Source organism: Kitasatospora sp. NPDC094015, assembly GCF_040304075.1.
Lineage (GTDB): Bacteria > Actinomycetota > Actinomycetes > Streptomycetales > Streptomycetaceae > Kitasatospora.
Map to the genome: position 1 here is coordinate 1 of NZ_JBEOUL010000013.1, position 114,476 is coordinate 114,476.

Sequence of the window (114,476 nt, forward strand, 5' to 3'; positions counted from 1 at the left end):
CTGCAGGGGGGACCCTGTGGGAGAGTAGGACGCCGCCGAACAATCTTTCAGAGAAGCCCCTCCGGGTCACCCGGAGGGGCTTTTCGCATTCCCGGGCACGAACCTGCGCTCCGGCGCCCGCCATATCCGCTTGCACGTGGGCCCTGGACGGCATTTGGATCACCTGGTGGACGAAGACCGACCGGGCGGTGAGGACCGGACCGCAGCGGCCGGTGACGGACCTGGGTCCGTTCCGGAGCTGGTGGTGCTCTTCCTCGGCTCCGTCGGGGACCGGCGGGTGCACCACGCTGCCACACGGGCGCTGGTGGCCGCGGGCCCCGCGGCGGTCGAGGCGTTGGACCGGTACCTGCCGTGGGAGCGGGGGACCGATGTACGGGTCCGGCGGTCGCTCGTCTGGTTCCATGGCCGTGCGCGGTGCGACCCGACCTACTCCGTGGCCGTGCTGACCGAGTTCCTCAGCGAGCCGGACAGCCGGACCCGGGCGGAAGCGGCTGCTTCACTGGGGCTTCGGGGTGACCCCTCGGCCGGGCCCGTCCTCGTACGGGCGCTGCTTCATCCGGACCGCGAGGTACGGCTGCGGGCCGCGCTGGCGCTGGGCCGGTGCGGCGTCCGGCAGGCCGAGGGGCGGTTGGCGGAGCTGGCCAGGGCCGACCGCGAGCCGGACGTTCGGCAGGTGGCCCGGGTCGCGCTGCGGCTCCTGGCGGGGTCGGGCCGGGGTGTCAGAGGCGGCCGGCGGCCTTGAGGGCGAGGTAGGTGTCGGCGAGCGCGGGGGGCAGTGCGGCCGGGGCTGCGTCGAGGACGGTGACGCCGAGGCGGGTGAGGTGCTCCGCGGTGCGGCGGCGGTCGGCGCGGGTCTGCTCGGCGGCTGCGGCGCCGTAGATCTCCTTCACCGTGCCGCGCGCGGTGGCCAGTTCGTCCAGCCGCGGGTCGGCGACGGAGGCGAGGACGACCTCGTGGCGCTTGGTCAGCATCGGCAGCACCGGGAGCAGGCCCTCCTCGATCGGACGGGCGTCGAGGCCGGTGAACAGCACGATCAGCGACCGGTGCGGCGCCAGGCGCAGCGAGTTGGAGACCAGGGCCCGCATGTCGGTCTCCAGCAGGGCGGGTTCCAGCGTGGCCATCGCCGAGGTGAAGGCGGGCAGCACGTCGGAGGGGGAGCGGCCGAGCACGCTGCCGCGCTTGCGCAGGTCGTGGGCGAGCAGGTCGACCCGGTCGCCGGCCTTGGTGGCCAGCGCGGTGAGCAGCAGGGCGGAGTCCAGGGTGGCGTCCAGGCGCGGCGCGTCGCCGACCCGGCCGGCGGCGGTGCGGCCGGTGTCGAGGACGAGCAGGACGTGCCGGTCGCGTTCGGGGCGCCAGGTGCGGACGGCGACGGTGTTGCGGCGGGCGCTGGCGCGCCAGTCGATCGAGCGGACGTCGTCGCCGGGCAGGTACTCGCGCAGCGAGTCGAACTCGGTGCCCTGGCCGCGGATCAGGACGGCGGTGCGGCCGTCGAGTTCGCGCAGTCGGGCCAGCCGGGACGGCAGGTGCTTGCGGCTGGTGAACGGGGGCAGCGCGCGCAGCGTCCAGGGGACCAGGTGGGAGCCCTGGCGGCCCGCCAGGCCGAGCGGGCCGAGCGAACGGACCGTCACCCGGTGCGCGTGGTGGTCACCGCGTCGGGTGGGGGCCAGCTCGGTGGTCAGCCGGCGCCGCTCGCCGGACGGCACGGTGATGGCGTGCCGGGAGGCGGTCTCGGCGGTGCCGGGGTGCCAGGCGGACGGCGCCCAGGCGTCCCTGACCAGGGCACGCAACGGGCGCCCGGAGGGGTTGGTGACGGTCAGTTCGACCGTGGCGCCCTCGCCGAGGCGGACCGTGGTGGCGCCGCTCCGGCCGAACCGCAGGGTGCGGACCGGAGCGGCGAGGGCCAGGTCGACGAGGACCGCGAGGAGCACCGGCAGGGTGACCGCGCCGATGCCGGCCCAGGAGGGCAGGACGAGGCCCACGACAAGCGCGCCGAGCGCGGCCAGCAGGGCGGTTCGGCCGGTCAGGGCCATGAGCGGGACTCCTTCGGGGATCCTGGGTGGTGCGGCCGGGTCAGCGCGGGGCGGGGGTCTGGGCGAGGACCGCCTGGACCACCGAGTCGGCGGTGACGCCCTCCATCTCGGCCTCGGCGCGCAGCTGGATCCGGTGCCGCAGGGCGGGCAGCGCGAGTGCTTTGACGTCGTCCGGGGTGACGTAGTCGCGGCCGGCCAGCCAGGCCCAGGCACGGGAGGCGTTCAGCAGCGCGGTGGCGCCGCGGGGGGAGACGCCGATGGACAGCGACGGGGACTGGCGGGTGGCCCGGCAGAGGTCGACGATGTACGCCAGCACCTCGGGGGAGACGGTCAGCTTCGCGATCTCGGCGCGGGCGGCGGCCAGGTCGGCGGGGCCGGCGACCGGGCGGACGCCGGCGGCGGCGAGGTCGCGCGGGTCGAAGCCGGCGGCGTGCCGGGACAGCACCTGGAACTCCTGGTCCCGGGTGGGCAGCGGGAGGACGAGCTTGAGCAGGAAGCGGTCGAGCTGGGCCTCGGGCAGCGGGTAGGTGCCCTCGTACTCCACCGGGTTCTGGGTGGCGGCGACCAGGAACGGCTCGGGCAGGGCGCGGGGCTCGCCGTCGACGGTGACCTGGCGCTCCTCCATCGCCTCCAGCAGCGAGGCCTGGGTCTTCGGCGGGGTGCGGTTGATCTCGTCCGCGAGCAGCAGGTTGGTGAAGACCGGGCCGGGCTGGAAGGAGAACTCGGCGGTGCGGGCGTCGTAGACCAGCGAGCCGGTGACGTCGCCGGGCATCAGGTCGGGGGTGAACTGGATCCGCTTGGTGCCCAGGCTCAGTGCGGTCGAGAGGGTGCGCACCAGGAGGGTCTTGGCGACGCCGGGGACGCCTTCGAGCAGGACGTGGCCGCCGCAGAGCAGGGCGACCACCAGGCCGGTGACGGCGGCGTCCTGGCCGACCACGGCCTTGCCGATCTCGGCGCGCAGCGCGGTGAGGGCGGCGCGGGCGTCCGCGGGGGCGGCGGGGGAGTGTGCCGGACCGGGGATGTCGGCCTTGCTGAGGGACGTGCTGGCAGCGGGCTGCTCGGTCACGGCTGTCGTACCTGCCTTTCCAGGGCGTCGAGGTCGTCGGTGAGCCGCAGCAGTGCGGCGTCGTCGGTGGGCGGGCCGCCGTACAGCAGGGCCCGGATGTCGTCGGCCGAGCGTCCGAGGCGGTCGGCGACCGCCGTGCAGAGCGCGATCGGCTCGGGTTGCCCGGCGGCGGTCGGCACCCCGAGTGCGGGGGCGAGCCGGTGGGCGGTGGCCCGGCGCAGCGCGTCGGCGGCCCGGCCGCGGGCCTTGGCGCGGTGGTAGAGCCGGGCCCGGCCTTCTGTGGTCTCGGTGGCCCGGACCACGACGGGCAGCCGCTCGGCGACCACCGGGCCGAGCCGCCGGCCGCGCCACAGGGCGGCCAGGACGGCGGCGACCATCAGCTGGACGGCGGCCCAGTTCCAGCCGGACGGGATGTAGTCCGAGAACTGCTTGCGGTGGGCGGCGGGCGCGGCGGTGTTGTAGTCGGGCAGGTACCAGACCAGGTGCTGGTGGGCGCCGAGCAGGCCGAGCGCGAGGGCGGCGTTGCCGTCGTCGTCGAGCCGGTTGTTGGTGAACGGGCGGCCGGTGCCGAGCACGACGGTGTCGCGGTCGGCGGTGTCGGCGTGCCGGACCAGGCTCTGGTGGCCGTGCCGGGGGTAGCAGCCGGTGTCGCCGGCGCCGGCGTCGTAGAGCAGCCCGCCGAGGTCGGCGGTGTCGGCGCGGACGGCCTCGGGCAGCCGGCAGGCGGGCGGGGTGCTGATCGGGTTGGCCAGGTCGGGGAAGCCGTCCGGCGCGGTGACCAGGGTGGTGCCGCGGGCGAAGGCGTCCAGGGCGCCCTGCTCGGGGGCGATCAGGATCAGGCGGCCGGTGCTGCCGCGGGGGACGGCGCCGAGCCGGGCGAGCTGCGCGGGGCTCAGCAGGTCGGGGCGGGGCAGGACGACGGTGGTGCCGGGCTCGCGCAGGGCGCCGGCGAGCGCGTTCACGTCGTCGACCGTGCGCAGGTCGACGCCTTCGCGTTGGACCAGGACGACGGCGGCCCGGGCGCCCTGCGGGTCGGGCGAGCGCGGGTCCAGCGGGGGCCAGGTGCTGCGGCCGGCGAGGCCGCCGAGCAGCAGGCCGAGCACCACCAGCAGGGCGGCGGTGAGCAGGTACCAGCGCGAGCGCAGCCACAGCCGTCGACGGCCGGGGGCCAGGCTGGTGGAGGCGGGCGGTTCGGGCGTGGCCGGTCCGGCAGCGGCTGCGGGCGCGGGTGCCGGGGCGGGGGGTGCGGCGTGGGGCGCGGTGCTCATGCGGTGCCTCCGGCGGCCGGGGCGAGCGCCGGGCGGGTCGCCCGCAGGGTCCGGTCCAGCTCGGCGAGGGACTGGTAGTCGCCGGCCGCGGCGGTGCGGTCACCGAAGGCGATGTCGTCGAAGGTCCGGGCGGCCGCGGCGAGCGCCGCCGCGTGGGCGGGCAGGGCACGCCCGGCCTCGGCGGCGGCCTCGTCGGCGGTCCGGCCGGGGCGGACGTCGAGCACGGTGCGCTCCTCCAGGTCGCGGACCACGGCCCGCATCTGCTCCCGGACGGCTTCGGGCCACTCGCCCGCGGCGGCGTGCTGCTGGGCCGCGGCGCGGTGCTGGGCGGCGCTGCGGGGCCCGTCGACCTCGAACAGGCCGGTGGTGCTGCGGGCCTGCCGGCCGGGTGCGCCGAGCCGCCACCAGACGGCGGCGACCACGGCGGCCGCCACCAGGAGCAGCAGGACCACGCCGGTGCTGCTGCCGGTGGCCGCTCCCAGGCCGGAGAACAGGTCGGATATCCGGTCGGATATCCAGGTCTCGATGCGTTCCAGCAGGCTCGGGTCGTGCTGGTGGTAGACGGGGTTGAGCAGTTCCTGGCGTGCGGCGTCCCGGGCCTGGTCACGCGGGACGGTGACGGGGGTGCCGCCGGCCAGCAGGGCACCCTCCCCCCAGTTCGGCATCCGGATCAGGCTCCCGGCGGGGTGTTCTGGTGCGGCACGGCGGGGCCGGCCCAGCCGGTGGGCTGCTGGACGCTCACGCCGGCGGCGCGGGCGAGCTCGATGTCGAGCGCCTCGCGGCGGATCCGGCGGTCGATGTAGATCAGCACCGTCATCGCCGCGTTGACCGGGATGGTGATGGTGGAGACCACGGTGCCGCCGACGGCCAGGATCACCATGCCCAGCAGGTTGAGGGCGGCGGTGTTCTCGCCGGCGAGCCGGTCGAAGGCGTCCGGGTTGCCGACCATGGTCGCCAGGAAGGCGAACGGCAGCACGGCCACGCCGGAGACGATGCTGAGGATCAGGCTGGTGAGCAGGTTGATGCCGAGGATCCGCCACCAGGAGCCCTTGACCAGCCGGCGGGAGCGGCTGAGCGAGGTGAGCACGCCCTGGCGCTCCAGCATCAGCGCGGGGCTCGCCAGGCTGAGCGTGATGCCGAGCCAGCAGGCGACGCCGCCGGCGACGAGGGCCATCAGCATCGCGAGCACCGCCACCCCGGGGGTGAAACCGCTGGCGAGGCCGAGCAGGACCGGCGGCACGGCGGCCACCAGGAACACCGCGAGGATGATCAGGAACACCAGGAGCGTGAGCCCGACCAGCCGGCCCAGCTGGCCGCGGGCGGACTGCCAGGCCTGGCGCAGGGTGACCTGCTCGCCGAGCACGCCCTTGCTGACCACGATGGTCAGCAGGCCGCCGACCACGAGCCCGAGCAGCGACTCCAGGGCGAGCGGCACCAGCGCGGCGACCAGCTCCACCCCGACGCTCCCGCTCTGCTGCGCCCACCACTCCAGCACGGTCTTCACGGTCTGGCTGAACGCGGCGAAGCCGAGCGCCAGCGACAGCGTGGTGCGCCAGTACTTGCGCACGGTGGTGACGGCGCCGTCCAGGAGCTCGCCGACGCCCAGCGGGCGCAGCGGGATGACGCCGGGCTTCGGACTCGGCGGGACGCCCCAGCCCGGGTGGCCGCCGTACGGGGGCGGGGGCGGGCCCCAGCCGGGTGCGCCGGGGGCGCCTGCGGGGCCGGGCGCGCCGTAACCAGCGTGACCGGGGTACGGCGGCGGGCCGGGGGTGCCCCACTGGGGGGCGGGCGGGCCGTCCTGCGGGGCGTGCGGCGGCTGCGGTGCGCCGTTCTCGGGGGCGGAGGTCGCCGACGTACCCGGTGCTGCGGCGGGAGCTGCCGCCTGCGGCGGGGCCTCGTCGGCCGGCTCGGGCGAGCCGGGCGAGGTCCAGCCCGGGTTGTCGGTCATCACTGCTCCTTGGGAGTTTCCTGAGGTCGTGGTGGGCAGGAGGGTGATCGGCTACCGGCCGGAAACTGTTCCTGCGCCGCCCATCGTGCCATGGTGGGCCTGGTCACCCCAGGGGTATCCCGTTGCTGATCGACAACGGCCCTCCCGACGCCCGTGAGCTGCGAGATTTGAGGTGTTATGCCCGGTCCCGCGGTGGACCGGAAGCCCCCGGCCGGCGCGACTGTGTGCCAGGTCACAATCCGGTAATGAGAAGATGGAGACATGAAGGGACGCGTCCTCGTCGTTGATGACGACACCGCACTGGCCGAGATGCTCGGCATCGTGCTGCGTGGTGAGGGTTTTGAGCCGTTTTTCGTCGCGGATGGGGACAAGGCGCTAGCCGCGTTCCGGGAGACGAAGCCGGATCTCGTCCTCCTCGACCTGATGCTGCCGGGGCGGGACGGCATCGACGTCTGCCGGCAGATTCGGGCCGAGTCGGGCATTCCGATCGTGATGCTGACCGCGAAGACCGACACGGTCGACATCGTGGTGGGCCTCGAGTCCGGCGCCGACGACTACGTCACCAAGCCGTTCAAGCCCAAGGAGCTGGTCGCCCGGGTCCGGGCGCGCCTGCGACGGGCCGAGGAGCCCACCCCCGAGCAGCTGACCATCGGTGACCTGGTCATCGACGTGGCCGGCCACTCGGTCAAGCGGGACGGCCGGGGCATCCCGCTTACCCCGCTGGAGTTCGACCTGCTGGTCGCGCTGGCCCGCAAGCCCTGGCAGGTGTTCACCCGCGAGGTGCTGCTGGAGCAGGTCTGGGGCTACCGGCACGCGGCCGACACCCGGCTGGTCAACGTCCACGTGCAGCGCCTGCGGTCCAAGATCGAGAAGGACCCGGAGCGCCCGGAGATCGTCGTGACGGTCCGCGGGGTCGGCTACAAGGCGGGGCCCAGCTGAGCATGCGGGACCAGGAAGCTGACGAGTCCCCGTCGGGCATCGGACCCGGCGGGGACGCTGCTGTGCGCGGCGACGTGCTGAGCTCGACCACCCAGGGCCGGCGGCCCCGGAGCGGCCTGGCGGGGCTGATCGCGCTGGTGGCCCGTCAGTTCCGGCGCCCGTTCAACCGCCTGATAGCCGTGTACCGGCGCTCGATCCAGCTGCGGGTGGTCGCCACCACGCTGCTGCTCTCGGTGGCCGTGGTGCTGGTGCTCGGCGTGGTCGTGGTGGCCCAGGTCCGCAACGGGCTGCTGGACACCAAGCGGCACGCCGCGCAGGGCCAGGCCATCGGCGGCTTCCAGATCGAGCAGGACAAGATCAACGAGGCGATGAAGCTCCAGGCCAAGGCCGGGGCCAACGCCGACCCGGCCCGGGACGAGATCGGGGCCTGGCTGAACAAGCAGGTCACCGACCTGTCCAGCGGCGGCGCCGGGGTCTACTCGGTGATCGCCATCCTGCCCGCCCCGCAGACCGAGGGCGGTTCCGAGACGGTCTTCCGGGGCGCCTGGTACTCGGGCGACATCCTCCCGATCAGCATCACCCGGCAGCTGCGGGACGACGTCGCCGCCCAGCCGGAGATCCTGCACGAGCAGACCACGATGATCCACCGCGGCGACGGCAACGGCGGCCAGACCTCGGACGAGAAGGGCCTGGTGATCGGGAAGCAGTTCAAGGGCCCCGACGCCTCCGGCACCGAGTACCAGCTCTACTACGTCTTCTCGCTCGGCCAGGAGACCGACACCCTCGGCCTGGTGGTCGGCACCCTCGCCACCGCCGGCGTCTTCCTGGTGATGCTGCTCGGCGGGATCGCCTGGCTGGTGGTCCGCCAGGTGGTGACCCCGGTCCGGATGGCCGCCGGGATCTCCGAGCGGCTGGCCGCCGGCCACCTCGAGGAGCGGATGAAGGTCACCGGCTCCGACGACATCGCCCGGCTCGGCGACTCGTTCAACCGGATGGCCAACGGCCTCCAGGCGCAGATCAGGCAGCTGGAGGAGCTCTCCCGGGTGCAGCGCCGGTTCGTCTCGGACGTCTCGCACGAGCTGCGCACCCCGCTCACCACGGTCCGGATGGCCGCCGACCTCATCTACGACAGCCGGGACGACCTGGACCCGATGGCGGCCCGCTCGGCCGAGCTGCTCCAGGAGCAGCTGGACCGCTTCGAGTCGCTGCTCGCCGACCTGCTGGAGATCAGCCGCTTCGACGCCGGCGCCGCGATCCTGGACGCCGAGCCGGTGGACCTGCGGGACATCGTGGGCCGCGTGGTCGAGGCGGCCGACCCGCTGGCCCGTGCCAAGGGCAGCGCGGTGATCATCCGCGGCGGCGAGGACCCGGTGGTGACCGAGGTCGACGCCCGCCGGATCGAACGGATCCTGCGCAACCTGGTGGTCAACGCGCTCGAGCACGGGGAGGGCCGCGACGTGGTGATCCGGCTCGGCTCCGGCGAGGGTGCGGTCGCGGTCGGCGTCCGGGACTACGGCATCGGCCTCAAGCCGGGCGAGGCGTCCCGGGTGTTCCACCGCTTCTGGCGGGCCGACCCGTCCCGGGTGCGGACCACCGGCGGCACCGGCCTCGGCCTGTCCATCGCGGTCGAGGACGCGCACCTGCACGGTGGCTGGCTGCAGGCCTGGGGCGAGCCGGGTGGCGGCTCGCACTTCCGGCTGACCCTGCCGCGCACCCGGGGCGGCGAGCTGATCCGGGCGCCGTTCCGGCTCGAACCGGAGGACTCCCGGCACAACCGCGGGCTGGCCTCCACCGGCGCCCCCTACCGGCGCTCCCAGCGGCCGGCCGGGGCCACCGCGCTGACTTCGACCGACGAGCACATCGGGGCGCCGGCCGACGCCCCGGAGACCCCGGAGGGCGCCGCGCAGGGCTTCGGCAGCGGTCTCGGCGGGGTGCTCAGCATCGGCCCCGGGCTGGGCCGTGCCCCCGCGGCACCGACGGCCGACCCGTCGGACGTCCGCTCGGCGGCCGGAGGGTACGGTGCCATCGGTGCCCAGGTGGTGGTCGACCGGCCGACCGGACGGCCGAGCACGCAGCAGGCCTCCGGGGCGCAGGCGCCGGGGAGCGACGAGGAGGGGACCGACGGTGCGACGGACAGGCAGCGGTAGGACCGGCATCCGGCCCGCCGCCGCGGCGGTCTGGGGCACCGTGGTCGCCTTCCTGGTCACCGGCTGCGTCGGGATGCCCGAGGGCGGCCCGCCCGAGCGGGTGGAGATACCCCAGGGCGCCGGCGCCGAGAACCTCCAGGTCCGGGTCTACCCGGTGGCCCCGTACAAGGGCGAGTCCCCGCGGGACCTGCTGGCCGGCTTCCTGAACGCCTCCAACGCGGACGAGCCGACCTACCGCACCGCGAAGAAGTACCTGACCGCGTCGGCCGGCGACCGCTGGCAGCCCGAGGCCGGGGTCTCGGTGCTGGACAGCCAGGGCCAGACCGGCGCGCCGCCGCCGGAAGGCGCCGCGTCCACCGAGATCACCGTCACCGGCGGCCTGGTCGGCACGCTGGACGGCAAGCAGTCCTACCAGTCCGCGGCCGACGGCGAGCAGTTCCGCCAGACGTTCACCTTCGTCAAGGAGGACGACGGACCGGACAAGGGCGAGTGGCGGATCGACCGGCTGCCGGACGGCCTGATCGCCGACCAGACCACCTTCAAGAACGGCTACCGGGCCGTCCACCGCTACTTCTACGCGCTCACCGACCCCTCGGCCGAGCACCCGCAGGCCGGGGCGGTGCTGATCCCCGACCCGATCTACCTGCGGCGCCGGGTGGACCCGCTGACGGCCGCCGCCAAGGCGCTGGCGGCCGGCCCCTCGACCTGGCTCGCGCCGGCGGTGTACTCGCCGCTGGACGGGGTCAGGATCACGGCGCCGGTCGCGGTCAGCGACAGCAAGGTGGCCACGGTCAAGGTGGACGTGCCGGACTTCGGCGGCCGGTCCGAGCTGTGCCAGCAGATGGCCGGGCAGCTCTACCACACCCTCGCCGACCAGCAGGGCAAGGCGCCGATCCAGCGCCTGGAGCTGAGCGGGGTCAAGGGCGGATGCGCGATCGGCGCGGACGCGGCGGCCCGGATCGCGCCGGGCAGCCTCGCCGGCGAGAACGGCTCGCAGCAGTACTACCAGCTGGACGACGGCCGGATGATGGTCGCGCAGGGGGACGGGCAGGGCCGCGCGGTGGCCGGGCCGCTGGGCCAGCCGTCCCCGACCGGGCAGACCGGCAAGGCGACGCCCGGCACCTTCGCGGTGCGCCGCGACGGCGGCGCGGTGGCCGTGATCGGCGCGGACGGGCGGAACCTCCAGGTGGTGGGGACGGGGGAGGGCGACAAGCTCGGTACGCCCGTCCTGAGCAGCCGCGCGCCCACCCCCGAGCAGGGGCTCGCCTCGCCGAGCTGGGACGGCAGGCAGGACCTGTGGCTGGTCGACCGGGACCCGGCCGGGTCCCGGGTGCTGATGGTGCGCGGCGGCAAGGTCGTCGAGGTGCCGGTCGCCGGCCTGGCGGGCCGTACGGTGAAGTCGCTCAAGGTCTCCTCGGACGGCGTGCGGATCGCCCTGGTGCTGAGCAACCCGAAGGACAACGCGCAGACCGTGGAGCTCGGCCTGCTGACCCACCGCGGCACCGCCGCCGACCCGAAGGCGGACATCACCGGGCTGCGGCCGGTGGCCCCGCTGCTGACCGACGTGGCCTCGGTCGCCTGGGCGGACACCGACCAGCTGCTGCTGCTCGGCAAGGAGAAGGGCAAGCTCCAGCAGCTCCACTACCTGGGCACCGACGGGTCGCAGAGCAGTGACTCGCCCCTGCAGGGCGGCGAGTCGATGACCTCGGTCTCCGCCACCGAGGACCGGGACGGGGACGTCGTGCCGACCGTGCTGGCCGTCTCGGACCGCCGGATCTACCGGCTCCAGGGCACCCAGTGGCGCGAGGTGCCGGTGCCGCAGGAGCACCCGGCGCTCTCCTTCAGCTACCCCGGCTGAGCCGGCCCGAACGCCGCCCGGCCCGGCGGCGCGGGGCGGGGGGAGCGGTGCGCCGCCCGCGCGCCGGGCGGCCGCTGCGCGCGCCTGGCGACGGCCGCGACCGTGGCCGCCGCCTCCGGCGGGTGGCCGGCCGCCGCCAGCGCCCGGGCCGCCTCGGCCAGGCTGGCACCGCTGGTCACCAGGTCGTCCACCAGCACCAGCCGGCGCCCCCGCCCGGCCCGGACCAGCAGCCGGCCCGGCCGGGGAGGCACCACGAGCGCCCCGTGCAGGTTGCGCCGCCGCTCGGCCGCGCCGAGGCCCGCCTGGTCGGCCACCCGCCGGATCTGCCGCAGGGCGGGGACGACGACGGCGGGCCGGCCGGTGCGACGCAGCTCCCCGGCGGCCGCCCGTGCGAGGCGCAGCATCGGATCGTGGCCCCGGGCGCGCACCGAGCGCCGGGTGGAGGGCACCGGCACCAGCAGCAGGGCGCCCGGGCCGGCCGCCGCCGACCGCACCGACGCGGCCAGCAGGACGCCGAGCGGCCGGGCCAGCCGCAGCGCGCCCCGCTCCTTGTGGGCGATCAGCAGGCCGCGCAGCGGTTCGCCGTACCGCCCCGCGGCGTGCACCGGGGGCAGCCCGGCCGGTGCCGGGCAGGGGGTGGCGGGACCGGGCCGGGCGGCCGCCAGCACGCCCCGGCAGGCCGGGCAGAGCGGGCCCCGGCCGCCCGGGCAGCCCGCGCAGGCGGCGGGCAGCAGCAGGTCGAGCAGGTCACGGAGGGCGGCGGGCAGATCGGTCATATCGGCGCCTTCCGGGGGGTGGCGGAGCGGCGATTTGCGCCATACGGTTGACCACCCTGGCGGTGTTGTCCAGCCGTTTACCCTTCTTTCACCCGTAGGAGGGTAAACAGAGGGCAACAGTCGTGCCGCCGGTTCTCCCTCGTTACGTTGTTCGACTGGGGAGGCGGAATCCCCCTGTGGGGTGTCTCATAAGGCCAGAGGGGGTTTCAAGCGCTCCTGGTGGGGAGGAAGTGAGGTGAGGGCCAGTCGCGCTCGCCGTTCCCGGCGACGCTGGGGCCGGTGACTGATTGGCTGGTCCGGCTGGGTCTCAGGCCGATCCGGTATGCACTCCGGTTCGGCGACAGCACAAGGGATCGGAGTTCTGCGTGGACATCGTCGTCAAGGGCCGCAAGACCGAGGTGCCCAAGAGGTTCCGCGAGCACGTGGCCGAGAAGCTGGAGAAGGTCCAGAAGTTTGACGGCAAGGTGATCAGCCTCGACGTCGAGGTGTCCAAGGAACACAACCCGCGCCAGGCCGACCGCTCGGAGCGGGTCGAGATCACCCTCCGTACCCGTGGCCCCGTGATCCGGGCCGAGGCCGCCGCTGCCGACCCGTACGCGGCCCTCGACCTGGCATCGGCGAAGCTGGACGCGCAGCTGCGCAAGTCCGCCGACCGCCGCCGGGTGCACAAGGGCGGCAACGGCCGCACCCCGATCAGCGTCGCGGAGGCGACGGCGGCGCTGGCGGCGCTCCCCGAGACGGCCCGACCCGAGGCCGGTACCAACGGGGCGGCCCGCAAGACCAAGATGGGATCGCTGGAGGTGGAGGGCGACGGACCGCTCGTCGTCCGGGAGAAGACGCACCCCGCCGGGCCGATGTCGCTCGACCAGGCGCTGTACGAGATGGAGCTCGTCGGCCACGACTTCTACCTGTTCGTGGAGAAGGACAGTGGGCTGCCGAGCGTGGTGTACCGCCGGCACGGCTACCACTACGGCGTGATCCACCTCAAGGAGGACCACAACGCCCAGAGCGACGCCGGTGGAGCCGGTGGCGCGATCGGCGGGCCGGACGAGGACTGACGGTCCGTCCGCCGGGTCGCGGGGCTCCGTAGCCGCTGCGACGACCGGCACAACTCGTAGGACAGGGAACACCGGTGACCCCGGCGGCCGTGGCCGCCGGGGTCACCCAGCTGGGCGGTCCGACGGCGGAGGGTGATCGCCCGGCCCACTGCCGTGGAATGATGGGCCCGACATCGACCGGCAGCCGGGGGAGGAGCGGATGGGCGATCCATTCAGCCAGGGTGGGGGAGGCGGCCGGGAGGGCGGTCGGGGCGAGGGCCGGGAGCCCGAGTACGCACCGCACCGCACCGAGCCGATCCGGGTCCTGGTGGTGGACGATCACGCACTGTTCCGCCGGGGCCTGGAGATCGTGCTGGCCGAGGAGGAGGACATCACCGTCATCGGCGAGGCCGGTGACGGCGCCGAGGCCGTGCTCAAGGCCGCCGACCTGCTGCCGGACATCATCCTGATGGACGTCAGGATGCCGCGCCGCAGCGGGATCGAGGCCTGCACCGCGATCAAGGACGTGGTCCCCAGCGCCAAGATCATCATGCTGACGATAAGCGACGAGGAGGCCGACCTCTACGAGGCGATCAAGGCGGGGGCCACCGGCTACCTGCTCAAGGAGATCTCCACGGACGAGGTCGCGACCGCGATCCGCGCGGTGGCGGACGGCCAGTCGCAGATCAGTCCCTCGATGGCCTCCAAGCTGCTCACCGAGTTCAAGTCGATGATCCAGCGCCGGTCCGACGACCGGGAGTTGGTGCCGGCACCGCGGCTCACCGACCGGGAGCTGGAGGTGCTCAAGCTGGTGGCCACCGGGATGAACAACCGGGAGATCGCCAAGGAGCTGTTCATCAGCGAGAACACCGTGAAGAACCACGTCCGCAACATCCTGGAGAAGCTGCAGCTGCACTCCAGGATGGAGGCCGTGGTCTACGCGATGCGCGAGAAGATCCTCGAAATAGGCTGACCACAGGGGCCGTTGGGCCCGAACCGACCGGGTCCAACGGCGGCGGCCGGGCCCCCGGCTCAGCCGTCCAGCAGCGCCCGCAGCGCCGGGCGCAGCCGTTCGTCGTCCAGGGTCTCGACCCGGACGGCGTCGCAGCCCACCCAGGCGGCCGCCTCGCGCAGCGCCGCGGCCAGCGGCTCCAGGTACGCGGGCGAGTCCAGCGAGACCTGACGGGCCACCAGGGTCCGGCCCTCGCGGGCCGGGTCGACCCGGCCGACGAGTCGGCCGCGGGCGAGCAGCGGCATGGCGAAGTACCCGTGCACCCGCTTGTGCTTGGGGGTGTACGCCTCGAGCCGGTGCGTCATGCCGAAGATCCGCTCGGTGCGGGCGCGGTCCCAGACCAGCGAGTCGAACGGGGAGAGCAGGGTGGTGCGGTGCCGCCCGCGCGGCGCGGTGGCCAGCGCGGCCGGGTCGGCCCAGGCGGGGGCGCCCCAGCCGGCCACCTCCACCGGGACCAGGCCGGAGTCCGCCACCACGGCGTCGAACTGGACCGCCTTGAGCCGGTGGTAGTCCATCAGGTCGGCCCGGGTGGCCACCCCGAGCGCCGCGCCGGCCTGGGCGACCAGCTGCCGCAGGCAGTCGGCGTCGCTCGGGTCCTGCTCGAACAGGGCCTGCGGGACGGCCTGCTCGGCCAGCCGGTAGACCCGCTTCCAGCCCCGGCGCTCGGTGCAGACCACGTCGCCGAAGGAGAGCGCCCGCTCCACCGCGATCTTGGTGTCGGACCAGTCCCACCACTCCGCCGTCCGCTTGGCGCCGCCCAGCTCGGTGGAGGTCAGCGGGCCCTCGGCGCGCAGCTTCTCGAGCACCTGCCGGTAGGTCGCCTCGGTGACCTGGTGGCCCCAGAGGTTGCCGCGGGCGCGGTACGCCCGGCGCCGGAAGGCGAACAGCGGCCACTCCTCGATCGGCAGGATGCAGGCGGCGTGCGACCAGTACTCGAAGGTGCCGGCGCCGCCCCAGTAGGCCTGCTCGACCGCCGGCCGGCCGACCGCGCCGAGCCGGGCGTACGGGACCAGCTCGTGCGAGCGGGCCAGCACCGAGATGGTGTCCAGCTGGACGGCGCCGAGGTGGCGCAGCAGCCCGCGGACCCCGGAGCGGCGGTCCGGGGCGCCGAGCAGACCCTGGGCGCGGAGGGCGATCAGGCGGGCCTGGTCGGCGGAGAGGCTCGTGGCGGTCATGCCGGGCAGGGTAGGCCCCGGCACCGACAACCGGGCCCGTCCGGCGCAGGACGGCCGGGGGAAAGGAGGGGAGGACGACCGGGGAAAGGAGGGGAACCCTTCGGCCCCCCGGGCGGTTGAGCAGTGCACGGAGAACGGCTCGGTGACCGTTTTGCCCCGGCGGGTGGCGCTAATCGGTGCTTTGCCCACGCGGGTGACACGGGAATACCGTGCTGACGCACCTCCCGACGGCTTGTCCTCCTCGCATACGATGACCGTACGGTGGGGTAGGTCTCGCCGTGCTGTAGTCCAGAGCCGATCCAGGCAAGGAGCCCGCCCAAGTGTCCGTCTTCGACAAGATCCTGCGCGCAGGCGAAGGTAAGACCCTTCGCAAGCTGCAGCGGATTGCTGCCCAGGTCAACTCGATCGAAGAGGACTTCGTCAACCTCACCGACGACGAGCTGCGGGCGCTGACCGACGAGTACAAGTCCCGGCTGGCGGAAGGCGAGTCGCTCGACGACCTGCTCCCCGAGGCGTTCGCCACCGTACGCGAGGCGTCCAAGCGCGTGCTCGGGCAGCGCCACTACGACGTCCAGCTGATGGGTGGCGCGGCGCTGCACTTCGGCCACGTCGCCGAGATGCGCACCGGTGAGGGCAAGACCCTGGTGGGCACCCTGCCGGCGTACCTCAACGCGCTGACCGGCAAGGGCGTGCACCTGATCACGGTCAACGACTACCTCGCCGAGCGTGACTCGGAGTGGATGGGCCGGGTGCACCGCTTCCTCGGCCTCGAGGTCGGCGTGATCCTCGCCAACATGTCGCCGGCCGAGCGCAAGCGCCAGTACGGGATGGACATCACGTACGGCACCAACAACGAGTTCGGCTTCGACTACCTGCGCGACAACATGGCCTGGTCGCAGGACGAACTGGTGCAGCGCGGCCACAACTTCGCGATCGTCGACGAGGTCGACTCGATCCTGATCGACGAGGCCCGTACGCCGCTGATCATCTCCGGCCCGGCGGACCAGGCCACCAAGTGGTACAGCGACTTCGCCAAGCTGGTCCAGCGCCTCAAGCGCGACCGCGACTACGAGGTCGACGAGAAGAAGCGCACCGTCGGCGTGCTGGAGGAGGGTGTCACCCGGGTCGAGGACTACCTGGGCATCGACAACCTCTACGAGTCGGTGAACACCCCGCTGGTCGGCTTCCTCAACAACGCCATCAAGGCCAAGGAGCTCTACAAGAACGACAAGGACTACGTCGTCATGAACGGCGAAGTCATGATCGTTGACGAGCACACCGGCCGCATGCTCGCCGGCCGCCGCTACAACGAGGGCATGCACCAGGCGATCGAGGCCAAGGAGGGGGTGGAGGTCCAGAACGAGAACCAGACGCTGGCCACCATCACCCTGCAGAACTTCTTCCGGCTGTACGGCAAGCTCTCCGGCATGACCGGTACCGGCACCACCGAGGCCGCCGAGTTCCACCAGATCTACAAGCTCGGCGTGGTGCCGATCCCGACCAACAAGAACCCGCTGCGGATCGACCAGCCCGACCTGATCTACAAGTCCGAGCCGGCCAAGTTCGCCGCCGTGGTCGAGGACATCGCGGAGCGTCACGCCAAGGGCCAGCCGGTGCTGGTCGGCACCGTGTCGGTGGAGAAGTCCGAGTACCTCTCCCAGGAGCTGCGCAAGCGCGGCGTGCCGCACGAGGTGCTGAACGCCAAGCACCACGAGCGCGAGGCGCAGATCGTCGCGCAGGCCGGCCGCAAGGGCGCCGTCACCGTGGCCACCAACATGGCCGGCCGCGGCACCGACATCAAGCTCGGCGGCAACCCCGAGTACCTGGCCGCCGCGGACCTGGCCCAGCGCGGGCTGAACGAGGAGGACACGCCGGAGGAGTACGCGGCGGCCTACCCGAGCGCGCTGGACAAGGCCAAGGAGGCCGTCAAGGTCGAGGAGGCGGAGGTCCAGGAGGCCGGCGGCCTCTACGTCCTGGGCACCGAGCGGCACGAGTCCCGCCGGATCGACAACCAGCTGCGCGGCCGCTCCGGCCGTCAGGGCGACCCGGGCGAGTCCCGGTTCTACCTGTCGCTGGGCGACGACCTGATGCGCCTGTTCAAGGCCGGCATGGTCGAGCGCGTGCTGTCGATGGCGAACGTCCCCGAGGACGTGCCGATCGAGTCGAAGATGGTCACCCGGGCGATCGCCTCCGCGCAGACCCAGGTCGAGCAGCAGAACTTCGAGATCCGCAAGAACGTCCTCAAGTACGACGAGGTGCTCAACCGCCAGCGCGAGGTCATCTACACCGAGCGCCGCCGGGTCCTGGAGGGCGAGGACCTGCAGGAGCAGATCGGCCACTTCATGGACGACACCGTCGCGGCCTACGTCGCCGCCGCGACCGGTGAGGGCTTCGAGGACGACTGGGACCTGGACAAGCTCTGGACGGCCCTCAAGCAGCTCTACCCGGTCACCCTCGACCTGGACGAGCTGGAGGAGGAGGCGGGCGGCCCGGCCGCACTGACCCCGGACTACCTGACCAAGGTGCTCCAGGAGGACGTGCAGTCGCAGTACGGCGCCCGCGAGGACCAGCTCGGCGAGCAGATCATGCGCGAGCTGGAGCGCCGCGTGGTGCTCTCGGTGCTGGACCGCCGCTGGCGCGAGCACCTCTACGAGATGGACTACCTGCAGGAGGGCATCGCGCTGCGCGCCTACGCTCAGCGCGACCCGCTGGTCGAGTACCAGCGCGAGGGCTTCGACCTGTTCTCCGCCATGATGGAGGGCATCAAGGAGGAGTCCATCGGCTACCTGTTCAACCTGGAGGTCCAGGTCGAGCAGCAGGTCGAGGAGGTCCCGGTCGCGGACTCCGACTCCCCGCTCTCGCTGGAGAAGGACCCCCGCCCGGAGATCAAGGCCAAGGGCCTGGAGGCGCCGCAGCGCAAGAAGCTGCACTACGTCGCCCCCTCGGACGAGATCGGCGGCGGCGTGGTCGAGGGTGACTTCGAGGACGGCGTGCCGGACGAGGGCGACGGGCTGACCCGTGCCGAGCGCCGCAAGGCCGCCAAGTCGGCCAAGGGCGGCCGCCGCCGCAAGGTCTGACCGAGCAGGCAGACAGTCCGACAGGGCGCCGCTCCCCGCGTGGGGGCGGCGCCCTGTCGCGTACCCGGTCGGGGGTACCGGGGGCGGCCGGGTGGCCGCGGCGGCCGCTCAGCGGGCCTCCACGGCGGCGCACTGCCACTGCTGGGTCTGGCGGTGCTGCTCCAGCCGGAAGGCGACCATGTGGTGGCGCGGGCCGAACTCCACCCGGACGCAGACCTCCAGGGCCCCGCTGCCGGGCGCGGAGTCGTAGACCCGGCCGAGTCTGGTGCGCGGCGGCCGGCCGTGCGGGCGCAGCGGGCCGCTGCGGACCAGGGCGACGATCTGCTGGTAGCCGCGCAGCGTGGTGTGGCGCTGCAGCTGGCCGACCGGGCGGGCGCCGGTGAGCACCTCGACCAGGCGGTGCGCGAAGCGGGTGGCCAGTTCGCCCTGTCCGGCCCCCTGCGCCGGGGCGCACGCCGCCCGGGGGTGGCGCGGGGTGCGCGGGGGCGCCGCGCGGGCGTGCGGTGCGGCAGGGGTGGTGCAGGCGGTGACCGGGTGCGGGTGGCGCACCGGGCGGCGCGGGCGCTGCCGTCCGGGGGCGGGCACCAGCGGGCGGACGCGGGGCGCGGGCTGCGGCACGACGGCCGGGGCCGGTGCGGCGACCGGGGCAGGTGTGACGGGCGGCGTCGCGGCCGGCGCGGCCGGGCCGGCCGGCCCGGCTTCCGGTGCGGCGACGGTCAGGGTGGTGGCTTCGGGCACGGCGGACCTCCGGTGGGTGTGGCGGCGGCGGGTCCTTTGGTACCGACGGCGGCCGGGCGGCGGCAAGCGCCCGGCGCGCGCGGCCGCCACCCGCCTCCGTGTCACCTATCCGAGTGAGGCCGGCGGCGCGGCGGGCCGCGGCACCGGCCCGCCGCCCGGGGCCGGGTGGGACCCCGTGGCCGGCTCCGGTGGCCCGAAGGGGTACGGGTGAGGGGTGCGAACGGGCGTTGCCCTACCGGGACTACCGGCAGGTAGGGCGCAGTATCGGGGAGGCGGATTCGGCGACGAGGCGGGCGGTGCGGCGTGACCCAGGTGTCTACCGGAGACGACCGGCCGGCCCGTGGCGGGCCGGCCGCCGAACGCGCGGCGGGGGGCGGCCGGGCCGGGGCAGGGGTCGGGCCGAGGCGCGGCCTGGTCCTGGGCGGCGGCGGGATGCTCGGCGCGGCCTGGACGGTGGGGGCGCTGTGCGCGGTCGAGGAGGCCACCGGCTGGCGGCCCGGCAGCGCCGAGATCGTGCTCGGCACCTCGGCCGGCGCGCTGCTGGGCGCCCTGCTGGCGGCCGGGGTCCAGCCCGGGGAGCTGCGCGACCACCAGCTCGGCCGGCCGGTCACCACCGGGCCGCTGGTCGGGGTGGAGTTCGACTACGACACGGTGGTCGGCGGGGCGCTCCCGCCGCGTCCGCAGGCCGGCATCGGCTCCCCGGGGCTGCTGCGGGACGCCGTCCGGCACCCGCGGGACTACCCGTTCCTGACCATGGTCTCGGCCGCGGTGCCGCCCGGGCGGGGCTCGGTCGCGCCGATCGGGGACCTGGTCCGCGGCCTGCTCGGGGACGGTGACTGGCCGGCCGGCAGCGGGCTGCGGGTGGCCGCGGTGGACTACCGCTCCGGGCAGCGGGTGGCCTTCGGCGATCCGGAGGCGCCGGTGGCCGCGGTGGCGGAGGCGGTGATGGCCTCCTGCGCGATCCCCGGCTGGTTCGCCCCGGTGGAGGTGGCCGGCGGCCGGTACGTGGACGGCGGCTGCTGGTCGGCGACCAACGCCGACCTGATGGCCGGCCGCGGGCTGGACGAGGTGTACGTGCTGGCGCCGATGGGCGTGCGGCTGCACCCCGCCGGGCGGGCCGAACCGGGCCGCGGCACCGTGGCCGCGCTGCGCGAGTGGCGGGCGCGCGACCGCCCGCGTGGGGTGCTGGCCCAGCTGCTCAGCCGGTACCGGCGCGCGGTCACCCGCCAGCTGCTGCGCGAGGTGCGCCAGTTGCGGGCGGTGGGCACCCGGGTCCAGCTGCTGGCGCCGACCCAGGCCGACCTGGCGGTGATGGGGCCGAACATGATGGACCCGGCCCGGCGCGGCCCGGTGCTCGAATCGGCGCTGCGCACCAGCCGGGCCGCCCTCACCGCCCTCGCGGCGCCCGCCGGCTGACCCGGCGCCCGTACCGGGGCGGCCCGATGCGGTGCCGAGGTGATCACCCGGGCCGTATTCTTGGGGACGCGGTGTGCTGGCCGCGACTGATCGAGGAAGGTGCTCCCGATGCGCGTGTACGTGCCCACCACGTTGAAGGGTCTGGCCGCGGCGCACCCGGGGGGCGCGCTGGACCAGGGCGTGGCCTACGCGGTGACCCCCGCGCTGCGCGAGTGGTACGTCAGCGACGACCTGGAGGAGCTGGAGTACGCGGCGCTCAACCGGGCCGCCGAGTGCTCGCTGCGGCTGCTCGCCGAGGACACCGCCGCGCCCCGGCGCCGGGTGGTGGTGGCGGTCGAGGTCGCCGACTCCGCGGTCTCCCCGTACCCGGGTGACGAGTACGAGGACCAGGGTTCGCTGGGCCGGGTGGTGCTGGCCGGTCCGATCCCGCTGGCGAAGGCCGCCGCGGTGCACGCGGACGTGGCCGACGAGGAGGTGGCGACGGACGTCGCGGCCGCCGCGCTGGCGATCGCCGCGGCCGACAAGGGCGACGCGGACGCGCAGTTCACCGTGGGCGGCGCGGAGGACCACGAGCTGCTCTGGTTCGCGACCCAGGAGATCCCCGGCCTGCTGGCCTGACCGTCGGAGCGGGCCGGTACCGTTTCAGCGTGCGCACTCATATCGTCTGGGACTGGAACGGGACGCTCTTCCACGACATGGACGCGGTGCTCGGGGCGAGCAACGCGGCCTTCGCGACCATCGGCATCGCGCCGCTCAGCCTCGAGCAGTACCGCGAGATGTACGAGATCCCGATCCCGGTCTTCTACCGGCGGCTGCTCGGCCGCGACCCTAGCCAGGCCGAGTGGGAGGAGCTGGACGACGTCTTCCACCTGCGCTACGCCGAGCTGAGCCCGGCCTGCGGGCTGACCACCGGCGTCCCGGAGCTGCTGAGCGACTGGCGGGCCGCCGGCCGCAGCCAGTCGCTGCTGTCGATGTACGAGCACGAGCGGCTGGTGCCGGTGGTGACCCGGTTCGGGCTGGTGGGGGAGTTCCTCCGGGTGGACGGCCGCACCGGCGCCTCCGGCGGCCGCAAGGCGGCCCACCTGGCCCGGCACCTGACGGCGCTCGGCGCCGAGGTGGAGCCGGGCCGCACCGTGCTGATCGGTGACGCGGTGGACGACGCGCAGGCGGCGCTCGCCTCGGGGCTGCACGCGGTGCTGTACACCGGCGGCTCGCACACCAGGGCGAAGCTGGAGGTGGCCGGGGTCCCGGTGGTGGACAGCCTGGCGGAGGCGGTCGAACTGGCGGCGGAGCTCACCGCCTGAGCGGGGCGCTCGGGAGATCGTCCGGGTGAGCGTGTCGCCCCGGCCGGATCGGCGGCCTGGTGGTCAGGCTGGACGGACGCCTGCCGGCGCCGGCCCGGCGCCGGCCCGTCCGCACCCCCGTGGAGCCTCCCGTGCCGATCGACGCAGTGACCCAGGTCCCGATCCCCCGCAACGAGCCGGTGCACGGGTACGCGCCGGGCAGCCCCGAGCGGGAGCGGCTGGAACGGAAGCTGGACGAGCTGGCCGCCGAGCAGGTCCCGCTGCCGATGACGGTCGCCGGCGAGCTGCGGTTCGGCGGCGGCGAGCGGATCGAGGTGGTCCAGCCGCACCACCACGCGGCCCGGCTCGGAGTGCTCGGCAACGCCACCCACCAGGACGCCCAGCTGGCCGTGGACGCGGCGCTGGCGGCCGCCCCCGAGTGGCGCTCGCTCTCCTTCGACGACCGGGCGGCGGTCTTCCTGCGCGCCGCCGACCTGCTGGCCGGGCCGTGGCGGGAGACCCTCGCCGCGGCGACCATGCTCGGCCAGTCCAAGACCGTCCAGCAGGCGGAGATCGACGCCCCCTGCGAGCTGGTCGACTTCTGGCGCTTCAACGTGCACTTCGCCCGGCAGATCCTGGCCGACCAGCCGCAGTCCTCGCCCGGGGTGTGGAACCGGACCGACCACCGGCCGCTGGAGGGGTTCGTCTACGCCGTCACCCCGTTCAACTTCACCGCCATCGCCGGGAACCTGCCCACCGCGCCCGCGCTGATGGGCAACACCGTGGTCTGGAAGCCGTCGCCGACCCAGACGCTCGCCGCGCACCACCTGATGCGGCTGCTGGAGGCGGCCGGGCTGCCGCCCGGGGTGATCAACCTGGTGACCGGGGACGGGCACGCGACCTCCCAGGTGGCCCTGGCCAATCCGGCGCTGGCCGGGCTGCACTTCACCGGATCGGCCAAGACCTTCCAGACGCTCTGGAAGGCGATCGGCGCCAACCTCGGCTCGTACCGGACCTACCCGCGGATCGTCGGCGAGACCGGCGGCAAGGACTTCCTGGTCGCCCACCCCTCGGCCGACCCCGCCGTGCTGCGCACGGCGCTGCTCCGCGGCGCCTTCGAGTACCAGGGGCAGAAGTGCTCCGCGCTCTCCCGCGCCTACCTGCCGCGCGGCCTGTGGCAGCGGATCAAGGACGACTTCCTGGCCGAGGTCGACGCGCTCACCGTCGGCGACGTCACCGACCTGAGCAACTTCATGGGCGCCCTGATCGACGCCCGGGCGTACGCCGGGAACCGGGCCGCGATCGAACGCGCCCGCCAGGACCCGACCGTCGAGCTGGTCGCCGGCGGCCAGTACGACGACGCCATCGGCTACTTCGTGCGCCCCACCGTGCTGCTCGGCAGCGACCCGGGCAACGAGATCTTCCGGACCGAGTACTTCGGCCCGATCCTGTCGGTGCAGCTCTACGAGGACGCCCGCTGGACGGACGTGCTGGAGCGGGTGGACACCGGCGCGCCGTACGGGCTGACCGGTGCGGTGATCGCGCAGGACCGGTACGCGATCGCCCAGGCGGTGGAGCGGCTGCGGTTCAGCGCCGGCAACTTCGCCATCAACGACAAGCCGACCGGGGCGGTGGTGGGCCAGCAGCCCTTCGGCGGCGGCCGGGCCTCGGGCACCAACGACAAGGCGGGCGCGGCCCAGAACCTGCTGCACTGGACCTCCGCCCGGTCGATCAAGGAGACCTTCGTCCCGCCGACCGACCACCGCTACCCGCACATGAGCCGCCGGGCCGAGGACGTCGATCAATCCGGCAGCCGCTGACACTCCGATCGCGCCGATTGGACACGGTGTCCAGGAAGGAACGATCTCCCTGCAGGATTGCTCCTCCCTGTCCCCTGACACCTTCGTTTCATCAGGTTAGGCTGACTGGCGTCGCCGGATAGTCGCAGGCCAAACGTCCTGTCGTACCCAGATGTAGTGCCGTTCATGCGTGGCATGGACGGTTTTCATCAGGATCATGCGAGAGGATTGCGGACGGACCCGGCGGTGCACACCCAGCCACCACCGAGTCACGCAACGGCGCGCGACAGGAGCCAAACAGTCATGCAGACCAAGCTGGACGCAGCCAAGGCCGAACTGCTCGCCAAGGCAGCAGCAGCCGCTGAGAACAGCCAGGTGGGGGGAGCGGCGCCAGGGGAGGGTCTGAGCAACGGCGCTCTGGCCGCATACCTGCACCACTACTACCTCCACACCGCCCCCGAGGACCTGGTCGACCGCGACCCGGTCGACGTGTACGGGGCGGCGGCCTCCCACTACCGGCTGGGGCTCAAGCGTCCCCAGGGCACGGCGGAGGTCCGGGTGTACACCCCGACCGTGGAGGAGAACGGCTGGTCCTGCGGCCACACCGTGGTCGAGGTGGTCACCGACGACATGTCCTTCCTGGTCGACTCGGTCACCAACGAGCTGACCCGCGAGGACCGCGGCATCCACGTCGTCATCCACCCCCAGCTGGCCGTCCGCCGTGACATCACCGGCAAGCTGCTGGAGATCCTGGACGTCGACGCCTGCTCGCGCAGCAAGGCCGCCGGCACCGAGTGGCCCGCCGACGCGGTGGTCGAGTCCTGGATGCACATCGAGATCGACCGCGAGACCGACCGAGACGACCTCCGCGCCATCGAGACCAACCTGCGCCGGATCCTGGGCGACGTCCGCGAGGTCGTCGAGGACTGGACCAAGATGCGCGACTCCGCGCTCCGGCTGGCCGACGAGCTGGCCGAGGAGCCCCCCGCGCACCTGGCCGAGCAGGAGGTCGCCGAGGCCTGGGAGCTGATGCGCTGGCTGGCCGACGACCACTTCACCTTCCTCGGCTACCGCGAGTACGACCTGGCCGAGCACCGCGGCGAGGAGGTGCTGCGGGCCGTCCCCGGCACCGGGCTCGGCGTGCTGCGCTCCGACCCGATCAGCGTCGACACCGACCACCACCCGGTCAGCGAGGCCTTCGGCCGGCTGTCCGCCCCGGTCCGCGCCAAGGCGCACGAGAAGAAGCTGCTGGTCCTGACCAAGGCCAACAGCCGAGCCACCGTGCACCGCCCCGCCTACCTCGACTACGTCGGGGTGAAGAAGTTCGACATCAACGGCGAGGTGATCGGCGAGCGCCGCTTCCTCGGCCTGTTCTCCTCCGCCGCGTACACCGAGTCGGTCACCCGGATCCCGGTCGTCCGCCGCAAGGTGCAGGAGGTGCTGGCCGACTCCGGTTTCTCCAGCGACAGCCACGACGGCCGCGACCTGCTCCAGATCATGGAGACCTTCCCCCGGGACGAGATCTTCCAGACCGCCGCCGCCGAGCTGCTCTCGATCGCCACCAGCGTGCTCTACCTGCAGGAGCGCCGCCGGCTGCGGCTGTTCCTGCGCCAGGACGACTACGGCCGCTACTACTCGGCCTTCGTCTACCTGCCGCGCGACCGCTACACCACGCGGATCCGGCTGCGCCTGATGGAGATCCTCATGGAGGAGCTGGGCGGTGAGACGATCGACTACACGGTGCACGCCACCGAGTCGGTGCTGACCCGCCTGCACTTCGTGGTCCGGCTCGCGTCCGGCTCCGAGCTCCCGCAGCTCAGCGACGCCGAGATCGAGCGGATCGAGGCCAAGCTGGCCGAGGCCGCCCGGTTCTGGATGGACAGCTTCCACGACCAGCTGCACACCGAGCTGGGCGAGGAGCGGGCCGCCGAGCTCGGCCACCGCTACGCCAACGCCTTCCCCGACGGCTACCGGGCCGACTTCACCGCCCGCACCGCCGTCGCCGACCTCAAGCAGATCGAGTCGCTGCACGGCGAGGGCGACTTCCGGCTGAACCTCTACCAGCCGGTCGGCGCCGGCGACGACGAGCGCCGCTTCAAGATCTACCGGGTCGGCGGCCCGATCTCGCTCACCGAGGTCCTGCCGGTGCTCCAGCGCCTGGGCGTCGAGGTGCTCGACGAGCACCCGTACGCGCTGCGCCGCTCGGACGGCACCACCGCGTGGGTGTACGACTTCGGGCTGAAGCTGCGCGAGGCCACCGAGCTGACCGACGAGGCCCGCGAGCGCTTCCAGGAGACCTTCTCCGCCACCTGGACCGGCAAGGCCGAGAACGACGGCTTCAACGAGCTGGTCCTGACCGCCGGGCTGACCTGGCGCCAGGCGGTCGTGCTGCGCGCGTACGCCAAGTACCTCCGGCAGGCCGGCAGCACGTTCTCCCAGGACTACATGGAGGACGCGCTCCGCAACAACACCCACACCACCCGGCTGCTGGTCAACCTCTTCGAGGCCCGCCTCAGCCCCAGCCACCGCTCCGGCGCGCTGGAGCTCACCGAGGGCATCTTCGAGGAGCTCAACGGCGCCCTGGACGAGGTCGTCTCGCTGGACGAGGACCGCATCCTGCGCTCCTTCCTGCACCTGATCACCGCCACCCTGCGGACCAACTTCTTCCAGCACGCGGCCGACGGCCAGTGGCACTCGTACGTGTCGATGAAGTTCGACCCGAAGGCCATCCCGGACCTGCCCGCGCCGCGGCCCGCCTTCGAGATCTGGGTCTACTCGCCCCAGGTCGAGGGCGTCCACCTGCGCTTCGGCAAGGTGGCCCGCGGCGGTCTGCGCTGGTCCGACCGGCGCGAGGACTTCCGGACCGAGATCCTCGGCCTGGTCAAGGCCCAGATGGTCAAGAACACCGTGATCGTCCCGGTCGGCGCCAAGGGCGGCTTCGTCGCCAAGCAGCTGCCGGACCCGTCGGTGGACCGCGACGCCTGGCTGGCCGAGGGCATCTCCTCGTACAAGACCTTCATCTCGGCGCTGCTCGACATCACCGACAACCTGGTGGCCGGCGAGGTCGTGCACCCCGCCGACGTGGTCCGCCACGACGAGGACGACACCTACCTGGTGGTCGCCGCGGACAAGGGCACCGCCACCTTCTCGGACATCGCCAACGGCGTCGCCGAGTCGTACGGCTTCTGGCTGGGCGACGCCTTCGCCTCCGGCGGGTCGGCCGGCTACGACCACAAGGGCATGGGCATCACCGCCCGCGGTGCCTGGGAGTCGGTCAAGCGCAACTTCCGCGAGCTGGGCCACGACACCCAGACCGAGGACTTCAGCGTGGTCGGCATCGGCGACATGTCCGGTGACGTGTTCGGCAACGGCATGCTGCTCAGCGAGCACATCCGGCTGGTGGCCGCCTTCGACCACCGGCACATCTTCCTGGACCCGGGCCCCGACGCCGCGGTCTCCTTCGCCGAGCGCCGCCGGCTGTTCGACCTGCCGCGCAGCTCCTGGGACGACTACGACAAGTCGCTGATCTCGGCCGGCGGCGGCGTCTTCCCGCGCTCCGCCAAGGCGATCCAGCTCTCCCCGCAGATCCGCGAGCGGCTCGGCATCGAGGCGGCCAAGCTCACCCCGGCCGAGCTGATGAAGGCGATCCTGCAGGCGCCCGTCGACCTGTTCTGGAACGGCGGCATCGGCACCTACATCAAGGCCTCCGGCGAGACCAACGCCGAGGTCGGCGACAAGGCCAACGACGCCATCCGGGTCAACGGCGACCAGGTCCGGGCCCGGGTGGTCGGCGAGGGCGGCAACCTCGGGTGCACCCAGCTCGGCCGGATCGAGTACGCGGCGGTCGGCGGCCCGGAGGGCACCGGCGGCTGGATCAACACCGACGCGATCGACAACTCGGCCGGCGTGGACACCTCGGACCACGAGGTCAACATCAAGATCCTGCTCAACCAGGTGGTCGCCGACGGCGACATGACGGTCAAGCAGCGCAACACGCTGCTCGCCGAGATGACCGACGAGGTCGGCCACCTGGTGCTGCGCAACAACTACGCGCAGAACGTGGTGCTGGCCAACGCCGTCGCCCAGGCGGTCTCGATGGTCAACGTGCACTCGCGCATGATCAACCGGCTGGAGTCGGGCGGCCAGCTCGACCGGGCGCTGGAGTTCCTGCCCACCGAGCGGCAGATCCGCGAGCGCCAGCAGAGCGGCCGCGGGCTCTCCCAGCCCGAGCTGTCCGTGCTGCTCGCCTACACCAAGATCACGCTGGCCGACGAGCTGCTCGCCACCGGGCTGCCCGACGACCCGTACTTCCGCACCGTGCTGCACGAGTACTTCCCCAGCGCGCTGCGGGCCCGGTTCGCCGAGGCGATCGACAACCACCCGCTGCGCCGGGAGATCATCACCACCCTGATCGTCAACGACACGATCAACCGCGGTGGCTGCACCTTCGCGTTCCGGCTCCGCGAGGAGACCGGCGCGACGATGGAGGAGATCGCCCGGACCCACGCGGCGGCCCGCGCGGTCTTCGGCCTGGAGCACATCTGGGACCAGATCGAGTCGCTGGACAACCAGGTCCCGGCCGAGATGCTGACCAAGATGCGGCTGCACTCGCGCCGCCTGGTCGAGCGCGCCACCCGGTGGATGCTCAACAACCGCCGCCAGCCGCTGGACATCGCCGGCACCATCGAGTTCTTCCACGACCGGGTCAACCAGGTCTGGGACAGCCTGCCCAAGCCGCTGCGCGGCGAGGACGCGGCCTGGTTCGACAAGATCTACCAGGAGCTCGCCGAGGCGGGCGTGCCGGAGCTGCTGGCCACCCGGGTGGCCGGCCTGTCCTCGGCCTTCCCGACCCTGGACATCGTCGGGGTGGCGGACCGCTCGGACGCGGACGTGATGGAGGTCGCCGAGCTCTACTACGACCTCGCCGACCGCCTGCAGATCACCCACCTGCTGGACCGGATCATCGAGCTGCCGCGCACCGACCGGTGGTCCTCGATGGCCCGTGCGGCCATCCGCGAGGACCTGTTCGCGGCGCACGCCGCGCTCACCGCGGACATCCTGGCCTGCGGCCCGGAGGGCTCCTCGCCGGAGGAGCGCTACGGCGCCTGGGCCGAGCTCAACAGCACGCTGCTGTCGCGGGCCAAGACCACCCTCGACGACATAAGGGGTTCGGACAACTACGAGCTGTCCAGCCTCTCGGTCGCCATGCGGGTGATCCGCACCCTGCTGCGGGCCGCGCGCTGACCGACGGCTGACCGAAGGGGCGGGACCGTGCTGCACGGTCCCGCCCCTTCGGCGTCCCCGCCCGCCCTTACGGGCCCGCCGGGACGAGGCTCTCGCCGGGGAACGGGCGCTACGAGGCCGCGGCCCGCTGCAGCGCGCTGGCCAGCAGGGCGAGGTCGGTCGGGCCGTTGCCCAGCTCGCGGACCGGGCGGCGGGTGGGCGGCTCGCCCAGCTGCGCCGGGTCGACCGCCACCACGGTGGGCCGCAGGGTGGCCGTCCGCGGGATCCGGCCGCTCACCCGGGCGGCCTGGAAGGCCGTCACCGCGCCGTCCGGCCGGCGCAGGTAGCCGCGGCCCGGGGTGTCCTCCGGCAGCGCCGCCGCGTCCGGCAGGTCGATCAGCAGGTCGGACTCGGCGGTCTGGTCGGTCCGCAGCGCGATCCGCAGCAGGGCCGCCTCGTCCACCTCCGTCCCGGCGGTCAGCTCCGGCGCCCCGGTGGCGGCGATCAGGTGGACGCCGAGCCGCCCGCCCCGGGCGGCGACCTCGGCCAGTGCCCTGGCCAGCGGCCGGCCGGCCGGGGAGGTCGGGGCGAGCAGCGCGTCGTAGTCGTCCACCACGACTATCAGCCGGGCGGGCGGCGGCCCGTCCGCGGCCGGCGCCGCCGGCGCGGTACCGGGGGCCCGCCGCGGCTCGACCACCCGGGCGCCGGGCCCGGCCGCGCCCGCGCCGCCACTGGCCACCAGGGCCGGGGTACGGGCGAACGGGCGGGCCGCGTGCCAGGCGGCGAAGCCCAGCTCGCCGAGCACCTCCGCGCGGTGCGCCAGCTCGTCCAGCAGCGATTCGGCGGTGAGCAGCGCCCGGCGCGGATCGGTGGCCGCGTTCAGGTGGTCGGACACGTGCGGCAGCTCGGTGCAGCCGGCCAGCCCGGAGGCCTCGCCGGTGCCCACGGCCCGGCCCTCGATGACCATCAGCCGCAGCCGCTCCGGCCGCTCCGCCACGGCCAGCGAGGCGATCAGGGTGCGCAGCAGCTCGGTCTTGCCGGCGCCCGGCCCGCCGCCGACCAGCAGGTGCGGGCCGCCGGTGCGGGCGGCCGCCAGCTCCGGGTCGGCGAGGTCGACGGTGCAGGGCTCGCCGCCGCGCGCGGTGCCCAGCAGCGCGCCGGCCGCGCCGGCCGACAGCGGCAGCTCGGACCAGCGGGTGGAGACCTTGGCGGGGGTGACGCTGTCCAGCCCGAGCAGGTCGAGCAGGCGCAGCGAGGCGGGCAGCGGCCCGCGGGCGACCGGCGCGGCCTCCCGGAGCGGGGCGAGCACCCGGGCCAGCCGGTCCGCCCAGACGGCCGAGACCGCGTCCAGCGCGACCTCCTCGACCAGCTCGCGGCCGCCGGCGCCGGGCCGGTCGACGCTGAGCAGGGTGCCCACCTCGCCGGTGATCCGGGCGGTGGCGCCGAGCCCGGCGGGCAGCTCGTCCGGCTGTTCGGCCAGCACCAGGGCGTGCACGCCGAGCGCGGGACCCTGCCGCAGCAGCAGGGCGAGCGCCTCGCGGCCGGCCGCGGTGCCCGGGTCGCCGTCCACCAGGACGACGGTGGCGGGCGGCCGGGCGGTGGCGGTGGCCAGCTCGGTGAGCCGGGCGTTCGTCTGCTCGGGGCCGACGCCGACCAGCAGCCGGCAGGCCTGGCCGTGCATCGGCCGCAGGTGCGGCAGCCACTGCGCCCAGGCCCACTCGGCGGCGGCCTCCTCGTCGGCCGCGACCAGCACCAGGTTGAGCCCGCTCGGCGGGTGCAGCGCGGCCAGCTGGGCGATCAGGGCGCGGGCCAGCGCGGTCAGCCGGGGGCGCGGGCCGGCCAGGCCGAGGCTGCCGGCGGTCTGCAGGCCGACCGTGACGGGGACGGCGGGCAGCACCGCGCCGGGGGCGGTGCCGGGGCCGGCCGGGCGGTCGGTGGTGCCCAGCCGCAGGGTGAGGGCGTCCGGGTGGCCGGGGGCGCGCTCCCACAGTCGGGGGCCGGGGCCGAGGGCGGTGAGCAGCAGCGCGGCCGGGTCGGGCCAGCGCTCGCGCTGGGCGAGCGCCTGCCGGTGCACGGCGGCGGCGTGCTGCTGGGCGGCGTCGGCCCGCTCGGGCTCGGCGGCGGCCCGGCTGCGGCGCAGCGAGAGCAGGGCGCGGGCCCGCCCGCCGGAGCTCGGCGGCTCGGCCACGGGCGCGGGGGCCGGGGCACCCGTACCGGGCCGGGCCGGCGGGCGGGCGGCCAGGCCGAGGTGGCCCTCGCCGTCCGGCACCAGCGGCCGGGCCGGCTCGCCCGGCTCGGCCGTGGCCGCCCTGGTCAGCTGGACGGTGGACTCGCCGAGCCGGACCAGCCCGCCGTCGGCCAGGTCGGCCGCCTCGCCGCGCAGGAACCGGCCGTCCAGCCGGGTGCCGTTGGTGGAGCCGAGGTCGCGCACGGTGGCGCGGCCGTCGGCGGCCAGGTGCAGCGAGAGGTGCAGCCGGGAGACGTCGGGGTCGTCGAGCGGGACGTCGGCCTCGCTGGAGCGGCCGATCCGGATCTCCTCGCCGTGCAGCCGGTGCACGCCGCCCGCGTCCGGACCGCCGACCACGCGCAGTTCGGCGCCGGCGGGCGACTCGTCGCCGGCCGCGTCCGCGTCCGGGTCGGGCTCGCCGAGCGAGAGGACGGCGCCGTCGATCAGCGGCGGGTGGCCGAGCAGGGCCTGTTCCTCGATCCGGCGTGCGCCGGCGTAGAGGTGCACATGGGTCGCGGACCGCGGCCCTCTGACTCCGGCCGCGCCCGCCAGTGCGCCCGCCAGGGCACCCAGGGTGGTCCCGGCCGGAGCCGTGACCAGCACATCGGTGGCAGCTCCGGCGCCTGCCGGGCCGCTGCGCGGTCGTAGGACGGTCAGCCGGATCTGCATCTCGCCCGTGGTCCCTTCTGCTCGTGCTGACGCGGTGAGTGGGCGCGGTGGTCGGTATGAGAGGGCATGGGGCATTGGGCCACACGTGTGGTGGTGTCATCCTGCCACCCGGGACCGACAGTCCGCGCACGGTACCGGATTTGACGATCTTGCGATGATCGCCATGGTGGGCCGGAGGGTACGTCAGGTCAAACCCCGTCCCACCAGGCCGTCCGACGCCGCCGGGCGGGACACCCGCCAGCCACTCGGAAACCCGCACGGACACCGTTAGAGTTGCCGAAATCAGGGGTCCGCCAACCCGTCTCGGCCGGGGGGCGAGCGACGACAACGGGAGCACAGGTGCGGCCAGTCGGCAGCAAGTATCTGCTTGAGGACAGCCTCGGGCGCGGGGCGACCGGCACCGTCTGGCGCGGCCGGGTCCGGGAGGACGTCGCCGTCAACGGTCTGCAGCCCGGCCAGGCCGTCGCGGTCAAGGTGCTGCGCGAGGAGCTCGCCGCCGACCCCGACATCGTGATGCGCTTCCTGCGCGAGCGCTCCGCCCTGCTCCGGCTCAGCCACCCGAACATCGTCCAGGTCCGCGACCTGGTGGTCGAGGGCGAGCTGCTGGCCCTGGTGATGGACCTGGTCGACGGCCCCGACCTGTTCCACTACCTGCGCGGCAACGGCCCGCTCAGCCCGATCGCCGGCTCCCTGCTGATGGCCCAGGTCGCCGACGCGCTGGCCGCCAGCCACGCCGACGGCATCGTGCACCGCGACCTCAAGCCCGCCAACGTGCTGCTCGCCACCGTGCACCGGGACGGCGTCGAGCAGATGCACCCGATGCTGACCGACTTCGGCATCGCCCGGCTCGCCGACTCCCCGGGCATCACCCGCACCCACGAGTTCGTCGGCACCCCCGCCTACGTCGCCCCGGAGTCCGCCGAGGGCCGCCCGCAGACCGCCGCGGTGGACGTCTACGGCGCCGGCATCATGCTGTACGAGCTGCTCACCGGCCGCCCGCCGTTCCAGGGCGACGGCCCGCTCGCCGTGCTGCAGGCACACCTGGCCCAGGAGCCCGAGCGCCCGCGCACGGTGCCCGAGCCGCTCTGGACGGTGATCGAGCGCTGCCTGCGCAAGAACCCGGCCGAGCGGCCGACCGCCACCTCGCTCGCGCACGCCCTGCGGGTGGTCGCGGCCGGCGTCGGCGTGCACGCCTCCCCGGCGGCCGTGGACGCCGCGCTCGCGGTCGGCGCCCTGCTGCTGCCGGACCCGCAGCTCGCGGCCCAGGCCGCACCCGCCCGCCCGGCCGTCGAGCCGTTCGGTGCCGCCGACCCGACCCAGGTGCTGCCCTCGGGCGCCTTCGACCCGGCCGCCGCGACCCAGGTGATGGGCCAGCCGGCGGCGGCGGGCGCGGCCGGCGACCGCACCCGGGTGATGCCGCCGGTGCCGCAGAACGGGCCGCCCGCCCCGCCGCCGGGCGCGCCCGAGGCGCCGCACCCGTGGCAGACCCAGCTGCGCGCCGCCCGGGACCGCAACCAGCAGACCGAGGTCGGCTACCTCGACCAGGAGGAGCTCGGCCGTCCCCAGGTGGCGCCGCGCCCGTACCAGGCCGGGCCGAACCCGTACGGCCAGCAGCAGCCCCAGCAGCAGCGTCCCGCGCAGCCGGGCCAGTACCGCCAGCCGCAGCCGGGCTACGCGCAGCGCCCGCCGGTGGCGCCGCCGCCGTACCAGGCCGGGCGCTCCCCGCAGCAGCAGCCGCCGCAGTACCAGCAGCCGCAGGGGTACCAGGGGCAGCATCAGCCCCAGGGTTACCAGGGCCAGCAGCCCCAGGCCTACCCGCCGCCGCCCGGCCCGTCCGCCGCCCCCCAGCGCCGCCAGGAGCCGCCGGCCCCCCAGCACCGCGAGCCGCAGCAGCCGCAGCGGCGGGAGCAGCAGCGTCCGCCGCAGCGCGAGCCCGAGCCCCCGCGCGAGCGGGAGCCGCGCCGGCGCAGCCGGAACAAGATGTACATCCCCGGCCTCGGCTGCCTGAAGGGCTGCCTGATGGTGCTGCTGATCCTGGCGCTGGCCGGGGTGGCGCTGTGGAACTTCACCCCGCTGCCGGAGTACTGGCACAACGTGCAGGACTGGTTCGCCACCGTCCAGGACTGGTTCGGCAAGCTCGGCAACTGACCGGGGCCCGGCCGGAGGCGGGATTGACGCTTTGTCGACAATCCAGGAATTTTCTCGCCCGCCAGGGCGCGCCAGGAGGGCTTCGGCGGCCCTCGGAGGGGTTCCGGGCGCGTAGGTTGTTCGCTGAGCACCGACCTACCGAGCCCACGGAGCAGCATTGGCACGCAAGATCGGCAGCCGGTACACCGTCCACCAGGTGATCGGCCGGGGCTCCGCCGGGACCGTGTGGCTCGGCGAGGGCCCGGACGGACCGGTGGCAGTCAAGCTGCTGCGGGAGGACCTGGCATCCGACCAGGTGCTGGTCGGCCGCTTCGTCCAGGAGCGGTCCGCCCTCACCGGCCTCGACCACCCCCGGGTGGTCGGCGTCCACGACATGGTGGTGGACGGCGACGACCTCGCGCTGGTGATGGAGCTGGTCCAGGGCACCGATCTGCGCACCCGGCTGGAGCGCGAGGGCGTCCTCGCCCCGGCCGTCGCGGCCTCGGTGATCGCCGACGTGGCGGACGGCCTGGCCGCCGCGCACGCGGCCGGGATCGTGCACCGCGACGTCAAGCCGGAGAACGTGCTGCTCGACCTGGCCGCCCCCGCGGGCCCCGCCGGCGCCCCGCGCGCCAAGCTCACCGACTTCGGCATCGCCCGGCTGGTGGACGCCCCGCGCCGGACCAGGGCGACCCGGATCATCGGCACCCCCGACTACCTGGCCCCCGAGATCATCGAGGGCCTGGAGCCGCGCGCCGCCGTCGACATCTACGCCCTGGCCACCGTCCTGTACGAGCTGCTGGCCGGCACCACGCCGTTCGGCGGCGGCCACACCGGCGCCGTGCTGCGTCGGCACGTGACCGAGAACGTGCCGCCCGTCCCCGGGCTGCCGGACGGCCTGTGGCGGATCATCTCCGAGTGCCTGGCCAAGGCGCCCGCCTCCCGCCTGCGCGCCGCCGAGCTGGCCGCGCGCCTGCGCGAGCAGCTGCCCGCCCTGGCGGGCCTGCCGGCGCTCGCGGTGATCCCCGCGCAGGGCCGGCCGCCGGCCGAGGAGGTGCCGACCCCGGGCGAGGCGGTCTACGCGGAGGCCGACACCGGGACCGGCACCCACCGCCGCCGGCGCGGCCCGGCCGTCCCGCTGGTGCCCGCCCCGCTGCCCGACTCCACCCGCGACACCCACACCAGCCTGCGCCGCCCGACCCCGCAGGAGCTGGCCTCGTACGCGGCCGAGTCCCGGGCGCAGCGGGGGAGCGGCCCGGCGTCCGGCCACCGCAAGGGCCGCAAGGCGCTGGTCCGGCGCCGCCGGCTGCTGGCCGTGGTGGTGGCGGTGGTGCTGCTGCTGGCGGGCGCCGCGGCGGCGTACACGGCGTTCGCCGCCGAGGCCGTCCCGACGGCCGCGCACGCCGCCGGGGAGGGCGCCGGGGAGGGCGCGCGGACGCCTTCGGCAGCCTTCGTGGAGGCCTGGCACCCCCCGGTGTAGTTGAGCGCCCCGCGCCAACCATTACGCTTGAGGGCGTGGCAGCCGTCGATCCTTCCGAAGAGCTCAAGAACCTCGAAACGACCATGGGGTCGATCGAGGCCGTCCTCGACCTGGACAAGATCCGGGCCGACATCGCGTCGCTGGAGGAGGAGGCAGCCGCTCCGAACCTGTGGGACGACCTGGCCAACGCCCAGAAGGTGACCAGCCGGCTCTCCTTCCTCCAGGGCGAACTGCGCAAGGTGCAGCACCTGCGCGGCCGGGTCGACGACCTCGCGGTCCTGTTCGAGCTGGCCGCCGACGAGGACGACGCGGACACCCTCTCCGAGGCGCTCACCGAGCTCACCTCGGTCCGCAAGGCCGTCGAGGAGCTCGAGGTCCGCACCCTCCTGTCCGGCGAGTACGACGCCCGTGAGGCCCTGGTCAACATCCGGGCCGAGGCCGGCGGCGTGGACGCCGCGGACTTCGCCGAGCAGCTCATGCGGATGTACCTGCGCTGGGCCGAGCGGCACGGCTACCCGACCGAGGTCTACGACACCTCGTACGCGGAGGAGGCCGGCATCAAGTCCGCCACCTTCACCGTGAAGTCGCCGTACGCCTACGGCACCCTCTCCGTCGAGCAGGGCACCCACCGGCTGGTCCGGATCTCCCCGTTCGACAACCAGGGCCGCCGCCAGACCTCCTTCGCGGGCGTCGAGGTGCTGCCGGTCGTGGAGCAGAGCGACCACGTCGACATCGACGAGTCCGAGCTGCGGATCGACGTCTACCGCGCCTCCGGCCCCGGCGGCCAGGGCGTCAACACCACCGACTCCGCGGTCCGGATCACCCACCTGCCGACCGGCGTCGTGGTGTCCTGCCAGAACGAGCGCTCGCAGATCCAGAACAAGGCCTCGGCGATGAACGTCCTCCAGGCCAAGCTGCTGGAGCGGCGCCGCCAGGAGGAGCGGGCCCTGATGGACTCGCTCAAGGGCGAGGGCAGCTCCTGGGGCAACCAGATGCGCTCGTACGTGCTGCACCCGTACCAGATGGTCAAGGACCTCCGGACGGAGTTCGAGGTCGGTAACCCGCAGTCCGTGCTGGACGGCGACATCGACGGCTTCATCGAAGCGGGTATTCGCTGGCGCAAGCAGCGGGAGACCTCCAACGACTAAGGGTCGCCGAGAGCGGTACGCCGAAGGGCCCCGGAGCTTCTGCTCCGGGGCCCTTCGGCGTCGTCCGCTGTCAGGCCAGCGCCTGCCGGGCGATGAAGGCCACCGCCAGCAACGCCACCAGCAGCGCGACCAGCGTCGCCGGGGTCAGCGCGGCGAACGGGCCCTGCTCGTCCTGCAGTCGGGCGCGGTTGGCTCGGCACACCGGGCAGCGGCCGTCACTCACGCGGCCGTTGCAGTTGGCGCACACCAGATGGTCGCAAGTCATGCGATCTCCTCCTTGCTGCTACTGCCAACGCACCGGAGCGGGCTGTGGTTCCGCTGTTGCCCTGTGCGGGGTAGCGGCCGACCGGGCCGCTCCTCTCCACTGTGCCAGGTCCCGGCCGTTCCGGCCCCCGCTGTCCATGGTCCCGAGGCCTGTGAGATGCCTCGCAGTTTTCGGGTCAAACAGGAATGGAGCCGGACAATTCCCCTGGCTTTCCGGCCTCAAGGCCTGCGAGTTGTCATCCGGGTCGCGTATGGTCCCGAGCCAAGTACTGACCGAGGAACGGCGCTGCGGGTCGAGCCTTCGGACCTCGTCGTAACGATCGGGTCACGGGGGCCCCGGCCGGGCCGGTCGCCCTTCCACCTAGGATGGCCTCCGTGATGCAGCCGTGATCAGATTCGACAACGTCTCCAAGACCTATCCCAAGCAGAACCGTCCGGCCCTGGACAACGTCTCGCTGGAGATCGAGAAGGGCGAGTTCGTCTTCCTGGTCGGCTCGTCCGGCTCGGGCAAGTCCACCTTCCTGCGCCTGTGCCTGCGCGAGGAGCGGCCGAGCGTCGGCGCGGTGCACGTGCTCGGCAAGGACCTCGGCAAGCTGTCCAACTGGAAGGTGCCGCACATGCGCCGCCAGCTGGGCACCGTCTTCCAGGACTTCCGCCTGCTCCCCAACAAGACGGTGGCGCAGAACGTCGCCTTCGCGCTGGAGGTGATCGGCAAGCCCAAGAGCGCCATCGCCAAGGTGGTGCCCGAGGTGCTCGACCTGGTCGGCCTCGGCGGCAAGGAGGACCGGATGCCCGGTGAGCTCTCCGGTGGTGAGCAGCAGCGCGTCGCGATCGCCCGCGCCTTCGTGAACCGCCCGATGCTGCTGATCGCGGACGAGCCGACCGGAAACCTCGACCCGCAGAACTCGGTCGGCATCATGAAGCTGCTCGACCGGATCAACCGCACCGGCACCACCGTGCTGATGGCCACCCACGACCAGGCCATCGTCGACCAGATGCGCAAGCGCGTGATCGAGCTCGACAAGGGGCTGCTGGTCCGCGACCAGGCCCGCGGCGTCTACGGCTACCAGTCCTGACCGGCTGGAAGCCCGACCGGCGCACTCCCGCCTGACTCGCCCCACCTGCATTGACCCTGGATTGAGAGAAGCATGCGCGCCCAGTTCGTCCTGTCGGAGATCGGCGTCGGTCTCCGCCGCAACCTGACGATGACCATCGCCGTCGTCGTCAGCGTCGCGCTCTCGCTCGCCCTCGCCGGTGCCTCGCTCCTGGTCCGTGACCAGGTCAACTCGATGAAGGGCTACTGGTACGACAAGGTCGAGGTCAGCGTCTACTTCTGCACCAAGTCGGACGCCACCACCTCGGCGCAGTGCTCGGCCGGTGCCGCCACCCAGCAGCAGATCGACGACGTGCAGGCCAGCCTGTCGAAGATGCCGCTGGTGCAGAGCTCGACCTTCGAGAGCTCGGCCGAGGCGTACAAGCGCTGGAAGGAGACCAACCCGGACAACCCGCTGCTCGCCGCGGTGGGTGCGGAGGCGATGCCGCAGTCCTGGCGGATCAAGCTGGTCGACCCGACCAAGTACGACGTGATCCAGAGCGCCTTCGCCGGCAAGCCCGGGGTGAAGTCGGTGGAGGACCAGCGGAAGATCCTGGAGAACCTGTTCGGCCTGCTGAACGGTCTGCAGACCGCGGCCTTCGTGATCATGGTGCTGATGCTCTTCGTCGCCCTGCTGCTGATCGTGAACACCGTCCGGGTGTCCGCGTTCAGCAGGCGGCGCGAGACCGGCATCATGCGCCTGGTCGGTGCTTCGAACTTCTATGTCCAGATGCCGTTCATCGCCGAGGCCGCGTTCGCCGCGCTGCTCGGTGCGACGATGGCCTCCGGGCTGCTGCTGGCCGGCCACTTCTTCGTCCAGCACTGGCTGGCGCAGCGGGTGCTGTTCATCCACTTCATCGGCCTGTCCTCGGTGTTGACGGTGATCCCGCTGCTGGTGGTGGTCGGTATGGGCATGGCCGGCATCGCCGCGTTCTTCACCCTCCGCAAGTACCTCAAGGTCTGATCCGGCGGCCGGTCGCGCGCGACCGGCCGCCCCCGCGGCCCCGGACGGCCTGTGCGCCGTCCGGGGCCGCTGTGCGTCCGTGCCGTCGTCATTCGGCCACCCGGCCGCCGCGGGCACCCTAGACTCCGGTGCATGGCCGTTGCAGAGCGCGTACGACAGGGAGCCACGCTCAGTGCGGTGTTCGGCGTGGTGCTGCTGGTCGGGGCCGCCGCGGGGGCCTGGGGCGAGCCGCCGGTGCCGGCCCCGCGGGTGACCGGCACGGCCGGTGCCTGGCACGGCGACCTGGCGGGTGCCGACCTCTCCCCGCTCCAGGCCGACCAGCTGGTGGGCGCGAGCGGGGACCGCTGGGCGGCCCACCTGAGCCCCGAGGAGTACGAGGACTTCACCGACGGCCGCTACCAGGGTGTCGGCCTCTCGGTGGGCCGCACCGGGGACGGCGGCACGGCGGTCTCCGAGGTGCTGCCCGGCGGCCCGGCCGCCGCGGCCGGGATCGCGGCGGGCGACCGGTTGCTGCACATCGACGGGACCGCGGCCGACCAGCTGCCGGTGACCGAGGTGGTCGCCCGGCTGCGCGGCCGGCAGGCCGGCTCCACGGTGGCGCTGGCCGTGCAGCGGACGGGCGGCCCGGTCCGCGACGTGGTGCTGCGGCGCACCGAGCTGGCCGCCCGCGAGGTGGTCGCCGACCAGCCGGCGCCGGGCGTGACCAGGGTCGCCGTCCGGGCCTTCACCAGCGGGGTGTCCGGCCAGGTGCGGGACGCGGTGCGGGGCGCCCGTTCGGTGGTGCTGGACCTGCGCGGCAACTCCGGCGGCCTGGTCGAGGAGGCGGTGGCCACCGCCTCGCTGTTCCTGGACGGCGGCCCGGTGGCCACGTACCAGGAGCACGGCGAGGAGCGCGAGCTGTCCGCCGCGCCGGGCGGGGACACCGCCACCCCGCTGGTGGTGCTGGTGGACGGCGGCACCATGAGCGCCGCCGAACTCCTGGCCGGAGCCCTGCAGGACCGCTGCCGGGCCGTCCTGGTCGGGGCCAGGACCTTCGGCAAGGGCGCGGTGCAGCAGCCCAGCCGGCTCGCCGACGGTTCGGTGCTGGAGCTGACCGTGGGCCGCTACACCACCCCGTCGGGCCGCTCGCCGGACGGCGTCGGCCTGCTGCCGGACGTGCCGGCCCAGCCCGGCGACGACCCCGCCGACCTCGGCCTGCGGGTGCTCGCGGGCCTCGGGACGCGCGGGTAGCGGCTAAAGGGGCTGCCGACCGCCCGGCCGAGGTGCGAGAATGATCGGCGCTATGGCAAAGGAAAAGGGACACAAGCTGGTCGCGCAGAACAAGAAGGCGCGGCATGAGTACACCATCCTCGACACCTACGAGTGCGGCATGGTGCTGACCGGGACGGAGGTGAAGTCGCTCCGCGAGGGGCGGGCCAACCTGGTGGACGGGTACGCCTACATCCAGGGCGGGGAGGCGTGGGTCGACAACCTCTTCATCCCGGAGTACACCCAGGGCACCTGGACGAACCACTCCGCGCGGCGCAAGCGCAAGCTGCTGCTGCACAAGCTGGAGATCCACAAGATCGAGTCCAAGGTGCGGGAGACCGGTCACACTCTGGTGCCGCTCTCGCTCTACTTCAAGGACGGCCGGGCCAAGCTGGAGATCGCCCTGGCCGTCGGCAAGAAGCTGTACGACAAGCGTCAGACCCTGCGCGAGCAGCAGGACCGGCGCGAGTCGGACCGCGCGGTGGCCGCGGCCCGCCGCCGCCAGCAGTAATCTGCTGGACCCTCGTCGGTCACAGCGCGTACTATGGGCGAAGCACCACCGGAGGGTCCGCCCGCCGGAGCTGTTTTTCAAATCAACATGGGGATGATCGGTTTCGACAGTGTTGGTCGAAACAGGAGAAGCGAGCCGAGGAACGCGGCAATGATCTCGTAAACCATCTGTCGCAAAAATATAATCGCCAACTCTAAGCGCGATTCCCAGCAGTTCGCTCTCGCAGCCTAGTCTGCCAGAGTGAATGGGTGTCAGCCCGGGAAGTTCCCGACCCGGATCCTGGCATAATCTAGGGAACTCAACCGTCCACCCGGGCTGCGCGGGTGGATGGGAAATCAAACAGCAGCTGGGCCTGTTGGCGGCTTGTCCGCGTGACTGCCAGGGCCGAGAAAATCACAGCGGACTGCGCTCGGAGAAGTCCTGAATCCGCTGCACTGGACCCGGGTTCGATTCCCGGCATCTCCACCGCCCCATGTGCACAACGGCCGTCCTCCCCCGGGAGGGCGGCTTTCGTGCGTTCCGGGGCGTCTCACAGCCGCGGCCCGGGCCGGGTGAGTTGACGGTCTCGCACCCTTCACAGTGCACAACGGGACCGAAACCATGTCTTTCTACTGTCGGTGGCAGAAGCCACCCCGCAGGCGGAGGGACACAGGATGACCACGGGCACGGCACGGCAGGGCAGAAGCGGCGGCCGCTGGATCCAGGAGTGGGATCCGGAGGACACCGAATTCTGGGAGCGTTCCGGGCGGCGCACCGCCAACCGGAACCTGATCTTCTCCGTCCTCTCCGAACACATCGGCTTCTCGATCTGGAGCCTGTGGTCGGTGATGGTGCTCTTCATGGGCCCCGGCTACCACGTCGATCCGGCCGGGAAGTTCTTCCTGGTCGCGATGCCGACGCTGGTCGGCGCCTTCGTCCGGATCCCCTACACGGTGGCGGTCGCCCGCTTCGGCGGCCGGAACTGGACGGTGGTCTCGGCGCTGCTCCTGCTGGCGCCCACGCTGGCGGCGGCGTACGTGATGCACCCGGGCACCTCGTACACCACGTTCATGCTGGTCGCCGCGCTCACCGGGCTGGGCGGCGGCAACTTCGCGTCCTCGATGACCAACATCAACGCCTTCTTCCCGATGCGCCGCAAGGGCTGGGCGCTCGGGCTCAACGCCGGTGGCGGCAACATCGGCGTGCCGGTGATCCAGCTGGTCGCGCTGGCCGTGATCACCTGGGCGGGGGCCGGCCACCCCCGGCTGGTGCTCGGCATCTACCTGCCGTTGGTCGTCGTCGCGGCCACCCTGGCCGCGCTGTGCATGGACAACCTCGCGCCGATGCGCAGCGACACCGGGGCGCTGGCGCAGGTCGTCCGGGAGAAGCACACCTGGCTGATGTCGCTGCTCTACATCGGCACCTTCGGCTCCTTCATCGGCTTCTCCTTCGCCTTCGGCCTGGTCCTGCAGAACCAGTTCGGCCGTACCCCGCTGCAGGCCGCCCAGCTCACCTTCATCGGCCCGCTGCTCGGGTCGCTGATCCGTCCGCTCGGCGGCCGGCTGGCCGACCGCTGGGGCGGTGCCCGGATCACCTTCTGGAACTTCGTCGCGATGGCCACCGCCACCGGCCTGGTGACCTACGCCTCGGCCGAGCGCTCGCTGCCGGTCTTCCTGGTCGGCTTCATCGCCCTGTTCGTCTTCGCCGGCATCGGCAACGGCTCCACCTACAAGATGATCCCCGGCATCTTCGAGGCCAAGGCGCAGGACCGGATCGCCGCCGGCGCGAGCACCGAGGAGGCCGCCGCCTGGTCGCGCCGGATGTCCGGCGCCGCGATCGGGGTGATCGGCGCGGTCGGCGCGCTCGGCGGACTGTTCATCAACCTCGCCTTCCGGGAGTCCTTCCTGACGGTGCACACCGGCACGCCCGCCTTCCTCTCCTTCCTGGCCGCGTACGGGCTGTGCTTCCTGCTCACCTGGGCGGTCTACCTGCGCCGCCCCACCGGTGGCGCGGTCGGCGCGAAGGCGCCCGCGCTCGCCCGGATCTGACGCCGCGGCGGCCGGGTGCCCCCGCGGCGCCCGGCCGGCCGGGACCGGACCCGAAACACCCGGGACACCCTGCCGACCCGGGCCCGTGACGCGGGCCCGCGAGGATGTCCGTCCACCCACCCACCCCGCGGCCCGTCGACGGCCGCGGGGCGCACCACCGAAGGACCGCACGCCATGGCAGAGCCGATCGACCCCCCGCCCGCCGCACCGGTGCCCCCGCTGGCCGGTTACACCATCGGGATCACCGCCGCCCGCCGCGCCGACGAGCTGGCCGCCCTGCTCCAGCGCCGCGGCGCCGCCGTGCTGCGCGGCCCGGCCCTGCGCATCGTCCCGCTCCCGGACGACGCCGAACTGCTCGCCGCCACCCGCGCCCTGGTCGCCGATCCGCCCGACATCGCGGTCGCCACCACCGGCATCGGCTTCCGCGGCTGGATCGAGGCCGCCGAGGGCTGGGGCCTGGGGGACGAGCTGACCGCGCGGCTCGGCCGCGCCGCCGTGCTGGCCCGCGGCCCCAAGGCCAAGGGTGCGATCCGGGCCGCCGGGCTGCGCGAGGAGTGGTCCCCCGAGTCCGAGTCCTCCGCGGAGGTGCTCGAACGCCTGCTGGCCCAGGGGGTGGACGGTCGCCGGATCGCCGTCCAGCAGCACGGCGCCCCGCTGCGCGGCTTCGTCGACTCGCTCACCGCGGCCGGCGCCGACGTGGTCGAGGTGCCGGTGTACCGCTGGCTGCCGCCGCTCGACCTGGGCCCGCTGGACCGGCTGCTGGACGCCTGCTGCGCCGGCTCGCTGGACGCCGTCACCTTCACCAGCGCCCCCGCCGCGATCAGCCTGCTCGACCGCGCCGCCGAACGCGGCCGCACCGCCGCGCTGCTGCACGCGCTGCGCCGGGACGTCCTGCCGGTCTGCGTCGGCCCGGTCACCGCCGCGCCGCTGGAGGAGCAGGACGTGCCGACCGTCTGGCCGGAGCGGATGCGGCTGGGCGCGATGGTGCAGACGCTGACCGCCGAGCTGCCCGGGCGCGCCCGCCGGCTCGCGGTGGCCGGCCACCGGCTGGAGCTGCGCGGCCAGGCCGCCCTGGTCGACGGCGAGCTGCGGCCCGTCCCGCCGGCCGGGATGGCCCTGCTGCACGCGCTGGCCCGCCGGCCCGGCTGGGTGGTGCCGCGCGCCGAACTGCTCGGCGTGCTGCCCGGCAGCGGCGGCGACGAGCACGCCGTGGAGAGCGCGATGGCCCGGCTGCGGACGGTGCTGGGCACCCCCGGCCTGATCGCCACCGTGGTCAAGCGCGGCTACCGGCTGGCGCTGGACCCGGTCACCGAACCGGGGGAGAAGTACGGCGGCTGACCGCGCGCCCGGTCCGGTGCGAGTGCCCGCCGGGCGCCACACCGGTCCCGAACGTGCCCTGCGTGCCCGCGGGCCCCAGGCTGAGGCGTAGGATCATCCGTCCGCCTTTTTCCTGGAGGGCGGTACCCTCACCACCCGCAGGACGTACCTCAGGGGGCTCCTTGGGCGCGCACGGCTCAGCCCAGCACCACAGCACCACCCACACCACCGAACCGGACACGGTCCGCGACCGCGAGATCGCCGGGGAGCAGCAGCACCTCGACACCGTCTACCACCGCCTGGAGGAGAAGCTCGCCGAGGCCGAGTACATCCTGGAGGACGCCGCCAAGCGCGTGCAGGTCGGCACCCCGGGCGCGCTCGCCGAGCGGGACGCCCAGGTCTACCGGGCCGGTGCCCACCTGCACCGGTTGAACAGCGAGTTCGAGGACTTCCTGTTCGGCCGGATCGACCTCCAGCAGGCGGACGCCCCGGAGGAGCACGGCATCCCCTCGCAGACCCCGATGGACCCGGCCGACCCGGCCGTCGCGGAGACCCTGCACATCGGCCGGCTCGGCGTGCTCGACGCCGAGTTCGGCCCGCTGGTGATCGACTGGCGGGCCCCGGCCGCCGCGCCGTTCTACCGGGCCACCCCGCTGGAGCCGGGCCGGGTGATCCGCCGCCGGGTGATCCGCTCCAAGGGCCGCAAGGTGATCGGGGTCGAGGACGACCTGCTGCGCCCCGACCTGACCCCCACCCTGGACGGGCAGGAGCTGGCGGTGGTCGGCGACGGCGCGCTGATGGCCTCGCTCGGCCGGGCCCGCAGCCACTCGATGCGGGACATCGTCTCCTCCATCCAGAAGGAGCAGGACGAGGTCATCCGGGCCCCCGCCGCGGGCGCCACCCTGGTCACCGGCGGCCCGGGCACCGGGAAGACCGCCGTGGCGCTGCACCGCGCCGCGTTCCTGCTCTACCAGGACCGCCGCCGGTACGCCGGGGGCATTCTCGTGGTCAGCCCGACCGCGCTGCTGGTCTCGTACACCGAGGGCGTGCTGCCCTCGCTCGGCGAGGAGGGGCAGGTCGCGATCCGCGCGGTCGGCAGCCTGGTCGACGGGATCGAGGCGGAGCGCTACGACACCCCCGAGGCGTCCCGGGTCAAGGGCTCCTCGCGGATGGTGCAGCTGCTGCGCCGGGCGGCCCGGGCGGCGCTGGAGCTGAACGAGCCGACCGAGCTGCGGGTGTTCGCCCGCGGCGAGGCGCTGCGGTTGGACGCCGCCCGGCTGCGGGCGGTCCGCGGCAACGTGCTGGGCACCGGCGGTACGCCGCTCAACCTGCTCCGCCCGCGGGCCCGCCGGCTGCTGCTGGACGCGCTCTGGTCGGTCGCCGTGCGGCACCTGCCGAAGCCGGCCGGCCACGCCGAGCGCGAGCAGCGCCAGGAGGAGCGGGAGTCGTTCGACGAGTACGTCTCGGACGAGGCGCCGTTCCTGGACTTCCTGGACGCCTGGTGGCCCGCGGTCACCCCGCGCCAGGTGCTGGCCTCGATGCGGCAGTCGCGGCACATCAACCGGATCGCCCGCCGGGCGGTCACCCCGGAGGAGGCCCGGCTGCTGGCCGCCTCCTGGCGGCACCTGGACGACCGCGGGCGCGGCCCGCTGTCGGCGCACGACGTGGCGCTGGTGGACGAGCTCCAGCTGCTGCTGGGCGAGGCGGCCCGGCCGAAGCTCCGCGAGGTCGACGCGGTCGACCTGCTGAGCGGCCTGGACGAGGTCACCACGTACGCCGACCGGATGGCGCGCCAGCGGGCGGCGGTGGCTTCGGAGCGCCGCGAGTACGCGCACGTCATCGTGGACGAGGCCCAGGACCTCACCCCGATGCAGTGGCGGATGATCGGCCGCCGGTCCCGGATGGCGACCTGGACGATCGTCGGCGACCCGGCGCAGAGCTCCTGGCCGCACCCGCAGGAGGCCCAGGCGGCGCTGGACGAGGTGCTGGCCGGCAAGCCGCGCCGCCGGCACACCCTGACCGTGAACTACCGCAACCCGGCGGAGATCGCCGAGGTCGCCGCGAAGGTGCTGGCGCTGGCCGCACCCGGCACGCCCTCGCCGAGCGCGGTGCGCTCGACCGGGGTCGAGCCGCGGTTCGCCGCGGTGACCGACCCGGCGCCGGAGGCCTTCGCGGCCGCCGCGCGGGCCGAGCTGGTCCGGCTGCTGGGCGAGGTCGACGGCACGGTGGCCGTGGTGGTCCCGATGGACCGCCGGGCGGAGGCGGCAGGCTGGGCCGAGGGCCTGGGCGAGCGGGTGGTGGCGCTGGGCAGCCTGGAGGCCAAGGGGCTGGAGTACGACGCCACGGTGGTCGCCGACCCGACCGGCATCGCCGGCGAGTCGGAGGCGGGCCTGCGGGTGCTGTACGTCGCGCTGACCCGGGCGACCCAGCGGCTGACGGTGCTCTCCGGGCCGGACGACCTGCCGGACGCGGCCGGGGTCCCGGCGCTGCTGCACGGCTGAGCCGCCGGACACGACGAAGGCCCCCACCGCGTGCGGTGGGGGCCTTCGCCCACGTAATGACACCGACCCGCCATGCTCGCCTCGCGGCAAGTGGTCGCTCGAAGCGACGAAGGTTGGGCCCGGGGGCTTGGATCGAGCCGGTGTCCCACCCAATGTAACGCATCGGCTCCCGGATCCAAGGTGGCGGCGAGACTTTTTCGGACGCTCACCCAGGCGGCCGGAACGCCGTTTGTGGACTGTGCACAGCGGCGGAACCTTATTTCTGGCTACCCACTGGTAGGTGCGACCATCGAGGTCTAGCATGCGCAGGGCGCGCCATTCAACAGTCTGTTGAAGGCGCAGTCCGACCCCCCTGAACACGGACGGAAGAAGGACGTCGATGGCGACGGTGCCAAGTGTCTCGAACTCGATCACGGTGCGGCTGGAGGTTCCGGCCACGGGCAACGCCGTGAGCTCGATCACCACCGCCGTCGAGTCCTCCGGCGGCTCGGTCACGGGCCTCGACGTCACCGCGTCCGGCCTCGAGGCGCTGCGGATCGACGTGACGGTGGCCGCCTCCTCGGTCGCGCACGGCGAGGAGATCGTCGAGAAGCTCCGCGCGATCGACGGCGTCACCATCGGCAAGGTCTCCGACCGGACCTTCCTGATGCACCTCGGCGGCAAGATCGAGATGTCCTCGAAGCTCCCGATCCGCAACCGCGACGACCTGAGCATGATCTACACCCCGGGCGTGGCGCGGGTCTGCATGGCCATCGCGGAGAACCCGGAGGACGCCCGCCGCCTGACCATCAAGCGCAACAGCGTGGCCGTGGTGACCGACGGCTCCGCGGTGCTGGGCCTGGGCAACATCGGCCCCAAGGCGGCGCTGCCGGTGATGGAGGGCAAGGCCGCTCTGTTCAAGCGCTTCGCGGGCATCGACGCCTGGCCGATCTGCCTGGACACCCAGGACGCCGACGAGATCGTGGCGATCGTGAAGGCGATCGCGCCGGGCTTCGCCGGGATCAACCTGGAGGACATCTCCGCGCCGCGCTGCTTCGAGATCGAGGCCCGGCTGCGCGAGGCCCTGGACATCCCGGTCTTCCACGACGACCAGCACGGCACCGCGATCGTGGTGCTGGCGGCGCTGACCAACGCGCTCAAGGTGGTCGGCAAGGAGATCTCCGAGATCCGCGTGGTGATGTCCGGCGCCGGCGCGGCCGGCACCGCGATCCTCAAGCTGCTGCTGGCCGCCGGGGTCGAGCACGCCACCGTGGCCGACGTGCGCGGCGTGGTCCACCTGGGCCGCGACGACCTCAACGACAGCCTGCGGTGGATCGCCGAGCACACCAACCGTTCCGGCCGCACCGGCAGCCTCAAGGAGGCCGTGGCGGACGCCGACGTCTTCATCGGCGTGTCGGCGCCGAACGTGCTGGACGGGGACGACCTGGCCACCATGGCGCCGAACGCGATCGTCTTCGCGCTGGCCAACCCGGACCCCGAGGTCGACCCGGCGGTCGCCCGGCAGAGCGCCGCCGTGGTCGCCACCGGCCGCAGCGACTTCCCGAACCAGATCAACAACGTGCTGGTCTTCCCCGGCGTCTTCCGCGGCCTGCTGGACGCCCAGAGCCACACGGTCAACACCGAGATGATGCTGGCCGCCGCCCGCGCCCTGGCCACCACGGTCGCGGACGACCAGCTGAACCCGAACTACATCATCCCCAGCGTGTTCCACCCGGACGTGGCCAAGACCGTCGCGGCCGCCGTCCGGGACGCCGCGCTGGCCGCCCGGGGCGGCGAGGAGCCGGCGCCGGTGCGGCCCACCGCGGGCATCGTCGGCACGCTCGACACGGCCGCGTACCCGACCGCCGGGCTCTGAGTCGGGGGCCACTGCCGGTCGGTCAAATGTCCGATTGGCGGCCCTGCCCACCACCACACGCCCCGAGCCCTTGCGACACAAGGGCAGGGGCGTGTTTGGGCTTGTCGGTGCCAGGGCGTACGGTAGCCCTGCATGGGGCGGCGTGTCCGACAAGTACGGAACGTCCCCTCAGGCATCTCGGCGAGTCGTCCCGACCGCCGCCCGCACCGGGTCACCCGGAGCCGACGGAGCGTCACACCTCGGTCGGGCGGGCGCTGTTCGGGTCAACCCCGCCGGCGCCCGATTGGCTTTCTCAGTGCCGGTCGGGGCAGGATTCGTACCAAGGCGGGCAGTTTGCGGCGCTTTGGGGTGCGAGCCCGGCCCCTGACCACCTTTCGCCTGAATGAGCACAGTGTGCGGACCAACGGCCCTCCGGGTGCCCCTGGCGGGCGACGGCGGGCCCTTGCACGCAGCAGAGCAACAGACCACAGGAGTACACATGAACCGCAGTGAGCTGGTGGCCGCGCTGGCCGAGCGCGCCGAGGTGACCCGCAAGGACGCCGACGCCGTGCTGGCCGCCTTCGCCGAGATCACGGGCGAGGTCGTCGCCAAGGGCGACGAGAAGGTCACCATCCCCGGTTTCCTGACCTTCGAGCGCACCCTCCGCGCTGCCCGCACCGCCCGTAACCCGCAGACCGGCGACCCGATCCAGATCCCGGCCGGTTACAGCGTCAAGGTGAGCGCCGGCTCGAAGCTGAAGGAAGCCGCCAAGGGCAAGTGACGCAGGGCTCCCCGGAGCCCCGCCGAACGACGATGGCCGGTCCCCCCGCGGGGGGACCGGCCATCGTCGTACCACCGGGCCGTCAGGCCGTGACCACGGGCTCCTCGGAGGGCAGCTCGACGTGCGCGCCGAGGTCGCGCAGCTTGGACATGAAGTTCTCGTAGCCGCGGTTGATCAGGTCGATGCCGTGCACCGTGGAGGTGCCCTCGGCCGCCAGCGCCGCGATCAGGTACGAGAAGCCGCCGCGCAGGTCGGGGATGACCAGCTCGCCGCCGAGCAGCTTGGACGGGCCGGAGACGACCGCCGAGTGCTTGAAGTTGCGGGCACCGAAGCGGCAGGGCGTACCGCCCAGGCACTCGCGGTAGAGCTGGATGTGAGCGCCCATCTGGTTGAGCGCGCCGGTGAAGCCGAGCCGCGACTCGTACACCGTCTCGTGCACGATGGACAGGCCGTTCGCCTGGGTCAGTGCGACCACCAGCGGCTGCTGCCAGTCGGTCTGGAAGCCGGGGTGCACGTCGGTCTCCAGGGCGATCGCCTTGAGCTCGCCGCCCGGGTGCCAGAACCGGATGCCCTCGTCGTCCACCTCGAAGGCGCCGCCGACCTTCCGGAAGGTGTTCAGGAAGGTCATCATCTCCAGCTGGCGGGCGCCGCGGACGTAGATGTCGCCCTTGGTGGCCAGCGCCGCGCAGGCCCAGGAAGCCGCCTCCAGGCGGTCCGGCAGGGCGCGGTGGTTGTAGCCGCCGAGCTCGTCCACACCGGTGATCAGGATGGTGCGGTCGGTGCCCATCGAGATGATCGCGCCCATCTTCTGCAGCACGCAGATCAGGTCGACGATCTCCGGCTCGATGGCCGCGTTGCGCAGCTCGGTGACGCCCTCGGCGAGGACGGCGGTGAGCAGCACCTGCTCGGTGGCGCCGACCGAGGGGAAGGGCAGCTCGATCTTGGCGCCGCGCAGCCGCTGCGTGGCGACCAGGTAGGTGCCCTGCGGGTGCTTCTCGATCGAGGCGCCGAACTGGCGCAGCACCTCGAAGTGGAAGTCGACCGGCCGGCCGCCGATGTCGCAGCCGCCCAGGCCCGGGATGAAGGCGTGGCCGAGCCGGTGCAGCAGCGGGCCGCAGAACAGGATCGGGATGCGCGAGGAACCGGCGTGCGCGTCGATGTCGGCGACGTTGGCGCTCTCCACGTGCGAGGGGTCGAGGATGAGCTCGCCGTCCTCGTCGCCGGTGCGCACGGTCACACCGTGCAGCTGGAGCAGGCCGCGCACCACCTTGACATCACGGATGTCGGGGACGTTGCGCAGCCTGCTGGGGCCCTGGCCGAGCAGTGCGGCGACCATGGCCTTGGGGACCAGGTTCTTCGCGCCGCGGATCTGGATCTCGCCTTCGAGCGGGTTACCGCCGTGGACCAGCAGGACGTCGTCGATCATCGTTCTCGCAATCCGGGTGCCGGGGGGAGGACAGGGCAGGGTCGGCGGATGGACGGACAGCTGTGGGACGGAATCCACCCGCGAGGCTCACCACCAAACGTAGATGGTAGTGGGCGGCCGATTGGTTCCCGTGTGTCCCATTAGTGATCATGCTCCTCCGGGGCGTTCCGGGGCCGATCGGCTGGGCCGTCCGGGTGGCGGCGCGGCTCGCGGAGGTTTCGTGTTGGGCGCCCCGGACCGCCCCGGCTGCGGGATCATGTTGGGCATGACCCCGGCCCCCTCGCACACCGGCCGACTGCTCGTCGCGACCCCCGTCCTCACCGACCCCAACTTCGCCCGTGCCGTGGTACTTCTGCTCGACCACGACCAGCAGGGCGCGCTCGGCGTGGTGCTGAACCGGCCCACCCCGGTCGAGGTGGCGAGCGTGCTCGACGCCTGGGCGGACTTGACCGGACAGCCACCGGTGATCTTCCAGGGCGGCCCGGTGGCGCTGGACTCGGCGCTCGCCATCGCGGTCGTGCCGGGTGAGGAGGGTCACGCCGAGCCGCTCGGCTGGCGGCGGGTGCACGGGGCGATCGGCCTGGTCGACCTGGAGGCGCCGCCGGAGGTGCTGGTGGGCGAGCTGGGCGCGCTGCGGGTCTTCGCCGGGTACGCGGGCTGGTCGCCCGGGCAGCTGGAGCAGGAGATCGAGGAGGGCGCCTGGTACCTGGCCGACTGCGAGCCGGGCGACGTCTCCTGCCCCGACCCGGACCGGCTCTGGCGCTCGGTGCTGCGCCGCCAGCGCGGGCCGCTGGCGATGCTGGCCACCTACCCGGACGACCCGACCCTGAACTGAGCCGGCGCACCGGGCCCGACCCCCGCCCGGACCGGCCAGGACCCGCCCGGCGGCGCCCGCCCGCCGCCACTGGCCCGGTTCCGCGCGGCCGCCCTAGACTTGGCACCCATGAGCACTCTTGAGCCCGAGCGCGGCCTCGGCACCGGCACCCTGGTCGAGCCCGTCCCCCAGGTGTCGCACGGCGACGGCGACCACGAGCGCTTCGCGCACTACGTCCAGAAGGACAAGATCATGGAGAGCGCGCTCTCCGGCAGCCCGGTGGTGGCGCTCTGCGGCAAGGTCTGGGTGCCCGGCCGGGACCCGAAGAAGTACCCGGTGTGTCCGATGTGCAAGGAGATCTTCGAGGGTCTCGGCTCGGACAAGGGCGGCGACGACAAGCAGGGCTGATTCCCGAATTGGTCTATGCCACTGGGGTGACGGCGGGGCAGGATGAGCGCCATGGACCTCATCCCCGCCCCGAACCGCGTCGACGAGTGGGAACGCCACGAGTGGACCTTCGAGCTCAGGCCGACCACCCGGATCGCGGCCGCCGACGGCGCCCAGGGGGTGGCCCGCTGGCTGCGCTCCGAACTGGCGGCGGCCACCGGCTTCACCTTCGACGCCTGCACCGTGGAGCAGGCGTCGCGCTCGGCCGACTCCATCACGCTGGGCTTCGACGAGCGGATGCGCGCCGAGCGGGGCCGTGAGGCGTACGGGCTCACCGTCGACGTCTACGGGGCCCGGCTGGCCGGCGGGGGGCGCCCGGGCCTGTTCTACGCCGCCCAGACCCTGCGCCAGCTGCTCGGGCCGCGGGCCTTCCGCAAGGCGCCGGTGCCCGGCGACCCGTGGAAGATCCAGGGCGTCACGGTCGAGGACGCGCCCCGGTTCGGCTGGCGCGGGGTGCTGCTGGACGTCTCCCGGCACTTCCTGCCCAAGTCCGACGTGCTGCGCTTCCTCGACCTGATGGCGGCGCACAAGCTCAACGTCCTGCACCTGCACCTGACCGACGACCAGGGCTGGCGGATCGAGATCGAGCGCTACCCGCGGCTCACCGAGGTCGGCGCCTGGCGCGAGCGGTCGATGGTCGGCTACCGGGCCGGCGGGCGCCGTGACGACCGGCCGCACGGCGGCTACTACACCAAGGACGACCTGCGCGAGATCGTCGCGTACGCGCAGAAGCGGCACATCACCGTCGTCCCGGAGATCGACCTCCCCGGGCACGCGCAGGCCGCCATCGCCGCCTACCCGGAGCTGGGCAACACCGACGTGGTGGACACCGCGGCGCTGGGGGTGTGGACGGACTGGGGGATCAACCCCAATGTGCTGAACGTCTCCGACGCGACCCTTCGCTTCTTCGAGGGAGTCCTGGAGGAGGTGCTGGAGGTCTTCCCGTCCGAGTTCGTCCACCTCGGCGGCGACGAGTGCCCCAAGGAGCAGTGGAAGGCCAGCCCGGCCGCCCAGGCCCGGATCGAGGAGCTCGGCCTGGCCGGCGAGGACGAGCTGCAGAGCTGGTTCATCCGGCACTTCGACGGCTGGCTGGCCGAGCGCGGCCGCCGGCTGATCGGCTGGGACGAGATCCTCGAGGGCGGCCTCGCGCCCGGCGCCGCGGTCTCCTCCTGGCGCGGCTACGCGGGCGGCGTCGCCGCCGCGCGGGCCGGCCACGACGTGGTGATGTGCCCCGAGCAGTACGTGTACCTGGACTACCGGCAGGCGCCCGGCGAGGACGAGCCGATCCCGGTCGCGTACGTGCGCACCCTGGAGGACGTCTACCGGTTCGAGCCCGTCCCCGCGGAGCTCGACGCCGCGGCCGCCGCCCACGTGCTGGGCACCCAGGCCAACCTGTGGACCGAGTTCATGGACGACGCCCGGGACGTGGACTACCGCGCCTTCCCCCGGTTGGCCGCGTTCGCCGAGGTCGCCTGGTCGGCGCTGCCGACCGATCCGGCGGCCCGCGACTTCGCCGACTTCGAACGGCGGATGGCCGGCCACTACACGCGGCTGGACGCCCTCGGGGTGGAGTACCGGCGTCCGCAGGGCCCGCTCCCCTGGCAGCGCCGGCCCGGGGTGGTGGGGAGGCCGCTGGAGGGCCGCCCGCCGACCGCCTGACCCGCCGGGAACCCCCGGGTGGCGGCCGACGTCAGGATCGGATGAACAGCCGACCCGTCCGGTTCGGGAAGGGCCGATTTATGCCCTGACTTGTCCGGGATTCCGGGCGGCGTTCCGCGACCCGGGAATTGATCACCAAACATTGTGTGCCAGAGTTGCCCAACCCGGCCCGATCGCCCGTACCCTACGGGCCAGGTCGCACCGCCTCCGGGCGTCCCCGGCCGAAGGCGGGGGGAGCGGGCAGTTGATGAGCAAGTGGAGCACGGTGGAATCCTGGTGAACCGGACGATCATGCTGCCGGCCTCGGTCGACGAGGCCGTCGAGGCGCTGGCCGCCACCCCGGGCGCGGTGCCGGTGGCCGGAGCCACCGACCTGATGGAGGCCGTCAACGCCGGACGGCTGCGCCCGGCCGCCCTGATCGGGCTCGGCCGGATCACCGAACTGCGCGGCTGGCGCTACGAGGACGGCGGCACCGCCGTCCTCGGCGCCGGGCTGACCCACGCCCGGATGGACCGCCCCGACTTCGCCGCGCTGATCCCCGCCCTCGCCGACGCCGCCCGCACCGCCGGCCCGCCGCAGGTCCGCAACGTCGGCACGCTCGGCGGCAACCTGGCCACCGCCGCCGCCACCGGTGACACCCTCCCGGTGCTCGCCGCGCTGGAGGCCACCGCCACCCTCGCCCGGGCCGGTGGCACCCGCGAGGTGCCGGTCAGCCACCTGCTCACCGGCCTCGACCCGATCCGCCCCGGCGAACTGCTCACCTGGGTCCGGGTCCCGCTGCTGCACGCCCCGCAGGTCTTCCTCAAGTCCACCGGCCGCAGCGGCCCGGCCCGCGCCACCGCCTCGGTCGCCCTGGTCCTCGACCCGGCCCGGCGCGCCGTGCGCTGCGCGGTCGGCGCGGTCGCGCCCGTCCCGCTGCGCCCGCTCGAGGCCGAGGCCTGGGTGGCCGGCTGCATCGACTGGGACGCCCGCGGCGAGGAGGGCGCCACCACCATCGACCCCGCCGCGCTGGCGGCCTTCGGCGAGTACGTCGCGGGCGCCTGCATCCCCGACGGCGCGCTGGAGGGCGTGGGCGAGGGGCCGGGCGCGGCCGCCGTCAGGCTGCGGCGTACCGTGGCCGTACTGGCCCGCCGGGCACTGGGAAGGGCGCTGAAGTGACGGACCACCCGACGACCGGGCAGCCGACCGGGCAGCCCACCGCGTTCGGCGCCGACGTGCGCCCCTGCGCCTCCTACACGCTCCGGGTCAACGGCTTCGAACGGCCCGTCACCGACGCCTGGATCGGCGAGAGCCTGCTGTACGTGCTGCGCGAGCGGCTCGGCCTCGCCGGTGCCAAGGGCGGCTGCGAGCAGGGCGAGTGCGGCGCCTGCTCGGTCCAGGTGGACGGCCAGCTGGTGGCCGGCTGCCTGGTGCCCGCCGCGCTGGCCGCCGACAGCGAGATCGCCACCGTCGAGGGGCTGTCCGAGGCGGGCGGCCCCAGCGACGTCCAGCGCGCGCTGGCCGAGTCCGGCGCCGTCCAGTGCGGGTACTGCACCCCGGGCCTGGCGATGGCCGTGCACGACCTGCTCCAGCGCAACCACCGGCCCAGCGACGTCGAGGCCCGCCAGGCGCTCTGCGGCAACCTCTGCCGCTGCACCGGCTACCGGGGCGTGCTGGCCGCCGTCCAGACCGTGGCCGACCAGCGCGAGGCCGAGCTGGAGGCGGAGGCCGACGCGGCGACGGCCGCCCCTGCTGCTTCGACCACCCCGGCCGGCGCTTCGGCCACCTCGGCCACCTTCGCCACCGAGGAGCAGGCCGCCGCCGCGCCGCAGTCCGTCGTCGCGCAGTCCGTCGCCGATCTTCCGCTGGCCGGCGAGCTCCCGCTCTACGCCGACTCCGAACTCTGGGTGGAGGCCGACCAGTTCCAGGCCCAGCAGTTCCGGGCGCAGCAGCAGTACCAGGCCCAGCAGTTCCAGACCGGGCAGTACCGGACCGGGCAGTACCACGGCGGGCCGACCGCCGCCGGCCCCACCGGTGACGGCAGCGGCGACGGCAGCGGCCCGGACGCCGGGGTGTACACCGACGCCCAGCAGCCCGGCGGCTACGACCCCGCCGCCCACGACCCGGCGGCCGGCTACCCGAGCGGCAGCTACCCGGTCGTCCCGCCGCAGCCCACCGGGTACGACACCGGCTACTACCCGGTCCCCGGTCAGGAGGCCACCCCGGCCCACGGCACCGCGCACGACGGCCCCGGCCCGGACACCACCCCCGCCCACGGCACCCCGTACCTGCCGACGCCCCCGCACGGCACCGGGCACCCGCACGGCGGCCACCCCGCGCCCGGCTACCAGGACTACCCGACCGGCGGCTACCCGATCCCCGGCTACCAGCAGCCCGGCTACGACCAGGGCTACGAGGGCACCGTCTACGACACCCCGGTGCACGACCCGGCGGCCGCCCACGACGGCAGCACCCCCGCGCACGGCATCCCCACCCAGCCCTCGGCCGGAGCGGCCCCGATCCACGAGGACCGCCACGCATGAGCTCGCCCACCGACCTCACGCCGCCCGCCGCGCCCGCTCCCGCGGCCCCGGCCGAGGAGACCGGGCCGGCCCCCGAGCCGTTCGGCCTCGGCAGCTCCCCGCTGCGCACCGACGCGCTCCCCAAGGCGCTCGGCATCTACCCGTACGCCGCCGACCTCTGGGCCGAGGGCCTGCTCTGGGGCGCCGTGCTGCGCTCCCCGCACCCGCACGCCCGGATCGTCGCGGTCGACACCTCGGCCGCGCTGGCCGTCCCCGGCGTGCACGCCGTGGTCACCGCCGCCGACCTGCCGGCCGGCCCCGACGGCAGCGCCGACGGAGCCCCGCACGGCCCGATCGTCGCCGACCGGCCGATCCTGGCCGCCGGCGTGGTCCGCCACCACGGCGAGCCGGTCGCCGCCGTCGCCGCCGACCACCCCGACACCGCCCGGCTGGCGGCCTCGCTGGTGGTCGTCGAGTACGAGCCCCTGGAGGCCGTCACCGACCCCGAGGCGGCGTTCAACGCCCCGCCGCTGCACCCCGACGGCAACCTCTTCCGCCACCTGCCGCTGCGCACCGGCGACCCGGAGGCGGCCGGCGAGGTGGTCGTCGAGGGCCTGTACCAGGTCGGCCGGCAGGACCCGGCGCCGATCGGCGCCGAGGCCGGACTCGCGGTGCCCCGCCCCGACGGCGGCGTCGAACTGCACCTGTCCACCACCGACCCGCACGGCGACCGCGACCGCACCGCCGCCTGCCTCGGCCTGGAGCCCGACCGGGTCCGCCTGGTGGTCACCGGCGTGCCCGGCGCCACCGCCGACCGCGAGGACCTCTCCTTCCAGGTCACGCTGGCCCTGCTGGCGCTGCGCACCGGCCGCCCGGTGAAGATGACCCTCACCCGCGAGGAGTCGTTCCAGACCCACACCACCCGCCATCCGGCGCTGCTGCGCTACCGGCACCACGCCGACGCCGAGGGCCGGCTGGTCAAGGTCGAGGCGCAGATCCTGCTCGACGGCGGCGCCTACGCCGACGTCTCCGCCGAGGCGCTCGCCGCGGCCACCGCCTTCTCGGTCGGCCCGTACACCTGCCCCAACGTCTTCGTGGACGCCTGGGCGGTGCGCACCAACAACCCGCCGGCCGGCCGGATGCGCGGCGAGGGCGCGCTGCAGGCCTGCTTCGCGTACGAGTCCCAGCTCGACCAGCTGGCCGCCCGGATCGGCATCGACCCGCTGGAGATCCGCCGCCGCAACGCGATGGCCACCGGCGACCCGCTGCCCACCGGACAGCCCGTCACCTGCCCCGCCCCGGTCACCGCGCTGCTGGACGCGCTCGCCGACCAGCCGCTGCCGGCCCTGCCGGTCGACGACCCCGAGGCCGACTGGCTGCTCCCCGGCGGGCCCGGCGGCGCCGGCGACCCGGCGGCCGTGCGGCGCGGGATCGGCTACGCCGTCGGCATGGTGCACATGCTCGGCGCCGAGGGCGAGGACGAGGTCTCCACCGCCACCGTCCGGGTCAGCGGCGACCACGCCACCGTGATCTGCGCCGCCGTCGACTCCGGCCAGGGCTTCGCCACCCTCGCCCGGCAGATCGTGCAGTCCGTGCTCGGCGTCAGCGAGGTCTACATCGCGCCGGTCGACAGCGACCAGTCCGGCGCCGGCCCGTCCGCCCGCGGCCGGCACACCTGGGTCTCCGGCGGCGCCGTGGAGCGCGCCGCGGTGATGGTCCGGCACCAGATGCTGCAGCCGATCGCGGCCAACTTCGGGATGTCGGTCGAACTGCTCACCATCGCCGACGGCAAGATCACCTCGTACGACGGGGTGCTCGGCATGCCGGTCGGCGAGGCACTGGAGGGCCGCGAACTGTGGGCCACCGCCCAGTGTCGCCCGCACCCGACCGAACCGCTGGACGAGGCCGGGCAGGGCGACGCCTTCGTCTCGATCGCCTTCTGCGCGATGCGGGCCGTGGTCGACGTGGACATCGAGCTCGGCGCCGTGCGGGTGGTCGACGTGACGGTGGCCCAGGACGTCGGCCGGGCGCTCAACCCGCGCCAGATCGAGGACCGGATCGAGGCCGGCGTGGCCCAGGGCGTGGGCCTCGCCCTGCTGGAGGACCTGCGCACCGAGGGCGGCCGGCTGGTCAACCCCTCGCTCACCGGCTACCGCCTGCCGACCTCGCTGGACACCCCCGACATCCGGATCGCGGCCCTGCTGGAGGAGCGTGACGTGGTCGCCACCTTCGGCGCCAAGGCCGTCAGCGCCCCGCCCGCCGTGGTCGCCCCGGCCGCCGTCGCGGCCGCCGTCCGGGCCGCCACCGGCCTCCCGGTCGGCCGCCTCCCGATCCTCCCCGAGGACGCCATCGTCGGCTGACCGCCGGGGCGACCTCCGGCGCCCGTGGTGACCTGCGAAAAGGGGACACGGCAGCAGGTCCGGGCCGGTACGATCGCTGCTTCCGGGCCGGGCCCGGGACGAGCGGGGGGAGCATCGGGATGGCGCGGTTCGGCAGGGTGCAGGGGCTGCTGGGCACGGTGGTACTGGCGTCGGCGGCGCTGTTCACCGCGGCACCGGTCGCCGTCGCCGACGACCTGCGCGACGAGCAGTGGGCCAACGGCTTCTTCAAGGTCGACCAGGTCTGGCAGGTGACCAGGGGCGAGGGCGTGATCGTCGCCGTCATCGACAGCGGCGTCAAGGCCGACCACCCGGACCTCACCGGACAGGTGCTCCCCGGCTACGACCCGGCCGGCAAGGGCCTCAACACCAGCCCCACCGACCCCCACGGCACCAGCATGGCCAGCCTGATCGCCGGCCACGGCCACGGCCCCGGCAACGCGTCCGGGGTGGTCGGGCTGGCCCCCGGGGTGAAGATCCTCCCGGTCTACAAGGACGACGCCCGCGGCTACGACGCCGTCCCCGAGGGCATCCGATGGGCCGTCGACCACGGCGCCAAGGTCATCAACATCTCGCTCGGCGGCAAGGACGGCGCCAGCCACGCGCTCAGCCAGGCCGTCGCCTACGCGGCGAAGAAGGACGTCCTGATCGTCGCCGCCGCCGGCAACGAGGGCGAGGCCCGGGTGCTCAGCCCCGCCGACAGCCCCGGCGTGCTCGCGGTGTCCGCCGTCGACCAGCGGCTCGACGTCTGGGCCGAATCCAGCTTCGGGCCGCAGATCATGCTGGCCGCGCCCGGCGTCGGGATCGTCGCCGCGGGCTCCTGCGACGAGCAGCAGTACTGCGTCTGCGAGGGCACCTCGGACGCCACCGCCTACGTCTCCGCGGCCGCCGCCCTGGTCCGCGCCGAGTACCCGAACCTGACGGCCGGCCAGGTCGCCGACCGGCTGGTCAGGTCCGCCCTCGTCACCCCCGGCCTCGAAGGCGCCCACCTGCCCGACCAGCGCTACGGCTACGGCGTGCTGCGCCCGTACGAGGCACTCACCCAGGAGATCCCGGCCGGCCCCGTCCAGGGCCCGCTCGCCCGCCCGCTCGCCGACCCGGACCCCACCGCCGACCGCCCCGCCACCACCGGCGCGAGCGCCACCGGCGACTCCTCCGCCGGTGGCGCCGGCGTGCTCGTCCTGCTCCTGCTGATCGCCTTCCCGATCGCCACCGTCGCCCTCAACCGCCACAACCGCCGCACCGCCCCCCGGTTCCCCGCCGTCCACCTCCCCGCCCAGCCGACGGACGCGCCGCAGCGCCAGCCCTGAGCCTGCGTCAGTGGCGCAGCGTGGGGCGGTGATCGCAGGGGGTGCTGCACGGATGGCAGAGCCGGGGGATACGATCGAACGGCCCGGCCCGAACGGGGGCCATTGCGAGACACGGGTAGCGGTAGCCGACTGACGGGGTGCTGATGACGCTGACCAGAACCATGCGAGTCCTGGGCGCCACGGCGCTCACCGGTACGTTGCTGCTGACGGCCGCACCGACGGCCTCGGCGGACCAGGTGAGAGACGCTCAGTGGACCGCCAAGTACCTCGAGATCGAGAAGTCCTGGACCGTCAGCAAGGGGGACGGCGTCATCGTCGCCGTCATCGACAGCGGCGTGGACGCCACGCATGCCGACCTGACGGGGCAGGTGCTGCCGGGCTTCGACCCGGGTGGTAAGGGCCGGGACCAGCACCCCACCGATCCGCACGGCACGGGGATGGCGAGCACCATCGCCGGCCACGGCCACGGAAACGGTGCCGGCGTGATCGGTCTCGCTCCGGGTGCCAAGATCCTTCCGATCTACCTGAACGATGCGGACAACGGGGATGCGCTGCCGCAGGGCATCCGTTGGGCGGTCGAGCACCAGGCGAAGGTCATCAACGTCTCTGCGGGCAGCACCGCCAAGGCGGGCCGGAACGCGGCGCTCACGGATGCCATCGCCTTCGCCGCCAAGAACGATGTGCTGATCGTCGCCTCGGCGGGCAACGACGGCGTGAGCGGTGTCCACAACCCGGGCAACGAGCCGGGTGTCGTCGCCGTGGGGGCGGTGGACAAGAACGGAACCGTCTGGCGGAAGTCGAACTACGGGCCCGAGGTGCTGCTGTCCGCCCCGGGTGTGGAGATGGTCAGCGCCGGCGCCTGCGAGGGAAGCCAGTACTGTCTGGCGGACGGCACGTCGGACGCGGCCGCCTCGGTGTCGGGTGCCGCAGCCCTGGTCCGCGCCAAGTTCCCGCAGCTGACGGCCGGGCAGGTGGCCAACCGTCTGGTGAAGTCGGCGCAGGCGCCTTCGGCCGCACAAGGCGGGAAGCTGCCCGACGCCCACTACGGCTACGGCATCCTCCGGCCCTACGCGGCCCTGACCCAGGACATCCCGGCCGGATCGCCGCAGGGCCCGCTGGCCGGTGCGGCCGGCGGCGCAGCCTCGGGGGCGCCCTCCGCCGCGGGGACCCCTGCTCCGGGTGCTTCGCTTCCGCAGGCACCTGCGCCGCTGCCGGCCAAGAAGTCGGACTCGGGGTTCCCCGCGTTGCTCGCCCTTGCCGGTGGAGCGCTCGTCCTGGTCCTGCTGATCGTCGTGATCGTGGCCGTGACGAAGAAGAGCCGTCGCGGTCGGCCGCAGGCGCCCGGCCTGCCTCCGCAGGCTCCGGGAGGCTACGGAGGGCCGGCCTGGTCCCCGCAGCAGCCGTATGCGAACCAGGCGCCGCCGCCGGGGTTCCCGCCCCAGCAGCCTCCGCAGAATCCCTACCAGCAGCCTTACCAAAACCCTTACAACCAGGGTGGCGGACAGTAGCGCTGAAGGTGTATCAGAGGCTTCGGTAGAAGCGATACGATCGAACGCTCTAAGAGACACTCCTGCCCGTTCGACCGGGCAGATCCACGGGGAAGATTCAACACTCCAGGGGGAGAGGGCCGCGTGGCCGACGGATACCGCGTCAACACGGACGAGCTGGAAGCGGTCATCAGACGACTGCGGACGATCCAGCAGAGCATGAGCCAGACCAGCGAGAAGAGCAGGTACGGCACGATGATCGCCCGCGAGGACTTCGGGGTGAACTTCAGTCACGCGGAGGAGCTGTACAACGCGCACGACAACGTGCAGCGGTTCCTGAACGACACGATCGCGGGACTCGACACCCTGATCAACGAGTTCGGGGACAAGACCCAGATGGTCACGGACAACTACAAGGCTCTCGAAGCGGACAACAAGGCCGTCATGACTAAGTACGAGCAGGGGTTGGAGTGACATGGCAGACACCCAGTTCGACGCCCAGGACCTGATCCCGTTGAAGGCCATGGTCGCGAACTCCAAGCCTGAGAACCTCGCGACCGCCTCGGACCACTGGGCGCAGATCCACGAGCAGCTGCTGGCTGCCGCCGAGGAGCTCCGCGCCGCTGTCCAGCACGCCCAGGAGAATTGGGAGGGTGCTGCGGCGAGCGGGTTCGCCCGAAAGGCCGGCGAGATCCAGCAGAGCCTGAGCAACACGGCCGGGTACGCGACCAAGACCTCTTCGGCCATGCAGCTTGCCTCCAAGGCGCTGGACATGACGAAGAAGCAGATGGGCGACATCGACGTCCCCAGCGACGTGGAGAGCGGCTGGAAGTTCGTCACGGACCTCGGTGACCGTTCGGACGCCCAGTTCAAGGCGGACCTCGCCGGTGGGATGGACCGCTTCGCCGCCGTCAACAAGAACTACGACGAGCTGTCGGCGACGGAGATCTCCCACCAGTACGCCATCGGCACCATGGAGTACCTGGCTCCGTACTACCAGCAGGCGGCCGGCCAGATCCCCGTTCCGCCGGAGAAGCCACGCAACTGGGAGCACGACGGCGGGACGGGTTTCCCGCCGGCTCCGGCCGAGCCCGGCCCCGGAGGCGGGGGTGACGGCAGCGTGTCGCCGCCCCCGAGCATGGTCAAGCCCGACGGCCCCCAGGGCGGCACCGCGCAGGTGCCCGGGCTCACGCCGCAGCATCTGGATCCGCTGACGCCGACCGTGCCCGGGACTCCCGGGCACACGTTGCCGGGTGGGGGGACGCCGCCGCACGGTGGTGTGGCGCTCCCGCCGTCCACCGGGATCGACGGGTGGACCCCGCCGACCACGACGCCGGGGCCCGGCGGTGGTGGGATCCAGCTCGGTGGCGGGCTCGGCGGTGCGATCGGGGCCGGTGGCGGCAGCGGTGGCGGTGTCGGCGGCGGTGGCGGGATCGCCGGGGGCGGCTTCATCCCCGGTGGTCTCGGCGGCGGCGGTGGCGGTGTGCTCGGCGGCGGCCGGGGCGGTGGCGGGATCGCCGGTGTCGGCGGTTCCGGCAAGAGCGGCTCCGGCGGTGCCCAGCGTCCGGGTGGTGTCAGCGGTACGGGTACCGGCGGCAGCGGCGGTGCGGGCGGCGCGAGCGGCCAGGGCAAGGCCGGTGCGCCCGGCGGTGCCGGGGCCGGTGGCATGCACGGCGGCGGCATGGGCGGCGGCGCCGGTGGCGGCAAGGGCGGTGCCGGCGGTAAGGGCAGCGGTCTGGTCCGCCGGGCCGGTGGCACGGTCGGCGGTGCGAGGCCGGGCAGCGCGAGCGGCCGGGCGTTCACCGAGGGTGGTTCCGGGCTCGGCAAGGGCCGCGGTTCGGCGGCCGGTGCCGGTGGTGCGGGCGCGGCCGGTGGCGCGGCGGGCAAGGCCCGCGGCGGCCAGAACGGCGCGGCGGGCGCGGGCGGCATGCACGGTGCCGGCGGCTCGGCCGGCAAGGGCAAGAAGAAGGACGCCGGTCACCGTCCGGACTACCTCGTCGAGGACGAGGACACCTGGCGCGGCGGTTCGGCCCTTCCCCCGGTGATCGAGTAGCCACCGGCGGGTCGAGGTGACGGCAGGGGCGCCCCCGGACATCGGGGGCGCCCCTGCGGCGTTCCGGGACAAGGGTGGACCACGTGAATACGGTGAATGCGGTGATTCCGGCGTCCGGGAATACCGAATTCCCGGACGGCGTGGGGGCTGTCCGGGAATTCGGCGAACGGAGACCGTGGCGGGAATTGAACCCACGTAAACCGCTTTGCAGGCGGCTCCCTGAACCACTCGGGCACACGGTCGGGTCGGGAGGGCGAGAGGCGTCGAGGGCCTCGCCGGACTGCGGGGGAGAGCGCGCGCTCAGGCGCGACAGCCGGGGCGGCGGCAACAGTGGGCGCAGGTGCCGGGCGCCGCGTGACGGGCCTCCGTGCTCCTGTTCATCGCCGACTCCTGTCGTCCGTGCCACCCGGGTGGCGGCCGGTGTTCCCGCCGCCGTGCTGATGAATTCATCTTATGCGGCGGGCCCCGGAGCGCGTCAATATCCGTATATGAATTCTGTGTTTCATGGTGTGCTACCGTCGATACGAGGTGAGGAGATCGCTCGCCCCGGACGAGGTGCGTCGTACCCGGCACGACAAGACGACGCAGTACCGCGACGGCAGCGCAGGGCTGCCGCGCAGTGACTGCGGAGGAGTCTGTCGTGATCGTGTGGGTGGTTCTGGTCGTCGCCGGTGTGCTGGAGACGGTCTGGGCGGTGGCCCTGGAGGGGTCGAAGGGGTTCTCGCGGCCGGCGCCGACGCTGGTCTTCGCCGTCGCCCTGGCGCTCTCGATGGGTGGTCTGGCCTACGCCATGCGCAGCATCCCGCTGGGGACCGGCTACGCGGTGTGGGTCGGCATCGGTGCGATCGGCACGGCGCTGTACGGGATGGTGGCGCTCGGGGACGCGGTGTCGGCAGCCCGGATCACCTGCCTGCTGCTGATCCTCTCCGGCGTGGTCGGGCTCAAGCTGCTGCACTGATCCGCACCCGCAGGGCCCGGCCCGTCGGCCCGGTGGGCGTAGGTCCGAGGGCGGAGGCCGAACCGGTCTCCCGTCAGGAGTCACCGGCCGTCACGGGTCTTACGATGGCTGGCATGACCACTGCCTCGCCCACCCCGGTCGACCGCGCCCCGGCCCCGCAGCCGCCCCCGTCCGAGGGCGGCGTGCTGAGTGGCCCGTACCGGGCGCTCACCCTGGGGATCGTCTCCGTCGTCCTGCTGCTCGCCTTCGAGGCGACCGCGGTGAACACGGCGATGCCGGTGGCGGCCCGTCAGCTGGACGGCCTGGGGCTGTACGCCTTCGCCTTCTCCGGTTACTTCACCACCACCCTGTTCGCCCTGGTGGTGTCCGGGCAGTGGTGCGACCGGCGCGGGCCGATAGGGCCGCTGTTCACCGGGATCGCGATCTTCGGGGCGGGCCTGGTGCTGGCCGGTACGGCGGTCGGCATGTGGCCGTTCGTCGCGGGCCGGGCGGTGCAGGGCCTCGGTGGCGGCCTGGTGATCGTGGCGCTGTACGTGGTGGTCGGCCGGGCCTTCCCGGAGCGGCTGCGGCCCGCGGTGTTCGCGGCCTTCTCGGCGGCCTGGGTGCTGCCCTCGATCCTCGGACCGCTGATCTCCGGCGCGGTCACCCAGCACCTGGGCTGGCGCTGGGTGTTCCTGGCGGTGCCGGTGCTGATCCTGCTGCCGCTGGCGGTGATGGGGCCGGCGCTGCGCCGGGCCGAGCGGGCCCAGCCGTCCGGCACGGCCGCGCGCTGGGACCGCCGGCGCACCCTGATGGCGGCGATGGCGGCGCTCGGCGCCGGGCTGCTGCAGTACGCGGGGCAGCGGCTGGACCTGATCGGCCTGCTGCCGGCCGCGGCCGGGGCGGCGTTGCTGGTGCCCGCGGTGGTGCGGCTGCTGCCGCCGGGCACGCTGCTCGCGGCGCGCGGGCTGCCGACGGTGATCCTGCTGCGCGGGGTGGCGGCGGGGGCGTTCTTCGCGGCGGAGGCGTTCATCCCGCTGATGATGGTGACCCAGCGCGGGCTGTCCCCGACGCTGGCGGGCCTGACCCTGACCAGCGGTGGCCTGTCCTGGGCGCTGGGTTCGTTCCTGCAGGGCCGGCCGTGGGCCGACCGGCACCGCCCGGCGCTGATCCGGCTGGGCTTCGTGCTGACGGCGGTGGCGATCGCCGGGGCCGCGCTGGTGCTGGTGCCCGCGGTGCCGACCTGGGCCGCTGCCGTGGCCTGGGCCGTCGGCGGGATCGGCATGGGGCTGGCGGTGGCCAGCATCAGCGTGCTGATGATGAAGCTCTCGGCCGCCGAGGAGACCGGGGCGAACTCGGCCGCGCTCCAGCTCAGCGACGCGCTCGGCAACGTGGTGCTGATGGGCCTGGCGGGGGTGCTGTTCGCGGCGCTCGGCGGCGGCGCGCCGACCGGCACGGCGAACGGGCCGACGCCGGCCGGCCCGTTCGCGGTGATCTTCCTGGTGATGACCGGGGTCGCCCTGCTGGGCGCCCTGGTCTCGGGCCGGAGCTCCGCCCCCGCCCGCGGCGGGGCCGGCACCCGGGCCGTCGCGGCCTCAGGTCCGGGGGGCGACCTGGGCTGAGGCCGGCGGCTTCGAGGGGCTCACGCTGCCCGCCGGACCGAGGTACTCGGCCCAGCCCCCGGTCGGCGACTGGCCCGGCGGCAGTGCCTGGAGCTTGCGCAGCACCGCCGGATCCTGCACCTCCAGCCACTCCACCAGCTGGCGGAACGAGACCAGCCGCACCTCCGGGTGCCCGGCGATGACCTTCAGCGCGTCCTCGACCGCCGACATGTAGATCCCGCCGTTCCACTCCTCGAAGTGGTTGCCGATGATCATCGGCGCCCGGTTCGAGTTGTACGCCCGGTCGAAGCCCGCCAGGTACGAGTCGCGGGCCTGCACCTGCCAGGCGGCGTAGTGGCCGGGGTCGCCCTTGGTGTTGGCCCCGGACTGGTTGTACATGATGTTGTAGTCCATCGAGAGCACCTGGAAGCTGTGCCCCGGGAAGGGGATGGACTGCAGCGGCATGTCCCACAGCGCCCCGCCCTGGAACTTCTGCGGCCAGACCTGGAGACCGCCCCCGCCGCTGCTGTCGTACTTCCAGTTCCGCTTGGCGGCGGTCGGCAGCAGGCCGCGCTGGCCCTCCAGGCAGGGGGTGCGGGAGCCGATCAGCTCCTTGCGGTAGTCGAACGGCAGGGCGGGCAGGTCGAAGCCGGTGTTGGTCTTCCAGTTCATGACGAAGTCCATCGCCTGCTCGATCTCGCTGTCCCAGTCCTCCGGCGACCACTTGCCGCCGCCGGTCGGGCCGCAGAAGTGCCCGTTGAAGTGGGTGCCGATCTCGTGGCCCTCCAGCCAGGCGGCGCCGAGCTGCTCCAGCGTGCCGTGGATGTGCTCGTCGTTGAGGTAGCCGATGTCGGAGGCGCCGATCGGGTGCTGCGGCGGGCGGTAGAGGGTCTTCTTGGCCTCCGGCAGCGCGTACACGCCGCTGAAGAAGAAGGTCATCCCGGCGTCGTACTCCTTGGCGAGCTGCCGGAAGCGACTGAACAGCTTGTTGTCGAGCTCGCCCGCGCCGTCCCAGGAGAAGACCACGAACTGCGGCGGGCGCTCACCCAGCTTGAGCGGCTCGGCCTTGGGCTGGTTGGGCTGGGCGCCGGTGTCGGAGGTGGAGCCGTCGCCGATCAGGGTGACGACCGGGACGGGCTGCGGGCTCTGGCCGGCCGCGCCGTCCGCGCCGCCGCCCGGCTTCGCGCTCTGCTCGCCTCCGCTGCCGCCCGTGCCGGCGCAGCCGGCTGCCAGGGTGGCTGCGGTGGCGGCACCGGCGGCGAGCAGGGTACGGCGGGGGAGGGCTTCCATGGTCACATCCGTTCGCAGTGGGTGGGGTGTCCTGGCAGCGGAGGTGGAGGTCGGCGCTGACGGTCAGTCCGATAAGCGCATCAGTGGGACTGGATGGCCGGACCGGGCCACAGCATGGCACGGAGGGGCGCGCGTCCCCGGTAGGCGGCGCGAGTGGCGCGGGCGATACCCCGTGCGCCCGGAACACGCTCATCCGTTCGGCCTACCGGCCGGCCTGCCCGGTGGCCGCCCGGCACTGAGCCGTCGTCAGATGGACCAGAACCGTCCAGCGTCCGCCGGAGGTGCGTCCAGCGATGTGGCAGTGGGTGAGCGACGCCTACCGGGAGCGGATCGTGGACTCCGGCCGCGAGCCGCTCTTCCTGCTGCTGGTGGGCCTGATCGCCTCCTTCCTGTTCATCAGGTTCAGCGTCCGGATGATCCGGCGCGGCGCGCGCTGGTGGCCGGGCAACGTCACGCCCGGCGGGATGCACATCCACCACGTGGTGTTCGGCCAGGCCCTGATGCTGGTCTGCGGCGTCGCCGCGTTCGCCATCCGCGGCGACGGCGGCCAGGCCTGGAACTGGCTGGCCGGCGGCTTCGGCATCGGCGCCGGCCTGGTGCTCGACGAGTTCGCCCTGGTGCTCCACCTGGAGGACGTCTACTGGAGCGAGCAGGGCCGCAAGTCGGTGGACGCGGTGATCCTCGCGGTCGCCGTGATCGGCCTGCTGCTCCTCGGCGAGCTCCCGTTCGGCGGCTTCACCCGCCGGCTGACGGCGGACCAGGTGGCCGGCGCGGCGTTCCTGCTCCTGCTGGTCGTCGTCAGCCTGTTCAAGGGCAAGCTGTGGACCGGCCTGCTCGGGGTGATGCTCTGGCCGCTCGCCCTGGTCGGCGCGGTGCGGCTGGCGCGCCCGCAGAGCCCGTGGGCGCGCTGGCGCTACCGCGCCCGACCCAAGCGGCTGGCCCGCGCCGAGCGCCGGGAGATCAGGATCCACGGCCGGATCGGCGCCTACCGCACCTCCGTCTACAACTTCCTGGCCGGAGCACCGGACCCGTCCGCCGGCCCGCCGCCGCCCACCGCCACCACGGTGGTGATGCCGCCGCCCGAGTCCGAGTTCCGCGAACCCGAGCCGGTGGCCCCCTGGCGCGCCCGGTGCGCCCTGGCGGCCGAGTGGTACGTACGGGCCGCCGCCCTGCTCTGCCTGCTGGGCGGCCTGATCGCACCGTTCCGCGACCAGCTGAAGCGGGCCAACACCGGCGAGTACTTCACCCCCGTCCTGATGACCGCCGGTTTCAGCTCCGCGCTGTTCGCCGGCCTGCTCGCCGTCATGCTGCGCCGCCGCAAGCGGGCCGCCTGGCTGGTCACCACCACCGTGGCCGCGCTGCACTGCGCCGCCTTCCTGCTCGCGATGGCCTACTCCACCTACCGCGCGCACCCCTTCAACTGGGTCTCGGCCGCCCTCACCCTCGCGCTGCTCGCCGTGCTGCTGCTCTCCCGGCCCGCCTTCCAGGCCCGGGGCCAGCGCCGCAACATCGCCCTGGCGCTGGCCGTCCTGGTGCTCGGCGGCGCCGTGCTCACCGTGCTCGGCGCCGCCGTGGTCCGGCTCACCTACGACGGGACCCCGCCCGACTGGGGCGACAGCAGCGTCTACGTCCTGCTGCGGCTGGTCACCCTGTCCGGCATCGTCGAGTACGCCGACGTCGACGTGCCCGGCTGGGTCGACCTCGGGATCAACCTGTTCGGCGCCGCGCTGCTGCTGCTCGCCCTGCGCGCGCTGTTCCGCTCCCCGCTCGGCCGCCGCCACCTGGAACCCGCGGACGAGGCGCGGCTGCGCGCCCTGCTGGAGCGGCACGGCGCCCGCGACTCGCTCGGCTACTTCGCGCTGCGCCGGGACAAGTCGGTGTGCTGGTCGCCCTCCGGCAAGGCCGCCGTCCTCTACCGGGTGGTCAACGGCGTGGCGCTGGCCTCCGGCGATCCGATCGGCGACCCCGAGGCCTGGCCGCAGGCGATCGAGCGGTGGTGGCAGGAGGTCCGCCGGCACGCCTGGGTGCCCGCCGTCACCGGCGCCGGCGAACAGGCGGGCACCGCGTACGGGCGGGTGGCCGGCCTGCGGGCACTGGAGTTCGGCGACGAGGCCGTGGTCGAGGCGGCCGGCTTCGCCCTGGAGGGGCGCTCGATGCGGACGCTGCGCCAGACCTGCAACCGGCTGCGCAAGGCCGGGTACCGGGTGGTGCTGCGCCGCCACCGGGAGATCCCGGAGGAGCAGCTCACCGAGCTGGTGCGGCTGGCCGACGCCTGGCGCCACGGGCGCACCGAGCGCGGCTTCTCGATGGCGCTCGGCCGGCTCGGCGACCCGGCCGACGGCGACTGCCTGATGGCCGAGTGCCGGGACGAGAACGACCGCACCTGCGCCCTGCTCAGCTTCGTGCCCTGGGGCGCGCACGGGCTGTCGCTGGACCTGATGCGCCGTGACCGCGAATCGGACAACGGACTGGTGGAGTACATGATCACCGAGCTGCTGCTGCGGGCCGCGGCCGGCGACCCGCAGGTCGCCCGGGTGTCGCTGAACTTCGCCATGTTCCGGGCGGTCTTCGAGGAGGGCGGCAAGCTCGGCGCCGGCCCGGTGCTGCGGCTGTGGCGCGGGGTGCTCCGCTTCTTCTCCCGCTGGTGGCAGCTGGAGTCGCTGTACCGCGCCAACGCCAAGTACCAGCCGGAGTGGGAGCCCCGGTACCTGCTCTACGAGAAGTCCTCCGAGCTGCCGGCCATCGCGATCGCCAACGCCAGCGCCGAGGGCTTCCTCACCCGGCCCCGGCTGCCCAGCGTCGGCTCCCTGCGCCGCGGACGCACGGAGCCGGCCCGGTGAGCGCCCGTCGGGCCGGGCCGCCCCCGGCCCCCGCACGTCCTGCTCCGGTCGGACCGCCCGCGCCACCCGCCCGGTGCCCAGCGGATGCCGCCCGGCCCGGCCCGGGGTTTCACTGGGCAGACGGACGGACCGAGGGGAGCACAGGTGGCCGCGCAGCAGACCAGGGGCCCGTGGCCGGGCACGCTGGCCGCCGGGACGGCGCTGGTGCTCGGGGCCTGGCTGGTGCAGCACGGCGGCGCCGTCCTGCCACCCGGACCCGATGCGGACCAGGCCTTCGACGGCAGTGCGGTGGCCGGGCCGATCGTGCCCCCGCTGCCGGCCTCCCCGCCCACCCGGCTGCTGATCCCGGCGATCGGCGTGGACGCCCCCTTCACCCCGCTCGCGCTGGACGGCGAGGGCCGGCTCCAGCCGCCCCCGGACGGCGACCGCAACCTGGCCGGCTGGTACCAGGGCGGCGCGACGCCGGGGCAGCGCGGTGCGGCGATCGTCGCCGGCCACGTCGACAACCGGCAGGGCCCGGCCGTCTTCTACCGGCTCGGCAGCCTGCGCAAGGGCGACCAGCTGGAGGTCCGGCGGGCCGACCGGGCCACCGCGTTCTTCTCGGTCGACGCGGTCGAGGTCTACCCGAAGAAGGACTTCCCCGACCGGAAGGTCTACAGCACCACCCGGGACGCCCAGCTGCGCCTGATCACCTGCGGCGGCGGCTTCACCCAGCAGGAGGGCTACGACGGGAACGTCGTGGTCTTCGCCCACCTGGTCCGCACCCTGCGGGCCTGACCCGCCCCGAGCACCGAGGAGACCCATTGGCCCGGCCGCTCGCGGGGTGGAACCCGCTCGACTGGTCGCTGATCCACGGCCCGGTGCCGTACGCCCTGCTGGTCCTCGGGTTCGGCGCCCTGTGCGGGCTCGCGCTCTCCACCGGCGCGCACTGGTGGGGCCGCTGGCTGCCGTGCGCCGTGGTGCTGGCCGCGCTGCTCACCCTGTTGGTGGTGCACGCCGTCGACGACTGGTGGAAGCCCTTCCCGGACGCGCTGCCGCGGACCGTCACGGTCTGGATCGGCGTCGCCCTGCTGGGCCTGTGCCTGGCCGGCTTCCGGATGCCGCCGCTGACCTGGGGCGGCCGGGCCGGCGCCCTGCTGGCGGCGGTCCTGGTGCTGCTGATGGCGGCCAACCAGGTCAACCGGCACTACGTCCAGTACCCGTCGCTGCGGGCGATGCTCGCCCCCGAGACGCAGGACCTGACCACCGGGACGGACGCCCGGACGGTCACCGTGCCGCCCGGCCGCACCCTCTCCGAGGTCTGGCAGCCGCCCGCCGGACTGCCCGCCAGGGGCACGCTCTCCGCCGTCACCATCCCCGGCACCCGGTCCGGGTTCACCGCCCGGGACGGCTACGTCTACCTGCCGCCCGCCTACCAGGCCTCCCCGCGGCCGCTGCTGCCGGTGGTGGTGCTGATGGCCGGCCAGCCCGGCGGCCCGACCGACTGGATCAACTCCGGCGGCATGCCGGAGGTCCTGGACTCCTTCGCCGCCGCGCACCGGGGGCTCGCCCCGGTGGTGGTGGTCGCCGACCCGCTCGGCTCCTCCCTCAACAACACGCTCTGCATGGATTCGAGGATCGCGATGGCGCAGACGTACCTGTCGGTCGACGTGCCCGACTGGATCCACGGCCACCTGCAGACCGGCACCGGCCGCACCCGGTGGTCCGTGGGCGGCAGTTCCTTCGGCGGGACCTGCGCCCTCCAACTGGCCCTGAACGCCCCCCAGGTGTACGGCTCCTTCCTGGACGTCTCCGGGCAGGCCGAGCCGACCCTCGGCAGCCACGCGCAGACCGTCGCCAAGGCCTTCGGCGGCGACGAGGCCGCCTTCGACGCGGTCGACCCGGCGCACCTGATGGACCGTGGGCGCTTCCCCGACACCGCCGGCCTGTTCCTGGTCGGCGCCGGCGACGCGGAGTTCGGCCCGCAGCAGGAGAAGATGTACGCCGCCGCGACGCGGGCCGGGGTGCGGGCCACCTTCGAGACCGTCCCCGGCGGCCACGACTGGGGCACCTTCCGCGCCGCGCTGGTCCGCTACCTCCCGTGGGTCGCCCGGCAGACCGGACTGACCCGGTGACCGGCGACGGCGGCACGGACGCCGCCCCCGTCACCCCGCGCCCCGAACGCGGCCCGCACCGCCTGCTGCGGCTGTTGCGCCCGTACGCCGCGCAGCTGCGCTCCGCCCCGCTCACCCTGGCCCTGCTGGTGGTGCTCTGGGTGGTCGGCGCGGCCACCGGCAGCCTAGGGAGCGGCCCCGACCACGACCTGCTGGAACAGGTCGGGGTGGGCATCCCCACCCTCGCGGCGGGCCGCTGGTGGACCCCGCTCTCCTCGCTGTTCTGGTGCTCGGGCATCGGCGCGTACGTGGTGATCAGCCTGCTGCTCGTGGTGCTCGGCCCGATCGCCGAACGGCGCCTGGGCTCCCCGCTCGCCGCCGCCGTGCTGGTGGCCGGCCAGGTGCTGGGCACCCTGCTGGGCACCGGGGCGGTGCGCCTCGGGGTCTCGGCCGACCTCGGGTGGACCAAGGCCATCCAGGACCAGATCGCGGTCAGCCCGGGCGCCGGACTGCTCGCGCTGGCCGCCGTGCTCAGCTACCGGCTCAGCCTGCTCTGGCGGCGCCGGCTGCGGCTGGTGGCCGTCCTGGTCCCGCTGGTGCTGATGCTCTACGTCGGTCATCTGCAGGGCGTCCAGCGGGTGGCGGGCGTGCTGGTCGGCCTGGTCGGCGGCGCCCTGCTGCACCGGCGCCGCCCGGGCCGCCCGCACCGCGCCTCGCACACCGAGACCCGGGTGCTGGTCGCGCTCTGCCTGGCCGCCGCCGCGATCGGTCCGCTGGTCGCCTCGCTCTACCAGGACGCCATCGGCCCGTTCAACACCGTCGGTGACCTCTACTTCTCGCACGTGCCGTCCACGACGGAGATCGCCGACGCCTGCGCCACCTCCACCTCGGAGTGCGCCCGGGCGCACTCGGTGGAGCGGTTCTTCGACTCGCCCGGTCGGCTGATGGCCGCGCTGGTGCCGGTGCTGCTGCTGGTGCTGGCCGAGGGGCTGCGCCGCGGGCTGCGGCTGGCCTGGTGGCTGGCCGCGGTCACCGAGCTGGCCTGGGTCGGGGTGCTGGCCTGGCTGCTGTCCGACAACTACGACAGCTTCGCCCAGGACGGCGGGCTGTCCCTGCTGTTCGAGCTGATCGGCGAGGCCCTGCTGCTGCCGGTCGCGCTGCTGGTGCTCCAGTGGGTCACCCGGCGCAGCTTCGACCAGCGGCTGGCGCACCGGGACATGGTCCGGCTCGGCGCGGTGGTCGGCGGCGCGCTGGTGCTGTGCTGCGGCGTGTACCTCGGCATCGGCTGGCTGGTGCGCGACCAGTACGAGCCGGACGCCCGCTTCACCGACCTGCTGGCCGGCCTGCCCTCGGAGCTGCTGCCGCCCTCGTACAACGACCTGCTGCCCGGCTACCCGATCGCGGCCGGCGGCACCGCGCAGGCGTTGCAGAACTACTGCGGGGTGGTGTTCTGGGCGATCACGCTGGTGGCGCTGGTGCTGGCGTTCCGCCGGCCGGTGCTGCACACCGACGCCGAGGACGCCGCCCGGGCGCGGGCGCTGCTGCAGGCGCACGGCGGGTCGACGCTGTCCTTCATCTCGACCTGGGACGGCAACCACTACTGGTTCGACGAGCAGGGGCTGGCCGCGGTGCCGTACCGGGTGATCGCCACCGTGGCGCTGACCACCGGCGACCCGTTCGGCGAACCGGCGGCCCGGGAGCGGGCGGTGGCCGGATTCGCCCGGTACTGCGACACCCGCGGCTGGACGCCGTGCTTCTACAGCGTCACCCCCGGGACGGCGGCGGCGGCCGAGGCACTCGGCTGGCGTTCGCTCCAGGTCGCCGAGGACACCGTGGTGGCGCTGCCGGAGCTGGCCTTCACCGGGAAGAAGTGGCAGGACATCCGCACCTCGCTGAACAAGGCCGGCAAGCAGGGCATCACGGCCGAGTGGTGGACCTACCACGAGGCCCCGATCGCGATCCGGGAGCAGATCCGGTCGATCTCCGAGGAGTGGGTCTCCGACAAGGGCCTGCCGGAGATGGGCTTCACCCTGGGCGGGCTGGCCGAGCTGGCCGACCCGGCCGTGCGGGTGCTGGTCGCGGTGGACGCCGACCGGACGGTGCACGGGCTGACCAGCTGGATGCCGGTGTACGGGGAGGGCGAGCCGGTCGGCTGGACGCTGGACTTCATGCGGCGGCGCAGCGAGGGCTTCCGGGGCGTGATGGAGTTCCTGATCGCCTCGGCGGCGCTGGGCTTCAAGGAGGAGGGCGCCCAGTTCCTCAGCCTGTCCGGGGCCCCGCTGGCCCGCTCCGACCGGGGCGAGCCGGCCACCGCGCTGCAGCGGATGCTCGACTGGATGGGCAAGACGCTGGAGCCGGTCTACGGCTTCCGCTCGCTGCTGGCGTTCAAGGCCAAGTTCCAGCCGGAGTACCGGCCGATGTACATGGTCTACCCGGACCCGGCGGCGCTCGGCAGCATCACCCGGGCGATCGGCAAGGCCTACCTGCCGCACCTGACGCCGGCCCAGGGGGTGCGGCTGATGCGGCGGCTGTCGGCCTAGCGAAACGGCCGGCGGCGCTCAGCGGAGCAGCTCGGCCAGGGCCCGGTCGGGGTCGAGGTGGCGGGTCTCCTGGCCGGCCGGGACGGCCAGGTGGCTGCGCCACAGGAAGCGCCGCAGGTCCTGGGTGGGGAAGTGGAGCAGGGCGACGCCCTCGGGGGCGCGCAGCTCCACCACGGTCCGGCGGTCCAGGGCGGGCCGGATGTGCACGTCGCCGGGGCCGGCCGGGCGGTCGACCCCGGTGGCCAGCAGGACGCGGGCGAAGACCCACTCGACCCCGGGGTCCGGCTCGTGGCCGGCCGCGCCGCCGTCCCCGTCCTGCGGGTCCTCGGCCGGGCCGTCCAGCGCGTACTCGGCGGGGAAGACCATCCGGACGGCGAGCGGGTCGTCCGCGCGGTACCGCAGGACCACCTGCAGCGGCGCCGAACGCTGGGCGCTGAGGATCAGACGGGCCTGGACGACCTGTTCGACGACTGCCGACGTACCGGACATGCGGGGTTCCTCCCGGTGGGACTCGGTGCGGGCCGCGTGACGCCTGGGGCGGGTGCGGGCTCCGGATGTGGGAGTCCGCCGGTGGGTCGGCGTTACGTGGCTTTTCGCCGTTTCTGGTGTGATCCGGGTCACATCAAACCGAATGTGGCGGAAAATCCGGTCGGATGGTGTGAACTTCACCCGCCCGGCCGGGGGTGGCGCGGCCTTCGAGGGGTCGGGCGGGCCCCTGGTCCGACCGTCCGGGGGAGGGTCGCGGCGGGCCCGATCGCCCGGCCGGCGGATCGGCCGGACGAGCGCGGCGCGGGCCGGGCGGCGCCACCGGCCCGGTAGGCTGGGCGGGTTGTACGACCGCCGACCGCCCGTGGGCCGGGGGCAGAAGACCGCCCTGACCTGCGACGACCCCCTTCGGAGACCGTGAGTACTGCCGCCTCCCCGATGGCCCCCCTGTTCTCGGACGCCGACCCGAACGCACCCGCCCGCCCGGCCGGCACCACCGCGGCCTCGCACCTGTCCCCGGCCTTCCCCGGCCGCGCCCCCTGGGGCACGGCCGCCTCGCTGCGGGCCTGGCAGCAGGGGGCGCTGGACCGATACGTCGAGAAGCAGCCGCGCGACTTCCTGGCCGTCGCGACCCCGGGCGCCGGAAAGACCACCTTCGCCCTCACCCTGGCGTCGTACCTGCTGCACAACCACCTGGTGCAGCAGATCACCGTCGTCGCCCCGACCGAGCACCTGAAGAAGCAGTGGGCCGAGGCCGCGGCCCGGATAGGCATCAAGCTCGACCCGGGCTACTCCTCGGGGCCGCTGTCCCGGGAGTACCACGGCATCGTGGTCACCTACGCGGGCGTCGGCGTCAACCCGATGCTGCACCGCAACCGCACCGAGGCCCGCAAGACCCTGGTGATCCTGGACGAGATCCACCACGCCGGTGACTCCAAGTCCTGGGGCGAGGCCTGCGCCGAGGCCTTCGAGCCGGCCACCCGGCGCCTGGCGCTGACCGGGACGCCGTTCCGGTCGGACACCAACCCGATCCCGTTCGTGCAGTACGAGGCGGGCGGCGACGGCATCCGCAAGTCGGTGGCCGACTACACCTACGGCTACGGGCACGCGCTGGCCGACCACGTCGTGCGCCCGGTGATCTTCCTCTCCTACAGCGGGAACATGCGCTGGCGGACCAAGGCCGGCGACGAGCTGGAGGCCCGGCTCGGCGAGCCGATGACCAAGGACCTGATCGCCCAGGCCTGGCGGACCGCGCTGGCCCCGCAGGGCGAGTGGATCCCGAACGTGCTGAGCGCGGCCGACCGCCGGCTCACCGAGGTCCGCAAGGCCATCCCGGACGCCGGCGGCCTGGTGATCGCCACCGACCAGAACGTGGCCCGCGCGTACGCCAAGATCCTGCGCGAGCTGACCGGGGAGAAGCCGACCCTGGTGCTCTCCGACGAGACCGAGGCCTCGCAGCGGATCTCCGACTACTCGGCCGGCGACTCCCGCTGGATGGTCGCCGTCCGGATGGTGTCCGAAGGCGTCGACGTGCCGCGGCTGGCGGTCGGGGTGTACGCCACCTCGATCTCCACCCCGCTGTTCTTCGCGCAGGCGGTCGGGCGCTTCGTCCGGGCCCGCAAGCGCGGTGAGACGGCCTCGGTGTTCCTGCCGACCATCCCGACCCTGCTCGGCTTCGCCAACGAGATGGAGGTCCAGCGCGACCACGTGCTGGACCGCCCGAAGAAGGAGGGCGAGGGCCTCTTCGACGAGGAGGACCGGCTGCTCGCCGACGCCGAGAAGGCCAACGACGGGCCGGACACGGCGGGTGGCGAGGAGTTCTCCTACGAGGCGCTGGGCTCGGACGCGGTCTTCGACCGGGTGCTGTACAACGCCATGGAGTTCGGCATGCAGGCGCACCCGGGCAGCGAGGAGGAGGAGGACTACCTCGGCATCCCGGGTCTGCTGGAGCCGGACCAGGTCCAGATGCTGCTGCAGAAGCGCCAGCACCGGCAGATCCAGCGCAGCAAGGCCAAGCCGGCCGAGGAGGCCGACCTGATCGAACTCCCGGCCGAGCAGCGCCCGGTGGTCACCCACCAGGAGCTGCGCGAGCTGCGCAAGGAGCTGAACGCGCTGGTCGCGGCCTGGCACCACCGGACCAACCAGCCGCACGGCACCGTGCACAACGAGCTGCGCCGCCAGTGCGGCGGGCCGCTCACCGCGCAGGCGACCGCCAACCAGCTGAAGGCGCGGATCGCCCGGATCCGGGAGTGGGCGACCGCCTCCTGAGCGGCGGCGCTTCGACGCAGGGGTGAACGCCCGGTGGCCGAAAGGCGCCGGGCGTTCGTCGTACCCGGCCACGGGCGGCCGGGGCGGTCCGGAAGCGGTGGGTGACACTCCACGGTGTCCGGACTCCGGACTGTATTCGCACTGATGATCTAATAACACCGGATGTTATGGGGGATTTGCCTGGAGTTTCATCTCGGTAGCGCGTCGATCCGGATCGGATTTTGGACAAGGGGTTCCGCCGGCGCCTCCCGTTCACTACTTTTCCCCCCACGCTCACTCGCACCGACCACCTCGACCCGAGTGCGCACCGCAGAGCCGTCCGTCCGGCAATGGCGCCGGGACGTGGCTTCCAGCGCGGACACCCACTCGCGCGCGACACCTCCGTCCCGGTACCGGCAGCCCGCCGGTCCGGCGACCGCCGCGGAAAGGACATGCGCGTCGTGACTGCTGAGACTTCCCAGACCCTGGACAGAGGTGTCCGGGTGCTGAAACTGCTCTCCGACTCCGAACGGGGTCTGACCGTGACCGAGTTGGCCGCCCGGCTGGCGGTCAACCGGACCGTGGTCTACCGGCTGCTGGCCACCCTGGAGCAGCACGGGCTGGTCCGCCGGGACATCGGCGGCCGGGCCCGGGTCGGGCTCGGCGTGCTGCGGCTGGCCCACCGGGTGCACCCGCTGCTGCGCGAGGCGGCGCTGCCGGCGCTGCGCAGCCTGGCCGAGGACCTCGGCGCCACCGCCCACCTGACCCTGGTCGACGGCAGCGAGGCACTCGCGGTCGCCGTGGTCGAGCCGACCTGGACCGACTTCCACGTCGCCTACCGGACCGGTCTGCGGCACCCGCTCAGCGAGAGCGCGGCCGGCCGGGCCATCCTGGAGGCCCGGACCTTCCCCAGCCAGCGCCGGCCCGAGCAGGGCTTCGTCGTCACCCACGCGGAGGAGCAGTCCGGGGCCAGTGGCGCCGCGGCCGCGCTGCTCGGGCTGAGCGGCATCGAGGGCAGCGTCGGCGTGGTGATGCTCAACGGACTGGTGCCCGAGCGGGTCGGCCCGCGGGTGGTGGAGGCCGCGACCGAGGTCGCCGACGCCCTGCGGTAGTGCCCGGCGGGAGCCCCGGGTGTGTTTTGATGCGGGGTGTGTCTCCTGTGAAGGTGTGTCCCCTGTGAAGCTGCCCGCGGCCCTCACCGCTCCGAAGACCCGTGCGCTGGGCCTGTGCGGCGTGACGGTGGTCGCGCTGTTCGCGGTCGCCGCCTTCGCGCCGCTGCCGTTCACGCTGACCTCACCCGGGGTCACCGCCGACACCCTCGGCTCGTACCAGGGCCGTCCGGTGCTCACCATCACCGGCGCCCCGGTCCGGACGACCAGCGGTCAGCTCCGGGCCACCACCATCTCGGCCACCAACGCCGGCGATCGGATCACCCTGCGCCAGGCCCTGGACGGCTGGCTGGACGAGGACCGGGCCGTACTGCCCACCGACCTGGTCTACCCGGAGCCGGACCCGGCCGACGCGGTGCAGGAGACCACCCGGCAGATGACGGAGTCCCAGGACGCCGCGACCACGGCGGCGCTGAACCACCTCCACCTGCCGCCCGGCCAGGTCAAGGTGACGGTCGACCTCGGCGACATCGGCGGCCCCAGCGCGGGCCAGATGCTCACCCTCGGGATCATCGACAAGCTCGCCGGCAACGGCCACGGCGGCGACCTCACCGGCGGCCGGGTGGTGGCCGGCACCGGCACCGTGGACGACCAGGGGCGGGTCGGCGCGGTGGGCGGGGTGCCGCTGAAGACCCAGGCGGCGGCCCGCGACGGCGCCACCGTCTTCCTGCTCCCCGCCGCGGAGTGCTCCGACGCGAAGGTGAACCTGCCGGACGGCCTGCAGCTGATCCCGGTCACCACCATCGACGAGTCGGTGGCCGCGCTGAACGCGCTCGACGCCGGGGCACCCGTCCCGCACTGCTGACCGGCTCCTGACCCGGGCCGGCCGGGGCGGCCCGGCGCGGTCACTCCCGGGCGGCCTGCTCCACCAGCGGCAGCACCCGGTACGGCACCGGGTTCTCCAGCGCGATCGCGGTCGACGCCCGGACGATCCCGTCGAAGCCCACCACCCGGTCGATCACCCGCTGGAGGTCGGCGTTCGACCGGGCGACGATCCGCACCAGCATGTCGCCCTGCCCGGTGATGGTGTGCAGCTCCAGCACCTCCGGCACCCCGCTCAGGTGGGCCCGGACGTCCACCCCCTGGCCCTGGGAGATCTCCAGGGTCGCGAACGCGGTCACCGGGTACCCGAGCGCCGCCGGCTCGACCTGCGGCCCGAAGCCGGCGATCACCCCCCGGGCCTGCAACCGGTCCAGCCGGGCCTGCACCGTGCCGCGGGCCACCTGGAGCCGGCGGGAGCACTCCAGCACGCCGATCCTCGGCTCCTCGCTGAGCAGACTGATCAACTTTCCGTCGAGCGCGTCGATCGCATCGTTGGGGGAGTGCACAGGGGCTCCGTCCGGTGGGCAAACTGCACAGTGGCTGCCGCCATTTTCGGGCGCCGACGGGCACCTTGCCCAGGATGAATCGGAACAGTTGCGCATCGATCCGCCGAGGGCCAGTCTCCCCCCACACCCCGCGCCCGGGCCCCCACCCCGCGCCTCGGGGACGACCGGGGAGGAGCGCCTTGACCGAGATCTCCGCCGCACCGCTGACCCAGGAACCCGCCGACGACTTCCGTCCGATCACCGGCCCCGACGCCGTGGTGCTCGCCGTCCACGACGCCCGGAAGGCGGCCCACTACTACTCCGCCACGCTGGCCATGCGCTGCACCGCCTACTCGGGACCGGAGAACGGCAACCCGGAGACCTGCGCGTACGTCTTCGAGACCGGCCCCGCCCGCTACGTGCTCACCTCCGTGGTGCAGGTGCTCACCGACCACGGGCGGCTGATCGCCGACCACCTGGCCCGCTTCGGGGAGGGCATCGTCGACCTCTCGCTGCGCGTCCCGGACGCCTTCGCCGCCTTCGACTACGCGGTCGACCGCGGCGCCGCGCCGATCGTCGAGCCGTACGAGGTCACCGACCGGCACGGCACCGTGGTGCTCGCCGTGATCGCCACCGCCGGCGCCGCCCGGCACACCCTGGTCGACCGCACCGGGTACGCCGGCCCGTACCTGCCGGGGTTCACGCCGGTGCCCGCCCGGGTGCGGCCGCCGACCACCTCGCTGCACCGCTGACCGGGCACCGCTGGCGGGGCGCCGATCACCGGGCGTCCGTCACCGGGCGTCCGTCATGGGGCGGGGACGGTCTGGACGATCGGCGGGTGGCCGTTCCAGGTGACGAAGACCGAGCTGGTGCCGTCCGGGTGGGAGAAGTCGATCCGCATCCACTCCCGCTCGTTCCAGACCTGCATCTTCCAGCCCGGATCGGGGGTCGCCGAGATCAGCTCGGCCCGGTCCGCCCGGAGGTCCAGGGCTACCCGGCCGCCCGGCACCAGGTAGCTCTGCACCGAGGCGCTCGGGCTCGGCCGCGGGCCGGGCGTACGGCTGGGCGCGGCGCTGCGGGTGCTCGGCGGGGCGCTGCTGCCCGCCGGGGCCGGGGCCTCGGTGCTGCTCGCCGTCGGCGGCGCGGAGGCGGCCTCCGGGGTCGGCGAGGGCGCGGCGGCGGAGGGCAGCGGCACGGCCGTCGGCTGCTCGAACACCGTGCCGGCCAGCACCGAGTGCACGCCCAGCCAGGACAGCACCACCGCCGCGCCGGTGGCCGCCGTCCAGGCGCCGAGTTGTACCAGTCCGCTCCGCATCGCCGCTCATCCTGCCGTATCCCGGCGGACGGCAGGTCGGTGCCCCGGACAATCCGAAGGACGGCTGGGAAAATGGCCCCGGCGCCGGTTCTGCCACCCGAGGTACAGACCAATGCGGGCCGATGGCGTACCGTGCAGGGCCATGGCAACAGTGCTCGTGGTCGAGGACGACCCCTTTGTCCGCTCCGCCCTCATCCGGCACCTCTCCGAGTCCGGCCACGCCGTGCGCAGCGTGGGCACCGCGCTCGAGGCGCTGCGCGAGGTCGCCCAGGTCGGCTGCGACCTGGTGATCCTCGACCTCGGACTGCCGGACCTGGACGGCAGCGAGGCGCTCAAGATGATCCGCGGGGTCACCAACGTCCCGGTGATCATCTCCACCGCGCGGGACGACGAGGCCGAGATCGTCCGGCTGCTCAACGACGGCGCCGACGACTACCTGGTGAAACCTTTCTCCGCCGAGCACCTGACGGCCCGGATGGCGGCCGTGCTGCGCCGGCTCGGCGGCGGCGGGGTGGCCACCCCGCAGATCCTGCGGGTCGGCGGCCTGGCCATCGACCCGCAGCGCCGCGAGGCCGTGCTGGACGGGCGGGCGCTCGACCTGACCCGGCGTGAGTTCGACCTGCTGGCCTTCCTGGCCGCCCGCCCCGGCGTGGTGGTGCCGCGCAAGGAGATCCTCGCCGAGGTCTGGCGGCAGACCTACGGCGGCGACCAGACCATCGACGTGCACCTGTCCTGGCTGCGCCGCAAGCTCGGCGAGACCGCCTCCAGCCCGCGCTACCTGCACACCGTGCGTGGCGTCGGGGTCCGGCTGGAGGCACCGGGCGGGCCCGCCGGATCCACCCCGTGAGGCGGTTCACCCGCTCGCTGCGCTGGGCCATGGTCAAGGCGGCGGTCGCCGGCACCACCATGGTCGCGCTGGCCTTCCTGATCCCGCTCGGCCTGATGGTCCAGCAGACCGCCCGGGACCGCGCCTTCACCGCCGCCGAACGCCAGGCCGCGGCCCTCGGCCCGGCGCTCGCCATCACCACCGACCCGGACGCCATCGGGCGGGCGCTCGCCACCACCGACGCCGGCGCCCGCGGCCGGCTCGCCGTCCACCTGCCCGGCGGGCCGACGGTCGGTGAGGTCCGGGCCAGGGCCGCCGACATCGGCTCGGTCGAGGAGCAGGGCCGCTCCTTCACCGTGGCCGTCCCCGGCGGCTTCGCCCTGCTCCAGCCGGTCGCGGTCGACAACGGCCGGATCGCCGTGATCGAGGTGCACGTGGTCGACGGCGACCTCACCCACGGGGTCGCCACCGCCTGGCTGGTGCTCTCCCTGGTGGCGCTCGCGCTGGTCGCGATCTCCGTCCTGGTCGCCGACCGGATGGGCGCCCGGATCGTCGCCTCGGCCCGCCGGCTGGCCGTCGCCGCCCGCTCGCTGGGCTCCGGCAACCTGGCCGTCCGGGTCCCGGTCGAGGGCCGGCAGGGCGCCGAGGCGCCCGAGGAACTCCGGGAGGCCGGGCAGGCCTTCAACGCCATGGCCGACCGCGTCGTCCACCTGCTCGCCGCCGAACGCGAGCTCGCCGCCGACCTCTCGCACCGGCTGCGCACCCCGCTGACCGTGCTGCGGCTGAACGCCGCCTCGCTCGGCGACGGCGACGCGGCCGACGCCACCCGGCACGCGGTCTCCCAGCTGGAGCGCGAGGTCGACCAGATCATCCGCTCGGCCCGGCGGGCGCCGGACGACGCCCCGGCCGTCACGCTCGGCTGCGACGCGGTCGAGGTGATCCGCGAACGGGTCGGCTTCTGGTCCGCGCTGGCCGAGGACGAGGGCCGCCCGTGGCAGCTGGCGGGCGCCGAGGGCGCCGTCCAGGTCCCGGTCCAGCGCGGCGACCTGGCCGCGGCGGTGGACGCGCTGCTCGGCAACGTCTTCCGGCACACCCCGGTCGGTACGGCCTTCTCGGTCGACCTGATGGCCACCGCCGACTCCGTGATCGTCCTGGTCGGCGACGCCGGTGGCGGCTTCACCGACCCCGACACCGCGATCGAACGCGGCACCGGCCACGGCGGCGACGGTTCCACCGGCCTCGGCCTGGACATTGCCCGCAAACTGGCCGAGGACACCGGCGGCGAGGTCGCGCTCGGCCGCTCGGCCGGGCTCGGCGGGGCGGAGATCGCGCTGCGCATCCAGACCCGCCCGGAGGCCGCCGCCCCGCGCCAGGCCCGCCGGCGGGCCGGGCGGTTCGCCGTGGCGTCGCGCCGCCGGGGCTGACAGCAGCTGACGTGGCTGATGGGGTGGCCGGGGCGGCCGGGGCCGAGGAGGCTGACGCGGTTTCAGGGGGCGGGTGGAGGCGGGTTCCTTAACCGGGCCCTAAGCCAGCGCTACCCCTGTCTCAGCTGTCCGTTTCGTCCCCTTGGTCGTCGCTAGCGTCAGCGGCGCCGGGGTCGCGGACCCCGGGTACGACGGTCCCACTCCCGGAGGTACCCCGCCCCATGACGACGAGCCAGCCCACCCGCCGCCCCGGACACCGCCGCAGCCGCAAGGGCACGCTGATCGGCGCCTCGGCCGTGGCCGCCGCCATCGTCGCCGGCGGCGTGGTCGCCCTCGCGTCCTCGGCCAGCGCCGCGTCGGTCGGCGCCGCGTACAGCCGCACCAGCACCTGGGAGAGCGGCTACACCGGCCGCTACGTGATCACCAACCCCGGCACGGGCGCCCTCGACGGCTGGACGCTGAGCTTCGACCTGCCCGCCGGGGCCACCGTCTCCTCGCTCTGGAACGCCGGCTTCACCGTCTCCGGCCAGCACGTCACGGTGAAGCCGCAGGACTGGAACCGCCGGATCGAGCCGGGCCGCACCGTCGAGGTCGGCTTCGTGGTCCAGGGCGCCGGCGCCGCGCAGGCCGAGCCCGGCCACTGCCTGATCAACAACGTCTCCTGCACCGCCGGGAACGGCCCGGCCCCCACCCCGTCCGGCCGCCCCACCGGCACGCCGACCACCGCGCCCACCCCCTCGCCGAGCGCCTCCGCCACTCAGCCCAAGCCGAGCGCCTCCGCCAGCCCGACCGCGACGGGCACGCCGAAGCCCACCCCGACGCCGACCCCGACCGGCACCCCCGCCCCGGTCACCGGCGCCCGCTTCACCCCGTACGTGGACACCTCGCTCTACCCGCCCTACGACCTGGTCGCCACCGCCAAGGCGAGCGGGGTGAAGAACTTCAACCTCGCCTTCGTCGTCTCCGGCGGCGGCTGCACCCCGAAGTGGGGCGGCGTCTCCGACCTCTCCGCCGACGCCGTGGCGGGCCAGATCGGCGCGCTGCGCGCGATCGGCGGCGACGTCCGGGTCTCCTTCGGCGGCGCCAACGGCAGCGAGCTGGCCGCGGCCTGCTCCTCGACCGCCGACCTGACCGCGGCGTACCAGAAGACCGTCGACGCCTACGGCCTCGACAAGCTCGACTTCGACATCGAGGGCGGCGCGATCGCCGACGGCGCCGCCAACACCCGGCGCGCCCAGGCCATCGTCCAGCTGCAGAAGAACGCCGCCGCCAAGGGCAAGTCCCTGGACGTCTCCTTCACCCTCCCCGCCCTGCCCACCGGTCTCACCCAGGACGGCATCAACCTGGTCGCCGGGGCGAAGAGCGCCGGCGTCCAGATCGGCGCCGTGAACATCATGGCGATGGACTTCGGCGACGGCGTCGCGCCCAACCCGCAGGGCCGGATGGGCCGGTACGCCATCGACGCGGCCACCGCCACCCAGGCGCAGGTCAAGAGCGTGCTCGGGCTCGGCGACGCGGCGGCCTGGGCGAAGGTCGCGGTCACCCCGATGATCGGCGTCAACGACGTCGCCACCGAGGTCTTCACCGTCGCCGACGCCACCCAGCTGGCCGACTTCGCGAAGACCAAGCACCTCGCCTGGCTCGCCATGTGGTCCGGCACCCGGGACAAGGCCTGCCCCGGCGGCGCCAAGACCTACGCCGACGCCACCTGCAGCAGCATCGCGCAGCAGCCGCTCGACTTCACCCGGGCGCTCGGCTCGTACAACGGCTGACGCGGGCGGCCGGACTCCCGTCGTACCGCGACCCCGCTCCCGCAGGCCCCACGGCCGCGGGGGCGGGGTCGTTCCGGCTGCCGCCCGGCTCCCGCGCCCGGCTCGTGCACCTGCCCGCGCGCGGCCCGCTTGCCCAGGCGCCCGCCGGGCCCCGTCGGGTAAGGTCGCAGGCTGGCCCCACCAGCGGACGGAGCACGATGTGAGCACGGTGCAAGAGGAACGCAGGACGCCCCCGCGGCGTCCCGAGCAGCCCCCTGCGCCGGCCGCCCGGCGCCGCCCGTTCGACGCACCGCTGGCCGCCCTGCGCGCGGCCCCGCGCCGCCCGCTGGCCCTCGCCACCGCGCTCGCCCTGGTCTCGCTGCTCTGCTACGCCACCGTCCGGCACTACGTCGGCACCTCGATGGTCGACATGATCGTCTACCGCGCCGAGGGCGCCGCCGTCGCCGACGGCCACGACCTGTACGCGCTGCGGGTCACCGAGTGGAGCCTGCCGGCCACCTACCCGCCGTTCGCCGCCATGCTGTTCGTGCCGACCACCTGGTTCGGCATCGGCTTCCTGCGGGTCGCGATCACCACCGGCAACGTCGCCCTGCTCGCCGTGCTCGCCCACCTCTCGTTCAAGCTGGTCGGCTGGCCCCGGCGCGAGCTGCGCCCGGTGGGCGTGGTGCTGATCGCCGGCCTCGGCGTCTGGCTGGAGCCGGTCTTCACCACCCTGCGCTACGGGCAGATCAACCTCGCCCTGGCCTGCCTGATCCTGTGGGACCTGACCCGGCCCGACGGCCGGCGCAGCAAGGGCGTCGCGATCGGCATCGCCGCCGGCATCAAGCTCACCCCCGGCCTCTTCGCGGTCTACCTGCTGATCACCGGCCGGGTCCGGGCCGCCTTCGTGGCCGGCCTCACCTTCCTGGCCACCTTCGCCCTGGGCGCCGCCGTCCTGCCCGGCGCCACCTGGGGCTTCTGGACCAAGTACCTCTACGACTCCTCCCGGGTCGGCAAGACCGAGATCGTCGACAACCAGTCCGTCCGCGGCGCCGTCGCCCGCCTGCTGCACAGCGCCGACCCCGGCACCCTCGCCACCCTGGCGAGCGGCACCGTCGCGCTGACCGGCCTCGCCATCGCCGCCTGGGCCCACCGCAGCAGCCGCTGGACCCCGCGTGCCGAGGCCTGGGGCATCTGCTGCGCCGCCGTCACCGCCGTGCTGATCTCCCCGATCAGCTGGACCCACCACTGGGTCTGGTGCGTGCCGGTGCTCGTCCTGCTGGCCGCCGAGGCCGCGCACGAGCGCTCCCGCCCGGCGGCCGTGCGGCGGATGCGCTGGCGTCCGATCCTGGCGGCGACGCTGCTGGCCTTCCTGTCCTTCGGCATGTGGATCGTCCCGCACAAGGGCGACCTCGATCTGCACCTGCCGCTGCTGCACCAGTTCCCCGCCGACGTGTACCCGATCGTGGGGATCTGCTTCCTGGCGCTGGCCGCGCTCCGGGTCAGGGCCCGCCGCAAGGCCGCGGGCGCGCCGCTGGCCGCACTGCCGCAGCAGCGGCCGGGCCGGGCGGCAGGCGCCGGGCGCCGGGCGGACGACGCCCCGCGCGAGTCGCAGCAGGCCTGACGGCGGCAGCGGCCGGCAGCCGCAGGCCGGGCCGGGGGCGCGGCGCACGGGGCATGATGCCGGGGGTACGGCGCACCGGGTGCCGGGCTCAGGCCAGCAGGTCGGCGAGCGAGCCGTCCAGGTCGAGCGCACCCAGCTCCGCGCCCGGCGGCACCAGCCGGTGCGCGCGCTCCAGCCAGGACGCCACGGTGGGCAGCGGGGCCTCCAGCAGCGCGTCCCCGGCCGGCGAGCTGAGCGCCAGGCACAGCACGCTGCGCCGCCCCGACCGGGTCGGCCAGATCCGCACGTCCCCCTGCCCGCAGGGGCGGAACGTTCCCTCCACCAGCAGCTCCCGGGAGAACACCCAGGTCACCGGCGTCCCGGTGTCCAGGTGGAAGGTGATGTGCACCGCGAACGGGTCGTGGCTCCCGTACGAGAGCCGGGCCGGGACGGGCACGCTGCGCTCGGGTGACAGCACCAGGTCGAGATCGAGCTCCTGCTCCACCACTCCGACGGACCGCTCCATGACCGTGTTCCTCTCCCTCACCGGAACGGGCTGCCGCTCAGCCCCTCCGGGAGGAGAGAGCACGCTGCACAGGATCTCTTACACACATTCGGGCGGGGTCTTTTCCGCCGAACCCGGCGGAAGCGCGCGGCCCAGGCACTACCCTTTGTGACTGCACGGCGACACTCCGCCTGCGTCAATCGACCCGGCCCGGTGCGGGCGCGAAGGAAGCACGGATGACGGACCGGCCATTCGCCGGCGGTGCGGACACGGCCGCCGGCCCGACGCCGGGCTACTACCCCGACCCCTCCATCCCCGGCTTCGTCCGCTACTGGGGCGGCGCCGGCTGGGTGCCCGGCACCAGCCGGCGGGCGCCGGCCGAGGGCGAGCACCTGCCTCCGCCGCACTTCGCCTCCCGGCAGGCGCCGCCGGTCGTCCCGCCCCGGCACATGCCGCCGCCGGTCGTGATCCCGGCACCGCCCGCGCCGCGGCTGCCCGAGCCCTCGGCGGACGGGGAGACCGGGCCGGTCTTCCTCGACCAGACCGGGGCCGGAGCCGCCTTCACCATGGCCCCGCAGGCCGAGCTGGAGCTGCGGGCGCGCGCCGCCGTCGAGCCGCACCGGCCGGCGGTCGTGGCGTCTGCCGCTGCCCCCGGCGCCCCTGCTGTCGTCGCGGAGGCGGTGGGGGTGGTCGAGGCCGACCCGGTGCCGGTGGTCCGCCGCGCGGAGCTGCTGCCGCTGCCGCCGCTCCCGGCGACGCCGGCGGACGTGTACGGGCCGATGGCGCCGGAGTCGGCGGAGTCCGGCTGGCGGGCCGACCCGGCGGCGCAGCGGGGGCTGCTGGAGACCGGGGCGGCGCCGCGGTGGGTGTCCTGGGGGGTGCTGGGGCAGGCCGGGAGCGGTGTCGCTGACGCTGTCGAGGGCACTGTCGATGATGCGCTGGAGGTCGAGGCGGCCGCGGCGGTCGGGAGCGCGCCCGAGGTGGCTCCGGAGCGGCCGGTGGCCGCCGAGCCGTCGCCGGTGGAGGTTCGCGCGGAGCCGGCTGCGGTGGAGTCGGTGGTGGTGAAGCCGGTGGCGGTGGAGCCGGCCGTGGAGGCTCCCGCTGTGGAGGAGCCTGCTGTGGTGCGGTCCGCGCCCGCGAAGCCCGCGCGTACGAAGGCTGCCACGGCGAGGCCTGCCGGTGCGGGGCCGGCGCCCGCCAAGCCTCGATCTGCCAAGCCGGCACCTGCCAAGTCCGCCGCCCGGAAGCCCGCGGCGCTGCGGCCCGCCGGGCTCGGGCGCCGCCTGTTCGCCCGGGCGGTCGACACGGTCGTGGTCGCGGTGGTCGCCGCCGCGGGGGCCGTCCCGCTCAGCGCCTCCGCGGTGGCGCACCTGCGGGAGAAGCTGGAGCAGGCCCAGGCCGAGTCCCACCAGACCGGCCGGGCCGTACAGGTCTGGATGGTCGACCCGGTGGTGGCCGGCAAGGCGGCCGCGTTGCTCGGCCTGCTGGTGCTGCTCGGGGTCCTGTACGAGGTGCTGCCGACCGCCCGCACCGGGCAGACCTTCGGCAAGCGGCTGGCGGGCATCAGGGTGGTCGACGTCAAGGTCCCGACCGGCCGTTCGAACCCCCGTCCGCCGCGACCGGCCCGCGCGCTGCTGCGCTGGCTGGTCGGCCAGCTCACCGCCCTGCTCGTGGTGGGCCTGCTGTGGCCGCTGCTCGACCGGCGGTCCCGGCGCGGGCTGCACGACCGGGCCGCGGGCACGCGGGTGGTGCGTGCCTGACCCGGGTTGACGAGCCGTCCGGAAGCGAAACGGGTCAAAACGGGTCAGATATCCCTAAAGCATGGTATTTGCGGTGTTCTACTCGGGTCATGAGCACCAACGACCCCTCAGGCCACGAGCAGGAGGGGGGCGACAAGCCCTCCTTCGACAAGCCCCCGCAGGCGGGTCCGCCCTCAGGTGCGCCGTCCGACCCGTACGGCACGCCCCCGCCCGCCGCCCCCGGCGGCAACCCGCACGACGCCCCGCCCGGCTACGGTGCCCCGTACGGAGCGCCGCCCGGCGGCCAGGGCTCCTCCTACGGGTCCCCGTACGGCTCGCCCTACGGCGCCCCGCCGCCCGGCGGCAGCCCGTACGGGCAGCAGGGCGCCGGCCCGGTGCCGGGGATGCCGCCGCTCGCCGGCTGGCCGAACCGGATCACCGCGAAGGTCCTCGACTTCGTGATGATGGAGATCCTGGCCATCGTGGTGTCGCTGCCGTTCTCCGACCTGACCCGGCAGAACGGCTGGATCGGCCCGATCTGGCTCGGTTACGCCTTCTTCCTGGTCTACGAGGGGCTGATGCTCGGCCGGGACGGCCAGACCGTCGGCAAGAAGCTCTTCAAGCTCCGGGTGGCCATGCTGGTCGACGGGTCCGCCCCCAGCAGCAACGCGGCCTGGACCAGGTCGGCCACCTTCGTGCTGCCCGCGGTGATCTGCTGCGGTGCGCTGTGGTGGCCGGTCGACGGCCTGTTCGGCGTCTTCGACAAGCCGTACCGCCAGTGCATCCACGACAAGGCCGCCAAGACCGTGGTCGTCACGACGGACTGACCACCCACGGACTGTCGGCCCGCAGCCTGTCGGTGCGAGGTCGGGCGCACGCCGCCCGGGGCAGCCGCCCCGGGCGCACCGCGTCAGCCCCGCCCGGCGTACTCCGGCCGCGGCAGTCCGGACGGCTCCCCGGACCCGGAGCCGGAGGCCCGCCGCCGCTGCGCGGCCACCGTCATGAGCAGCGCCGTGGTGAGCGTCCCCAGCGCGATGGCGAACACGACCAGCACGGCCACCTCGAACACCCCCGAGGAGCCGGAGACGGCGAGCAGGGCCACCGTGGTGGCGACGACGATCAGGGTGCCGGTGCAGAGCTGTGCGGTGGTGGGGCGCGGCATGGCGGTCAGTCCTTCGCGCGGGGGCGGGAGTTCGTACTCCTGACCTACCCAGGGCGGCAGGCCGGTAAGTCCAGCCTCACCAGGGTAATCCGCGGATCCGGGCATATGCAGAAGCACGAGGGGGCGCACGGGATCGTGCGGGCCGCCGGCCCCGCCGGCCGGTGCGCTCGGGTGCGGGCGGTGCGGCGGTCGGCAGGGGCGGTCGGTACGGCGGTCGGTACGGTGATCCCCGGACCGATCACCTGGGGGAACCGTGCCCGTACCCGCCGACTGGCCGAGCACCGAGGCCGGCGCGCGCGCCGAACAGGACCGGCTCCGCGCCCTGGTGATCCCGACCGGGCCCGCCCCGCAGCCGGCCGCCGGCGCGCTGGTGGCCGGCGTGGACGTCGCCTACGACGACGACCGCGACCTGGTGGTGGCCGCCGCCGTCCTGCTCGACCTGGCCACCCTGGAGGTCGTCGAGCAGACCACCGCCACCGGCCGGATCGCCTTCCCCTACCTCCCGGGGCTCCTCGCCTTCCGTGAACTCCCCGCCGTCCTGGACGCGCTGGCCGGGCTGCGGCACACCCCCGACCTGGTGGTCTGCGACGGCTACGGCCTCGCCCACCCGCGCCGCCTCGGCCTGGCCAGCCATCTCGGTGTGCTCACCGGCTTGTGCACCATGGGCGTGGCCAAGACCCCGTTCAGCTTCGAGCACCAGGCGCCCGGCGCCGAACGCGGCTCCGTCGCCCCGCTGCTGGACGGCGCGGAGGAGGTCGGCCGGGCCGTGCGCACCCGGCGGGGCGTCAAGCCGGTCTTCGTCTCGGTCGGCCACCGGATCGGCCTCGCCGAGGCGGTCGACACCACCCTCGCCCTCACCCCCGCCTACCGGCTGCCGGAGACCACCCGCCACGCGGACTCCCTGTGCCGCCGCGAGCTGGTTGCCGCCCAGCGGGCGTACGACACCCGGTCGGCGGGAACCAACCCCCAGGTGGACGCCGTCCACCGGTAGGCCACGACGGCGGCCGGTGGTTGGGGTACGAGGCGACGTTCTGACCCGGCGTCGTATGTGTTAGACATATGGGTTGAAGCTTGGCTGCGGCGGGTGGACGGCGGGCGGCGCGCCGCCCAGCGGTACCCGCCCCGCCACTCCGGTACGGGGGAGGTACGAGGACGTGAGCACGGGGACCGGATCGACGGGCGGTTCCGGCGCCGGCTACCGCGTGGAGGTGGACAGCCTGCGGGCGTTCGCCGCACAGGTGCGGGGTCTGCTGGGCGAGTTCCAGACAACGGCGGACGGCACACGGGTGCACGGGCAGAGCGGCGTCGGCGGCTCCGCCTTCGGCAGCTTCCCGGAGGCCCAGGCGCTGCACGAGCGGTACGAGCAGATGCGGGACGGGCTGCGCGACGTCCTCAACGCGCTCTACGACGCGATCGACGAGTCCCAGCGCAAGGCCGAGCTGACCGCCGTCAACTACGAGGAGCAGGAGCACGAGACCTCGCGCACCCTGCGGGTCGGCTCCGACGGCTGGTCGGTCGCCAACCCGTCCACGCAGAGCCAGGTCATCTACGGCACCACCACCAACGCCTCGCAGCCGCGGCCGGTGGGAACGTCCCCGACCGCTCCGGTGAGCACCGCGTCCCCCTCGGGCAGCGCCGAGCCGAAGCCGTCGTGGTGACCGGCGGCCGGGCCGGGGCGCGGTCCCGGCGGGGGAACGGGTTGGGGACGGAAACGGGAGGCGTCCGATCATGAGTGACTTCACCAACTTCCATGGCTACAGCCATGGCGACATGCGGAGCATGGTCCAGTCCATGGACTCCGGCGGCGTGATGGCCGCCAGCGACCCCTGGCGCAAGGCCACCGAGACGCTGAAGCAGATCCACGGCGCGCTGAACGTCGCCTCCGCGGACGCGACCTCCTCGTGGGAGGGGTCGAGCAGCAACGCCTTCTACTCGAAGATGACCAAGCTCTCGAACGCGGTGAACAACGCGGCCGCGTACGCGCAGGACGCCTCCGCGGCGATGCAGATGATGTCGGAGGCGATCGACACCGCCAAGCGGGACATGCCGGAGGAGCCCAGCTGGTGGGACAAGGCGGGCGACGCGATCGCCGACACCGCCGAGTCCACCGTCGGCATCAACGACGAGGACACCCGCACGTCCATCGCCGACGAGAAGAAGAACCAGGCGGTCGCGGTCATGGAGACCCTCGCCGCCAAGTACCGTGCGACGACGGCGTACTTGAAGCCGCCGACCAAGACGAGCATCAATGACGACATCGAGGACCTGCAGCCGCCGGACTCCGGGGGAGCCGCGGCGCTCGGGGCCTTGATCATGGGCGGCGGCATGGGCCTCTCGGGCGCCGGCCAGAGCAAGGGCGGCGTCGCCTCGGCCCCGCGGTCCTCCTCCGGTCCCAAGATCGGTGGGACGACCGCGTCGCCTAAGCCGACCACCCCCGGTCCGACCGATCCCGGGATCAAGGGCGGCATCGCCAACTCTCCGACCCGGCCCGCGTCTCCCGGGTCCACCGGTCCCGGCACGGGGATCGACGGTGTCCACGTCGGGACAGCCACGCCCAAGGGCGGCCCGCTGTCGCAGGGCACCGGTGGCGGCGGCCTCGGTGCCAACTCGGGCGGGCACGCCGGTGGCGTCGACGGCCGGGGCGGAGCGACCGGTGGCGGCATCGGTGGTGGCGTCGGGAGCGGCCGGGGCGGTTCCCCGGCGGGCGGCCAGCGCGGTGTGGCCGGCGGGTCGGGCGAGGGCTCCGGCTCGGGCCGGTCCGTCGGTGGCTCCGGGCGGTCCGGCGGAAGCGCCGGCGGTTCCGGTCGCGGGAACGGCAGTGCGTTCGGGGCCGGCGGGATCGAGGGCGAGCACACCAAGGCCGGCGGGTCCGGTGCCGGCGGTGGCGCGGGCGGCGCGGACCGCCGCTCCTCGTCCGGGCTGGTCCGCAAGAGCGGCGGGCTGGTCGGCGAGTCGGGCAAGGGCGGGGCAGGGCGGCAGGCCTTCACCGAGGGCGGCTCCGGCCTCGGCCGTGGCAGGGGCCAGGGCCCGGCCGGTCCGGACGGTGACGGCAGCGGTCTGCCCGGCAGCGGCCACGGCAAGAAGAAGGACAAGAAGCAGGCCAAGGACCGCCCCGACTACCTGGTCGAGGACGAGGAGACCTGGGCGTCCGGCGATCGGGTCAACCCCGACGTGGTGGACTGATCCGCCGGATCGGTCGGTGTTCCGCTCTTCCGGGCGGCTCGTACGGAGAAAGAGGTGACAGGACTTGGTGGTCAGGCGACCGGTGGGCATTGTGGCTGTTCTGGCCGCAGGAGCCCTGGCGTGGGGACCCGTGGCGGCACCCGCGTACGCGGACACCATTCGCGATGCCCAGTGGCCGTTGCAGAACTACGGTGCGGAGGCAAGGGTCTGGCCGACCAGCCAGGGTGACGGGGTGATCGTCGGCCTCGTCGACTCCGGCGTCAACCAGGACCACCAGGACCTCGGTGGCCAGGTGCTGCCCGGCACCGACCTGTCCGGGTCGCAGGGGGACGGGCGCACGGACACCCTGGGCCACGGCACCTCGATGGCCAGCATCATCGCCGGACACGGCCATGACGGGCAGTCGGGGATCATGGGGCTGGCCCCCAAGGTGAAGATCCTCCCGATCCGGGTCGCGCTGAACGAGTCCGGGGAGGCCCAGAGCGGGGAGACCAAGCTGGCCGAGGCGATCCGCTACGCCGCCGACCACGGCGCGAAGGTGGTCAACCTGTCGATCTCGGGCGGGTCCGCCGCCGACAGCGAGACCCGGGCCGCGGTCGAGTATGCCGTCTCGAAGGATGTCGTCCTGATCGCGGGCGCGGGCAACCTCGGCAACCACGGGAACCCCGTCGCCTACCCGGCGGCCTACCCGGGCGTGGTCGCGGTCGCGGCCGTGGACAAGGGCGGACTCGTCTGGGACAAGTCCAACAAGGGGCCCGAGATGACCCTCGCGGCGCCGGGTGTGGGTATCGCCAGTGCCGGGATCAAGTCGAACTCGGCCTACATCACCTCGAACGGCACCTCGGACGCCACCGCCTACGTGTCGGCGATCGCCGCGTTGGTGCGGGCGAAGTATCCCGAGTTGTCGGCGGGGCAGGTCATCAATCGGATGATCAAGTCGGCGGTGGCCCCGCCGGACAAGTCGGCTGTGCCGAACAGCAGTTACGGGTACGGGATCGCCTCGCCCGCGGCCGCGCTGGCGCCGAACCCGGCCGTGGACGGTGGGGCGAAGGAGAATCCGCTGCTGGGGCGGGCGGAGTCGCAGAAGGACTCCTCGGGCGCTCCGGCGAGCCCGCAGCCCGCGCCGAGCGGGTCGGCCGCCGGTGGTGGGCAGTCGGCGGGGGCCGCGCAGCAGGAGGACGGCGGGAAGAGCTTCCCGGTGGTTGCCGTGGTGGGCGGGGTCGTCGGGCTGCTGGTGGTGGTCGGGCTGGTGGTGTTCCTGGTGCGGCGGTCGCGCGGTGGGGGCGGGGGTTCCGGTGGGACCGGTGGGTCCGGGTACCCGCCGGCGCAGCCGCAGCAGCCCCAGGCGTACCCGCAGCAGCATCAGCCCCAGCAGTACCCGCAGCAGCAGTACTCCCAGCAGTACCCGCCGCAGCAGCCCCCCGCCGCCCCGCCGGGTGGCAATCCGTACCAGCGCTGACACGCCCACGGTCGGCGGAGGATCGTCGCTTGCGATCGGCCCTTCGGGTAAGAGATGGCTGGACAGTCGTCGCCTACCCGAAGGGCCGCCATGTTCAAGAAGCTCGCCGTTCTCGCCCTCCTCGCCTCGGCCACCACGGCCGGGGTGCTCGGCGCAGCCGCCCCCGCGTCGGCGGACGGGCCGAAGAACGCGCAGGAGGCGGCGGTCTGCCGGGCGCTGCTGCCGGCGGTGGTCTCCGGGAGCCTGACCGACGCGATCTGCGTGGTGCGCCCCGGCGGCTGAGCCCGTGCGCTCACGCCGGGGCGGGGCGCCACTCGGTGCGCAGGGCGGCCATCCGCAGGACGTCGTGGCGCTCGCCGTCCCAGAGCAGGGCCTGCCGGCTTCGTCCCTCGTGGACGAAGCCGGCTTTCTCGTAGGCGCGCACGGCGCGCGGGTTGTGCGCGAAGACCTCCAGCTCGACCCGGTGCAGCCGGACCTCCTCGAAGGCGTACCGCAGCAGCAGGACGGTGGCCTCGGTGCCCAGGCCACGGCCGGGGTGGCCGGCGGTCAGGGCGATCCGGAAGCCGGCCGACTCGGAGTCGGGGTCGAGGTCGTTGAGGGCGAGGTCGCCGAGGAAGGTGCCGTCGGCCGGGTCCTCGACGGCGAGGTCGAGCCGGTCGGGGCACCCGGCTCGCTCGGCGCACCAGGTGCGGATGGACTCCAGGGTGAACTCCCGGCGGGTGCCGGTGAGCCGGCGGACCTCCGGGTCCAGGGTGGACCGCCAGAGGGCCTCGGCGTGGCGCGGCGCGAGCGGGGCGAGGCGGACCAGGCGGCCGTCGATGGTCGGCTTGTCGAGCAGGGCGGCATGATTGATCACGCGCCCGTTCTACGCCCCGCCGGCCGGCCGGGCCAGCGGATTTCGCGCGGCGGGCGGAGGGTGCCCGTCAGTCCCGGCCGAGCGGCCGGGCGAGCCAGAGCTCGGCGTACGGGTCGTCGCCGAAGGGCTCGGTCGGGCGGTAGCCGAGGCGGATGTAGAGCGCGATCGCCTCGGTGAGGTCCTTGCGGGTGTTGAGCAGCATCCGCTGCGCGCCGCGGGCCTGGGCGGCCTGTTCGGCGGCGCCGATCAGCCGGGCGCCGGCGCCGCCCCGGCGGGCCGTGGTGCGGACGTAGACCCGGGTGAGTTCGGCCCGTTCGCCGTCCAGCCAGTGGATGCCGGTGCAGCCGAGCAGGGTGGCGCCGGACCGGGCCACCAGCAGGGTGCCGCGCGGCTCGAACAGGTCGGCGATGTCGTTCGCGAAGGTGTCGATCTCCGTCGTGGTGGCGGGGCGCCGGTAGTAGCGGCTGACCAGCTCGTCGGTGTACTCGCGCAGCAGGACGGTGGCGTCCGGGTGGTCGGCCGGGACGGGGGCGACCTCCCAGGCGGCGGGCGGCGGTACGGGGGCGGGCGGGAGGATGCTGGTCACACGGTCCATTCTGCGGCGCCGGGCAAGTGGATTTCGGCCGTCCGCGGGCGGGTGCCGGTGGCGGCATCTTGTGGGCGGATGGCGGCCGCGACACTGGTGGCGGGCCCGGCGCGGGGGCCACTCTGGAGCCATGATCACTCCTGATACCAAGGACTGGACCTGGGTCCTGGAACGCGCCTGCGCCGACTGCGGCCTGGACACCCCGGCGGTGGCCCCGCAGGCCGTCGCGGGCTTGGTGCGGGCCAACGCGGCGGCCTGGGTCGACCTGCTCGCGGCCGACCCGGTACGCCTGCGGGAGCGCCCGGAGCCGCAGGTCTGGTCGCCGCTCGAGTACGCCTGCCACGTCCGGGACGTGTTCCGGCTGTTCGACCTGCGGCTCGCCCTGATGCTCGACCGCGACGATCCGGAGTTCCCCAACTGGGACCAGGACGAGACCGCCGTCGCCGAGCGCTACGACCAGCAGGACCCGGCCCGGGTTGCGGCCGAACTTGCTTCGGCAGCTGAGGTGTTGGCCGCCCACTTCGAGCAGGTCGACGGTACGCGGTGGGAGCGCACCGGCCGGCGCAGCGACGGGGCGCGGTTCACGGTGGCGTCCTTCGCCCGCTACCTGCTCCACGACCCCGTCCACCACCTCCACGACGTCACCGGCGCACCGGCCTGAAGACCGGCCCTGCCCGGCCGGTTAGCGCCCCGGTTCCCCGGCGGCGGGCAGGAGTCGGGCCGGCAGGCCGTGCGGGGCCGCCTCGGCCAGTACCCGCTCCGGCTCCCGGCCGGCCCGGACGGTGAGCACGAAGCGGACCATCCCGCCGTCGCGGCGCGGCTCGAAGGCGAGGTGCGCGAACGGGGCCGCGGCCGTGGACTGCTCGGCCAGCCGCTCCAACTCCGCTTCCACCGCCGCCCATTCGGCGGCCGGGACGTACTGCCGCATCACCGAGTGCCAGACCACGGTCAGCGCGCCGTCCGCGACCCGCACCCCGCGCAGGAAGTCCGCCGCGCCCTCGGCCTCGACCGGGGCGGGGATCCGCGCCGCCAGCCGCAACGCGCCCTCCAGACGGGCGGCGCGGGCGGGCTGGTCGGGCCAGAGGTACGCGCGCAGGGCGAGCGCGCCCTCGGCGGAGCGCGGGTCGATCGGGGCGGGGTCGCAGCCGCGCCGTTCGGCGAACTCCAGTGGCGGCGCCGCGGTGGGCGGGGTGCCCTGCCAGGCGTCGGTGAGCACCACCGGCGAGCCGGCCGGCCCGTACGCGAAGCCGGGGGCCTCGCAGCGGAAGTGGTCGGCGAGCAGGTTGAGCCCGGCGCTGGAGCCGAGCTCGAAGAGCCGGACCGGCCGGGCCCGGCCCGCCAGGACGTGCAGCAGGCCGGCGACGAGCAGATTGGCCCGGCCGACCTCGTTGGTCTGCGGCGGCCTGGTCAGCCAGTCCCGGACCCACGGCAGGTTGTCGGCGACGGCGGCACGGAAGGCGGGCCAGGCGGCCGCCGGACGGGCGGGGTCGAAGCGGCCGCCGGCGCTCGGGTAGTGGAGGGCCAGCTCGGGCACGCGCCCGGTGAGCACCAGGGCGTGCACCCCGCCCAGCAGGCGCAGGGCGACCGCGGCGCCCGCCGGGTCGGCCTCGTGCCCGGCCAGCGCCGCCGCGCACGGGCCGCCGGCGGCCAGGTCGAGGGCGACCTGGTCCAGCAGCGCGGCGTAGAGCGGCGAGCCGAGTTCGGCGCAGGCCTTGGCCTGCTGCTCGACCAGGGTGACGGTGTGCACGAGGGGGGAGGCGGCCGGCCGCGCGGAGGGGAGGGGGTCCCCCGGCTCGCCGGGTGCGGCCGCGGTGGGGGCTGGTGACATGCGGGGCTCCGTTTCCGTCGACTGGGATCATCATTCGCCCGTCGACGGGCCGTCAGGACGGGGCACGCGGGTGATCCCGGTCACCGGCCGCGGTCGGCGACCGTCAGAGTTCCTCGCCGGGGCTGCTGCGGCGGGCGTGCCGGAGGCGGCCGGTGATGCTGGCGGTGTCGGTGCCGATCACATCGGCGATCTCCGGGGTGGCGAGCCCGACCACGTAGTGCAGGATCGCCAGGTCCTCGTCGGCCGGTCCGGGCCGCAGACCGGTCGGGGTCGAGCCGGCCCGCTGCTCGGCGATGGTGGTGCGCAGGATCTCCCAGGCGGCCGCGGTGGGGTTGGGGCCGACCAGCACCTCGGACCAGACCGAGGCCAGGCAGCCGAGGGCGTGCCGCACCACCGCGGCGGCCTGGTCCGGGTCGGCGAACCAGACCCGGGCGTAGCTCAGGTAGCGGGGTCGGTGCAGCTCGCAGAAGGCACCGAACTCCACCGGCATGCCGGGGAAGTCCGCGGTCCTGGTCGCAGCCGCCGGTTCTTCGGCCTGGACATGACGGTCAGTCACATCTGCCTCTCGATCTGCTCGGGGCGGCGGGGCGGCGCACATTCCGCTCACTCTAGGCCCTCGCCCCGCTGCATCGGGTGACAAGTCCGTTGAGATGACCGGGACTGGGGCCCGATCCGGCCGATTCGCTGACATGCGGTCAGATCTGTGCCATGGCGCCGGCGGTGGGCGGGTCACGGCTGGTCAGCGATGGTACATCGGCGCCGGTGACGGGCGCTTCGCCGTCTCGGCGCGGGCCGTGCGGGGGTGTTCCGGCGTTCACGGCGCCGGGCGGTGGAGGGTGGCGCAGGCCGGCGGCGCCGGCGCGCGGGGCGATGGGAGGGGCGGCCGGATCGGCCCCGAACGAGTGGTTCTCGCCGCGCCCGGACTGACGGCGGCGGGTGGGCGCACCCGTGGGGCGCGCTCGCGGGGTGGGGGCGCGCAGGCCCGGGACCGGGTCGCGCGGCAGGTGCCGAGGAGCGGGTGAACGGGTGTCGAGGGGCGGGGTCGGACCGTGGCGCGGCGGGTGTCGGGCCGATCGGGGGCCTGACGGGCCCTCAGGGCTGCGCGCGCGGGGCCGGACCTGTGGCCGTGCGCCTGGTCGCGCCATCGCCGCGTGCGGGCCTCCCCCTGGCCCGCTGCGCCGCCGCTCCTCCCTGGCGGGTCACTCCTCAGGACGGGCGACCCGCCGGGCTCACTTCGCCGCCCGTGCTGCCGACGGCCCGCGCGCAGGCCTGCTGCTCGGCCAGGTGCGCCTGCCGGGCCGAGGCCGCTGCGGCGGAGGCGGCCACCGCCGCAGCGGCGGCCGCTGCCGGGGCGGCCTCCCGCCTGGTCTGGCCGGGGATCCCCAGCGTCGGCCCGGTCCGGCGGCTGCGGGCGGACTCCTCGGCTGCCTCGACCGCCTCCCGCGCGGCGAGGTAGGCCTGGACCGCCGCCATGCCGTAGACCGGCTGGATCAGCTGATGTCCCTTGAAGAAGGGGCGGGCCGGCGCGAAACCCGCCGCGATCACCAGGTCCCGGATCTCGGTTATCTCCTCCTCCGTCCGCGCGGTGAAGCGGACCTCCCAGCCCTTCTTGTATGCGCGGCCGTCCTCGCTGTTGCGGCGGGCGAGGTCGGGTCGGCGGACGTAGCCGGGCAGTCGGCCGAGGCGCAGCTGGGCAGTGCGCCGACCGGTGGTTTCGTCACGTGGCATGAGCTGATGTTAGGCAATCGCCGGGGAGGGGTTGACTCCGGGTTGGTGCTTCACCGTGCGTCGCCCGTCACCCTCCGTCATGATCACCTGGTCGGCGTCCTGTGGCGGTTCCGGTTGCGGCAGCGGCCATTACGTTGAAAATCGGATGGTACCTGCCAAGTCCGATCTAATCCGGCAACTGAATGAACGTCCTATCCGCCGAATGAGTGAGGGTATGGGGACTTTAGTGCAGACCAGTCCCGTTTTCGCGACGGTTGGGTAACAGGTCGTCAGGTCGGGGGTGCCGGGGCGGGGCGGTTGGGGAAGGTGTCGGCATGAGCTACCAGATCCCTTCCCAGTCCCTGTCCCTCGAAGAGCTGGCCAGGCGGCAGCAGAACGTGATCACGGCCAGCCAGTTGCGCGCCCGCGGCGTGCCCACCCGGGTGGTCAGCGAACACTGCCGGCGCGGCGGGCCCTGGCAGCGGATGCTGCCCCGGGTGTACCTGCTGCAGGAGAGCGGGCCGACCCCCGAACAGCGGATGTGGGCCGCGCTGCTGTACGCCGCGCAGAACGGGCGGGACGAGGGCGGCCGGGAGGGCGCGGTGATCACCGGCGCGGCGGCCCTCGCGCTGTACGGCTTCGTCTCGGTGCCGCGGCTGCCGGCCGTCACCGGGGTCGAGGTGCTGGTGCCCCGACAGCGCCGGCTGCGGGACGCCGGGGAGGTCCGGATCCGGCGCACCGAGCGGGAGTTGGTCGCGCGCTCGGTGCACGGCCTGGCCTGTGCCCCGGTCGCCCGCGCGGTGGCCGACGCGGTGCGCGAGTGGACCGACGCGGGCGCCTTCGACAACGGGATGATCGGTCCGGGCCTGCTGCGCTCGGTGCTCCGCGAGGCCGTCGCCCGGATCGAATCCGCCGGCGCGCTGCGGGAGTTGTCCGCCGAGCTGGCCGAGGCCGGGCTGCTCGACGAGCCGCGGGTGCGCGCCGCGCTGGACGAACTGCTCGCCACCGCGCGGGAGTCGGTGCTGGAGCGGATCGGCGAGCTGGTCGACGAGTGGCTGCTGCCGGCCCCGCTGACCGGTCCGGAGCTGCGGATGCGCGGCGGCACCTACGTGGCGGTGCCGGACCTCTACTGGCCCGAGGTCGCGGTGGCCGTCGAGGTGGACTCGGACCTGCGCTGCGTCAGCGAGGGCGAGGCCGCCTGGGTGCGCGGCGGCCAGCACCGGATGGAGTACCTCGGGGTGCGGGTGGTGTACGTCTGCGGCGAGCGGCTCGCCGCCGAACCGGAGGCGGTCGGCAGCGAGCTGCGCGAGGCCTTCCGGGCCGGCGGCGAGGACGTGGTCGAGCTGCTGGTCACCGAACGCTGAGCCGCCGGGACCGGCCCGGACCACCGGCTCGACACAGGATCGAGCAAGCACCACCGGCTCGATGCAGGATCAACCCAGCACCACCGGCTCACCGACCAACTCGACTCCGGCCAGCCGGAGTTCCTCCAGGGCCGCCGCCGTCGTCGGGGCGGCCACCGCAGCCGTCAGGTCGAGCAGGACGCGGGTGGCGAACCCCTCGCGCGCGGCGTCCAGCGCCGTCGCCCTCACGCAGTGGTCGGTCGCGATGCCGACCACGTCGACCTCCGACACCGTCCGTGACCGCAGCCAGTCGGCCAGGCTCTCCCCGTTCTCGTTGCTGCCCTCGAAGCCGCTGTACGCGGCCGAGTACGCGCCCTTGTCGAAGACCGCCTCGATCGCGCCCGAGGTCACCGAGGGCGCGAAGTTGGGGTGGAATCCGACCCCCTCGGTGCCCGCCACGCAGTGCACCGGCCAGGAGTTGACGAAGTCCGGCTCGGCCGAGAAGTGCGTGCCCGGGTCGATGTGGTGGTCGCGGGTGGCGACGATGTGGGTGTAACCGGGGGCGGACTCGGCGATCAGGTCGGTGATCGCGGCGGCGACCTCGGCACCGCCGGACACGGCCAGACTGCCGCCTTCGCAGAAGTCGTTCTGCACATCGACGACGATCAGGGCGCGGTGCATGGCTTGGCTTCTCTCGTTGTGGTCGCGGGTCGGGCCCGGGGGCCGGGGGTCGGGAACGCTCCGGTCTGCGAGCGCCGGGGTAATGAACTCTAGGGAGTGACGCGCGTAGGCGGAAGGTCCGCGGCCGGCGCGGTCAGACTCCGACCGGCAGACCGGCCGCCGCGGTGGCGGGCTGCTCGGTCACGATCACCGGCTCACCCTTGGACAGCTGGGTCGCCGAGAGCGGCAGTGCGGCCAGTGCCCGGCGGTGGCGCTCCCGGGCGGCCTCCAGCGGCTCCCGCCCGACCACCTCGCCGCCGGTCACCAGCGGCACCTGGAGCAGGTGCCCGGCGAGCTCCGCGGGCACCGGGCCGAGCCCGACCACCTCGGCCTCGGCGACGCCGTCCGCGTCGGGGCGCCGGGCGGCCCACTTGCGTCCGCCGACGCTGCTCTTGCCGCCGGCCGAGCGCTTGGCCACGGGCACCAGCTCGCCGTCCGGCCCGCCCTCCCGGGCGACGAGCTTGTAGACCATCGCGCAGGTCGGGTGCCCGCTGCCGGTGACCAGGCTGGTGCCCACCCCGTACCCGTCGACGGGGGCGGCGGCCAGCGCCGCGATGGCGTACTCGTCCAGGTCGGAGGTGACGATGATGCGGGTGTCGGTGGCGCCCAGCTCGTCCAGCTGGCGGCGGACCCGGTGGGCCAGCAGGGTGAGGTCGCCGGAGTCGATCCGGACCGCGCCCAGGCCCGGTCCGGCCACCTCGACCGCGGTGCGCACGGCCTCGGCCAGGTCGTAGGTGTCCACCAGCAGGGTGGTGCCCCGGCCCATCGAGTCGATCTGGGCGGTGAAGGCGTCCCGCTCGCTGTCGTGCAGCAGGGTGAAGGCGTGTGCCGCCGTACCGGTGGTCGGGATGCCGTACGCGAAGCCGGCCTCCAGGTCGGAGGTGGCGCCGAAGCCGGCGATGTACGCGGCCCGGGCGGCGGCGACGGCGGCCTGCTCGTGGGCCCGGCGGGCACCCATCTCGATGCACGGGCGGTCGCCGGCGGCGGAGGTCATCCGGGAGGCCGCGGCGGCGATCGCGGAGTCGTGGTTGAGGATCGACAGGATCAGGGTCTCCAGGATCACCGCCTCGGCGAAGCTGCCCTCGACCCGCATCAGCGGGGAGCCGGGGAAGTAGACCTCGCCCTCCGGGTAGCCGTGGATGTCGCCGGTGAAGCGGTAGTCCGCCAGGAAGCGCAGGGTGGGCTCGTCCACCACCCGCTGGTCGGCCAGCCAGTCCAGCTGCGGGGTGGTGAAGCGGAAGGCCTCCACCGCGTCCAGCACCCGGCCGGTGCCGGCCATCACGCCGTAGCGGCGCCCGTTGGGCAGCCGCCGGGTGAACACCTCGAAGACGGAGCGGCGGCGGGCTGCGCCACTGCGCAGGGCGGCCTGGAGCATGGTGAGTTCGTACCGGTCGGTGAGCAGCGCGGTGGACCGGCTCGCGGTGATGGCGTCCATGAAGATGATGCTACTACCACTTAGCGTCAGTTTGACGATTTCCCTCGTGCGTGTTGACCCGGATTCGCCCGTGCGTCGCCCGGATGGAAGCATGAGGGGCAGAGGAAGTCGTGTCGGGTGAGGGAGAAGCAGCCGTGAGTGTCGCCCCGGTGGAGATCGAGCGCCCTGAGGTCGAGGGCCTGCCGGTGGCGGAGCCGGACACCCCGTGGGTCACCATCGTCCACAACGACCCGGTCAACCTGATGAGTTACGTCCAATACGTGTTCCAGGCCTACTTCGGCTACCCGAAGGACAAGGCCCGGGAGCTGATGATGGACGTGCACACCAAGGGCCGGGCGGTGGTCTCCAGCGGCACCCGCGAGGAGATGGAGCGCGACGTGCAGGCGATGCACGGTTACGGACTGTGGGCGACGCTCCAGCACGACTGACCCTCCCCCCCTCCACCACAAGCAGACAGGCTGATCAGAACTCATGGCTGGGTTGTTCGAGAGCGCCGGCGGCGGCAGTGCGGCGATCGCGCTGGACGAGGTCGAGGCCTCCATCCTGCGCACGCTGGAGGTGCAGATGCTGGAGCTGATCGGCCCCGGTCCGGGCGGGGCGGGCGAGGACCCGCTCGCGGCGCTGTTCGCCGAGGGGCCGACCGAGGCGCCCGCGGACCCGGCGCTGGCCCGGCTGTTCCCGGACGCCTACGGGGAGCCGGGTGAGCAGGCCGACGCGCAGACCACGGCGATGTCGGGCGAGTTCCGCCGCTACACCGAGGTCGACCTGCGGACCCGCAAGCGCGAGGACGCGCTGGCCGTGATCCGCTCGCTGGACGGCCTCGGGGAGGACGGCGGCCTGCTCCGGGTCGACGCCGACCAGTGTCCGCGCTGGCTCGGGGCGCTGAACGACCTGCGGCTCACCCTGGGCAGCCGGCTGGAGGTCTCCGAGGAGGACGAGGAGGGCCTGTACGCGCTGGCGGACACCGACGAGCGCAAGCCGCTGGTGATGGCCTACGTCTGGCTCGGCCACCTGCAGGAGACCCTGCTGGAGGCGATGGCCGGCTGAGGCCGGCGCGCGCCGCCCGCGCGCGCCGCGCGCCCCACGCCCTGTGCCCCGGAGCTCGAGTGCCCGGGGCACCGCCGTGTCCGGGAGGCGGCGACCGTGTCCACATGCTGGGCCGGCAATCGCCCGATTTCCGGCAAACCGGTTCATGTCCGTACCTGTCATGCTCAAATACCGCTCAGATACCCACCGGTATCCGGTCATATCGTGGTACGACTTCCACTCGCCCAGCGAGCAGAAGGAGTGTGGCCATGGCCGATCAGGCCTATGACGAGGTGACCGGGGCCGGGCCGGCCGAGGCCGAGGAGGGCTACGAGCGCGGCCTGGGCAGCCGTCAGATCCAGATGATCGCGATCGGCGGGGCGATCGGCACCGGCCTGTTCCTCGGCGCCGGCACGGCCATCTCCAAGGCCGGGCCGAGCCTGATCGTCAGCTACGCCGTGGCCGGCCTGGTGATCTTCGTGATCATGCGGGCGCTCGGCGAGCTGCTCACCTACCGCCCGGTCTCCGGCAGCTTCGCCGAGTACGCCCGGGAGTTCCTCGGCCCGTTCGCGGGCTACGTGACCGGCTGGACGTACTGGCTGTTCTGGGTGGTCACCGGCATGGCGGAGACCACCGCCGCGGCGGTCTACGTGCGCTTCTGGGCGCCCGGCATCCCGCAGTGGGCCAGCGCGCTGGTCTTCCTGGTGATCCTCTACGCGGCCAACCTGATCTCGGTGAAGCTGTTCGGCGAGATCGAGTTCTGGTTCTCCATGGTCAAGGTCACCGCCATCATCGGCATGATCCTGATCGGCGTCGGCGTGCTCACCCTCGGCTTCAGCGACGCCGCCGACACCGCGTCGGTGAGCAACCTGTGGGCGGACGGCGGCTTCTTCCCCAAGGGCCTCGGCTCGACCGTGATGACCCTGCAGATCGTCATGTTCGCCTACCTCGGGGTCGAGCTGGTCGGCGTCACCGCGGGGGAGAGCGAGAACCCCGAGAAGAACCTGCCCCGGGCGATCAACACCCTGCCCTGGCGGATCATGCTGTTCTACGTCGGCGCCCTGACGGTCATTCTGGCCCTCGTCCCCTGGCAGGAGTTCAGCCCCGGCGTCAGCCCGTTCGTCGCCGCCTTCGGCAAGATCGGCATCCCGGCGGCGGCCGGCATCGTGAACTTCGTGGTGCTCACCGCGGCGCTCTCCTCCTGCAACTCCGGGATGTACTCGACCGGCCGGATGCTGCGCGACCTCGCCCTGCGGGGGCAGGCCCCCGGCACCCTCACCCGGCTCAACGGCCGCCGTACCCCGGCCGCCGCGATCACCGTCTCGGCGCTGCTGATGGGCCTCGGCGTGGTGCTCAACTACCTCGTCCCGGCCAAGGCGTTCGAGTACATCACCTCGGTCGCCACCGTCTGCGGCCTGTGGACCTGGGCGGTCATCCTGATCTGCCAGATCCGCTACCGCCGGGCCTGGCAGGCCGGCCGGCTCCCCGCGCCCACCTTCCGGGCCCCCGGCGGCAGCTGGCCGAGCTGGGCCGCGCTGGCCTTCCTGGTCCTGGTCGTGGTGCTGATCGCGATCGACCCGGACTCCCGGATCTCGCTGTACGTCTTCCCCGGCTGGGCGCTGGCGCTGGTGATCGGCCACCAGGTGCTCCGCCGGACCAGGCCGCAGGCGCTCGACGGCACCCCGCAGGCCCCCGAGTACGCCCGGTCCGGCGACTGACCGGCACCCGACCCCGGTCCGCCCGCCGGACCGGCCCGCCCGCCCGGCCGTCGAACGCACCCCGCGACGGCCGGGCGGGCCTCGACGCCTGGCTATCCTGCACGCATGCTGACCATCACCCGAGAACTGCGCGACGCGATCGTGGCCCACGCCCGTGCGGACCACCCGGACGAGGCCTGCGGCGTGGTCGCCGGACCGGCCGGCAGCGACCGGCCGCAGCGGTTCGTCCCGATGCTCAACGCGGCCCGCTCGCCCACCTTCTACGAGTTCGACTCCGGCGACCTGCTCAAGCTCTACCGCGACCTGGACGACCGCGACGAGGAGCCGGTGGTGATCTACCACTCGCACACCGCCACCGAGGCCTACCCGTCCCGCACCGACGTCTCCTACGCCTCCGAGCCGGGCGCCCACTACGTGCTGGTGTCGACCGCGGAGGGCAACGGCGAGGGCGACCCGTACCAGTTCCGCTCGTTCCGCATCCTGGACGGCGTGATCACGGAGGAAGACGTCACCGTGGTCGAGGAGTACGCCGCCTGAGCACGCCCGGCCCGACCGGAGGCCCGCCGTCCCCGCGGGGCGCGCGGACGGCGCTCCTCCGGTCGCCCCGATCTCAGCATCGGATACACAACCGCCCGGCTGCTGAGACACGGCTGCCGGACGGGGGCCGGGAATCTATACGATGAGCCCATGCGTTCCGTCGATGTGAGCAACCAGGCCCCGGGCATCCGCCTCGTGGCGCGCCTGCACGTCGACCTGTGCCGGCTCGCCAGCGCGATCTGTCCCGGCACCGCCGACGCCCGCTGACTTCGGCACCGACCGCCCCGGCCGCGACCGGGGCCACACCCCTGCCGCGACCCGTGCGGCCCACCCGACCCCCCTCCACAGGAGCGCAGCCATGGCCATCGAGGTCCGCATCCCGACCATCCTCCGTACCTACACCGACGGCGCCAAGGCCGTCGAAGGCGCCGGCAGCAACCTCGGGGAGCTCTTCACCGACCTCGACGCCCGCCACCCGGGCATCGCGGAGCGCCTGCTCGACGGCGGCGAGCTGCGCCGCTTCGTCAACGTCTACCTGAACGACGAGGACGTCCGGTTCCTGGACGGCATCGCCACCGCGCTCGCCGACGGCGACAGCGTCACCATCCTGCCGGCCGTGGCCGGCGGGGCCCGCTGAGCCGCCGCCCGATGCGCTACGACAGCCCGATCGCCGCGGTCGGCAACACCCCGCTGGTGCGGCTGCCCCGGATCTCCGCGGCCGTCCCCGGGAACGCCGACGGGCTGGTCACGCTCTGGGCGAAGCTGGAGGACCGCAACCCGACCGGCTCGATCAAGGACCGCCCGGCCCTGCACATGATCGAGCGGGCCGAGGCGGCCGGCCGGCTCACCCCCGGCTGCACCATCCTGGAGCCGACCAGCGGCAACACCGGCATCTCGCTGGCCATGGCCGCCAAGCTCAAGGGCTACCGGATGGTCTGCGTGATGCCGGAGAACACCAGCGAGGAGCGCCGCGAGCTGCTCCGGATGTGGGGCGCGGAGATCATCCCCTCGCCCGCCGCCGGCGGCTCCAACACGGCGGTGCGGATGGCCAAGGAGATCGCGGCCGAGCACCCGGACTGGGTGATGCTCTACCAGTACGGCAACCCGGACAACGCCGGCGCGCACTACCAGGGCACCGCCCCGGAGATCCTCGCCGACCTCCCGGAGATCACCCACTTCGTCGCGGGCCTCGGCACCACCGGCACCCTGATGGGCGTCGGCCGGTTCCTGCGGGAGAAGGTCCCCGGCGTGCGGATCGTCGCCGCCGAGCCGCGCTACGACGACCTGGTCTACGGGCTGCGCAACCTGGACGAGGGGTTCGTCCCGGAGCTCTACGACGCCGAGGTGCTCACCACCCGCTACTCGGTCGGCTCGGCCGACGCGGTGCGGCGCACCCGGGAACTGCTCCAGCAGGAGGGCATCTTCGCCGGCGTCTCCACCGGCGCGATCCTGCACGCCGCGATCGGCGTCGGCCGCAAGGCCGCGCAGGCCGGCGAGCGGGCGGACGTGGTCTTCGTGGTCGCCGACGGCGGCTGGAAGTACCTGTCCACCGGCATCTACACCGCGGAGTCGACCGAGGCCGCGGTCGAGGCCCTGCAGGGCCAGCTCTGGGCCTGAGGCCGCGCGAACGCCCGCCGGGCGCCGCACCCCGCCGGGGTGCGGCGCCCGCGCCGGTTCAGGCCCTCAAGCCCTAAGGCCGGGCCCGGCGGACCACCTCGGCCCAGAGCCGTTCCTCGACCGGTCCCACCCGGCGCCGGAACGCCCCGAGCGGCACCTCGCGCAGCTCGTCCGTCTCCAGCCAGCTGGCCCGCCCGTGCCGGTCGCCGACCGAGCCGGCGGGCAGCCGCAGCACGCCCGGGCGCTCGGCGTGGTGCTTGGTGGTGATCTTGGCGACCAGCGCGGTGCGCGGCCGGACCCGCAGCACCAGGCAGGGCCGGTCCTTGGCCCCCGGCCCCTCCTCGAACGGCACCTCGGCCCACCAGATCTCGCGCGGCACCGGCCGGCCGGTCCGCGGTCCGGGCCGGCCGGCGGGCCGCGGTGCGGGCCGCGGCGCGCCCGCCGGCCGGGAGCGCCGCCACCACCACACGGTGGCCGACACCACCACCGCCAGGGCGATCAGCAGTACGAGCAGGGTCCCGAAGCTGTCCATCCGCCGACCGTACCGGGCGCCGGGGTCGCTGTGACATTCGGCGATTTGTCCGTTCCAGGCTGCTGATCCGTCACGGAACGACCACAGCGTCCGGTCCCGGGGAGAGCTCCCGGCCGGGCCGGAAAGGCTGATCGCGACGCCCCGGGCCAGGCCCGGAACTCCGTCCGAAGGTGGTCCAGATGAGCCCGAACAGCAACGACCTGTGGTCCTACGCCGAGATCGCCCGGCACATCAACGTCCAGTCCGAGACCGTCCGCAACTACCGCCGGCACGGCCTGCTCCCGGAGCCCGACCTGGTGGACCGCAACGGCCACCCGCGCTGGTACCCCGAGACCGTCAAGGCCTGGGCCCGCAACCGTCCCCGGCACCGCTGAGCCCTTCTCGAACGCCCGCCCCCGCCCCCCGCCCCGTTCTGGTGATTCCAGCCACAGCGCGGCACGGGGACGGGGGCAAAGTGCCGTTGGGCCCTTACCCTCGACACGCGAAGACCGTACCGGGCAGTCGATGCGGCCGCTGCGGACCATGACCCATCGGGGCGGAGGGGCTCGGCATGAAACTGACCGTGGTGGGGTGCTCGGGGAGCTTCCCGTCCGCCGACTCGCCGTGCTCCAGTTACCTGGTGGAGGCGGACGGCTTCCGGGCCGTCCTCGACCTCGGCAACGGCGCCCTCGGCGCGCTGCAGAACTACTGCGGCCTGTACGAGGTGGACGCCGTGCTGCTCAGCCACCTGCACGCCGACCACTGCGTGGACCTGTGCGCCTACTGGGTGGCCCGCAACTACCGCGTCGAGGGCTGCCCCGAGCCGCTGCCGGTGTACGGCCCGGCCGGCACCCCCGAGCGGCTCGCCCGGGCCTACGACATGCCCGAGGAACCGGGGATGACCGAGGTCTTCGAGTTCCGCACCCTCAAGTCCGGCAGCTTCGAGCTCGGCCCGCTGCGGATCACCGCCGTGCAGGTCAACCACCCGGTGGAGGCCTACGCCTTCCGGATCGAGCACGGCGGCCACGCGGTCGTGTACTCCGGTGACACCGGGGAGTCCCCGGAGCTCGTCGAACTCGCCGCCGGGGCCGACCTGTTCCTCTGCGAGGCCGCCTACACCGACGGCAAGGACACCTACCAGGCCGTCCACCTCAACGGCCGGGAGGCCGGCGAGCACGCCACCGCGGCCGGGGTGGGGCACCTGGTGCTCACCCACATCCCGCCGTGGACGGACGCGCAGCGCAACCTGCGCGACGCCCGGGCCGCCTTCGCGGGCCCGGTGGACCTCGCCAGACCGGGCGCCGTCTACGAGTTCTGAGCGTCCCCGGCCCGGTGCGACGGCTCCGGGACCTCGACGATCACCAGCGTCCCCCGGCTGCCCGGCCGCACCGCGTGCGGGCTCCCGGCCGGCACCACGGCCAGCTCGCCCGCCCGTACCGCCACCGGCCGCCCGTCCACCGTGAGCTCCAGGCAGCCGTCGAGCACCAGCAGGGCCTCGGCGACGGAGTGGGTCTCCTCGGCCAGCGGCAGCGCGTCCATCCGCAGCACCTTGAGGCCGGCCGTGCCGACCTCGCCCAGCAGCCGCGAGCTCCAGGCCCGCTCCAGCCCCGCGGCCTGTGCGACCAGATCGATCACCTGCACGACGTACCCCCCACGCTCCCGGACCACTGCATGCCGAGGACGCTACCGGGGGCGGCCGGGCGGTTGGTCGACCGTTCGGCAAAGCTTTCCGGCTCCCCGCCCCGCGTGCGCCTCGGTGTCCTCGCGGGCCCGGACGCGCCGGTGCCCCGCCGCGCGGGGACGCGGCGGGGCACCGGGGGCGGGGCGGTCGGCCGTCAGGCCTTGGTCACGTCCTCGATCTCCTCGTCCGACTCGCGACCGGGGGTCTTGAGGTCGAACTTGACGATCGCGAAGCGGAAGACCGTGTAGTAGATCGCCGCGAAGACCAGGCCGATCGGGATGATCAGCCAGGGCTTGGTGGCCAGGTGCCAGTTGATCACGTAGTCGATCAGGCCGGCCGAGAAGCTGAAGCCGTCGTGCACGCCGAGCGCCCAGGTGACGGCCATCGACAGCGCGGTGAGCACGGCGTGGATCGCGTACAGCACCGGGGCGATGAACAGGAAGGTGAACTCGATCGGCTCGGTGACACCGGTGACGATGCTGGTCAGGGCGAGCGAGGTCATCATGCCCAGGACCACCTTGCGGCGCTCCGGACGGGCCGCGTGGGCGATCGCCAGGGCGGCGGCCGGCAGCGCGAACATCATGATCGGGAAGAACCCGGACTGGAACTGCCCGGCGGTCGGGTCGCCGGCCAGGAAGCGGTTGATGTCACCGGTGGCGACCTTGCCGGTCGCGTCGGTGAAGCTGCCGGTCTGGAACCACGCGTAGGTGTTGACGAACTGGTGCATGCCGATCGGGATCAGCGCCCGGTTGACCAGGCCGAAGATGCCGGCGCCCAGCGCGCCCGCGCCGACCAGCTGGTCGTTGCCGCCGGAGATCACGTCGCCGATCGGGCCCCAGCACAGGCCGAACAGGATGCCCAGGCCGGTGCCGACGAAGGCCATGATGATCGGGACGAGCCGGCGGCCGTTGAAGAAGCCGAGCCAGTCCACCAGCTTGGTGCGGTGGTACTTCTGCCAGAGCACGGCCGCCAGCAGGCCGACCACCACGCCGCCGAGCACGCCGGGGTTCTGCGGCTTGCCGGCCGGCAGGGCGGCGGTGACGGTGCCCTCGGACGGGAAGACGGTGAGGACCTGCTTGAAGACCAGGTAGCCGACCAGGGCGGCGAGCGCCGTGGAGCCGTCGGCCTTCTTGGCGAAGCCGATCGCCACGCCCACGCAGAACAGCAGCGGCAGGTTGTCCAGGACCGCGCCGCCGGCCGCGCCGAACACCTGCACCAGCTTGGCGGGGAAGTGCCAGTTGGTCTGCACGTCGGGCTGGCCCAGGCGGGCCAGGATGCCCGCGGCGGGCAGGACCGCGATCGGCAGCTGGAGGCTGCGGCCGACCTTCTGCAGGCCGGGGAGGATTCCGGAGCCGAACTTCTTTCCCGGCTTGGGTGCGGCAGCGGGCGCCGGTGCCTGCGCAGTCGTACTCATGGGGGTGGTTCCTAACGGACAGGGCGGGCCGGTCGTGGGGTGGAGCGTCGGGGGCCGGCTCGCGAACTGGTCTACACCACTAGTGGTGTAGACCAGTTTTCTAGCACGCGCGGAAGAGGGGGGGAACCCCGGACAGGTGCGCAGGTCGGAAGCGCTATGAAATCGAAACCTTGTTGCGGATTGACGATCTTGGCTACCCGCCGTAACAGGGGCTTTTGGCAAGTTGCGCAACAAAAGGCGCCCCGGGGTGACGGGCGGTCAGGCCTTGGTGACGTCCTCGACCTCGTCGTCGTCCTCGCGGCCGGGTGTCTTCACGTCGAACCGTACGATCACGAACCGGAAGACCGCGTAGTAGACGGCCGCGAATCCGAGCCCGATCGGGATGATCAGCCACGGCTTGGTGGCGAGGTTCCAGTTCAGCAGGTAGTCGATCAGGCCGGCCGAGAAGGCGAAGCCGTCGTGCACGCCCAGGCCCCAGGTGACGGCCATCGAGGCGCCGGTGAGGATCGCGTGCACCGCGAACAGGGCCGGGGCGATGTAGGCGAAGGAGTACTCGATCGGCTCGGTGATGCCGGTGATCGCGGAGGTCAGCGCCACCGAGGTCATCAGGCCGTAGATCTCCTTGCGGCGGTGCGGCTTGGCGCTGTGCGCGATGGCGAGGGCGGCCGCCGGCAGGGCGAACATGAAGATCGGGAAGAAGCCGGTCATGAACTGGCCGGCGGTCGGGTCGCCGGCCAGGAAGCGGGCGATGTCGCCGTGCGCCTCGGTGCCGTCCGGCTTGACGTAGGTGCCGAACTGGAACCACGGGAAGAAGTTCAGCAGCTGGTGCATGCCGATCAGCAGCAGGCCGCGGTTGGCGAGGCCGAACAGCCCGGAGCCGATCGAGCCGAGGTCCGCCAGCCACTGCGAGAACGACTCCAACGCGTCGCCGATCGGCGGCCAGACCCACAGGCAGAGCGCGGCGAAGACCAGACCGACCAGGGCGGTGATCATCGGGACCAGGCGGCGGCCGTTGAAGAAGCCCAGCCAGTCGACCAGCCGGGTGCGGTGGAAGCGGACCCAGAGCCGGGCCGACATCAGGCCCATCAGGATGCCGCCGAGCACGCCGGGGTTCTGGAAGCCGACGTTGGAGGCCGACTGCTTGGCGTAGTCGATGCACTGGGTGCCGGCCACGATGCCCTTGCAGGCGTTGAGGTCGGGGAAGGCCTGGAGGACCTTGTAGTAGACCAGGAAGCCGGTCACCGCGGCCAGCGCGGTCGAGCCGTCGGCCTTCTTGGCCATCCCGATCGCGACGCCGATGCAGAACAGCAGCGGGAGGCCGAGCGAGCCGTCCAGCAGGGCCGCGCCGGCCGCCGCGAAGGCCTTCGCCACGTTGTCCCAGCCGAGGCCGTCCGCGCCGAGCAGGTCGGGCTGGCCGAAGCGGTTCAGGATGCCGGCCGCGGGCAGGACGGCCACCGGGAGCTGGAGGCTGCGGCCCATCTTCTGCAGGCCGCCGTAGAACGTCTGCCACCAGGGCGTCTGCGGAACCGTGGCGCCTGCCGAGCTCATGTCGTCCTCCGAGTGCCGGAACCCGCCAGGCCGGGCGGGAACGCGGGCGGGCCGTCCCGCGTTGTCCGAAGTGCACCTAATATTGGTGTAGACCACTTCTGATGGGGCGGTCGCGCCGGGTCCTGAACCCAGTGATCGCCATCCTGGGACCGTCGCCCTGAGCCTGCGCGTCGGAGTAGCCCAAAAGTGGACTAACGTGGCATATCGTCCGGAGACGGGTGATGCTTGACGCGCTGTTCCGACGACGCGGCAGCTGATCCCGCGTCATCATCTCCGACAGCGCCCACCGCACACCGCACACGCAGTACGGCTACTGGCGGCACCCCGCCGAGGCGCCGAGACAGAGGGAGAAAGACATGGCCAGCAAGGCTGAGAAGATCGTCGCCGGCCTCGGCGGGATCGAGAACATCGAAGAGGTCGAAGGCTGCATCACCCGTCTCCGCACCGAGGTCGTCGACCCGAGCAAGGTCGACGAGGCCGCGCTCAAGGCCGCCGGCGCCCACGGCGTCGTCAAGATGGGCACCGCGATCCAGGTCGTCATCGGCACCGACGCCGACCCGATCGCCGCCGACATCGAGGACATGATGTGAGCTGAGCCCCGGCTCACCACCCTGCGGCCCGCCGCCCCACCGGGGACGGCGGGCCGACGCGTCCACCCGGAACCACTACGCTCGTTTCCCATGTCACGCATCGACGGCCGCACCCCCGACCAGCTCCGCCCCATCACCATCGAGCGGGGCTGGAGCAAGCACGCCGAAGGCTCCGTCCTGGTCTCCTACGGCGACACCAAGGTGCTCTGCACCGCCAGCGTCACCGAAGGCGTCCCCCGCTGGCGCAAGGGCAGCGGCGAAGGCTGGGTCACCGCCGAGTACTCCATGCTCCCCCGCGCCACCAACACCCGCGGCGACCGCGAATCCGTCCGCGGCAAGATCGGCGGCCGCACCCACGAGATCAGCCGCCTGATCGGCCGCTCGCTGCGCGCCGTGATCGACCACCGCGCCCTCGCCGAGAACACCTTCGTGCTCGACTGCGACGTCCTCCAGGCCGACGGCGGCACCCGCACCGCCGCCATCACCGGCGCCTACGTCGCCCTCGTCGACGCCGTCTCCTGGGCCCGCGAGAAGAAGATCCTGCGCGCCAAGGGCCAGCCCATCACCGGCGGCGTCAGCGCCGTCAGCGTCGGCATCATCGACGGCGTCCCGATGCTCGACCTCCGCTACGAGGAGGACGTCCGGGCGGAGACCGACATGAACATCGTCTGCACCTCCGACGGCCGCTTCGTCGAGGTCCAGGGCACCGCCGAGGGCGCCCCGTTCGACCGCGCCCTGCTCGACCAGCTGCTCGACCTCGGCACCCTCGGCTGCGCCGAGCTCGACGAGATCCAGCGCAAGGTCCTCGAGGGCTGACACCGACC

Annotated in this window: 95 protein-coding genes, 1 tRNA gene, 1 other RNA gene, 1 pseudogene and 1 riboswitch; of the genes and pseudogenes, 69 read left to right on the plus strand and 29 right to left on the minus strand. The window is 73.7% G+C overall.

Annotated features, from left to right (window positions below):
- The first annotated feature begins 439 nt into the window (after window positions 1-439).
- Window positions 440-742, plus strand: coding sequence for a HEAT repeat domain-containing protein (locus ABT014_RS17450; RefSeq protein ID WP_502895013.1), 303 nt, complete (start codon window positions 440-442; stop codon window positions 740-742).
- Here the strand turns inward: ABT014_RS17450 and ABT014_RS17455 are convergent.
- From ABT014_RS17455 to ABT014_RS17475, 5 genes are read right to left on the minus strand one after another with little or no spacing between them, the layout of a single operon-like run.
- A complete protein-coding gene (locus ABT014_RS17455) occupies window positions 720-2,030 on the minus strand; it encodes a DUF58 domain-containing protein (protein ID WP_350639648.1) in 1,311 nt (436 codons plus the stop codon). The two genes, ABT014_RS17450 and ABT014_RS17455, sit on opposite strands and share 23 nt — an antisense overlap.
- 40 nt (window positions 2,031-2,070) lie before the next feature.
- A complete protein-coding gene (locus ABT014_RS17460; protein ID WP_350639904.1) occupies window positions 2,071-3,051 on the minus strand; it encodes an AAA family ATPase in 981 nt (326 codons plus the stop codon).
- A gap of 41 nt (window positions 3,052-3,092) precedes the next feature.
- The gene (locus tag ABT014_RS17465) at window positions 3,093-4,364 is read right to left on the minus strand and encodes a DUF4350 domain-containing protein (RefSeq protein WP_350639649.1); all 1,272 of its coding nucleotides are present in this window, start codon (window positions 4,362-4,364) and stop codon (window positions 3,093-3,095) included.
- Window positions 4,361-5,029, minus strand: a complete 669-nt coding sequence (locus tag ABT014_RS17470) for a DUF4129 domain-containing protein (RefSeq protein WP_350639651.1) — start codon at window positions 5,027-5,029, stop codon at window positions 4,361-4,363. The genes ABT014_RS17465 and ABT014_RS17470 overlap by 4 nt, the downstream gene beginning before the upstream one ends.
- A gap of 5 nt (window positions 5,030-5,034) precedes the next feature.
- Window positions 5,035-6,312, minus strand: a complete 1,278-nt coding sequence (locus tag ABT014_RS17475; protein ID WP_350639652.1) for a DUF7847 domain-containing protein — start codon at window positions 6,310-6,312, stop codon at window positions 5,035-5,037.
- A 261-nt stretch (window positions 6,313-6,573) separates the two neighbouring features.
- On the opposite strand from ABT014_RS17475, the gene mtrA reads away from it, so the two are divergent.
- From mtrA to ABT014_RS17490, 3 genes are read left to right on the plus strand one after another with little or no spacing between them, the layout of a single operon-like run.
- Complete coding sequence (gene mtrA / locus ABT014_RS17480; protein ID WP_033821070.1) at window positions 6,574-7,251, plus strand: MtrAB system response regulator MtrA; 678 nt, start codon at window positions 6,574-6,576, stop codon at window positions 7,249-7,251.
- Window positions 7,252-7,253: 2 nt separating this feature from the next.
- Window positions 7,254-9,398 carry an MtrAB system histidine kinase MtrB gene (gene mtrB, locus ABT014_RS17485; protein ID WP_350639653.1) on the plus strand — a complete coding sequence of 715 codons (2,145 nt, stop codon included), beginning with the start codon at window positions 7,254-7,256 and terminating at the stop codon, window positions 9,396-9,398.
- Window positions 9,376-11,256: an LpqB family beta-propeller domain-containing protein gene (locus ABT014_RS17490; protein ID WP_350639654.1), complete on the plus strand. Its 1,881-nt coding sequence runs from the start codon at window positions 9,376-9,378 to the stop codon at window positions 11,254-11,256. The genes mtrB and ABT014_RS17490 overlap by 23 nt, the downstream gene beginning before the upstream one ends.
- On the opposite strand, the gene ABT014_RS17495 is transcribed toward ABT014_RS17490, so the two are convergent.
- Window positions 11,244-12,032: a ComF family protein gene (locus ABT014_RS17495; RefSeq protein ID WP_350639655.1), complete on the minus strand. Its 789-nt coding sequence runs from the start codon at window positions 12,030-12,032 to the stop codon at window positions 11,244-11,246. The two genes, ABT014_RS17490 and ABT014_RS17495, sit on opposite strands and share 13 nt — an antisense overlap.
- Window positions 12,033-12,397: 365 nt before the next feature.
- On the opposite strand from ABT014_RS17495, the gene hpf reads away from it, so the two are divergent.
- Together hpf and ABT014_RS17505 are read left to right on the plus strand one after the other, a co-directional pair.
- A complete protein-coding gene (gene hpf / locus ABT014_RS17500; protein WP_350639656.1) occupies window positions 12,398-13,090 on the plus strand; it encodes a ribosome hibernation-promoting factor, HPF/YfiA family in 693 nt (230 codons plus the stop codon).
- A gap of 199 nt (window positions 13,091-13,289) precedes the next feature.
- A complete protein-coding gene (locus ABT014_RS17505) occupies window positions 13,290-14,042 on the plus strand; it encodes a response regulator (RefSeq protein ID WP_350639657.1) in 753 nt (250 codons plus the stop codon).
- 59 nt (window positions 14,043-14,101) lie between these two features.
- Here the strand turns inward: ABT014_RS17505 and ABT014_RS17510 are convergent, their stop codons facing one another.
- Window positions 14,102-15,256, minus strand: coding sequence for a winged helix-turn-helix domain-containing protein (locus tag ABT014_RS17510; RefSeq protein WP_350639658.1), 1,155 nt, complete (start codon window positions 15,254-15,256; stop codon window positions 14,102-14,104).
- A gap of 320 nt (window positions 15,257-15,576) precedes the next feature.
- Here ABT014_RS17510 and secA point away from each other — a divergent pair, with 320 nt between their 5' ends.
- Window positions 15,577-18,333 (plus strand): preprotein translocase subunit SecA, encoded by a 2,757-nt coding sequence (secA, locus tag ABT014_RS17515; RefSeq protein ID WP_350639659.1) that lies wholly within the window; start codon window positions 15,577-15,579, stop codon window positions 18,331-18,333.
- Between the two features lie 108 nt (window positions 18,334-18,441).
- On the opposite strand, the gene ABT014_RS17520 is transcribed toward secA, so the two are convergent.
- Window positions 18,442-19,071 carry an Rv3235 family protein gene (locus ABT014_RS17520; RefSeq protein WP_350639661.1) on the minus strand — a complete coding sequence of 210 codons (630 nt, stop codon included), beginning with the start codon at window positions 19,069-19,071 and terminating at the stop codon, window positions 18,442-18,444.
- A gap of 312 nt (window positions 19,072-19,383) precedes the next feature.
- Here ABT014_RS17520 and ABT014_RS17525 point away from each other — a divergent pair, with 312 nt between their 5' ends.
- The 5 genes from ABT014_RS17525 to ABT014_RS17545 all read left to right on the plus strand — a co-directional run bounded on the left by ABT014_RS17525 (window position 19,384) and on the right by ABT014_RS17545 (window position 28,813).
- A complete protein-coding gene (locus ABT014_RS17525; RefSeq protein ID WP_350639662.1) occupies window positions 19,384-20,487 on the plus strand; it encodes a patatin-like phospholipase family protein in 1,104 nt (367 codons plus the stop codon).
- Window positions 20,488-20,595: 108 nt separating this feature from the next.
- Window positions 20,596-21,105, plus strand: a complete 510-nt coding sequence (locus ABT014_RS17530) for a DUF6912 family protein (protein ID WP_350639663.1) — start codon at window positions 20,596-20,598, stop codon at window positions 21,103-21,105.
- Between the two features lie 29 nt (window positions 21,106-21,134).
- A complete protein-coding gene (locus ABT014_RS17535; protein WP_350639664.1) occupies window positions 21,135-21,791 on the plus strand; it encodes an HAD family hydrolase in 657 nt (218 codons plus the stop codon).
- 137 nt (window positions 21,792-21,928) lie between these two features.
- The gene (gene pruA / locus ABT014_RS17540; RefSeq protein WP_350639906.1) at window positions 21,929-23,590 is read left to right on the plus strand and encodes an L-glutamate gamma-semialdehyde dehydrogenase; all 1,662 of its coding nucleotides are present in this window, start codon (window positions 21,929-21,931) and stop codon (window positions 23,588-23,590) included.
- A 282-nt stretch (window positions 23,591-23,872) separates the two neighbouring features.
- Window positions 23,873-28,813, plus strand: coding sequence for an NAD-glutamate dehydrogenase (locus ABT014_RS17545; protein ID WP_350639666.1), 4,941 nt, complete (start codon window positions 23,873-23,875; stop codon window positions 28,811-28,813).
- Between the two features lie 109 nt (window positions 28,814-28,922).
- Here the strand turns inward: ABT014_RS17545 and ABT014_RS17550 are convergent, their stop codons facing one another.
- Window positions 28,923-31,688 (minus strand): FtsK/SpoIIIE domain-containing protein, encoded by a 2,766-nt coding sequence (locus ABT014_RS17550; RefSeq protein ID WP_350639667.1) that lies wholly within the window; start codon window positions 31,686-31,688, stop codon window positions 28,923-28,925.
- Window positions 31,689-32,027: 339 nt separating this feature from the next.
- Here ABT014_RS17550 and ABT014_RS17555 point away from each other — a divergent pair, with 339 nt between their 5' ends.
- The 3 genes from ABT014_RS17555 to prfB all read left to right on the plus strand — a co-directional run bounded on the left by ABT014_RS17555 (window position 32,028) and on the right by prfB (window position 36,443).
- Window positions 32,028-33,836: a serine/threonine-protein kinase gene (locus tag ABT014_RS17555; RefSeq protein WP_350639668.1), complete on the plus strand. Its 1,809-nt coding sequence runs from the start codon at window positions 32,028-32,030 to the stop codon at window positions 33,834-33,836.
- Window positions 33,837-33,993: 157 nt separating this feature from the next.
- Window positions 33,994-35,295 carry a serine/threonine-protein kinase gene (locus tag ABT014_RS17560; protein WP_350639670.1) on the plus strand — a complete coding sequence of 434 codons (1,302 nt, stop codon included), beginning with the start codon at window positions 33,994-33,996 and terminating at the stop codon, window positions 35,293-35,295.
- Between the two features lie 35 nt (window positions 35,296-35,330).
- Window positions 35,331-36,443 carry a peptide chain release factor 2 gene (prfB, locus tag ABT014_RS17565; RefSeq protein WP_350639672.1) on the plus strand — a complete coding sequence of 371 codons (1,113 nt, stop codon included), beginning with the start codon at window positions 35,331-35,333 and terminating at the stop codon, window positions 36,441-36,443.
- 70 nt (window positions 36,444-36,513) lie between these two features.
- Here the strand turns inward: prfB and ABT014_RS17570 are convergent, their stop codons facing one another.
- Window positions 36,514-36,708, minus strand: coding sequence for a hypothetical protein (locus ABT014_RS17570; protein WP_350639674.1), 195 nt, complete (start codon window positions 36,706-36,708; stop codon window positions 36,514-36,516).
- 385 nt (window positions 36,709-37,093) lie between these two features.
- Between ABT014_RS17570 and ftsE the strand changes: the two genes are divergently transcribed.
- From ftsE to ABT014_RS17620, 10 genes are all read left to right on the plus strand, one after another.
- Window positions 37,094-37,783, plus strand: coding sequence for a cell division ATP-binding protein FtsE (gene ftsE, locus ABT014_RS17575; RefSeq protein ID WP_100889970.1), 690 nt, complete (start codon window positions 37,094-37,096; stop codon window positions 37,781-37,783).
- A gap of 72 nt (window positions 37,784-37,855) precedes the next feature.
- On the plus strand, window positions 37,856-38,764 hold the full coding sequence (gene ftsX, locus ABT014_RS17580) for a permease-like cell division protein FtsX (protein WP_350639675.1): 909 nt from the start codon (window positions 37,856-37,858) through the stop codon (window positions 38,762-38,764).
- A 132-nt stretch (window positions 38,765-38,896) separates the two neighbouring features.
- The gene (locus ABT014_RS17585; protein ID WP_350639677.1) at window positions 38,897-39,994 is read left to right on the plus strand and encodes a S41 family peptidase; all 1,098 of its coding nucleotides are present in this window, start codon (window positions 38,897-38,899) and stop codon (window positions 39,992-39,994) included.
- 52 nt (window positions 39,995-40,046) lie between these two features.
- Window positions 40,047-40,523 carry an SsrA-binding protein SmpB gene (gene smpB / locus ABT014_RS17590; RefSeq protein ID WP_350639679.1) on the plus strand — a complete coding sequence of 159 codons (477 nt, stop codon included), beginning with the start codon at window positions 40,047-40,049 and terminating at the stop codon, window positions 40,521-40,523.
- A gap of 89 nt (window positions 40,524-40,612) precedes the next feature.
- Window positions 40,613-40,991: a transfer-messenger RNA gene (gene ssrA, locus ABT014_RS17595) on the plus strand.
- A 185-nt stretch (window positions 40,992-41,176) separates the two neighbouring features.
- A complete protein-coding gene (locus ABT014_RS17600) occupies window positions 41,177-42,550 on the plus strand; it encodes a nitrate/nitrite transporter (protein ID WP_350639681.1) in 1,374 nt (457 codons plus the stop codon).
- Between the two features lie 174 nt (window positions 42,551-42,724).
- Complete coding sequence (locus ABT014_RS17605; protein WP_350639683.1) at window positions 42,725-43,888, plus strand: uroporphyrinogen-III synthase; 1,164 nt, start codon at window positions 42,725-42,727, stop codon at window positions 43,886-43,888.
- Between the two features lie 161 nt (window positions 43,889-44,049).
- A complete protein-coding gene (locus tag ABT014_RS17610) occupies window positions 44,050-46,368 on the plus strand; it encodes a HelD family protein (protein ID WP_350639685.1) in 2,319 nt (772 codons plus the stop codon).
- A 379-nt stretch (window positions 46,369-46,747) separates the two neighbouring features.
- The gene (locus ABT014_RS17615; protein WP_350639687.1) at window positions 46,748-48,223 is read left to right on the plus strand and encodes an NAD-dependent malic enzyme; all 1,476 of its coding nucleotides are present in this window, start codon (window positions 46,748-46,750) and stop codon (window positions 48,221-48,223) included.
- A 478-nt stretch (window positions 48,224-48,701) separates the two neighbouring features.
- Complete coding sequence (locus ABT014_RS17620) at window positions 48,702-48,983, plus strand: HU family DNA-binding protein (protein ID WP_033823863.1); 282 nt, start codon at window positions 48,702-48,704, stop codon at window positions 48,981-48,983.
- A gap of 82 nt (window positions 48,984-49,065) precedes the next feature.
- Here ABT014_RS17620 and murA read toward each other — a convergent pair whose 3' ends face one another.
- Window positions 49,066-50,409 carry a UDP-N-acetylglucosamine 1-carboxyvinyltransferase gene (gene murA / locus ABT014_RS17625; protein ID WP_350639690.1) on the minus strand — a complete coding sequence of 448 codons (1,344 nt, stop codon included), beginning with the start codon at window positions 50,407-50,409 and terminating at the stop codon, window positions 49,066-49,068.
- Between the two features lie 256 nt (window positions 50,410-50,665).
- On the opposite strand from murA, the gene ABT014_RS17630 reads away from it, so the two are divergent.
- From ABT014_RS17630 to ABT014_RS17675, 10 genes and pseudogenes are all read left to right on the plus strand, one after another.
- Window positions 50,666-51,244, plus strand: coding sequence for a YqgE/AlgH family protein (locus ABT014_RS17630; protein ID WP_350639908.1), 579 nt, complete (start codon window positions 50,666-50,668; stop codon window positions 51,242-51,244).
- A 108-nt stretch (window positions 51,245-51,352) separates the two neighbouring features.
- Window positions 51,353-51,631: a DUF3039 domain-containing protein gene (locus ABT014_RS17635; protein ID WP_350639692.1), complete on the plus strand. Its 279-nt coding sequence runs from the start codon at window positions 51,353-51,355 to the stop codon at window positions 51,629-51,631.
- 51 nt (window positions 51,632-51,682) lie between these two features.
- Window positions 51,683-53,329 (plus strand): beta-N-acetylhexosaminidase, encoded by a 1,647-nt coding sequence (locus ABT014_RS17640; protein WP_350639694.1) that lies wholly within the window; start codon window positions 51,683-51,685, stop codon window positions 53,327-53,329.
- 291 nt (window positions 53,330-53,620) lie between these two features.
- Window positions 53,621-54,487: an FAD binding domain-containing protein gene (locus ABT014_RS17645; protein ID WP_350639910.1), complete on the plus strand. Its 867-nt coding sequence runs from the start codon at window positions 53,621-53,623 to the stop codon at window positions 54,485-54,487.
- A gap of 62 nt (window positions 54,488-54,549) precedes the next feature.
- Window positions 54,550-55,048: pseudogene (locus tag ABT014_RS17650) on the plus strand ((2Fe-2S)-binding protein); the annotation flags it as partial.
- A 799-nt stretch (window positions 55,049-55,847) separates the two neighbouring features.
- The gene (locus tag ABT014_RS17655; RefSeq protein WP_350639697.1) at window positions 55,848-58,190 is read left to right on the plus strand and encodes a xanthine dehydrogenase family protein molybdopterin-binding subunit; all 2,343 of its coding nucleotides are present in this window, start codon (window positions 55,848-55,850) and stop codon (window positions 58,188-58,190) included.
- 119 nt (window positions 58,191-58,309) lie between these two features.
- Complete coding sequence (locus ABT014_RS17660) at window positions 58,310-59,518, plus strand: S8 family serine peptidase (protein WP_350639699.1); 1,209 nt, start codon at window positions 58,310-58,312, stop codon at window positions 59,516-59,518.
- A gap of 143 nt (window positions 59,519-59,661) precedes the next feature.
- Window positions 59,662-61,026: a S8 family serine peptidase gene (locus tag ABT014_RS17665; protein WP_350639701.1), complete on the plus strand. Its 1,365-nt coding sequence runs from the start codon at window positions 59,662-59,664 to the stop codon at window positions 61,024-61,026.
- Between the two features lie 198 nt (window positions 61,027-61,224).
- Window positions 61,225-61,479 carry a hypothetical protein gene (locus ABT014_RS17670; RefSeq protein WP_350639703.1) on the plus strand — a complete coding sequence of 85 codons (255 nt, stop codon included), beginning with the start codon at window positions 61,225-61,227 and terminating at the stop codon, window positions 61,477-61,479.
- 1 nt (window position 61,480) lies between these two features.
- Window positions 61,481-63,058 carry a PPE domain-containing protein gene (locus ABT014_RS17675; RefSeq protein WP_350639705.1) on the plus strand — a complete coding sequence of 526 codons (1,578 nt, stop codon included), beginning with the start codon at window positions 61,481-61,483 and terminating at the stop codon, window positions 63,056-63,058.
- A 170-nt stretch (window positions 63,059-63,228) separates the two neighbouring features.
- On the opposite strand, the gene ABT014_RS17680 is transcribed toward ABT014_RS17675, so the two are convergent.
- Window positions 63,229-63,300: transfer RNA gene (locus ABT014_RS17680), tRNA-Cys, on the minus strand.
- A gap of 281 nt (window positions 63,301-63,581) precedes the next feature.
- A riboswitch (guanidine-III (ykkC-III) riboswitch) is annotated at window positions 63,582-63,647 on the plus strand.
- A gap of 54 nt (window positions 63,648-63,701) precedes the next feature.
- Here ABT014_RS17680 and ABT014_RS17685 point away from each other — a divergent pair.
- Both ABT014_RS17685 and ABT014_RS17690 read left to right on the plus strand, forming a co-directional pair.
- Window positions 63,702-64,016 (plus strand): DMT family transporter, encoded by a 315-nt coding sequence (locus ABT014_RS17685; protein ID WP_350639912.1) that lies wholly within the window; start codon window positions 63,702-63,704, stop codon window positions 64,014-64,016.
- Window positions 64,017-64,129: 113 nt separating this feature from the next.
- Window positions 64,130-65,617, plus strand: coding sequence for an MFS transporter (locus ABT014_RS17690; protein ID WP_350639707.1), 1,488 nt, complete (start codon window positions 64,130-64,132; stop codon window positions 65,615-65,617).
- Here the strand turns inward: ABT014_RS17690 and ABT014_RS17695 are convergent.
- On the minus strand, window positions 65,591-66,886 hold the full coding sequence (locus ABT014_RS17695; RefSeq protein ID WP_350639709.1) for a polysaccharide deacetylase family protein: 1,296 nt from the start codon (window positions 66,884-66,886) through the stop codon (window positions 65,591-65,593). The genes ABT014_RS17690 and ABT014_RS17695 overlap by 27 nt on opposite strands.
- 293 nt (window positions 66,887-67,179) lie before the next feature.
- Here ABT014_RS17695 and ABT014_RS17700 point away from each other — a divergent pair, with 293 nt between their 5' ends.
- The 4 genes from ABT014_RS17700 to ABT014_RS17715 all read left to right on the plus strand — a co-directional run bounded on the left by ABT014_RS17700 (window position 67,180) and on the right by ABT014_RS17715 (window position 74,359).
- Window positions 67,180-69,726 (plus strand): phosphatidylglycerol lysyltransferase domain-containing protein, encoded by a 2,547-nt coding sequence (locus tag ABT014_RS17700; RefSeq protein WP_350639711.1) that lies wholly within the window; start codon window positions 67,180-67,182, stop codon window positions 69,724-69,726.
- 144 nt (window positions 69,727-69,870) lie between these two features.
- Window positions 69,871-70,503, plus strand: coding sequence for a class F sortase (locus tag ABT014_RS17705; protein WP_350639713.1), 633 nt, complete (start codon window positions 69,871-69,873; stop codon window positions 70,501-70,503).
- Between the two features lie 26 nt (window positions 70,504-70,529).
- Window positions 70,530-71,840 carry an alpha/beta hydrolase gene (locus tag ABT014_RS17710; RefSeq protein WP_350639715.1) on the plus strand — a complete coding sequence of 437 codons (1,311 nt, stop codon included), beginning with the start codon at window positions 70,530-70,532 and terminating at the stop codon, window positions 71,838-71,840.
- Window positions 71,837-74,359 carry a bifunctional lysylphosphatidylglycerol flippase/synthetase MprF gene (locus ABT014_RS17715; protein ID WP_350639717.1) on the plus strand — a complete coding sequence of 841 codons (2,523 nt, stop codon included), beginning with the start codon at window positions 71,837-71,839 and terminating at the stop codon, window positions 74,357-74,359. The genes ABT014_RS17710 and ABT014_RS17715 overlap by 4 nt, the downstream gene beginning before the upstream one ends.
- Window positions 74,360-74,377: 18 nt before the next feature.
- On the opposite strand, the gene ABT014_RS17720 is transcribed toward ABT014_RS17715, so the two are convergent.
- Complete coding sequence (locus ABT014_RS17720; RefSeq protein ID WP_350639719.1) at window positions 74,378-74,848, minus strand: SsgA family sporulation/cell division regulator; 471 nt, start codon at window positions 74,846-74,848, stop codon at window positions 74,378-74,380.
- Between the two features lie 435 nt (window positions 74,849-75,283).
- Here ABT014_RS17720 and ABT014_RS17725 point away from each other — a divergent pair, with 435 nt between their 5' ends.
- From ABT014_RS17725 to ABT014_RS17735, 3 genes are all read left to right on the plus strand, one after another.
- Complete coding sequence (locus tag ABT014_RS17725) at window positions 75,284-77,113, plus strand: DEAD/DEAH box helicase (RefSeq protein WP_350639914.1); 1,830 nt, start codon at window positions 75,284-75,286, stop codon at window positions 77,111-77,113.
- A gap of 440 nt (window positions 77,114-77,553) precedes the next feature.
- The gene (locus tag ABT014_RS17730) at window positions 77,554-78,204 is read left to right on the plus strand and encodes an IclR family transcriptional regulator (RefSeq protein ID WP_350639721.1); all 651 of its coding nucleotides are present in this window, start codon (window positions 77,554-77,556) and stop codon (window positions 78,202-78,204) included.
- 70 nt (window positions 78,205-78,274) lie between these two features.
- The gene (locus ABT014_RS17735) at window positions 78,275-79,066 is read left to right on the plus strand and encodes a S16 family serine protease (protein WP_350639916.1); all 792 of its coding nucleotides are present in this window, start codon (window positions 78,275-78,277) and stop codon (window positions 79,064-79,066) included.
- A gap of 40 nt (window positions 79,067-79,106) precedes the next feature.
- Here ABT014_RS17735 and ABT014_RS17740 read toward each other — a convergent pair whose 3' ends face one another.
- Window positions 79,107-79,589: an Lrp/AsnC family transcriptional regulator gene (locus tag ABT014_RS17740; RefSeq protein WP_350639723.1), complete on the minus strand. Its 483-nt coding sequence runs from the start codon at window positions 79,587-79,589 to the stop codon at window positions 79,107-79,109.
- Between the two features lie 179 nt (window positions 79,590-79,768).
- On the opposite strand from ABT014_RS17740, the gene ABT014_RS17745 reads away from it, so the two are divergent.
- On the plus strand, window positions 79,769-80,320 hold the full coding sequence (locus ABT014_RS17745) for a VOC family protein (RefSeq protein ID WP_350639725.1): 552 nt from the start codon (window positions 79,769-79,771) through the stop codon (window positions 80,318-80,320).
- A gap of 53 nt (window positions 80,321-80,373) precedes the next feature.
- On the opposite strand, the gene ABT014_RS17750 is transcribed toward ABT014_RS17745, so the two are convergent.
- Entirely contained in the window at window positions 80,374-80,883 is a 510-nt protein-coding gene (locus ABT014_RS17750; RefSeq protein ID WP_350639727.1) for a hypothetical protein, read from the minus strand.
- A gap of 142 nt (window positions 80,884-81,025) precedes the next feature.
- Here ABT014_RS17750 and ABT014_RS17755 point away from each other — a divergent pair, with 142 nt between their 5' ends.
- The 4 genes from ABT014_RS17755 to ABT014_RS17770 all read left to right on the plus strand — a co-directional run bounded on the left by ABT014_RS17755 (window position 81,026) and on the right by ABT014_RS17770 (window position 86,508).
- Window positions 81,026-81,730: a response regulator transcription factor gene (locus ABT014_RS17755; protein WP_350639729.1), complete on the plus strand. Its 705-nt coding sequence runs from the start codon at window positions 81,026-81,028 to the stop codon at window positions 81,728-81,730.
- Between the two features lie 17 nt (window positions 81,731-81,747).
- On the plus strand, window positions 81,748-83,133 hold the full coding sequence (locus tag ABT014_RS17760; RefSeq protein WP_350639918.1) for a HAMP domain-containing sensor histidine kinase: 1,386 nt from the start codon (window positions 81,748-81,750) through the stop codon (window positions 83,131-83,133).
- Window positions 83,134-83,354: 221 nt separating this feature from the next.
- A complete protein-coding gene (locus ABT014_RS17765; protein WP_350639731.1) occupies window positions 83,355-84,905 on the plus strand; it encodes a glycoside hydrolase family 18 protein in 1,551 nt (516 codons plus the stop codon).
- Between the two features lie 199 nt (window positions 84,906-85,104).
- Window positions 85,105-86,508, plus strand: a complete 1,404-nt coding sequence (locus ABT014_RS17770) for a glycosyltransferase 87 family protein (RefSeq protein WP_350639734.1) — start codon at window positions 85,105-85,107, stop codon at window positions 86,506-86,508.
- Window positions 86,509-86,596: 88 nt separating this feature from the next.
- On the opposite strand, the gene ABT014_RS17775 is transcribed toward ABT014_RS17770, so the two are convergent.
- Entirely contained in the window at window positions 86,597-87,013 is a 417-nt protein-coding gene (locus tag ABT014_RS17775; protein WP_350639737.1) for an SsgA family sporulation/cell division regulator, read from the minus strand.
- Between the two features lie 215 nt (window positions 87,014-87,228).
- Between ABT014_RS17775 and ABT014_RS17780 the strand changes: the two genes are divergently transcribed.
- Both ABT014_RS17780 and ABT014_RS17785 read left to right on the plus strand, forming a co-directional pair.
- Entirely contained in the window at window positions 87,229-88,752 is a 1,524-nt protein-coding gene (locus ABT014_RS17780; protein ID WP_350639739.1) for an RDD family protein, read from the plus strand.
- An 89-nt stretch (window positions 88,753-88,841) separates the two neighbouring features.
- Window positions 88,842-89,558 (plus strand): RDD family protein, encoded by a 717-nt coding sequence (locus tag ABT014_RS17785; RefSeq protein ID WP_350639741.1) that lies wholly within the window; start codon window positions 88,842-88,844, stop codon window positions 89,556-89,558.
- Between the two features lie 83 nt (window positions 89,559-89,641).
- On the opposite strand, the gene ABT014_RS17790 is transcribed toward ABT014_RS17785, so the two are convergent.
- Complete coding sequence (locus ABT014_RS17790; protein WP_350639743.1) at window positions 89,642-89,893, minus strand: hypothetical protein; 252 nt, start codon at window positions 89,891-89,893, stop codon at window positions 89,642-89,644.
- A 253-nt stretch (window positions 89,894-90,146) separates the two neighbouring features.
- Between ABT014_RS17790 and ABT014_RS17795 the strand changes: the two genes are divergently transcribed.
- From ABT014_RS17795 to ABT014_RS17815, 5 genes are all read left to right on the plus strand, one after another.
- Window positions 90,147-90,884: an endonuclease V gene (locus tag ABT014_RS17795; RefSeq protein WP_350639745.1), complete on the plus strand. Its 738-nt coding sequence runs from the start codon at window positions 90,147-90,149 to the stop codon at window positions 90,882-90,884.
- A 163-nt stretch (window positions 90,885-91,047) separates the two neighbouring features.
- Window positions 91,048-91,551, plus strand: coding sequence for a DUF2563 family protein (locus ABT014_RS17800; RefSeq protein WP_350639747.1), 504 nt, complete (start codon window positions 91,048-91,050; stop codon window positions 91,549-91,551).
- Window positions 91,552-91,621: 70 nt separating this feature from the next.
- Window positions 91,622-93,076 (plus strand): WXG100 family type VII secretion target, encoded by a 1,455-nt coding sequence (locus tag ABT014_RS17805; protein ID WP_350639749.1) that lies wholly within the window; start codon window positions 91,622-91,624, stop codon window positions 93,074-93,076.
- Between the two features lie 130 nt (window positions 93,077-93,206).
- Window positions 93,207-94,535, plus strand: a complete 1,329-nt coding sequence (gene mycP, locus ABT014_RS17810) for a type VII secretion-associated serine protease mycosin (RefSeq protein WP_350639751.1) — start codon at window positions 93,207-93,209, stop codon at window positions 94,533-94,535.
- 90 nt (window positions 94,536-94,625) lie between these two features.
- Window positions 94,626-94,817: a hypothetical protein gene (locus ABT014_RS17815; protein ID WP_350639753.1), complete on the plus strand. Its 192-nt coding sequence runs from the start codon at window positions 94,626-94,628 to the stop codon at window positions 94,815-94,817.
- A 10-nt stretch (window positions 94,818-94,827) separates the two neighbouring features.
- Here ABT014_RS17815 and ABT014_RS17820 read toward each other — a convergent pair whose 3' ends face one another.
- Window positions 94,828-95,391 (minus strand): GNAT family N-acetyltransferase, encoded by a 564-nt coding sequence (locus ABT014_RS17820; RefSeq protein WP_350639755.1) that lies wholly within the window; start codon window positions 95,389-95,391, stop codon window positions 94,828-94,830.
- Window positions 95,392-95,458: 67 nt separating this feature from the next.
- Window positions 95,459-95,977: a GNAT family N-acetyltransferase gene (locus ABT014_RS17825; protein WP_350639757.1), complete on the minus strand. Its 519-nt coding sequence runs from the start codon at window positions 95,975-95,977 to the stop codon at window positions 95,459-95,461.
- Window positions 95,978-96,107: 130 nt separating this feature from the next.
- Between ABT014_RS17825 and ABT014_RS17830 the strand changes: the two genes are divergently transcribed.
- Window positions 96,108-96,638, plus strand: a complete 531-nt coding sequence (locus ABT014_RS17830; RefSeq protein WP_350639759.1) for a DinB family protein — start codon at window positions 96,108-96,110, stop codon at window positions 96,636-96,638.
- Window positions 96,639-96,659: 21 nt separating this feature from the next.
- On the opposite strand, the gene ABT014_RS17835 is transcribed toward ABT014_RS17830, so the two are convergent.
- The 3 genes from ABT014_RS17835 to ABT014_RS17845 all read right to left on the minus strand — a co-directional run bounded on the left by ABT014_RS17835 (window position 96,660) and on the right by ABT014_RS17845 (window position 99,533).
- Entirely contained in the window at window positions 96,660-97,805 is a 1,146-nt protein-coding gene (locus ABT014_RS17835; protein WP_350639761.1) for a DUF2332 domain-containing protein, read from the minus strand.
- 103 nt (window positions 97,806-97,908) lie between these two features.
- Window positions 97,909-98,361, minus strand: coding sequence for a hypothetical protein (locus ABT014_RS17840; protein ID WP_350639763.1), 453 nt, complete (start codon window positions 98,359-98,361; stop codon window positions 97,909-97,911).
- Between the two features lie 650 nt (window positions 98,362-99,011).
- On the minus strand, window positions 99,012-99,533 hold the full coding sequence (locus ABT014_RS17845; protein WP_350639765.1) for a hypothetical protein: 522 nt from the start codon (window positions 99,531-99,533) through the stop codon (window positions 99,012-99,014).
- A 314-nt stretch (window positions 99,534-99,847) separates the two neighbouring features.
- On the opposite strand from ABT014_RS17845, the gene ABT014_RS17850 reads away from it, so the two are divergent.
- On the plus strand, window positions 99,848-100,876 hold the full coding sequence (locus tag ABT014_RS17850; protein WP_350639767.1) for a hypothetical protein: 1,029 nt from the start codon (window positions 99,848-99,850) through the stop codon (window positions 100,874-100,876).
- Window positions 100,877-100,945: 69 nt separating this feature from the next.
- Here ABT014_RS17850 and ABT014_RS17855 read toward each other — a convergent pair whose 3' ends face one another.
- Entirely contained in the window at window positions 100,946-101,536 is a 591-nt protein-coding gene (locus ABT014_RS17855) for an isochorismatase family protein (protein ID WP_350639769.1), read from the minus strand.
- Window positions 101,537-101,669: 133 nt separating this feature from the next.
- Window positions 101,670-103,010, minus strand: coding sequence for a nicotinate phosphoribosyltransferase (locus ABT014_RS17860; RefSeq protein ID WP_350639771.1), 1,341 nt, complete (start codon window positions 103,008-103,010; stop codon window positions 101,670-101,672).
- 134 nt (window positions 103,011-103,144) lie between these two features.
- Here ABT014_RS17860 and clpS point away from each other — a divergent pair, with 134 nt between their 5' ends.
- From clpS to ABT014_RS17895, 7 genes are all read left to right on the plus strand, one after another.
- The gene (gene clpS, locus ABT014_RS17865) at window positions 103,145-103,438 is read left to right on the plus strand and encodes an ATP-dependent Clp protease adapter ClpS (RefSeq protein WP_350639773.1); all 294 of its coding nucleotides are present in this window, start codon (window positions 103,145-103,147) and stop codon (window positions 103,436-103,438) included.
- 43 nt (window positions 103,439-103,481) lie between these two features.
- On the plus strand, window positions 103,482-104,057 hold the full coding sequence (locus ABT014_RS17870; protein ID WP_350639775.1) for a DUF2017 domain-containing protein: 576 nt from the start codon (window positions 103,482-103,484) through the stop codon (window positions 104,055-104,057).
- Window positions 104,058-104,305: 248 nt separating this feature from the next.
- Window positions 104,306-105,754, plus strand: coding sequence for an amino acid permease (locus tag ABT014_RS17875; RefSeq protein WP_350639777.1), 1,449 nt, complete (start codon window positions 104,306-104,308; stop codon window positions 105,752-105,754).
- Window positions 105,755-105,859: 105 nt separating this feature from the next.
- Entirely contained in the window at window positions 105,860-106,291 is a 432-nt protein-coding gene (locus tag ABT014_RS17880; protein WP_350639779.1) for a M67 family metallopeptidase, read from the plus strand.
- Window positions 106,292-106,441: 150 nt separating this feature from the next.
- Window positions 106,442-106,558, plus strand: a complete 117-nt coding sequence (locus ABT014_RS17885) for a putative leader peptide (RefSeq protein ID WP_350639781.1) — start codon at window positions 106,442-106,444, stop codon at window positions 106,556-106,558.
- Between the two features lie 91 nt (window positions 106,559-106,649).
- A complete protein-coding gene (locus ABT014_RS17890; protein WP_350639784.1) occupies window positions 106,650-106,928 on the plus strand; it encodes a MoaD/ThiS family protein in 279 nt (92 codons plus the stop codon).
- 11 nt (window positions 106,929-106,939) lie between these two features.
- Window positions 106,940-107,908 carry a PLP-dependent cysteine synthase family protein gene (locus ABT014_RS17895; RefSeq protein WP_350639786.1) on the plus strand — a complete coding sequence of 323 codons (969 nt, stop codon included), beginning with the start codon at window positions 106,940-106,942 and terminating at the stop codon, window positions 107,906-107,908.
- A gap of 73 nt (window positions 107,909-107,981) precedes the next feature.
- Here the strand turns inward: ABT014_RS17895 and ABT014_RS17900 are convergent, their stop codons facing one another.
- Window positions 107,982-108,440 (minus strand): type II toxin-antitoxin system PemK/MazF family toxin, encoded by a 459-nt coding sequence (locus tag ABT014_RS17900; protein WP_350639788.1) that lies wholly within the window; start codon window positions 108,438-108,440, stop codon window positions 107,982-107,984.
- 179 nt (window positions 108,441-108,619) lie between these two features.
- On the opposite strand from ABT014_RS17900, the gene ABT014_RS17905 reads away from it, so the two are divergent.
- A complete protein-coding gene (locus tag ABT014_RS17905) occupies window positions 108,620-108,814 on the plus strand; it encodes a MerR family transcriptional regulator (RefSeq protein WP_350639790.1) in 195 nt (64 codons plus the stop codon).
- Between the two features lie 176 nt (window positions 108,815-108,990).
- The gene (locus tag ABT014_RS17910) at window positions 108,991-109,737 is read left to right on the plus strand and encodes an MBL fold metallo-hydrolase (RefSeq protein WP_350639792.1); all 747 of its coding nucleotides are present in this window, start codon (window positions 108,991-108,993) and stop codon (window positions 109,735-109,737) included.
- On the opposite strand, the gene ABT014_RS17915 is transcribed toward ABT014_RS17910, so the two are convergent.
- From ABT014_RS17915 to ABT014_RS17925, 3 genes are all read right to left on the minus strand, one after another.
- Entirely contained in the window at window positions 109,725-110,060 is a 336-nt protein-coding gene (locus ABT014_RS17915; protein WP_350639794.1) for a cupin domain-containing protein, read from the minus strand. The genes ABT014_RS17910 and ABT014_RS17915 overlap by 13 nt on opposite strands.
- Window positions 110,061-110,254: 194 nt before the next feature.
- Window positions 110,255-111,514, minus strand: a complete 1,260-nt coding sequence (locus tag ABT014_RS17920; RefSeq protein WP_350639797.1) for a PTS transporter subunit EIIC — start codon at window positions 111,512-111,514, stop codon at window positions 110,255-110,257.
- Window positions 111,515-111,772: 258 nt separating this feature from the next.
- Complete coding sequence (locus ABT014_RS17925) at window positions 111,773-113,062, minus strand: PTS transporter subunit EIIC (protein WP_350639799.1); 1,290 nt, start codon at window positions 113,060-113,062, stop codon at window positions 111,773-111,775.
- A 356-nt stretch (window positions 113,063-113,418) separates the two neighbouring features.
- Between ABT014_RS17925 and ABT014_RS17930 the strand changes: the two genes are divergently transcribed.
- Window positions 113,419-113,652: a PTS sugar transporter subunit IIB gene (locus tag ABT014_RS17930; protein ID WP_018105617.1), complete on the plus strand. Its 234-nt coding sequence runs from the start codon at window positions 113,419-113,421 to the stop codon at window positions 113,650-113,652.
- A gap of 90 nt (window positions 113,653-113,742) precedes the next feature.
- Window positions 113,743-114,468, plus strand: coding sequence for a ribonuclease PH (gene rph / locus ABT014_RS17935; protein WP_350639802.1), 726 nt, complete (start codon window positions 113,743-113,745; stop codon window positions 114,466-114,468).
- Window positions 114,469-114,476: the final 8 nt, after the last annotated feature.

Excerpts from the sequence above, each read along its gene's own strand:
- ABT014_RS17455 (WP_350639648.1), bottom strand. The coding sequence starts at position 2,030 with ATGGCCCTGACCGGCCGAACCGCCCTGCTGGCCGCGCTCGGCGCGCTT.
- ABT014_RS17465 (WP_350639649.1), bottom strand. The coding sequence starts at position 4,364 with ATGAGCACCGCGCCCCACGCCGCACCCCCCGCCCCGGCACCCGCGCCC.
- ABT014_RS17470 (WP_350639651.1), bottom strand. The coding sequence starts at position 5,029 with ATGCCGAACTGGGGGGAGGGTGCCCTGCTGGCCGGCGGCACCCCCGTC.
- ABT014_RS17475 (WP_350639652.1), bottom strand. The coding sequence starts at position 6,312 with ATGACCGACAACCCGGGCTGGACCTCGCCCGGCTCGCCCGAGCCGGCC.
- mtrA (WP_033821070.1), top strand. The coding sequence starts at position 6,574 with ATGAAGGGACGCGTCCTCGTCGTTGATGACGACACCGCACTGGCCGAG.
- mtrB (WP_350639653.1), top strand. The coding sequence starts at position 7,254 with ATGCGGGACCAGGAAGCTGACGAGTCCCCGTCGGGCATCGGACCCGGC.
- ABT014_RS17495 (WP_350639655.1), bottom strand. The coding sequence starts at position 12,032 with ATGACCGATCTGCCCGCCGCCCTCCGTGACCTGCTCGACCTGCTGCTG.
- ABT014_RS17505 (WP_350639657.1), top strand. The coding sequence starts at position 13,290 with ATGGGCGATCCATTCAGCCAGGGTGGGGGAGGCGGCCGGGAGGGCGGT.
- ABT014_RS17510 (WP_350639658.1), bottom strand. The coding sequence starts at position 15,256 with ATGACCGCCACGAGCCTCTCCGCCGACCAGGCCCGCCTGATCGCCCTC.
- ABT014_RS17530 (WP_350639663.1), top strand. The coding sequence starts at position 20,596 with ATGCGCGTGTACGTGCCCACCACGTTGAAGGGTCTGGCCGCGGCGCAC.
- ABT014_RS17545 (WP_350639666.1), top strand. The coding sequence starts at position 23,873 with ATGCAGACCAAGCTGGACGCAGCCAAGGCCGAACTGCTCGCCAAGGCA.
- ABT014_RS17550 (WP_350639667.1), bottom strand. The coding sequence starts at position 31,688 with ATGCAGATCCGGCTGACCGTCCTACGACCGCGCAGCGGCCCGGCAGGC.
- ABT014_RS17570 (WP_350639674.1), bottom strand. The coding sequence starts at position 36,708 with ATGACTTGCGACCATCTGGTGTGCGCCAACTGCAACGGCCGCGTGAGT.
- ftsX (WP_350639675.1), top strand. The coding sequence starts at position 37,856 with ATGCGCGCCCAGTTCGTCCTGTCGGAGATCGGCGTCGGTCTCCGCCGC.
- ABT014_RS17585 (WP_350639677.1), top strand. The coding sequence starts at position 38,897 with ATGGCCGTTGCAGAGCGCGTACGACAGGGAGCCACGCTCAGTGCGGTG.
- smpB (WP_350639679.1), top strand. The coding sequence starts at position 40,047 with ATGGCAAAGGAAAAGGGACACAAGCTGGTCGCGCAGAACAAGAAGGCG.
- ABT014_RS17600 (WP_350639681.1), top strand. The coding sequence starts at position 41,177 with ATGACCACGGGCACGGCACGGCAGGGCAGAAGCGGCGGCCGCTGGATC.
- ABT014_RS17605 (WP_350639683.1), top strand. The coding sequence starts at position 42,725 with ATGGCAGAGCCGATCGACCCCCCGCCCGCCGCACCGGTGCCCCCGCTG.
- ABT014_RS17615 (WP_350639687.1), top strand. The coding sequence starts at position 46,748 with ATGGCGACGGTGCCAAGTGTCTCGAACTCGATCACGGTGCGGCTGGAG.
- ABT014_RS17620 (WP_033823863.1), top strand. The coding sequence starts at position 48,702 with ATGAACCGCAGTGAGCTGGTGGCCGCGCTGGCCGAGCGCGCCGAGGTG.
- murA (WP_350639690.1), bottom strand. The coding sequence starts at position 50,409 with ATGATCGACGACGTCCTGCTGGTCCACGGCGGTAACCCGCTCGAAGGC.
- ABT014_RS17630 (WP_350639908.1), top strand. The coding sequence starts at position 50,666 with ATGTTGGGCATGACCCCGGCCCCCTCGCACACCGGCCGACTGCTCGTC.
- ABT014_RS17635 (WP_350639692.1), top strand. The coding sequence starts at position 51,353 with ATGAGCACTCTTGAGCCCGAGCGCGGCCTCGGCACCGGCACCCTGGTC.
- ABT014_RS17640 (WP_350639694.1), top strand. The coding sequence starts at position 51,683 with ATGGACCTCATCCCCGCCCCGAACCGCGTCGACGAGTGGGAACGCCAC.
- ABT014_RS17645 (WP_350639910.1), top strand. The coding sequence starts at position 53,621 with ATGCTGCCGGCCTCGGTCGACGAGGCCGTCGAGGCGCTGGCCGCCACC.
- ABT014_RS17655 (WP_350639697.1), top strand. The coding sequence starts at position 55,848 with ATGAGCTCGCCCACCGACCTCACGCCGCCCGCCGCGCCCGCTCCCGCG.
- ABT014_RS17660 (WP_350639699.1), top strand. The coding sequence starts at position 58,310 with ATGGCGCGGTTCGGCAGGGTGCAGGGGCTGCTGGGCACGGTGGTACTG.
- ABT014_RS17665 (WP_350639701.1), top strand. The coding sequence starts at position 59,662 with ATGACGCTGACCAGAACCATGCGAGTCCTGGGCGCCACGGCGCTCACC.
- ABT014_RS17670 (WP_350639703.1), top strand. The coding sequence starts at position 61,225 with ATGAGCCAGACCAGCGAGAAGAGCAGGTACGGCACGATGATCGCCCGC.
- ABT014_RS17675 (WP_350639705.1), top strand. The coding sequence starts at position 61,481 with ATGGCAGACACCCAGTTCGACGCCCAGGACCTGATCCCGTTGAAGGCC.
- ABT014_RS17690 (WP_350639707.1), top strand. The coding sequence starts at position 64,130 with ATGACCACTGCCTCGCCCACCCCGGTCGACCGCGCCCCGGCCCCGCAG.
- ABT014_RS17695 (WP_350639709.1), bottom strand. The coding sequence starts at position 66,886 with ATGGAAGCCCTCCCCCGCCGTACCCTGCTCGCCGCCGGTGCCGCCACC.
- ABT014_RS17700 (WP_350639711.1), top strand. The coding sequence starts at position 67,180 with ATGTGGCAGTGGGTGAGCGACGCCTACCGGGAGCGGATCGTGGACTCC.
- ABT014_RS17720 (WP_350639719.1), bottom strand. The coding sequence starts at position 74,848 with ATGTCCGGTACGTCGGCAGTCGTCGAACAGGTCGTCCAGGCCCGTCTG.
- ABT014_RS17725 (WP_350639914.1), top strand. The coding sequence starts at position 75,284 with ATGGCCCCCCTGTTCTCGGACGCCGACCCGAACGCACCCGCCCGCCCG.
- ABT014_RS17750 (WP_350639727.1), bottom strand. The coding sequence starts at position 80,883 with ATGCGGAGCGGACTGGTACAACTCGGCGCCTGGACGGCGGCCACCGGC.
- ABT014_RS17755 (WP_350639729.1), top strand. The coding sequence starts at position 81,026 with ATGGCAACAGTGCTCGTGGTCGAGGACGACCCCTTTGTCCGCTCCGCC.
- ABT014_RS17765 (WP_350639731.1), top strand. The coding sequence starts at position 83,355 with ATGACGACGAGCCAGCCCACCCGCCGCCCCGGACACCGCCGCAGCCGC.
- ABT014_RS17775 (WP_350639737.1), bottom strand. The coding sequence starts at position 87,013 with ATGGAGCGGTCCGTCGGAGTGGTGGAGCAGGAGCTCGATCTCGACCTG.
- ABT014_RS17780 (WP_350639739.1), top strand. The coding sequence starts at position 87,229 with ATGACGGACCGGCCATTCGCCGGCGGTGCGGACACGGCCGCCGGCCCG.
- ABT014_RS17785 (WP_350639741.1), top strand. The coding sequence starts at position 88,842 with ATGAGCACCAACGACCCCTCAGGCCACGAGCAGGAGGGGGGCGACAAG.
- ABT014_RS17790 (WP_350639743.1), bottom strand. The coding sequence starts at position 89,893 with ATGCCGCGCCCCACCACCGCACAGCTCTGCACCGGCACCCTGATCGTC.
- ABT014_RS17805 (WP_350639749.1), top strand. The coding sequence starts at position 91,622 with ATGAGTGACTTCACCAACTTCCATGGCTACAGCCATGGCGACATGCGG.
- ABT014_RS17815 (WP_350639753.1), top strand. The coding sequence starts at position 94,626 with ATGTTCAAGAAGCTCGCCGTTCTCGCCCTCCTCGCCTCGGCCACCACG.
- ABT014_RS17830 (WP_350639759.1), top strand. The coding sequence starts at position 96,108 with ATGATCACTCCTGATACCAAGGACTGGACCTGGGTCCTGGAACGCGCC.
- ABT014_RS17835 (WP_350639761.1), bottom strand. The coding sequence starts at position 97,805 with ATGTCACCAGCCCCCACCGCGGCCGCACCCGGCGAGCCGGGGGACCCC.
- ABT014_RS17845 (WP_350639765.1), bottom strand. The coding sequence starts at position 99,533 with ATGCCACGTGACGAAACCACCGGTCGGCGCACTGCCCAGCTGCGCCTC.
- ABT014_RS17850 (WP_350639767.1), top strand. The coding sequence starts at position 99,848 with ATGAGCTACCAGATCCCTTCCCAGTCCCTGTCCCTCGAAGAGCTGGCC.
- ABT014_RS17855 (WP_350639769.1), bottom strand. The coding sequence starts at position 101,536 with ATGCACCGCGCCCTGATCGTCGTCGATGTGCAGAACGACTTCTGCGAA.
- ABT014_RS17860 (WP_350639771.1), bottom strand. The coding sequence starts at position 103,010 with ATGGACGCCATCACCGCGAGCCGGTCCACCGCGCTGCTCACCGACCGG.
- ABT014_RS17870 (WP_350639775.1), top strand. The coding sequence starts at position 103,482 with ATGGCTGGGTTGTTCGAGAGCGCCGGCGGCGGCAGTGCGGCGATCGCG.
- ABT014_RS17875 (WP_350639777.1), top strand. The coding sequence starts at position 104,306 with ATGGCCGATCAGGCCTATGACGAGGTGACCGGGGCCGGGCCGGCCGAG.
- ABT014_RS17880 (WP_350639779.1), top strand. The coding sequence starts at position 105,860 with ATGCTGACCATCACCCGAGAACTGCGCGACGCGATCGTGGCCCACGCC.
- ABT014_RS17885 (WP_350639781.1), top strand. The coding sequence starts at position 106,442 with ATGCGTTCCGTCGATGTGAGCAACCAGGCCCCGGGCATCCGCCTCGTG.
- ABT014_RS17890 (WP_350639784.1), top strand. The coding sequence starts at position 106,650 with ATGGCCATCGAGGTCCGCATCCCGACCATCCTCCGTACCTACACCGAC.
- ABT014_RS17895 (WP_350639786.1), top strand. The coding sequence starts at position 106,940 with ATGCGCTACGACAGCCCGATCGCCGCGGTCGGCAACACCCCGCTGGTG.
- ABT014_RS17900 (WP_350639788.1), bottom strand. The coding sequence starts at position 108,440 with ATGGACAGCTTCGGGACCCTGCTCGTACTGCTGATCGCCCTGGCGGTG.
- ABT014_RS17905 (WP_350639790.1), top strand. The coding sequence starts at position 108,620 with ATGAGCCCGAACAGCAACGACCTGTGGTCCTACGCCGAGATCGCCCGG.
- ABT014_RS17910 (WP_350639792.1), top strand. The coding sequence starts at position 108,991 with ATGAAACTGACCGTGGTGGGGTGCTCGGGGAGCTTCCCGTCCGCCGAC.
- ABT014_RS17920 (WP_350639797.1), bottom strand. The coding sequence starts at position 111,514 with ATGAGTACGACTGCGCAGGCACCGGCGCCCGCTGCCGCACCCAAGCCG.
- ABT014_RS17925 (WP_350639799.1), bottom strand. The coding sequence starts at position 113,062 with ATGAGCTCGGCAGGCGCCACGGTTCCGCAGACGCCCTGGTGGCAGACG.
- ABT014_RS17930 (WP_018105617.1), top strand. The coding sequence starts at position 113,419 with ATGGCCAGCAAGGCTGAGAAGATCGTCGCCGGCCTCGGCGGGATCGAG.
- rph (WP_350639802.1), top strand. The coding sequence starts at position 113,743 with ATGTCACGCATCGACGGCCGCACCCCCGACCAGCTCCGCCCCATCACC.